97 protein-coding genes and 3 pseudogenes (1 of these 100 cut by a window edge) are annotated in these 115,343 nt (G+C 46.2%); 87 read left to right on the top strand and 13 right to left on the bottom strand.

All coding sequences use genetic code 11. The features are described 5' to 3' along the window. From NLX78_RS19985 to NLX78_RS19970, 4 genes are all read left to right on the top strand, one after another. Window positions 1-284: the 3' portion of a (2Fe-2S) ferredoxin domain-containing protein gene (locus tag NLX78_RS19985; protein WP_061830316.1), read on the top strand. 43 nt of this gene lie to the left of the window's left edge; the window shows 284 of its 327 coding nt (coding positions 44-327); its start codon lies off the left edge, out of view; it ends in the stop codon at window positions 282-284. A gap of 130 nt (window positions 285-414) precedes the next feature. Next, window positions 415-693, top strand: coding sequence for a hypothetical protein (locus NLX78_RS19980; protein ID WP_061830317.1), 279 nt, complete (start codon window positions 415-417; stop codon window positions 691-693). Between the two features lie 109 nt (window positions 694-802). Then, window positions 803-1,405, top strand: a complete 603-nt coding sequence (locus NLX78_RS19975; protein WP_025722870.1) for a nitroreductase family protein — start codon at window positions 803-805, stop codon at window positions 1,403-1,405. Window positions 1,406-1,645: 240 nt separating this feature from the next. Continuing rightward, the gene (locus NLX78_RS19970; protein WP_235308172.1) at window positions 1,646-2,569 is read left to right on the top strand and encodes an NAD(P)/FAD-dependent oxidoreductase; all 924 of its coding nucleotides are present in this window, start codon (window positions 1,646-1,648) and stop codon (window positions 2,567-2,569) included. Between the two features lie 10 nt (window positions 2,570-2,579). Here the strand turns inward: NLX78_RS19970 and NLX78_RS19965 are convergent, their stop codons facing one another. Both NLX78_RS19965 and NLX78_RS19960 read right to left on the bottom strand, forming a co-directional pair. Further along, window positions 2,580-2,909, bottom strand: coding sequence for a hypothetical protein (locus NLX78_RS19965; protein WP_061830319.1), 330 nt, complete (start codon window positions 2,907-2,909; stop codon window positions 2,580-2,582). A 142-nt stretch (window positions 2,910-3,051) separates the two neighbouring features. Next, on the bottom strand, window positions 3,052-3,372 hold the full coding sequence (locus NLX78_RS19960; RefSeq protein WP_007430161.1) for a winged helix-turn-helix transcriptional regulator: 321 nt from the start codon (window positions 3,370-3,372) through the stop codon (window positions 3,052-3,054). A 290-nt stretch (window positions 3,373-3,662) separates the two neighbouring features. On the opposite strand from NLX78_RS19960, the gene zwf reads away from it, so the two are divergent. From zwf to NLX78_RS19920, 9 genes are all read left to right on the top strand, one after another. Beyond that, complete coding sequence (gene zwf, locus NLX78_RS19955; protein WP_254351355.1) at window positions 3,663-5,165, top strand: glucose-6-phosphate dehydrogenase; 1,503 nt, start codon at window positions 3,663-3,665, stop codon at window positions 5,163-5,165. Between the two features lie 54 nt (window positions 5,166-5,219). Continuing rightward, window positions 5,220-6,113, top strand: a complete 894-nt coding sequence (gene gnd, locus NLX78_RS19950; protein WP_053325295.1) for a phosphogluconate dehydrogenase (NAD(+)-dependent, decarboxylating) — start codon at window positions 5,220-5,222, stop codon at window positions 6,111-6,113. Window positions 6,114-6,269: 156 nt separating this feature from the next. Next, window positions 6,270-6,944: an SOS response-associated peptidase gene (locus tag NLX78_RS19945; RefSeq protein WP_165175551.1), complete on the top strand. Its 675-nt coding sequence runs from the start codon at window positions 6,270-6,272 to the stop codon at window positions 6,942-6,944. A 21-nt stretch (window positions 6,945-6,965) separates the two neighbouring features. Beyond that, window positions 6,966-7,091: a hypothetical protein gene (locus tag NLX78_RS26600; RefSeq protein ID WP_268819851.1), complete on the top strand. Its 126-nt coding sequence runs from the start codon at window positions 6,966-6,968 to the stop codon at window positions 7,089-7,091. A 233-nt stretch (window positions 7,092-7,324) separates the two neighbouring features. Next, window positions 7,325-8,533 (top strand): MFS transporter, encoded by a 1,209-nt coding sequence (locus NLX78_RS19940; protein WP_069291760.1) that lies wholly within the window; start codon window positions 7,325-7,327, stop codon window positions 8,531-8,533. Between the two features lie 55 nt (window positions 8,534-8,588). Next, window positions 8,589-9,035, top strand: a complete 447-nt coding sequence (locus NLX78_RS19935) for an OsmC family protein (protein ID WP_254351354.1) — start codon at window positions 8,589-8,591, stop codon at window positions 9,033-9,035. A 69-nt stretch (window positions 9,036-9,104) separates the two neighbouring features. Next, window positions 9,105-10,190 (top strand): lactonase family protein, encoded by a 1,086-nt coding sequence (locus NLX78_RS19930; RefSeq protein WP_061830324.1) that lies wholly within the window; start codon window positions 9,105-9,107, stop codon window positions 10,188-10,190. A gap of 803 nt (window positions 10,191-10,993) precedes the next feature. After that, window positions 10,994-11,149 carry a hypothetical protein gene (locus NLX78_RS19925; RefSeq protein WP_172828312.1) on the top strand — a complete coding sequence of 52 codons (156 nt, stop codon included), beginning with the start codon at window positions 10,994-10,996 and terminating at the stop codon, window positions 11,147-11,149. Window positions 11,150-11,322: 173 nt separating this feature from the next. After that, on the top strand, window positions 11,323-11,832 hold the full coding sequence (locus tag NLX78_RS19920) for a hypothetical protein (protein WP_061830325.1): 510 nt from the start codon (window positions 11,323-11,325) through the stop codon (window positions 11,830-11,832). Window positions 11,833-11,976: 144 nt separating this feature from the next. On the opposite strand, the gene NLX78_RS19915 is transcribed toward NLX78_RS19920, so the two are convergent. After that, the gene (locus tag NLX78_RS19915) at window positions 11,977-12,603 is read right to left on the bottom strand and encodes an FMN-dependent NADH-azoreductase (protein WP_043882169.1); all 627 of its coding nucleotides are present in this window, start codon (window positions 12,601-12,603) and stop codon (window positions 11,977-11,979) included. A gap of 240 nt (window positions 12,604-12,843) precedes the next feature. On the opposite strand from NLX78_RS19915, the gene murI reads away from it, so the two are divergent. The 6 genes from murI to NLX78_RS19885 all read left to right on the top strand — a co-directional run bounded on the left by murI (window position 12,844) and on the right by NLX78_RS19885 (window position 18,361). Further along, the gene (murI, locus tag NLX78_RS19910) at window positions 12,844-13,698 is read left to right on the top strand and encodes a glutamate racemase (RefSeq protein ID WP_254326044.1); all 855 of its coding nucleotides are present in this window, start codon (window positions 12,844-12,846) and stop codon (window positions 13,696-13,698) included. Between the two features lie 91 nt (window positions 13,699-13,789). Beyond that, window positions 13,790-14,638, top strand: coding sequence for an aminoglycoside phosphotransferase family protein (locus NLX78_RS19905; protein ID WP_254351353.1), 849 nt, complete (start codon window positions 13,790-13,792; stop codon window positions 14,636-14,638). A gap of 14 nt (window positions 14,639-14,652) precedes the next feature. Next, window positions 14,653-15,075, top strand: coding sequence for a metallothiol transferase FosB (gene fosB / locus NLX78_RS19900; RefSeq protein ID WP_061830328.1), 423 nt, complete (start codon window positions 14,653-14,655; stop codon window positions 15,073-15,075). Between the two features lie 59 nt (window positions 15,076-15,134). Next, window positions 15,135-16,529, top strand: coding sequence for an MATE family efflux transporter (locus NLX78_RS19895; RefSeq protein WP_061830329.1), 1,395 nt, complete (start codon window positions 15,135-15,137; stop codon window positions 16,527-16,529). A gap of 210 nt (window positions 16,530-16,739) precedes the next feature. After that, a complete protein-coding gene (locus tag NLX78_RS19890) occupies window positions 16,740-17,720 on the top strand; it encodes a S8 family peptidase (protein WP_025723662.1) in 981 nt (326 codons plus the stop codon). Window positions 17,721-17,875: 155 nt separating this feature from the next. Further along, the gene (locus NLX78_RS19885; protein WP_061830331.1) at window positions 17,876-18,361 is read left to right on the top strand and encodes a tetratricopeptide repeat protein; all 486 of its coding nucleotides are present in this window, start codon (window positions 17,876-17,878) and stop codon (window positions 18,359-18,361) included. A 156-nt stretch (window positions 18,362-18,517) separates the two neighbouring features. Here NLX78_RS19885 and budA read toward each other — a convergent pair whose 3' ends face one another. Then, complete coding sequence (budA, locus tag NLX78_RS19880) at window positions 18,518-19,264, bottom strand: acetolactate decarboxylase (RefSeq protein ID WP_025722973.1); 747 nt, start codon at window positions 19,262-19,264, stop codon at window positions 18,518-18,520. Between the two features lie 162 nt (window positions 19,265-19,426). After that, window positions 19,427-21,130: an acetolactate synthase AlsS gene (gene alsS / locus NLX78_RS19875; RefSeq protein ID WP_254351352.1), complete on the bottom strand. Its 1,704-nt coding sequence runs from the start codon at window positions 21,128-21,130 to the stop codon at window positions 19,427-19,429. A 518-nt stretch (window positions 21,131-21,648) separates the two neighbouring features. Here alsS and uxaC point away from each other — a divergent pair. From uxaC to NLX78_RS19860, 3 genes are all read left to right on the top strand, one after another. Then, complete coding sequence (gene uxaC, locus NLX78_RS19870; RefSeq protein WP_254351351.1) at window positions 21,649-23,073, top strand: glucuronate isomerase; 1,425 nt, start codon at window positions 21,649-21,651, stop codon at window positions 23,071-23,073. 149 nt (window positions 23,074-23,222) lie between these two features. Beyond that, window positions 23,223-24,623 (top strand): MFS transporter, encoded by a 1,401-nt coding sequence (locus tag NLX78_RS19865; RefSeq protein ID WP_061830333.1) that lies wholly within the window; start codon window positions 23,223-23,225, stop codon window positions 24,621-24,623. A gap of 87 nt (window positions 24,624-24,710) precedes the next feature. Further along, window positions 24,711-25,715, top strand: a complete 1,005-nt coding sequence (locus NLX78_RS19860) for a LacI family DNA-binding transcriptional regulator (RefSeq protein WP_069079639.1) — start codon at window positions 24,711-24,713, stop codon at window positions 25,713-25,715. Between the two features lie 99 nt (window positions 25,716-25,814). Here NLX78_RS19860 and poxB read toward each other — a convergent pair whose 3' ends face one another. Beyond that, window positions 25,815-27,539: a ubiquinone-dependent pyruvate dehydrogenase gene (gene poxB / locus NLX78_RS19855; protein WP_254351350.1), complete on the bottom strand. Its 1,725-nt coding sequence runs from the start codon at window positions 27,537-27,539 to the stop codon at window positions 25,815-25,817. 314 nt (window positions 27,540-27,853) lie between these two features. On the opposite strand from poxB, the gene NLX78_RS19850 reads away from it, so the two are divergent. From NLX78_RS19850 to NLX78_RS19835, 4 genes are all read left to right on the top strand, one after another. After that, window positions 27,854-29,347, top strand: coding sequence for a tagaturonate reductase (locus NLX78_RS19850; RefSeq protein ID WP_254351349.1), 1,494 nt, complete (start codon window positions 27,854-27,856; stop codon window positions 29,345-29,347). A gap of 17 nt (window positions 29,348-29,364) precedes the next feature. Further along, window positions 29,365-30,864 (top strand): UxaA family hydrolase, encoded by a 1,500-nt coding sequence (locus NLX78_RS19845; RefSeq protein WP_250268152.1) that lies wholly within the window; start codon window positions 29,365-29,367, stop codon window positions 30,862-30,864. A gap of 127 nt (window positions 30,865-30,991) precedes the next feature. Next, on the top strand, window positions 30,992-31,438 hold the full coding sequence (locus tag NLX78_RS19840; protein ID WP_061830338.1) for an acetyltransferase: 447 nt from the start codon (window positions 30,992-30,994) through the stop codon (window positions 31,436-31,438). 180 nt (window positions 31,439-31,618) lie between these two features. Continuing rightward, window positions 31,619-32,476: a DNA-binding protein gene (locus NLX78_RS19835; protein WP_250268154.1), complete on the top strand. Its 858-nt coding sequence runs from the start codon at window positions 31,619-31,621 to the stop codon at window positions 32,474-32,476. A gap of 247 nt (window positions 32,477-32,723) precedes the next feature. On the opposite strand, the gene NLX78_RS19830 is transcribed toward NLX78_RS19835, so the two are convergent. Continuing rightward, window positions 32,724-33,614 (bottom strand): hypothetical protein, encoded by an 891-nt coding sequence (locus tag NLX78_RS19830; RefSeq protein WP_254351348.1) that lies wholly within the window; start codon window positions 33,612-33,614, stop codon window positions 32,724-32,726. 253 nt (window positions 33,615-33,867) lie between these two features. On the opposite strand from NLX78_RS19830, the gene NLX78_RS19825 reads away from it, so the two are divergent. The 6 genes from NLX78_RS19825 to NLX78_RS19800 all read left to right on the top strand — a co-directional run bounded on the left by NLX78_RS19825 (window position 33,868) and on the right by NLX78_RS19800 (window position 41,117). Then, window positions 33,868-34,830 carry an ABC transporter permease gene (locus NLX78_RS19825; protein ID WP_254351347.1) on the top strand — a complete coding sequence of 321 codons (963 nt, stop codon included), beginning with the start codon at window positions 33,868-33,870 and terminating at the stop codon, window positions 34,828-34,830. Between the two features lie 14 nt (window positions 34,831-34,844). Next, complete coding sequence (locus tag NLX78_RS19820; protein WP_254351346.1) at window positions 34,845-35,732, top strand: carbohydrate ABC transporter permease; 888 nt, start codon at window positions 34,845-34,847, stop codon at window positions 35,730-35,732. 26 nt (window positions 35,733-35,758) lie between these two features. Further along, window positions 35,759-37,405, top strand: a complete 1,647-nt coding sequence (locus NLX78_RS19815) for a type 2 periplasmic-binding domain-containing protein (protein WP_254351366.1) — start codon at window positions 35,759-35,761, stop codon at window positions 37,403-37,405. A gap of 46 nt (window positions 37,406-37,451) precedes the next feature. Next, window positions 37,452-39,413, top strand: coding sequence for a sensor histidine kinase (locus tag NLX78_RS19810; protein ID WP_254351345.1), 1,962 nt, complete (start codon window positions 37,452-37,454; stop codon window positions 39,411-39,413). Then, on the top strand, window positions 39,385-40,173 hold the full coding sequence (locus NLX78_RS19805) for a response regulator transcription factor (RefSeq protein WP_061830344.1): 789 nt from the start codon (window positions 39,385-39,387) through the stop codon (window positions 40,171-40,173). Before NLX78_RS19810 ends, NLX78_RS19805 begins: the two co-directional genes overlap by 29 nt. Before the next feature lie 131 nt (window positions 40,174-40,304). Continuing rightward, complete coding sequence (locus tag NLX78_RS19800) at window positions 40,305-41,117, top strand: DUF3891 family protein (protein WP_254351344.1); 813 nt, start codon at window positions 40,305-40,307, stop codon at window positions 41,115-41,117. A gap of 114 nt (window positions 41,118-41,231) precedes the next feature. Here the strand turns inward: NLX78_RS19800 and NLX78_RS19795 are convergent, their stop codons facing one another. Next, complete coding sequence (locus NLX78_RS19795; RefSeq protein ID WP_023988334.1) at window positions 41,232-41,369, bottom strand: hypothetical protein; 138 nt, start codon at window positions 41,367-41,369, stop codon at window positions 41,232-41,234. Window positions 41,370-41,626: 257 nt separating this feature from the next. Here NLX78_RS19795 and NLX78_RS19790 point away from each other — a divergent pair, with 257 nt between their 5' ends. The 7 genes from NLX78_RS19790 (at window position 41,627) to NLX78_RS19760 (ending at window position 52,560) form a co-directional block, all read left to right on the top strand. Beyond that, a complete protein-coding gene (locus NLX78_RS19790; protein WP_069291775.1) occupies window positions 41,627-42,772 on the top strand; it encodes a glucose-1-phosphate adenylyltransferase in 1,146 nt (381 codons plus the stop codon). A 23-nt stretch (window positions 42,773-42,795) separates the two neighbouring features. Beyond that, on the top strand, window positions 42,796-43,899 hold the full coding sequence (glgD, locus tag NLX78_RS19785; protein WP_061830347.1) for a glucose-1-phosphate adenylyltransferase subunit GlgD: 1,104 nt from the start codon (window positions 42,796-42,798) through the stop codon (window positions 43,897-43,899). 45 nt (window positions 43,900-43,944) lie between these two features. Next, window positions 43,945-46,398 carry a glycogen/starch/alpha-glucan phosphorylase gene (locus tag NLX78_RS19780; protein WP_254351343.1) on the top strand — a complete coding sequence of 818 codons (2,454 nt, stop codon included), beginning with the start codon at window positions 43,945-43,947 and terminating at the stop codon, window positions 46,396-46,398. Between the two features lie 190 nt (window positions 46,399-46,588). After that, window positions 46,589-47,140: a DUF2062 domain-containing protein gene (locus tag NLX78_RS19775; RefSeq protein ID WP_061830376.1), complete on the top strand. Its 552-nt coding sequence runs from the start codon at window positions 46,589-46,591 to the stop codon at window positions 47,138-47,140. Window positions 47,141-47,330: 190 nt separating this feature from the next. Then, window positions 47,331-48,347: a hypothetical protein gene (locus tag NLX78_RS19770; protein ID WP_250261539.1), complete on the top strand. Its 1,017-nt coding sequence runs from the start codon at window positions 47,331-47,333 to the stop codon at window positions 48,345-48,347. A 157-nt stretch (window positions 48,348-48,504) separates the two neighbouring features. Next, complete coding sequence (locus NLX78_RS19765) at window positions 48,505-51,180, top strand: YhgE/Pip domain-containing protein (RefSeq protein WP_254351342.1); 2,676 nt, start codon at window positions 48,505-48,507, stop codon at window positions 51,178-51,180. A 405-nt stretch (window positions 51,181-51,585) separates the two neighbouring features. Continuing rightward, window positions 51,586-52,560, top strand: coding sequence for an aldo/keto reductase (locus NLX78_RS19760; RefSeq protein ID WP_023988341.1), 975 nt, complete (start codon window positions 51,586-51,588; stop codon window positions 52,558-52,560). A gap of 186 nt (window positions 52,561-52,746) precedes the next feature. Here the strand turns inward: NLX78_RS19760 and NLX78_RS19755 are convergent. After that, window positions 52,747-52,941: pseudogene (locus tag NLX78_RS19755) on the bottom strand (multidrug resistance efflux transporter family protein); the annotation flags it as partial. Between the two features lie 133 nt (window positions 52,942-53,074). Between NLX78_RS19755 and NLX78_RS19750 the strand changes: the two are divergent. Then, window positions 53,075-54,262, top strand: coding sequence for a GTP-binding protein (locus NLX78_RS19750; RefSeq protein ID WP_254351341.1), 1,188 nt, complete (start codon window positions 53,075-53,077; stop codon window positions 54,260-54,262). Window positions 54,263-54,267: 5 nt separating this feature from the next. On the opposite strand, the pseudogene NLX78_RS19745 reads toward NLX78_RS19750, so the two are convergent. After that, window positions 54,268-55,091, bottom strand: a pseudogene (locus NLX78_RS19745) (LysR family transcriptional regulator substrate-binding protein). A gap of 167 nt (window positions 55,092-55,258) precedes the next feature. On the opposite strand from NLX78_RS19745, the gene NLX78_RS19740 reads away from it, so the two are divergent. The 5 genes from NLX78_RS19740 (at window position 55,259) to NLX78_RS19720 (ending at window position 59,513) form a co-directional block, all read left to right on the top strand. After that, window positions 55,259-55,588: an antibiotic biosynthesis monooxygenase family protein gene (locus NLX78_RS19740; protein WP_250268162.1), complete on the top strand. Its 330-nt coding sequence runs from the start codon at window positions 55,259-55,261 to the stop codon at window positions 55,586-55,588. 235 nt (window positions 55,589-55,823) lie between these two features. After that, on the top strand, window positions 55,824-56,843 hold the full coding sequence (locus tag NLX78_RS19735; RefSeq protein ID WP_250268163.1) for an ATP-binding cassette domain-containing protein: 1,020 nt from the start codon (window positions 55,824-55,826) through the stop codon (window positions 56,841-56,843). Continuing rightward, a complete protein-coding gene (locus NLX78_RS19730) occupies window positions 56,840-57,655 on the top strand; it encodes an ABC transporter permease (RefSeq protein ID WP_061830363.1) in 816 nt (271 codons plus the stop codon). The genes NLX78_RS19735 and NLX78_RS19730 overlap by 4 nt, the downstream gene beginning before the upstream one ends. 62 nt (window positions 57,656-57,717) lie before the next feature. Further along, window positions 57,718-58,392, top strand: a complete 675-nt coding sequence (locus NLX78_RS19725; RefSeq protein WP_254351340.1) for a response regulator transcription factor — start codon at window positions 57,718-57,720, stop codon at window positions 58,390-58,392. Further along, window positions 58,389-59,513, top strand: a complete 1,125-nt coding sequence (locus NLX78_RS19720) for a sensor histidine kinase (protein WP_254351339.1) — start codon at window positions 58,389-58,391, stop codon at window positions 59,511-59,513. The genes NLX78_RS19725 and NLX78_RS19720 overlap by 4 nt, the downstream gene beginning before the upstream one ends. An 87-nt stretch (window positions 59,514-59,600) precedes the next feature. Here NLX78_RS19720 and NLX78_RS19715 read toward each other — a convergent pair whose 3' ends face one another. Beyond that, on the bottom strand, window positions 59,601-60,470 hold the full coding sequence (locus NLX78_RS19715; RefSeq protein WP_061830366.1) for a DUF421 domain-containing protein: 870 nt from the start codon (window positions 60,468-60,470) through the stop codon (window positions 59,601-59,603). Window positions 60,471-60,741: 271 nt separating this feature from the next. Between NLX78_RS19715 and NLX78_RS19710 the strand changes: the two genes are divergently transcribed. From NLX78_RS19710 to NLX78_RS19590, 25 genes and pseudogenes are all read left to right on the top strand, one after another. Next, window positions 60,742-61,011 carry a glutaredoxin family protein gene (locus NLX78_RS19710; RefSeq protein ID WP_013310066.1) on the top strand — a complete coding sequence of 90 codons (270 nt, stop codon included), beginning with the start codon at window positions 60,742-60,744 and terminating at the stop codon, window positions 61,009-61,011. 41 nt (window positions 61,012-61,052) lie between these two features. Further along, on the top strand, window positions 61,053-62,393 hold the full coding sequence (locus NLX78_RS19705) for an LLM class flavin-dependent oxidoreductase (RefSeq protein WP_013310067.1): 1,341 nt from the start codon (window positions 61,053-61,055) through the stop codon (window positions 62,391-62,393). Window positions 62,394-62,410: 17 nt separating this feature from the next. Further along, window positions 62,411-62,941, top strand: coding sequence for an NADPH-dependent FMN reductase (ssuE, locus tag NLX78_RS19700; RefSeq protein ID WP_029519116.1), 531 nt, complete (start codon window positions 62,411-62,413; stop codon window positions 62,939-62,941). A gap of 108 nt (window positions 62,942-63,049) precedes the next feature. Continuing rightward, on the top strand, window positions 63,050-63,940 hold the full coding sequence (locus NLX78_RS19695; RefSeq protein WP_165175481.1) for a LysR family transcriptional regulator: 891 nt from the start codon (window positions 63,050-63,052) through the stop codon (window positions 63,938-63,940). A gap of 160 nt (window positions 63,941-64,100) precedes the next feature. Next, entirely contained in the window at window positions 64,101-64,952 is an 852-nt protein-coding gene (locus tag NLX78_RS19690) for a transporter substrate-binding domain-containing protein (protein ID WP_028542376.1), read from the top strand. Window positions 64,953-65,028: 76 nt separating this feature from the next. Continuing rightward, window positions 65,029-65,808, top strand: coding sequence for an amino acid ABC transporter permease (locus tag NLX78_RS19685; protein ID WP_254351338.1), 780 nt, complete (start codon window positions 65,029-65,031; stop codon window positions 65,806-65,808). Further along, window positions 65,805-66,515 (top strand): amino acid ABC transporter permease, encoded by a 711-nt coding sequence (locus NLX78_RS19680; RefSeq protein ID WP_061830372.1) that lies wholly within the window; start codon window positions 65,805-65,807, stop codon window positions 66,513-66,515. The genes NLX78_RS19685 and NLX78_RS19680 overlap by 4 nt, the downstream gene beginning before the upstream one ends. After that, window positions 66,512-67,264, top strand: a complete 753-nt coding sequence (locus tag NLX78_RS19675) for an amino acid ABC transporter ATP-binding protein (protein ID WP_025722945.1) — start codon at window positions 66,512-66,514, stop codon at window positions 67,262-67,264. The genes NLX78_RS19680 and NLX78_RS19675 overlap by 4 nt, the downstream gene beginning before the upstream one ends. Before the next feature lie 15 nt (window positions 67,265-67,279). Further along, entirely contained in the window at window positions 67,280-68,296 is a 1,017-nt protein-coding gene (locus NLX78_RS19670; RefSeq protein WP_254325754.1) for an LLM class flavin-dependent oxidoreductase, read from the top strand. A gap of 56 nt (window positions 68,297-68,352) precedes the next feature. Continuing rightward, entirely contained in the window at window positions 68,353-69,510 is a 1,158-nt protein-coding gene (locus NLX78_RS19665; protein WP_254351337.1) for an amidohydrolase, read from the top strand. A gap of 153 nt (window positions 69,511-69,663) precedes the next feature. Next, window positions 69,664-70,014: pseudogene (locus NLX78_RS26775) on the top strand (discoidin domain-containing protein); the annotation flags it as partial. A 191-nt stretch (window positions 70,015-70,205) separates the two neighbouring features. Next, complete coding sequence (locus NLX78_RS19655) at window positions 70,206-71,141, top strand: ArsR family transcriptional regulator (protein ID WP_254351335.1); 936 nt, start codon at window positions 70,206-70,208, stop codon at window positions 71,139-71,141. Window positions 71,142-71,342: 201 nt separating this feature from the next. Continuing rightward, a complete protein-coding gene (locus NLX78_RS19650) occupies window positions 71,343-73,064 on the top strand; it encodes an ABC transporter substrate-binding protein (RefSeq protein ID WP_254351334.1) in 1,722 nt (573 codons plus the stop codon). 107 nt (window positions 73,065-73,171) lie between these two features. After that, a complete protein-coding gene (locus NLX78_RS19645; protein ID WP_254351333.1) occupies window positions 73,172-74,125 on the top strand; it encodes an ABC transporter permease in 954 nt (317 codons plus the stop codon). Between the two features lie 15 nt (window positions 74,126-74,140). Further along, a complete protein-coding gene (gene opp4C, locus NLX78_RS19640) occupies window positions 74,141-75,067 on the top strand; it encodes an oligopeptide ABC transporter permease (RefSeq protein ID WP_254351332.1) in 927 nt (308 codons plus the stop codon). 13 nt (window positions 75,068-75,080) lie between these two features. Beyond that, window positions 75,081-76,064 carry an ABC transporter ATP-binding protein gene (locus NLX78_RS19635; RefSeq protein ID WP_254351331.1) on the top strand — a complete coding sequence of 328 codons (984 nt, stop codon included), beginning with the start codon at window positions 75,081-75,083 and terminating at the stop codon, window positions 76,062-76,064. Further along, window positions 76,057-77,025: an ABC transporter ATP-binding protein gene (locus NLX78_RS19630; protein WP_235308217.1), complete on the top strand. Its 969-nt coding sequence runs from the start codon at window positions 76,057-76,059 to the stop codon at window positions 77,023-77,025. Before NLX78_RS19635 ends, NLX78_RS19630 begins: the two co-directional genes overlap by 8 nt. Before the next feature lie 262 nt (window positions 77,026-77,287). After that, window positions 77,288-77,557, top strand: a complete 270-nt coding sequence (gene rpsN, locus NLX78_RS19625; protein WP_254351330.1) for a 30S ribosomal protein S14 — start codon at window positions 77,288-77,290, stop codon at window positions 77,555-77,557. Between the two features lie 248 nt (window positions 77,558-77,805). Then, window positions 77,806-78,798, top strand: a complete 993-nt coding sequence (locus tag NLX78_RS19620; RefSeq protein ID WP_254351329.1) for a cation diffusion facilitator family transporter — start codon at window positions 77,806-77,808, stop codon at window positions 78,796-78,798. A gap of 206 nt (window positions 78,799-79,004) precedes the next feature. After that, window positions 79,005-80,909 carry a heparinase II/III domain-containing protein gene (locus NLX78_RS19615; protein ID WP_254351328.1) on the top strand — a complete coding sequence of 635 codons (1,905 nt, stop codon included), beginning with the start codon at window positions 79,005-79,007 and terminating at the stop codon, window positions 80,907-80,909. A gap of 28 nt (window positions 80,910-80,937) precedes the next feature. After that, window positions 80,938-82,848, top strand: coding sequence for a glycosyl hydrolase (locus NLX78_RS19610; protein ID WP_254351327.1), 1,911 nt, complete (start codon window positions 80,938-80,940; stop codon window positions 82,846-82,848). Window positions 82,849-82,904: 56 nt separating this feature from the next. Then, the gene (locus NLX78_RS19605) at window positions 82,905-84,041 is read left to right on the top strand and encodes a glycoside hydrolase family 88 protein (protein WP_254351326.1); all 1,137 of its coding nucleotides are present in this window, start codon (window positions 82,905-82,907) and stop codon (window positions 84,039-84,041) included. Window positions 84,042-84,439: 398 nt separating this feature from the next. After that, entirely contained in the window at window positions 84,440-84,934 is a 495-nt protein-coding gene (locus NLX78_RS19600; protein WP_254325744.1) for an RDD family protein, read from the top strand. 473 nt (window positions 84,935-85,407) lie between these two features. Next, window positions 85,408-87,375: an ATP-dependent DNA helicase gene (locus NLX78_RS19595; protein WP_254351325.1), complete on the top strand. Its 1,968-nt coding sequence runs from the start codon at window positions 85,408-85,410 to the stop codon at window positions 87,373-87,375. Next, on the top strand, window positions 87,369-87,668 hold the full coding sequence (locus NLX78_RS19590) for a DUF6509 family protein (protein ID WP_061831931.1): 300 nt from the start codon (window positions 87,369-87,371) through the stop codon (window positions 87,666-87,668). The genes NLX78_RS19595 and NLX78_RS19590 overlap by 7 nt, the downstream gene beginning before the upstream one ends. 119 nt (window positions 87,669-87,787) lie before the next feature. On the opposite strand, the gene NLX78_RS19585 is transcribed toward NLX78_RS19590, so the two are convergent. Further along, window positions 87,788-88,150, bottom strand: coding sequence for a hypothetical protein (locus NLX78_RS19585; RefSeq protein WP_254351324.1), 363 nt, complete (start codon window positions 88,148-88,150; stop codon window positions 87,788-87,790). 255 nt (window positions 88,151-88,405) lie between these two features. Here NLX78_RS19585 and NLX78_RS19580 point away from each other — a divergent pair, with 255 nt between their 5' ends. The 3 genes from NLX78_RS19580 (at window position 88,406) to NLX78_RS19570 (ending at window position 93,414) form a co-directional block, all read left to right on the top strand. Further along, window positions 88,406-89,329 carry a PLP-dependent cysteine synthase family protein gene (locus NLX78_RS19580; protein ID WP_254351323.1) on the top strand — a complete coding sequence of 308 codons (924 nt, stop codon included), beginning with the start codon at window positions 88,406-88,408 and terminating at the stop codon, window positions 89,327-89,329. A gap of 1 nt (window position 89,330) precedes the next feature. Next, window positions 89,331-90,461: a bifunctional cystathionine gamma-lyase/homocysteine desulfhydrase gene (locus NLX78_RS19575; RefSeq protein WP_250261516.1), complete on the top strand. Its 1,131-nt coding sequence runs from the start codon at window positions 89,331-89,333 to the stop codon at window positions 90,459-90,461. 196 nt (window positions 90,462-90,657) lie between these two features. Then, window positions 90,658-93,414 carry a PHB depolymerase family esterase gene (locus NLX78_RS19570; protein ID WP_254351322.1) on the top strand — a complete coding sequence of 919 codons (2,757 nt, stop codon included), beginning with the start codon at window positions 90,658-90,660 and terminating at the stop codon, window positions 93,412-93,414. Window positions 93,415-93,553: 139 nt separating this feature from the next. Here NLX78_RS19570 and NLX78_RS19565 read toward each other — a convergent pair whose 3' ends face one another. Further along, a complete protein-coding gene (locus NLX78_RS19565; RefSeq protein WP_254351321.1) occupies window positions 93,554-94,471 on the bottom strand; it encodes a hypothetical protein in 918 nt (305 codons plus the stop codon). 445 nt (window positions 94,472-94,916) lie between these two features. Here NLX78_RS19565 and NLX78_RS19560 point away from each other — a divergent pair, with 445 nt between their 5' ends. From NLX78_RS19560 to NLX78_RS19495, 14 genes are all read left to right on the top strand, one after another. Then, the gene (locus NLX78_RS19560; RefSeq protein ID WP_061831353.1) at window positions 94,917-96,719 is read left to right on the top strand and encodes a vWA domain-containing protein; all 1,803 of its coding nucleotides are present in this window, start codon (window positions 94,917-94,919) and stop codon (window positions 96,717-96,719) included. Between the two features lie 24 nt (window positions 96,720-96,743). Then, window positions 96,744-100,133, top strand: a complete 3,390-nt coding sequence (locus NLX78_RS19555; RefSeq protein ID WP_254351320.1) for a tubulin-like doman-containing protein — start codon at window positions 96,744-96,746, stop codon at window positions 100,131-100,133. A gap of 3 nt (window positions 100,134-100,136) precedes the next feature. Further along, entirely contained in the window at window positions 100,137-102,503 is a 2,367-nt protein-coding gene (locus tag NLX78_RS19550) for a transcription initiation factor TFIID (protein WP_254351319.1), read from the top strand. A gap of 45 nt (window positions 102,504-102,548) precedes the next feature. Further along, window positions 102,549-103,838, top strand: coding sequence for a vWA domain-containing protein (locus NLX78_RS19545; RefSeq protein WP_254351318.1), 1,290 nt, complete (start codon window positions 102,549-102,551; stop codon window positions 103,836-103,838). An 18-nt stretch (window positions 103,839-103,856) separates the two neighbouring features. Beyond that, window positions 103,857-104,510, top strand: a complete 654-nt coding sequence (locus NLX78_RS19540; RefSeq protein ID WP_254325738.1) for a beta-mannanase — start codon at window positions 103,857-103,859, stop codon at window positions 104,508-104,510. 16 nt (window positions 104,511-104,526) lie between these two features. Continuing rightward, the gene (locus NLX78_RS19535) at window positions 104,527-105,792 is read left to right on the top strand and encodes a TRAFAC clade GTPase domain-containing protein (RefSeq protein ID WP_254351317.1); all 1,266 of its coding nucleotides are present in this window, start codon (window positions 104,527-104,529) and stop codon (window positions 105,790-105,792) included. Further along, the gene (locus tag NLX78_RS19530; RefSeq protein WP_254351316.1) at window positions 105,789-108,818 is read left to right on the top strand and encodes a GAP1-N2 domain-containing protein; all 3,030 of its coding nucleotides are present in this window, start codon (window positions 105,789-105,791) and stop codon (window positions 108,816-108,818) included. Before NLX78_RS19535 ends, NLX78_RS19530 begins: the two co-directional genes overlap by 4 nt. A 218-nt stretch (window positions 108,819-109,036) precedes the next feature. After that, a complete protein-coding gene (locus NLX78_RS19525) occupies window positions 109,037-109,504 on the top strand; it encodes a MarR family winged helix-turn-helix transcriptional regulator (RefSeq protein ID WP_250261509.1) in 468 nt (155 codons plus the stop codon). A 92-nt stretch (window positions 109,505-109,596) separates the two neighbouring features. After that, window positions 109,597-110,979, top strand: coding sequence for an MFS transporter (locus NLX78_RS19520; RefSeq protein ID WP_061831361.1), 1,383 nt, complete (start codon window positions 109,597-109,599; stop codon window positions 110,977-110,979). Window positions 110,980-111,059: 80 nt separating this feature from the next. Further along, on the top strand, window positions 111,060-111,629 hold the full coding sequence (locus NLX78_RS19515; protein WP_254351315.1) for a hypothetical protein: 570 nt from the start codon (window positions 111,060-111,062) through the stop codon (window positions 111,627-111,629). 68 nt (window positions 111,630-111,697) lie between these two features. After that, a complete protein-coding gene (gene rpmG / locus NLX78_RS19510) occupies window positions 111,698-111,847 on the top strand; it encodes a 50S ribosomal protein L33 (RefSeq protein WP_007430271.1) in 150 nt (49 codons plus the stop codon). 27 nt (window positions 111,848-111,874) lie between these two features. Beyond that, window positions 111,875-112,291 carry a hypothetical protein gene (locus NLX78_RS19505; protein ID WP_235308234.1) on the top strand — a complete coding sequence of 139 codons (417 nt, stop codon included), beginning with the start codon at window positions 111,875-111,877 and terminating at the stop codon, window positions 112,289-112,291. Between the two features lie 64 nt (window positions 112,292-112,355). Beyond that, complete coding sequence (locus NLX78_RS19500; protein WP_013310118.1) at window positions 112,356-112,601, top strand: type B 50S ribosomal protein L31; 246 nt, start codon at window positions 112,356-112,358, stop codon at window positions 112,599-112,601. Between the two features lie 682 nt (window positions 112,602-113,283). Continuing rightward, window positions 113,284-115,343: S-layer homology domain-containing protein (locus tag NLX78_RS19495; RefSeq protein WP_254351314.1), on the top strand; the 2,060-nt coding region annotated here is incomplete at its 3' end.

Here is a 115,343-nt window from a genome sequence, read left to right as displayed (position 1 = left end):
TCTGCAATGGAGGCACATGTATGCGACATGAGGGTGAAGAAGTTACACAGGCAATTCGGGATGAAATTCGTAAACAAAATGCAGAAGCATATATTCACACGACCAGAACTCGCTGTAATGGGCGTTGTCATGATGCTGCGGTTGTGATCGTATATCCTCAAGGGGACTGGTATGGTCAAATGACCCCCGACTCGGGGACTCAACTGGTGCAGAAGCTCGTAACGGGAGAGAAGCTGGAACCTCATCTTTTTCATGAGTGTACAGGTCAATCCAGCTCGGAATAATCCATTCAACCATCTATAAGTACATGAGTAGAGAAAATCTTTGCAGAGATTTTCTCTTTTTTGCGTTTAATCCCCGATGTGAAAGGTAAAAGTATACTGTGGACACCAATCCGATAGGGAGGGAAGTAAAATGGCCCCATTTGAAGATAACCTGCACGATCAGAATCAGCAGAAAGGACAGACGGGGAAAGGAACAACGGAGTCTAAACATCAGAAACAGTCGATCAATCGAGATCATGCAGAGCAGTATCCGACAGAGCAGGAAAGCTTGTTCGACCGTTTTGAGATCGAGCAGACGGTAGACGCCATTCCTGTAGAGGATTTGAAGATGGAAAGACAGGAGGAGAGAGACAAGGATGCAACCAAGCACACCTCTTCCAGTGAGAAAAAATACAATGGTGGCGTATAATCATCAACTAACTGGTAATATTTAAAAAGAAATCTCTTGACTTTAAGATATATGTAATGTATATTAAGTTACGAAAAGTAATTAATTTTTCTCAGGAGGTAACAAAAAAATGGCTAAAGACTTCTTCACAGCTCTGAAAGACAGACGCTCCTATTATGGTATTAGCAAAGAACAGGTTATTTCTGACCAACGGATTCAAGAGATTGTAGAGGAAGCTGTTAAGTACACACCTACCTCTTTCAACTCCCAAACTTCACGTGCTGTAGTGTTGCTCGGAGAGCATCATGATAAACTGTGGAATATTACAGAAGATATTTTGCGTGAGGTTGTAGGCAATGAGGAGCAATTCAAGTCTACTGCCGAGAAAATGAACGGTTTCCGCAGCGGATACGGAACAGTCTTGTTCTTTGAAGACAATAACGTGGTAGCTGGTCTGCAACAACAATTTGAAGCCTACGCGGACAATTTCCCAATCTGGTCCAACCAATCTAATGGTATGCTGCAATTGGTGGTCTGGACGGCTCTGGAGCAAGAAGGACTGGGGGCATCCCTTCAGCATTACAACCCATTGATTGATGAAAAAGTGAAAAACGAATGGAACATTCCTGAGCATTGGAAACTGATTGCTGAAATGCCATTTGGTAAACCGACATTCCAACCAGGTGAAAAAGAATTCCAGCCTGTTGAAGAACGCGTAAAAACATTTAAATAATTATAATTTTCACGATAAAATGACGATTCAGGCTCGACCTGGTAAAGCACTGTGGGTATCCACAGTGCTTTTTGTCATTCCATTTTTAAGGCATATAAGCTTTGATATGTACGGACACAGGGGTTAATTCATCCGTTAGTGGGTGATATTATGTTTAAAATTGGATGAGAAGTTTACATTGGTGTTATTGCGGTTTTATGCAGATGTCTAGGATAACGCGCATTCAAAGGAGGAAAAATGATGAACTATGATTGCATTATTGTTGGTGGGGGAATTGCCGGATTGCAAGCAGCGATTCAATTGGGGAGATACAGCAGTCATCGGGTGCTGGTCATAGATTCGGGCTATGGCCGATCTACGCTGTGCCATCAGTATCATAATATTTTGGGCTTTCCTGACGGAATTTCTGGTGAAGAGCTGCGACGGCTTGGACGTAGTGAAGCCACAAAACTAGGTACTGAGTTTATTGAAGGGAAGGCGGTAAAAGCCGCCCAAAGAGGAGAGCTTTTTGACATTCAAGTGGAGGCAGGAACCGTGTATTCATCTAAGACGCTGTTGTTAGCTACAGGGCTAACGGACCGTTTTCCAAAGCTGGAAGGGTTACAAGCCTGCTTGGGCAACAGTGTATATGTGTGCCCGGACTGTGACGGTTACGAGGTTCAGGATCGCAGCACGGTCGTCATGGGGGCCGGTAAAGCAGGAGCTTCCATGGCTCTGATCTTGTCAGCGCGTACCGATCAACTTGTTTATGTCAATCATGAGCGTTCAGAGGTGCCGGACGAGCTGATTGTGAAGCTGCGGGAAAAAGGGATTGGCTATAAGGAAGCAGCCATTTCTGAGATTATAACCGGAGAACCGGGCTGTTTTGAAGGAGTGCGGCTGGCTGATGGACAAGTGGTTCGAGCAGAGCGGGGCTTTTTAGCTTTTGGCAGCAATCATGTTCATTCAGAGCTGGCAGAGCAACTGGGTGTACATCTGCTGCACAATAAGCATATTGAAACTCATCCTCGCAGCAAAATGACAAATGTGGAAAATGTATGGGTAGCCGGGGACTTAGGAGCTCATGCCGAGCAAGCGACTGTGGCAATGGGAGAAGGAGCAATGTCAGCGATTTGGATACACAAGGTATTAACTGGTATGAAAACAAAAGTACCGCAGCTCTGAGAGCTGCGGTTTAGAACGATGGGCGTGTACTCGTTGGGAGTTGAAGTTCAAAGCGTTTAAATTGATCGCTAATGCCATACTTACGTAAAATTTCCGCTTGTTTGTTACCGATGAGATCAAAATGCGGATAGGGCTGACGCTGATGAATATATTGGGGGTCTAATCCGTTTTGGTTGCACCATAAGCGCAGCTTGTCCAAATCAGAACATCCTACCTTGGTGACAGTTGTAATGCCTGGAAAGCGATCATCCAGCCAGTAATGGGTCAGAAAAGCAATTTCACCACGACTGACCTCTCTTTTCCAGGCCATAAGTTCCTGGCGGGTAATGCCAAATGCCATCGTTCTCATCCTTCCTTGGCCCATTCTGAAATTATGAGCTGCTGAGCGGTTGTCCCATTATTTTCGTACTATAGTTTGTATTATGATCCACATGGGGTAACACAATAACAGGAGACCATGTGTGGCGACCTCCTGTTAGCAGTTAAAGCCATCTCTCGGCCCAGCTCTCCACACCATTCAATGCATCACCTAGCTCTTTACCCTTGCGTGTCAGCGAATACTCAGTACGCACAGGCCGCTCTGTGATGACATTGCGAAGGATCAGGCCGGAAAGCTCTAGTTCCTTGATGCGTTCGTTCAGCATGCGTTTGCTAAGATCAGGTATAGAGACGTGAATTTCACTAAATCGTTTGGGATGTTCCATCAAAGTATGAATGATGAGAGCGGTCCATTTTTTGCTGATGATCTGAAAGGACTGTTCCACCTTACCGCACAAAAGCTTAGGCTGCCTGTCGTCGCTCATCTGAATCCCCTCAATTTCATTGTTGTTTTAAACAGTATACTAAAAGTAACTCTGTATACCAATAGTAACTATAACACTTTGTATCAACTGTGACATATTTAACAGTTTTTTCTCTTTCCTTTCGTCAATCATACCACAGAAAACGTTATCATTACAGGATATATCGAATGTTCACGATTTCGCTAAAATTTGATTGACTTGCCCCTTATTTTGGGTGTATTATGGGTTACGTTAATTCCTCAGGTAACTTTTAATAACCTCATCTTTATAATGGGAAGAAGGAATAATTCATGGATTCAATGACATTTGTCTTATTTGGAGCGACAGGGGATTTGGCGAAACGCAAAATTTACCCTGCCTTGTATAATTTGTTTGTAGAAGGTAAAATTCCGGCTTCCTTTTCTGTAATTGGGATGGGGCGTCGTGAAGTGGCGGACGAGCAATTTCAAAGTAATGTAGAGCAATCCATTAAGGATTTTTCCAGACACGTGAATGAAGACCGTGCACAGATGGATCAGTTCTTAAGTGCTTTCCGTTACAGCGCATTGAACGTCAACCACCCGGAAGATTATAAAAAGCTGCTGCAGCTTGCTGAGCAACGTGAAAATGACTTGGGAATTCCGGGGAACCGCATGTTTTACTTATCGGTGGCACCGGAATTTTTTGATGTGATTGCCCACAATATTCGAGAAAGTGGTTTAGCTGAAACAAAGGGTTGGAAACGGCTCATTATCGAAAAACCATTTGGGCACGATCTGGAATCCGCACGTGAGCTGAACGATCGCCTGAGCAGAACCTTTGCTGAGGATGAGATTTATCGTATTGACCATTACTTAGGTAAGCCCATGGTACAAAACCTGGAAGCCTTAAAATTTGCTAATCCATTGCTTCAAGGGATATGGAACAATCAATACATCGCCAATGTGCAAATTACCGCATCCGAGACTGTAGGGGTGGAGGAGAGAGCGGGATACTACGATCATTCCGGCGCTATTCGTGATATGGTACAAAATCACATGCTGCAGGTGTTGATGATGACGGCGATGAACAAGCCGGGACATGTCACGGCTGATCAGGTGCGTGACGAAAAAAGCAAGGTGATGGACGCGCTTCGTGCGCTTGATCCTTCCGATATTGCTTCCAACGTGGTTAGAGGCCAATATACCAACGGTGAGATCAACGGAAAAGCAGTTCCTTCCTATAAAGAAGAGCCAGATATCGGACCTGATTCGCAAAATGATACTTTCATTTCAGCTCGCCTATGGATTGACAACGAACAATGGTCGGGTGTGCCGTTCTATATTCGTACCGGCAAACGTATGAAAGAAAAATCTACTCGTATCGTCGTGGAATTCAAAAAGGACAGCACAGATCCTTATGCCGCTCAAGGGCAACCGACTGACCCGAACTTGCTGATCATCCATGTTAACCCGGATGAAAAGGTAACGCTGCGTCTAAATAGCAGAGACCCGCTAAACGCTGGTCAACTGGAAACGGTTCTGATGAATTATCATTCCGAGGCCAAGGATGTACCAGAAGCCTATGAGCGCCTCATCTTTGATGCGCTGCGCGGCGATTCCACCTTTTTTGCTCATTGGAACGAAGTTGAGCTTTCATGGGTGTGGGTTCAACCTGTACTGGAAGCTTTTGCTCGTGGTGAGGTTCCACTTCACACGTATACAGCAGGCTCTTACGGTCCAGAAGCTTCAGATCAATTGTTGGAAGAACAAGGCTTTACATGGTGGCTGGACGAAAAGTCCGAAAGCACTGAAAAAGCAGTCGTTCGTTCTTAACACCAATAAGAAAGTATATACAAAATATGTTTGCTACGGCAGGAGGCCTTTACAATGCAAGTAGGATTAATTGGTTTGGGAAAAATGGGCTTGAATCTCGGAAAAAATTTGATCGATCATAAGCATGAACTTGTCGCTTACGACGTCAATGCAGCCGCAATCCAAGAAATGAAGGATTATGGAGCTACAGGTGCTTCTACATTGGAAGAGCTTGTACAGGCAACTCAATCCCCTAGAGTATTGTGGATTATGGTTCCTCACCAAATTGTTGATTCTGTGCTGGATCAGCTTCAACCGATGTTGTCCAAAGGGGACATCATTATTGAAGGTGGTAATTCTCATTACAAAGAGTCTATTGCTCGTCATGCCCGTCTTCAAGAATATGGTATCAGCTTCATGGATGCTGGAACTTCAGGCGGGATGGAAGGCGCACGTAATGGCGCTTGTTACATGATCGGTGGCGATCCGGAAGCTTGGGCGGTTGTTGAGCCTATTTTCCGCGACACAGCAGTGGAAAATGGATATCTGTATGCAGGTAAATCAGGAAGCGGACATTTTCTGAAAATGGTTCATAACGGTGTGGAATACGGCATGATGGCTTCCATCGGTGAAGGATTTGAAGTGCTAGAAAAAAGCAGCTTTGACTTTGATTATGAACAAGTAGCGCGCGTGTGGAACAACGGTTCTGTTATTCGCTCTTGGCTGATGGGTTTGACTGAACGTGCATTTTCCAAAGATGCAAACCTGGACGAAATTCGTGGGGTTATGCACTCTTCTGGTGAAGGAAAATGGACGGTAGAGGAAGCACTGGACATTCAGGCCGCAACTCCGGTTATTGCCTTGTCCCTGCTGATGCGCTATCGTTCTCTTGATGCGGACACGTTCAACGGGAAAGTGGTTGCTGCGTTGCGCAATGAATTTGGCGGTCACGCGGTAGAAAAGAAGTAATAACAATATAAGTTAGTATCTATCCCCGTAGCTTCACAACTGCGGGGATATTGCTATATGTTTTGTCGTTTATTGGATTTTTGCAAAACCTGCATATGCATATTTTTCCTTGTATATCCGCACAATAGGTGAAAAAGGCGGAAGGATGAATAGCAAATGTGCAAGAGGTTTTCGTTATCGGCTGATTTGGATGAGGTTAGGGATCATTTTGGTATACAACGGGTGATGTATTATTACAAAACACGCTATAACATGAGTCCCACCCAGCATGTTCCAATTGTGCTGCATCAGGATGGAGAACGAGTACTTGATGAATTCCGCTGGGGATTTATTCCCTACTGGGGCAAGGATTGTGTCAATGCAGACTTGAATACGGTTCGGGTAAATCCAAGTTATCGCAAGATGGCGGAAACCCGGCGCTGTATCATTCCATGCAATGGATTTTATTATTGGCGAAAATTGGGTAAACGCATGTGTGCTGTACGAGTGGTATTGCCGGAACAGAAGATGTTTGCGGTCGCGGGGCTATATGAAGTATGGCAGGATAGTCGTAAGGAGCCTTTACGCACCTGTACGATGATGACAGTTCAGGCCAATACGGATATACGTGAATTCGATACCCGTATGCCGGCTATTTTGGAAGCTGACCATATAGATTCATGGCTGAGTCCGTCTGTACAGAACATAGATGAGCTACTACCTCTACTACGCACGTATGAGCAAGGAGACATGAGCATCTATCCGGTGACCCCACTGGTGGCCAATGATGAACATGATAACCGTGAATGCATTCAGGAAATGGATTTGCAGTGGTCCTGGATTAAACCTTAAAACGTATGTAGATTTTCATCCATGATTGATCATAAGCTTCCCGCCGCCTGCATAGGTATGTATTGGGGAACAAGCGTCATGATCCGGGGAGAGGGGAAACGGCCGAAGGAGTATCTCATATGGGATGGAGGCGATTGGAATGAGTAACGATACACTCATCCAGCTGCTGGTGCTCATGGTGACGATCATCGGTCTGGTCCAAAACCGGTAAGTGGCAGGTTCCAGAAGGCGGGAGAATTGCCGTAGGCAATCTTCCGTTTTTTTTGTGTTAAAAAGCTCGCAGATAAAGGAAGCTTACGGTACAATAGATGCTAGGCTACAGGTGACAAGACACCTGAATATACGTCTACATACGATATATTTTTAAGGGAGAGCAAATCATGAGTGAATTAACTTCATTACCACCAGCCAAAAAAAGAAAATTGCTGTTTAGCGCAGGGCTCAGCTGGTTGTTTGATGCTATGGATGTGGGGCTGCTTTCATTTATAGTCGCAGCGTTGGCAAAGGAGTGGCATCTGGGATCTGAGCAAATTGGACTGCTAACTGCAATGAATTCGATAGGAATGGTGTTCGGAGCCGCTTTGGCGGGGATTTTGGCTGATCGTTACGGTAGACGTGCTATATTAGTGTGGACATTGTTGATCTTTTCTATTGCCAGTGGATTATCCGCTTTGGCGACAGGTCTCGGAATGCTGCTGGTACTGCGTTTTATTGCTGGTGCAGGCTTGGGTGGGGAATTGCCTGTTGCTTCGACGCTGGTGTCAGAATCAGTGCCTGTGAAAGAACGAGGAAGAGCGGTTGTCCTGCTGGAAAGCTTTTGGGCGGCAGGCTGGATCCTTTCGGCTCTTATTGCTTATTTTGTTATTCCAAAGTATGGTTGGCAAATGGCGTTTATTCTCGGCGCAGTACCTGCGCTGTACGCTCTTTATCTGCGCAGAGCTATAGATGATTCACCGCGTTACAAGCAGCAAAGCGTCAAACTTCCGCTGCGTGCACGATTGGCTTCGATTTGGTCGGGACCCCATCGCAAGTCTACACTGATGCTGTGGATTTTATGGTTCACAGTTGTATTTTCATACTACGGCATGTTCCTGTGGCTACCGAGCATGATGTTTATGAAAGGTTTCGAACTGGTTAAAAGCTTTGAGTATGTGCTGATCATGACGCTTGCGCAACTACCAGGTTACTTTACCGCCGCTTATCTAATTGAAAAGCTGGGCCGCAAATTCGTACTGATCATCTACTTGCTGCTCACAGCAGTGTCCGCCATTTGGTTTGGCACCTCGGAAACGGCGGGAATGCTGTTGGCTGCTGGTATCAGCTTGTCCTTTTTTAATCTTGGTGCATGGGGAGCCATGTACGCCTATACTCCAGAATTGTACCCGACAGCTGTACGTTCAACTGGTGTGGGTATGGCGGCTGCGTTTGGCCGTATTGGAGGCGTTATCGGGCCTTTTGCGGTCGGTATACTCGTAGGACAGGGCGTAGCGCTACCATCTATCTTTGTGATTTTCTTCGTAGCTATCTTGATCGGAGCTGCGGCTGTATGGTTGCTGGGTACGGAAACCAAAAATCAGGAGATTGACTAACCTTTACATTCACCTGTGTAAAGATTCATAATATAAGAGAGAGGAGTGACCTGAAATGGAGCATACCTTTCTGCTCAAGGCAGACTGGAACGGGGGGCGCAACAGCGACGGCCATATTGAGGCTGGACAGTTGCGGACTGCAATTTCGATCCCGGCTGAGATGGGAGGCCCTGGTGTGGGCACCAATCCAGATGAAATGCTGCTCGGTGCCGCCGCTACCTGCTATTTGATTACGTTGGCGGCGATGATGGAGCGCGCGAGTCTCCCGGTGGCATCACTGGCGCTGGAATCCGAAGGGATTGTCGATGTAACGAACAATATTTTTACATATCGCCGAATTGTGCATCGTCCGCAGGTTCAATTGGTCGCCGATGCGACAGAATCGCAGATTGAACAAGCATTGCGACTGGCAGAGCAGGCAGAAACCTCATGCATGATCTCGCGTGCCGTAGCGGGAAATGTGGCGTTGTCCACAGAGCCCGTGGTGGAGCGCGCCTCTTAAAGCGATATTTGTAACAGGAGCAATCATTCCAATTGCCCATCATTTTTTTAATCCAAGGAGGACACAACCATGACAGCACAACAAAAATTGCTCGTATTTGCAGGCTCTTACGCCGAATTGGAAGGTAACGGAGTTTATTCGTACACTTTTAATGAACAGACAGGAGCACTTACACTACAGGATGAGTTCTCCGGCTTGAAAAATCCTACATTCCTGAATGTGGACGTCAAAAATCGGAAGCTGTATTCCATTGGAGAGACGACTTCTGCTGCAGGAGCGAAAGTAGGCGAAGCCTCTGCTTTCGAAATTGACCCAGTTAAAGGGACATTTACATTGCTGAATCGTGCGGAAAACGTGGGTGCAACAACTTGCCACATTCAGCGTGATCCATCTGACCGTTACCTTATTGTAGTCAGCTACCACGGTGGTATGGTGGGACTGGTGTCTCTGACTGAGGACGGACGTATCGGTGAGTTGCTGGATGTTAAACAGCATGAGGGCAAAGGAGCGCATCCTGAACGTCAGGATCGTCCACATCCACATTCCAGTTTCTTTAGTCCGGATGGTCGCTTCCTGTTCGTACAAGATCTCGGTCTGGATCTGATCCGCGTTTACACCATTGATGACAGCAAAGGACAACTGGTGTTTCATGGTGAAACGAAAACCCATGCAGGTGCAGGTCCACGTCATTTGACGTTCCACCCGAATGGTAAATTTGCTTTTGTCATTAACGAAGTGGATTCTTCCATTACTTCTTTTGCATATGATGCAGAGGCTGGCAAGCTCACTGAGCTTGAGAGCGTTCCGACATTGCCATCTGACTTTACAGGTGAAAACACAACTGCTGAAATTGCGATTTCGGGGGATGGAGCTTATCTGTACGGTTCCAACCGTGGGCATGACAGCATTGTCGTATACGCTGTAGACGGAGCAACTGGCAAGCTGAGCTTAGTCGAGCATGTATCTGCTGAAGGAGAGCATCCACGCCATTTTGCTTTGACTCCAAATGGTGACCATATGCTCGTGGCCAACCGGGACACCAACAACATCGTTACGTTCAAAGTGGACAAGGCAAGTGGACGCTTGACCTACACCGGGCAACAAGTAACCGTATCCAAGCCAGTATGCGTACAGCCTTTTTACTTTTCTGTGTAAAAGGAGCGTTACATTTATATCATGCAGAGTGACAAAGTAACGGTATGCGGCTTGTGACCGCTACGAGGACGGATCATTCTTCCGATCGCTGTTGCCCCCAGATTTCTTGTTTGTATGTTCAAGGGTAGAAATCCGGGGGCAAAGGCGAACGCTCCGCTTCTTCAGAACGATTCCGTCCTCTCCGCTGCTTTAGTGCTTTTGGCGACCATTTTTTATGCAGAAACAATAAACGAATACGTTATATGTTGATGGTACTAATAGATTAACCAAGCATATAAAATTTTTTAGTGAAAACGGCTCGTAGAATAACCTACAGCCGTTTTTATTTTAGGACTTAGTCATTTCTAAAGAAGTCACTACCTACAAAAATAATATAAAATTTTATGGTTACAAATAAGATACGAATAATCTCGGTAGGAAAAGGGTACATATGTTATAAGCGGGACAAGAACCCCTCAAGCACTCCGATAATGCAAATCTAGGACAAGCATTGTGAGTTCCATATAAGGGTTAGAGGCTTTAAATAAAAGTATTATATTTGGCCTAAGTATCAGTTTAGGTCGTTGGCTTTTTAGAAGTGAACTCATGAAAAATGAGAATGGCAAGGATAAGCTGGGTAACGAAGCGGGCAGATGGATTTCGGAGAAGCGATAGCGTTCGCCTTTGGAACTTGATTTTAACCATTTAAATATAATTCAAAAAATCAGGCTCCAACAGCGATCGGAGAAACCATCTGATCGCGAAGTGGGATACACAAATCGACAGCCTTGGATTGCACATATTTTACAGGAGGAGGAAACGAAATGAAAATTATCATTACACAACAGGAAGCCGTCGACAAAGGAATATGGACAGAGATCATGGGGATGTTTGCTGTAACTAAAGAGGACGAAGTATGGCAAAATGAAGAGTTTATTCTCACCGAAGAACAGGCACGTCAGGTCGGGTTATTAAGATAGCAAAGATAAATAGGACTTATTATCAAGTTTTAAGACCAAGTCTTAAAAAATCGTAACTTCTTTTTTATGTATCTGATACACTTTTTAACCGTGCAACGTTTATGATAAGTACACAAGGGTAATGAAGCTTACAGACACCGTGTACATACCCAAACGGCAAGGAGAGATCAGACATGATGAAACTAGCTTCGAAATGGACCGTATTGGCTTTAATGATGATGCTGATTACGACGGCAGGGGCAACAGCGCAAGGCTACACGCCTGTAGCAGCTGCTGAAAATCAGGAGACCGTATATATAAACCAAATGGAGATTCGTGACGGACAGATTTATTTGTCGGCAGACCCGATTGAATGGTATGAAGGCGCGGCAGCTGACAAAGCATTATTGGAGCATGAAGGAAATACAGGATTGGATGGAGCTCCAGATGGCTACTACATCGTAAACAATTCCGTGCAAAATGACGTGTATCAGGTTGCACCAGATGCTTCGGTAGAGGTGCAGATTTATGATCACACGGGTAACATAGAAGATACAGACGTGCAATGGAACGAATCGATTCCTCTGGCACAGTTTGAGAAAGATTTTGCTAAAAAGGACGTTCTGGACCTCAGTCAATTTCCATACCATGTTACGCTTCGTGAGGGTAAAGTTGTAAAAATCGTGCAGCAATTCATTCCTTAAAATAGAAGTAATCTCATTTCACAAACACGTGCTTTCACTTGATTTATAGATCAAGGGAGCACGTGTTTTTTATACTTTATAACAAAAAAGAGGATATCCAGCCCATATAGGGCGCGGATATCCTCTTCTCTTCATAATATATGATTAGAACGATTTTGCTGTGTCCACTGCACGTTGTACGGCAGAAGCAACGATTTCTTGTGCTTGATCTGGAGCTTGGTTATGTCCTTCCAGAACAACTTTCACGATGTCCTTCACTCCGAAGAAGGATAAGATGTTGTTCATGTAGTTCAAAGACATTTCAGCTGCAGCAGCTGGTCCTTCGGAATAAACGCCGCCTCTTGCATTCAACAGGGCTACTTTAGTTTCAGTTACGAGACCAACTGGACCTTCAGCAGTGTATTTGAATGTTTTACCAGCCTGGTTCAGGTAATCAATGTACGTATGCAGTACAGCTGGAATCGTCATGTTCCAGAGCGGGAAAGCAAATACGACTTTGTCTGCTGCCAGGAATTGATCCAGGTAGCCATTAGCGATGTTTGCTAGGCGAGCTTCTTCTGCGTTCAGCTCCATGCCTCTAGCGGATTTGAACGTGCCGTTGATCATGTTAGCGTTCAAATAAGGAAGCTCAACGGAGAACAGGTCCAGCTCAGTGATTTCATCAGTTGGGTGGGAAGACTTGTAGCTTTCTACGAAGGCGTTATACAATTTAACTGTTGCAGATTCTTCAGCTGTACGATCATTAGCTTTGACAAATAATACTTTAGACATGATTTATTTCCCCCTAAGTAAGTTGAATAAGTAAGTTAAGTTAGTAAGTTACCACGTAATATTACAATATAAAGATAATATCTGTCAACACTTTTATATTAAATTTACTTTGAAAAGCTACTTTATTTTTTACACTGTAAATTTTACGTGTTTCTTTTGCAAAATATCAGTTTTGCGGTAAAATTTAAATGTAAAGTCTAATGAAGAGAATGGTTTGAGTAGGCGAAGAAGAAAATGAACATGGTGCCTGTAAGATATGGCACAATAGTTGAACGAAAAAAGGTGAGTAGCTTGAAGATAGGTTTTTTTGATTCAGGATTGGGTGGAATTACAGTATTGTCCGAGGCACTAAGACGTTTGCCAAACGAAAATTTTGTATACATGGCGGATACGCTTCATGTGCCTTACGGGACGAAAACTCCTCAAGAGGTGCTTGGTTATGTCAAAGCTTCAGTAGAAACGATCCTTAAAGAAGATGTTAAGGCATTGGTCATTGCCTGCAATACGGCTACAAGTATCGCAGTTGCGGAGCTAAGGAAGGAATATCCTATTCCGATTATTGGTATGGAGCCAGCTGTGAAGCCAGCGGTCGAGATGAACCGAGCCAATGGTAAAAGAGTTCTGGTGTTAGCCACACCATTGACGTTGAAACAATCCTGTTATGCAGCGCTGGTATCCAGGGTTGACGATCATGGGAGCGTGGACTCTCTACCTCTGCCGGAGCTAGTACATTATTGCGAACAGTTGAATTTTGACCGGGCAGAAATGTTCGAATATTTTAACCGTGAGCTGTCTTCGTTCAATCTCGACATATATGGTACGGTGGTATTGGGATGTACTCATTATCCTTTTTATAAGGAAATTCTAAGGGAACTACTACCTTCTCATATTCAGTTAATTGACGGGAGCCAGGGAACAGTTAGGCGGTTGAAACAGGTGTTGTCTGAGCGTAATTTGCTGGAACCTTCGCCAAAATCCGGTCCATCGCAGGAGGGACACATTACATTTCTATGTTCTAGTCAGGATGAGGCCTATGTGCATAAGATGGAGCGGGCGCTTGAAATCTATGCGGAGCATGAAAAGATTTATTTTTAAAAGAAGAGTGGCTGGCGAACGTGTGGGAGCTAAATGAAATATCCAAGTCGCCAGCCGCATTGTGGATCAGACGCATGGAGGGAGGCGTGAGATGGATGTTCAACTGATCCTGAATGAGCTTCACGAAACGGGCGTGCTTGAAAGCCATATGCGAAATCTCAAACCGCTGACTGGCGGAACTTCGAGCAAAGTGGTAGTTGTCATGGACGGAACTAAGCCACGATACGTGATTAAGCAAAATGATCCCGCTGTAGTAGAAGCCGAGGCAGAATTCTTACATACCTATGTACAGATTGAGAAACTATCGCGTTTGGTTTATGTAGATCCGTTGCACCGTTATTTGGTATACACGTTCAGGTCAGGGTTCACACAGTATCATGGAAGAAACAAAAGCGATTTGTTGCTTCGTCTGGCAACGGAGGTGATCTTGCACTACAAGCCTTGTGGTGAGGAACGTCATTATGGTTATCCGGATCACCCGTTTGTGGAATGGAGAGATTTTCTGCTGCACAGAACGAAGGAATCTGGAAAGATCATACAAGGCGTTTTACCCCAAGAGAATCATCGGTTCGTTCATACCCTTGTGGCTGGATTGCCGCAACGTAATATTAAATATTTGCTTCATGGTGACTGTGGGGTACATAATTTTGTGTTTACCGAAAACGGCACATTGACGGGTATTATTGACCCTGATCCAGTGGTAGGAGAACCTCTGTATGATCTGATATACGCCTTTTGTTCTTCACCGGATAGGCTGACCGTCGATACTATTTTGCCTGCCTTAGAGAAGGTTGAGCCGGAGATGACAGGGGAATACGAGCTGAACAGGGAAGTGTTACTGGGATTATACTTTCGTATAGCTACCTGCATTCGCCATCATCCTAAAGACCTCGATAAATATACAGAAGCGTGGACCTACTGGCTAGACAGGGTACGCTGAAAGGAATAGGGAACATGAGCATACAAGGGTGGAATCATATTTGCTTTTCGGTGTCTGATTTGGAGAAGTCTATACATTTCTATCAGAATGTACTAGATGGAAAACTGCTCGTTAAAGGACGTAAGCTGGCTTATCTGGACTGTTTGGGAATGTGGTTGGCTCTCAATGTGGAAGAGGATATCCCGAGAAATGAAATTCATCATTCCTATACGCATATTGCATTTTCGATAGCGGAAGCTGATTTTGAGAGTATGCTCAACAAGCTGAGAACTTTTAATGTTACCATTTTGCCTGGACGAGAGCGGAATGAACAGGATAAAAGATCGGTCTATTTTACAGATCCAGACGGACATAAGTTTGAATTCCACACAGGACAATTGCAGGACCGCTTGGAATATTATAAAAAAGATAAAAAGCATATGACTTTTTATGATTGATTAATTGACGTGTAGGTATTAAGTAATAATTGGGTCGCATTTAGGAGGAATACGGAAGGATGTCACTTTCTCAGGAAAACGGTTCCAAGCAAGCACAAGTCGTTAAAACGATGACGGTTTTTGCAATCACTTGGCCGATCTTTATAGAGATGTTGTTTCACATTTTGATGGGTAGCGTGGATACGTTCATGCTAAGCCATGTTTCTGATGAGGTTGTATCGGCTGTGGGTGTGTCAAGACAGTTGATTGAATTTACGATTATACTTTTCAATCTGCTTGGTCTTGGTGTAGGTGTGATCATTGCTCAGCTATTGGGGGCGCAAAAGCATGTGGATGCAAGCCGTGTTACGGCTTCGGCACTAACCTTTAATCTGGTGTTTGGTCTGGCGCTGAGCTTGATGTTTATTGTGAGCCGGGATTTTTTACTATCCTTTTACCATATTACCCCGACGATCAAGGAAAATGCAGAGATTTATATGATGCTGGCAGGGGGTTCGCTGTTTCTGGAAGCGCTTATGCTAACCGCAGGTCCGGTTATTCGATCGCATGGTTTTACTAAAGATACGATGATCGTGGGCATTGGTATGAATATATTGCATATTGTGGGGAATGCGCTGCTCATTTATGGCTGGTTTGGTCTGCCGCAGATGGGAGTGGCGGGTGCAGCGATTTCAACGGTTATTAGCCGTGCTGTAGCATGTGTCTGGATTTTTCTACTGCTGTACAAGCGTGTGAGTGCGCCGATTCGCATCCGGTATTATGTAGAGCTTCAATGGAGTAAGCTGGTAGCCATCCTGAAGATTGGTATTCCTGCCGGGTTGGAATGGTTGTCTTATCAACTTAGCCAAATGATGGTGACCCGGTTTGTCAGCTTTATGGGTACAACAGCGATCGCAACCCATTTTTATACGAATACAATTGTGTACTTTTTTATGGTATTTGGAATGGCTGTAGGTGAGGGAACGGAAATTATTGTTGCCCGCCTGATTGGAGCAGGAGACAAGGAAAAAGCCTATCATCAACTTTTACGGAGCCTAAAATGGTCTTTGGTCATTACGATTGCTGTGATCGTGGTAGTATCCTTTTTCCGATATGAAGTGATGGCGATCTTTACAGATGAGCCGGCGATCATTCAATTAGGGGCAGCGATTTTGCTGTTCTGTATACTGCTGGAGCCGGGCCGTGTGTTTAATCATGTTGTCATTAACTCCTTGCGAGCAGCGGGAGATGTTCAGTTCCCGTTAATGATGGCCATTATTTCAATGTGGGGGATTAAAATCCCGCTAGCATATGTGCTGGGTATTCATATGGGATATGGTGTGCTGGGTGTGTGGATTGCACATGCCTGCGATGAGTGGGTACGAGGCATTTTCCACTATTTACGCTGGAAGGGGCGGAAATGGCAGCACAAATCGCTGTTATCTAAGGCTGAACTTCAGGCGGAATCAGTCTAAGGCTGAAAGAGATTCTACAACAGACATTCTCCAAGCAAATTGGGGGATGTCTGTTTTTTTACAAAAATAAGCAAAATGGGGATGTTCAAACTTTTCAAAAATTGCTAGAATATAGTAACCTCGAACGTAGTAGAGGTTTTCAAATTTTTCAAAGTTTCAAAGTTTCAAAGACGGATGGTTTCCGATTGAATCCATGAAGGAGGGAATAGGATGGAACGTAAAGTGCATATCATTCCTTACCAAGTGATCAAGCAGGAGCAACAAGTGAATGAAATACCGCGAGGGGTAGAGCTGATTCAGGCTCCTGCGGTATGGAACCAGACTCGAGGCCGAGGCGTGAAGGTGGCGGTGCTGGACACGGGCTGTGATTCGGACCATCCAGATTTGAAGGCGCGTATTATTGGCGGCCGGAATTTTACGGATGATGATCAAGGTGATCCGGAAATTTTCAAGGATTACAACGGTCATGGTACGCATGTGGCGGGTACTATTGCGGCAGCAGAAAATGCGGATGGTGTCGTGGGTGTTGCTCCAGAGGCAGACCTGCTCATCATCAAAGTGCTAAACAAGCAGGGCTCCGGTCAATATGACTGGATTATTCAAGGCATCTATTATGCGATTGAGCAAAAGGCAGATATCATATCGATGTCACTTGGCGGTCCTGAGGATGTGCCAGAGCTTCATGAAGCAGTAAAAAAGGCTGTAGCTAGCCAAATCTTAGTCATCTGTGCAGCTGGAAATGAGGGAGACGGTGACGACAGAACGGACGAGCTCGGCTACCCCGGCTGCTATAATGAAGTGATTAGCGTAGGTGCTATCAACTTTGATAGGCATGCCTCAGAATTCAGTAATTCAAATAATGAGGTGGATTTGGTTGCACCGGGAGAAGATATTTTGTCCACCGTACCGGGCGGCAAATATGCGACCTTTAGCGGAACTTCGATGGCTACTCCGCACGTAGCAGGTGCATTGGCGTTGATTAAGCAGCTGGCGAATGCGAGCTTTGAGCGTGATCTTACAGAACCGGAATTATACGCACAACTCATCAAACGCACGATTCCACTCGGTAATTCTCCTAAGCTGGAGGGCAACGGTCTACTGTACTTGACGGCAGTGGAGGAGCTCTCCCGCATTTTCGACGCACAACGTGTAGCTGGAATACTAACTACAGGATCATTGAAGGTTAAATAAACCGTAACTTCAACTTCGGATATATAGCGGCTCTCCTAAAGGGAGGGTCGTTTTTTTGGATTTCAAATCTTAGGAAAAACTCCATTTACATTGCATTCAAATGTCGGGTAACATATAACTCAAAGATAGGCATGAGTCAGAAGTGGAGGATGAATATGAACGATATCATGGCGCAAGCTGACGAGCTTAGACGAACAGGGCAAGCAGAGAAAGCACGTAAGCTTCTTTTAAAGGCATTAGAACAGCAGCAAAATGATGCAGAATTGTGGTATCAGACAGCTTGGACACATGATTCATTGGGCTTAGAGAGGGAAGCGGTTGCCTATTATGAAAAAAGCCTAGGTATGGCGTTATCCGCAGAATCAAGGAAAGGAGCAATCCTTGGATTAAGCAGTACATATCGTGTATTGGGAGATTACGCTAAGGCGAAAGCGTGGTTGGACACAGGAATGAACGAATTTCCGGATTACAGACCGTTTCGGGTATTTTACGCGATGGTGTTATACAATCTGGGGGAATACGGGAAAGCCATGCAGGAGCTGCTAATGGAGGTGGCTGAGACGACCTCGGATTTATCTACACAGGAGTACTCACGTGCTATTCAATATTATGCAGATAAACTGGATCAGATCGAGGCATAGGTGAACCGGAGTGAGAGCATAAGCAGTAATGTATATATATGCTCGTACATAAAAAGATCACAGTCAGAGAGCAGTAATTCTCTTCCCTGACTGTGATCTTTTACTGTTTATTGTTTAGCTATAGGGTCCGTAACTTGATGAGTTATATAACTGTGATTACTGCGCACCTTCAGTAACGGCAATTTCTTTCTCCAGGTTTTCTCTGGACAGGTTGGCCTTCAAGTAATCTGGCGTATCGGGCAGGACCAGGTGCAGATTGGATTTTTGACAAATGCGGATGGTACACTTTTCGACGATAAAATCAAAGACATGCCCGCCACCAGTGCGTTCATCGTTAATAAAATGCAGATGAAATCCGGCTACCCCAATACCTTGAGCATAGGCAGGTGTCCAAAAACCTGTAATCACGCCGGAAGCCTCATTAAAAGTGAAGGTAGGCTGTGACTTGGTCGCTTCGATAAAAGGTTTGTATGGTTTAACTTGGTGAGGCACGGTCCGTGTCTTTACTTCATGAAAAGTGCCATCCATACGGAAGGCATAGAACAGATTACGGCTTGGAAACAACGTTAACAGCAGAGCTTCCAGCTCTTCACGATGCATAGGGCGGTCAATAGTATATGTGAAATCTTCCTGGAAAAAGGTGACGGTGGAAAAAGGTGTAGTTTCTTCCGGTTTTACGCGATGGGCCGTACCGTCTGGAAGCAAGTGATAAAATTCACCATCGAACGCGATCATCTCGCCATTCAGTTGATCAAAGGTACCAATTCCGAAATCCCCGTGCTTTTGCAACTCCTCAAAGGCAACAACTCCGTCATAAAGACCATCTAATAGAGCAAGCATAGTGGATGTTTGGTAAATATCATGATCAGCTTCTTGCTTGGTTTCCAATTGCGCAACGGTCATGGCAATACACTTCCTTTTATAATTGTATGCATTTATTTTCTTTCTTTTTCAATAATAAACGTAAAATTTCAGTAAATAACATGAATAACTCAAAAAAATCATAAAAAAAACGTTATACTCCATAATTGTCATAAAGCCGTCACGAGTGAGGCATGGTTAAGGTTAGTTTAATTGGTTAGGCAGCAGTTTACGTCCCAACTGGATGTTATCCTGATAATCAATCGGAATATCGACGACCACAGGACCATCGGTATGAAGTGCCTGCTGCAATACACTTTCTAGTTCTTCAGGAGAGTGCACGCGTAATCCAGTGGCGCCGAAGCTTTCAGCATATTTCACTACATCAACATCTCCAAATTTTACACCAGACGTTCTTCCGTATTTAATCTGTTGTTGAAAAGCGACCATGTCATAGGAACCATCTCTCCATACGATATGCACCAACGGTGAGTTAAGACGTACGGCGGTTTCGAGCTCCATGGACGAAAAAAGAAATCCTCCGTCTCCAGAAATAGAAACGACTTTGTGACCGGGATTGACGAGTGTGGCAGCAATCCCCCAAGGCAGCGCTACGCCTAGCGTCTGCATTCCGTTGCTGAATAGAAGGCGCCGCGGTTCATACGAACGGAAATATCGTGCCATCCAAATATAGTGTGAACCGACATCACAGGTGACTGTGACGTTATCATCAATCAGGCTGCGCAGTGTACGAATAAATTGCAATGGATGAATCAGAAAATCATGCTTGTGTGCGGGAACAGCCGCTTGCTCGTTTAGATCATGGCGCAGACGACTCAATTGGTCGCAAGAGGATTTAGGTAGCTTTAAGGTAGGTAATTCTTCTGCAAGGCTACCCACAATCAGGGCTATATTTCCGATTAGCTCGTAATCAGGTTGATAATCATGATCAATATCGGCTTGATGGTCATCCAGATGAATGAGTGTTCGGTTTGCCGGAATGTTCCAGTTTTTTGGATCGTATTCGATAGGATCATAGCCAATCGTCAGTACCAAATCTGCGGCTCCAAGAAGCATATCACCCGGTTGATTGTGGAACAGACCCACTCTTCCAAAATAGTGGTCTTCTAGTTCACGGGAGATGGCTCCAGCGGCCTGGAAGGTTTCGACAACAGGCAGATCTGTATCTCGGATGAGAGCACGGATAGCTGCGGTGGCTTCAGGCGTGCTGGCTTTCATGCCGAGAAGAAGTACGGGCAGCTTGGCTTTTTTGATTTGCTCTGCGACTTGTTTGATGAGTCCGGCGGGTGCGGTTCCGAGTTGGGGAAGAGAAACCTTCTCAATGACTGTTACTTCAGATGACGAAGTCAACACGTCCTGCGGCAGGCTGACGAATGTGGCTCCAGGCTGGGCTGAGGTCGCAATTCGAAATGCATTAGCAATTGCTTCCGGTACATTATCAGGATGTTCTACTTCTACACTGTATTTGGTGATGGGTTCGAATAGTCCGGCGTTATCCATAGATTGGTGCGTGCGTTTCAAGCGTTCGGATCTTGGGACTGCACCCGCAATGGCGACGACAGGATCACTTTCTGCATTAGCGGTGACAAGTCCTGTCGCCAAGTTAGATGCGCCTGGACCTGAGGTAACAATGCATACGCCCGGTTTACCGGTTAATCGACCGACTGCCGCTGCCATAAAGGCGGCATTTTGTTCATGACGACATACGATCAATTCGGGCCCCCGATCTTGAAGAACATCAAAAACAGAATCGATCTTGGCACCTGGAATGCCAAAAATATGGGTAACCCCTTGCTTGATCAAGCAATCGACAACAAGGTCGGCTCCTTTTGTATCGGATATAGTTTTAGTTTGAACAGCTTGCACTTTTGTACTCAATGCTACCACCTCTTCTTCTTCTCTGTGAAATAACTAATGAAATACTTTTAATGTAAATCAATGGATGTATATTGCAATTATAATACAATAACTGGTATTTTCAAGAAAGAAATTTTCAGAAAAAAAGAGAAAAATATATAAAACGTTTTCAAAGTTTGATCTATCAAGGAAAATTAAAATTGTGGAATTTTCTTGTGGTGTCGGTCATCGAGAAGGTATAGAACAGATCTGTCCCAAATGGAGGCAGATCATTTTTATCCGCTCACATGATAAAAATCACTTTCCTCTACAAAGGATAGCGGTTACAATGTAATTGTTGTTAACGTAAACATTAAATTTAAGGCGAAGCAAACCAGTATGACATGATGTACAGGTATCATATTATAGTTGTATTGTCCTGTACAAATCATATGGATTTCCTACTGCTATGGGGAATGTAATTGTTAAAAGGCAAGTAGTATATCGAACATTTTTGTTAACGTTAACAAATTGTTAGGAAACACGATTACAGAAGGGATGAGAAAGTAATGACCAAAACGTTTTTAGACGAAAACTTTTTGTTGAGCAATCCAACGGCTGAAACCTTATATCATCAGTATGCCAAGGATATGCCGATTATTGACTATCATTGCCATTTAAGTCCACAAGAAATTTATGAAAATAAAAAGTTCAAGAATATTACGGAAGCCTGGTTGTACGGAGATCATTACAAGTGGAGACTTATGCGGGCCAATGGGGTCGAGGAGCGTTTGATCACGGGTGATGGTGAAGATTATGACAAGTTTTTGGCTTGGGCCAAAACCGTACCTACACTAATCGGCAATCCGCTGTACCATTGGACGCATTTGGAGCTTCAACGCTTTTTTGGTGTCTATGAGCTGCTGAATGAACAGAGCGCACCTGTAATCTGGGAAAAGGTAAACCAAAAGCTGCAGGGAAAGGGCTTTGGCGCACATGATCTGATTGTGAACTCGAAGGTAACTGTGGTGTGCACCACGGATGATCCGACGGACCATCTCGAATACCACAAACAAATCAGCAAGCTGAACGATTTCCCAGTGGCAGTGCTGCCAAGCTTCCGCCCCGACAAAGCTTTGGAAATTAATCGCGAAACTTTCCAGCCTTGGGTGGCTCGGTTGGGTGAAGTCAGCGGACTGGATGTTTCTGGCCTGGAAGGGTTTTTGAATGCGCTGGCAAGCCGGGTGCGCCATTTCCATGCTGCCGGAGGTCGGGTATCTGATCATGCGCTCGATACTGTTGTCTATGAAGAAACGACACTGGAGGAAGCAGCAGCCATATTCAGCAAGGGGCTGGAGGAAGGCCATGTGACTCCTTTAGAAGAGGCCAAATATAAATCGTACGTTCTAGTTTTCCTTGGCAAACAGTATGCAGAACATGGCTGGGCTATGCAATACCACATTCACGCGCTGCGTAACAACAACACGGCTATGTTCCGTCATTTGGGACCGGATACAGGTTACGATGCCGTAAATGATGGCTCGATCGCTCGTCCATTGGCGGCATTGCTGGACGCACAGGAGATGGCAGGAGGATTACCGAGAACGATTTTGTATTCGCTTAATTCGGTTGATTATCCAGTACTGGCAAGTCTCGCGGGCTGCTTCCAATCCGGTGGAACTGTAGGGAAAATCCAGTTTGGCACGGCATGGTGGTATAACGACCACATCGAAGGTATGCAGGAGCAGATGAAGTTGCTGGCTAACTACGGGGTGCTGTCCCGCTTTATTGGTATGCTGACGGATTCCCGCAGCTTCCTATCCTACACACGCCATGAATATTTCCGCCGTATACTTTGTGACTTAATCGGAACGTGGGTTCAGGAGGGTAAGGCGCCTGAGGATCTGGAACTGCTCGGAGCAATGGTACAAAATATTTGCTACAATAACGCCGAGCAATATTTTAATTTCCCAACGGTTGTTCATAGTAAGTGAAGTTATTGCCTAGGTGAGAACTCACTAACTTCATAAAAAGAGCTCTTGCCAGGAGCTTGTTTCAAAACTCCCGGTAAGAGCAATTGAAAACAAAATAGTTATCAACTAACTATGTGAAAATAATTACAAACATAGAGGAGTGTGTAGGTATGGGAGTGCCTATCGTGCAGGAGAGCGTCCAAACTGACAACAAGACAGGCGAGCATATTAGCCTGAAAGAAAAGATTTCATATGGTATGGGTGACTTTGGAAACGGATTCATGTTTGATTTGGGGCAGTTGTATTTGCTGAAATTTTTTACAGATGTAGCTGGGGTTTCTGCAGGAGCCGCCGCAGGCATTTTCTTGGTCAGCAAGCTATTTGCCGCTGTCTGTGATCCCATTGTTGGGTCCTTTGTTGATTATCGCAAACATATCGGTACACGTGGAAAATTTAGACCTTTTCTTATCGTTGGAAGCGTTATCCTTGCAATTCTTACGATTCTTACCTTTATTTCGCCGAATATTTCGCCTACTGGAAAACTCATTTACGCTTATGCGTCCTATATGATCTGGGGAATCGGCTACTCTATTGTAAACATTCCATACGGCTCGCTGGGTGCCGCCATTACGCAGGATACTCATCAGCGTGCCTCATTGTCATCTTTCCGTCAGGCGGGATCTCTGGGCGCATTATTCGTCACCAGTGTCGTTGTCATGCCGCTTATTTTACTGTTTCCTAACCATCATGTTGGCTATCCGGTTGTGATGGGGATTATGTCACTCATTGGTGTGATCGCTTTCATCATATGTTACCGAGGAACGAAAGAACGTATTATTAGCCAGTCCGGGCCAAAAGAGAAGCTATCTATAGGCGTTATCGTGCATACCTTTACGAATAACAAGCCTTTGCTGGTACTCGTTTTGATGACGATTTTCACCATATCCGCGTACAATATCAAGTCCGCACTGCTGATCTATTTTGCCGAATATAACTTGGGGCATGTAGAATTAATGGCTTATATGAATTTTATTATTATCGGTTCGTCGCTACTGGGTGTGTTGTTCCTGCCCAAGCTGGTACGGCGCTTCGGTAAACGAAAAACAGCCATACTGGGGATGCTGGTTAGTGTCATTGCCGACTCCATTAACTTTTTTATGCCTTCCAATGTATATATTTTTACAATCCTCGCCAGTATTTCTTTCATTGGTATTAGTATTCCTAACGGGGTGACCTGGGCATTCGTGTCCGATATCATTGATTATGGCGAATGGTCATCCGGGGAGCGTAAAGAAGGGATTACTTACTCGTTATTTAACTTTTCACGTAAGTTGGCTCAATCCTTGTCTGGCTTTCTATCGGGTATTGGACTAGCGCTCATCGGGTATGTTCCGAATGTGGTTCAGTCCTCTGGAACGCTGCTTGGGATCAAGGCATTGCTTTGTCTCTATCCGGCTGTTGCCCTGGCTTTGGCCATGCTGGTCATCGGTAAAATGTACAAGCTAACTGACAGCAGACATGCAGAAATGGTTCAAGAGTTACAACGTCGACATGCGGATAACCGCGTATAATTTGTGAAAGTCTTCTTTTCCGGGCGGCTCCTGTGGTATGGTGGGTATATAATTTTTTTAGAGCCTCACTAAGGAAAGGATACGTATATGGCAGCTACCATTAAAGACATTGCCAAATTGGCTAATGTTTCCCATACAACCGTCTCCCGGGCGCTCAATAACAGCCCGCTGATTAAAGAAGATACGAAACGCAAAATTATGGAGTTGGCAGAGCAACTCAATTACATTCCAAATTTTAATGCCAAAAGCCTGGTTCTCCAGCGCTCGCATACGATTGGCCTGTTTTTCACCAGTATTTCAGAAGGCACCAGCTCCAGTTTTTTTGCGGATACCATCCGTGGAGTTAATCATGTCATCGGGGTGGATTACAATCTGTTTGTGCGAGGGATTGACGATTACGCCGATTTTTCGGCCATTCACCGCAAGCGTTTTGATGGTATCATTCTGATGAGCCAGAGCGAGGCGGACAACCCTTTTATTTATCATGTGCTCGGTCAAGGCATTCCGCTTGTTGTACTGAATCGGCAGGTATCCGGGGCGGGGATTGTAAATGTGATTTCAAATGATAAGGAAGGGTCCTATGAAGCGGTCTCCTTTCTCGTTGAAAGTGGGCATGAACGCATTGCGATCATTGAAGGGGTAGAAGGCTTCAAGTCTACCCAGCAACGCCGCGAGGGTTTTATGAATGCGTTGATTGATAGTGGTAAGCCGATTCGACATGAATATATCGTGCAAGGCCATTATGATACTGAAAGCGGAAGCCAGGCAATGAAGCAACTGCTTTCCTTGCAGGAGCCGCCGACAGCGGTATTTTGCTCTAACGATGATATGGCTATTGGGGCAATGAATGCGGTATTCGAAAATGGCTTGAAGGTACCAGAGGATATCTCTGTCATTGGTTTTGACGATATCGGGTTCTCAATGTATACGACTCCACCGTTAACAACGGTCAAAAGACCGATTGAGCAGATAAGTGAGCGCGGAGCCGCCTGCATTCTGGAACGAATTCAGTCACCGTCCAATGAGGGTGAGCTTATATTTATGGAGACCGCGCTCATGAAGCGGAAATCAACGGCAGGCAGACCACGCTGAGTCTCGTTTAATTAACAGGCAGGCCAAAGGGGCAGAAACCATGCTAGATGTATGGTTTCTGCCTCTTTTAGGTTAAAATGTGCTCCGCTTCGTCTGTATTTAACGAAAGAGATTGGTTTTAGCTAGTTCTACAATCTCGTCACCGCGTCCGTTCAGCATCGCTTTCATCATCCACAGTGTAAATCCTTCTGCTTGTTTAAGATTAATTTTGGGTGGCATGGATAGCTCTTGACGGTTGACCACCACGTCTACCACAACAGGGCCATCATGAGCCAATGCTTGCTGAATGGCATCCTCCAGCATTGTCGGATCTTCAACCCGGATGCCTTTGAGTCCCATGGCTTGCGCTACAGCACCAAAATCAGGATTCACCAGTTCCGTGCCGTTTTCCAGGAATCCGACCGCTTTCATTTCCAGCTCGACAAAACCGAGAGCGCCATTATTGAAAACAATGACTTTGATAGGCAGCTGATGCTGCTTCAGGGTGAGCAGGTCGCCCATCAGCATCGTGAGTCCGCCATCGCCTGAGAGGGCAATCACTTGTCGGTCAGGCTCAGTGGCCTGCGCTCCGATCGCCTGCGGCAGCGCATTTGCCATCGTGCCGTGGTTGAATGAGCCGAGAAGCCGACGCTGTCCATTCATCTGCAAATAACGCGCCGCCCATACAGTGGGAGTACCGACATCACAGGTGAAAATAGCATTTTGCTGCGCGGCGTCACTGATGACCTTGGCGAGATATTGCGGATGGATCGGCGTATGACCTGGTTTACCGACGGCAAGGTCATCCAACTCCTGGCGTACCTTGGTATAGTGGGAGACGGTTTTCTCTAGATGCCGGGAATCATGTTCTGACGTTAAATGCGGTAGCAGCATTTCCAATGTGGCTTTTACATCCCCGCATAAACCATACGTCAACGGAGTACGTCTGCCGAGATGGGCTGGCTCTATATCTACCTGTAGGACAATCGCATCTTCAGGGTAAAATTGTCTGTAAGGGAAGTCAGTTCCGAGCATAAGCAGGACGTCACAATCCATCATCGCATGGTACCCGGAAGAATACCCGATCAGTCCAGTCAATCCAGCATAATAAGGGTTGTCATACTCCAGATATTCCTTGCCTCGCAGAGCAGATACCATGGGGGACTTTAGCTTGTCACATAACTGTATGAGCAAGTCGTGAGATTGTGCACAGCCAGCGCCGCATAGTAACGTAATTCGTTTGCCTTTATTCAAATATTCGGCCAGTCGGGAAATTTCGGAAGCTGACGGGTGCACTACAGGTGCAGTGGGATGGTAGATATGTTCAGGGACGGGTACCTTTTCCGCCTCCAAAGCTGCTACATCACCGGGAAGAACAATGACGGATACACCTGAACGTGAAATTGCCTGTTGAATGGCCATGGTCACCGTTCTGGGAATTTGACGCGGTGTCGTAATCACCTCACAAAAGTGACTGCATTCTCCGAAAAGATGCTCAGGATGTGTAGCTTGAAAATATTCACTTCCGATTTCGTCGCTTGGAATATGAGCGGCAATAGCCAGTACAGGCACCCGATTGCGGTGGCAATCATATAAACCATTAATCAGATGTAAATTTCCGGGACCACTGCTTCCAGCACATACAGCAATGCTGCCACTAAGGTCAGCATCCGCTCCGGCTGCAAAGGCAGCCACTTCTTCGTGCCTTACATGAATCCATTCAATTTGACCGTTTCTGCGAATGGAATCAACCATATTATTTAGAGAATCTCCAACAATGCCATAAATCCGCTTGACCCCTGCATTGACCAAAACTTGTACAATAGTATCTGCGATTGTCTTCATAGATGTTCCTCCTGCCTAGTAAGTAGTGTTATCCTGCCCGCGCTTTCTTGCGTCTATTCTCCTGAAATGTATATAAGAACAAGGTTTCGGGATAGGGTGATAGTTAGCCTTAACCGTCTTAGATCAGGTGCGAAACAACAGAAAAAGGACGATATACTTGCAGATTTTTATATAAACGTATATGTTAACGTGTTCATGTTATTGTCATTATTATTTTTTTAAACTAAAAATGTTGATAAAACTATTTTGTTAACGTGTGCATTGTGATAAAATAACGATGAAATCATTATGGTAATTGTGGGAGGTTACTCCGGATGAAACAAGTAGATGAATTAGACCAATTAAACAGAAAAAGCTTTATCGTTACTGAACCACATCCCGAGAGGGTGCTGCAATTCGGGGAAGGGAACTTCCTGCGTGCTTTTGTAGACTGGCAATTTGACAAAATGAATAAGCTGGCAGAATGGAATACGGGAGTTGTGATTGTACAACCGCAGCCAGGAGGCCTCGTGGAGAAGCTTAACGAGCAGGATGGCCTGTATACGGTTATTCTTGAAGGGATTAAGGATGGGAAGGCCATGAAGGAGCATACCGTTGTGGAGTGCGTCACTCGTGGGATTAATCCGTACGGTTCGGACTTTGTGGAGTATGAAGCATTATCCCAAAAGCCGGAGCTGCGTTTTGTCGTGTCGAACACGACGGAAGCGGGGATCGCTTATGCCCCAGAGGATCAATTGGAAGATCGTCCGCAAAAGAGCTTTCCAGGCAAGCTAGCCGCCTTTCTGTACAAGCGCTTTCAATTCTTCGGGGGCGATCAGAGCAAGGGATTGGTGATCATTCCGTGCGAGCTCATCGACCGTAATGGAGACGCTCTCAAGGAAATCGTACTGAAATATGCGGACCAATGGAAGCTTGGGGCCGAGTTTATTGCATGGTTGGAGGAATCGAATACGTTCTGCAACAGTTTGGTCGATCGGATTGTACCTGGCTATCCCAAAGACCGAATCCATGAAATTCAAGCAGAATTAGGTTACAAGGACGATTTGGTTGTTGTGGGCGAACAGTATCATTTATGGGTTATTGAAGGGCCACAGTGGCTTAAAGAAGAATTACCTGCTCATTTGGCCGGATTGAATGTACTGATTGTTGACGATATGGCACCCTACCGTACACGGAAAGTACGCATTTTGAATGGAGCACATACGGCTCTTACACCTGTAGCTTATTTATATGGCCTGGACACGGTGGGGCAGGCGGTCGAGCATGATATTATGGGCAACTTTATCCAGTCGCTGATCCGAGAAGAAATTATTCCGACGCTGGACTCGTCAGAAGCGGAATTGAATGTATATGCCGACGATGTTATTGAACGATTCCGTAATCCATATGTAAGTCATTATGTTATGAGTATCGCACTAAATTCGGTGTCCAAGTTCAAGACACGGAACTTGCCATCCTTGCTCCAGTATGTGACACAGCGTAAGGCGTTGCCTGCCAAAATTGTATTTTCCCTGGCGTCTCTGATCGTATTTTATCGTGGAGACAGAAATGGTGAGTCGATTGCGTTGGCAGATGAAGCGGAAGTGTTGAGCATGTTTGGTGAACTGTGGAGTCAATATGACGGTACTCTCGCCGGGGCGAAGCAATTGACTGCGCTTGTACTCGGCCAGCAGACATGGTGGGGTCAAGACCTGAACCAGATCGAAGGGCTGGCTGAACAAACGGCACAGCACGTGTATGAAATTACAAGCAGAGGAATGAAGGAGACGCTCGATTCTCTAACCGAGAACAGCGTGCCCAGAGCATAAGCAAGGAGGAGACCGGAATGCTGGAATTCATTCAAATTCATGATCAAGATAACGTGGCTGTCGCCTTGCGTGATTACAAGCAGGGAGAGACACTGGCGTGGGGAGCACAAGAAGAACAACGAGTGGAGCTAGCCGAGGATGTAGCACGTGGGCATAAAATCGCCTTGCAGGATATACCGGAAGGTGAGCATGTTCTGAAATACGGATATCCCATTGGTCATGCCATTCAGCCCATTCAGGCAGGACAGCATGTGCATACGCATAATACGAAGACGAACCTGACAGGCGTGGAGGAGTACACTTATAAGCCTAAGCCAGCTCCTCATTTATATGAACAGGAGAGTCGTACGTTTCAAGGTTTTCGGCGAAAGGACGGTCGTGTGGGGATTCGCAATGAGTTGTGGATTGTGCCGACGGTCGGCTGTGTGAACGGGATCGCTGAACTTATTTTAAACCGTTTCAAGCAGGAAGCGGGAGATATTTCACCTTTTGAAAATGCACTTGTGCTTAAGCATAACTATGGTTGTTCTCAGTTGGGTGACGATCACGCACATACGCGCACGATTTTGATCGATGCTGTGAAACATGCGAACGCAGGTGGCGTACTTGTACTGGGTTTGGGCTGTGAGAACAATGAAATGAAAGAATTTAAGGAAGCCATCGGGGAATATGATTCGGAGCGGGTAAAGTTTTTGCTTTCCCAGGATGTGTCGGATGAAGTAGAGGAAGGGGTAAGGTTGCTTCATGAAATTTTTGCGGCCGTGCAAGAAGATCGACGGGAACCTGTACCTTTGTCTGAGCTGAACATCGGCTTGAAATGCGGTGGATCTGATGGCTTATCGGGTATTACTGCCAACCCATTACTCGGACGATTGTCGGATTATATGGCCGCGCAAGGTGGAACAACGGTATTGACAGAAGTACCTGAAATGTTCGGGGCGGAGACGATTTTAATGGAGCGCGCTGCCGATGAGCAAGTATTTAATAAGATCGTACATCTGATTAACGATTTCAAACAATATTTTCTGGATTACAAGCAGCCAGTATACGAAAATCCGTCGCCGGGCAATAAAGCAGGGGGCATCACGACACTGGAGGATAAATCACTGGGCTGTACGCAAAAATCCGGGTCTTCCACGGTCACTGATGTCATTCAGTACGGGGAGCGTCTTAAGACCAAGGGACTCAACCTACTCAGCGCACCGGGCAACGATCTAGTGGCATCTTCAGCTCTCGCCGCAGCGGGCTGCCAGCTCGTCATTTTCACAACCGGACGCGGTACGCCGTTTGGCTCCTTTGTTCCGACGATGAAGGTCTCAACCAACTCGCCGTTGTATAAAGCTAAACCTCATTGGATCGACTATAACGCCGGTTCACTGGTGGAGGATGTCAGTATGGAAGAAGCGCTCCGCAACTTTGTTGATTACATTGTCGATGTAGCCAGCGGAACCTGGGTGAACAATGAGAAAAACAATTTCAGAGAGCTCGCTATTTTTAAAAACGGTGTTACGTTGTAAAAGGCTGTAGTGTAAGGGAGGCGGAATTATTCCGCTTCCTTTTTTGTGTTTGTATGCTTCAAAATAGGCATGTTAGACTTACTGCAAAACATGCAATATCGATTTTTAAATGAGGGGGGAAGTACAAGTGCAAAATGAAATTGTTGCTTATCGTGAAGAAAATCATGATCAACTCGTTGATATTTGGCAGCGGGCTGTACGCCGGACGCACACATTTTTGTCGGAAGAGGACATTCAATTTTATCATCATATCGTACGCAATGGTGTTTTAAGAGAACTTGAAGTTTGGATGGAATGGAATACAAGTCAAGAACCAACAGGTTTTATCGGGCTGGACGGATTGAAAATAGAGATGCTGTTTGTGGACCCTGAACGGCATGGGCAGGGCATAGGCAGCCGACTCATCCAGTATGCTGAAAAGATAAAAGGGAAGCATCTCAAAGTGGACGTGAATGAGCAGAACGAGAAAGCGTATGCTTTCTACAGACATTACGGCTTTGTACAAACGGGGCGATCTGCACTGGATGGATCAGGTAGGGCATTTCCTTTGCTTCACATGGAAATGAACAAGTGAACGATCCACTTACATCGGTATTTTAAAAACTGGAATATATTATCATAATGCACTTGTCATATGCTTGAATTTATGATATAACTTAATTACGTGATAAATACGTAATTAAGTTATTTTCAGTTAGGATTTAGATCTACTTTTGTTTGGTGAATATAAAAGTCGGATAAGGAGGCGGGAACGGTGGATGATCTTGTTCACTCCGACATCACAGATCTAGACACACTTGTTAACATGATTAAGCTGTCTTTTTCATTTGCGGATGGTGCCAATATGATTGCTTTATGCGACCGGTTGTATAGCCATGTCAACCAAAAGTATCAGGAATTACAGCTCTACAAAGCGCGCAAGAAACCTATACCACCCATACATACCAAACGGCCGCTAGTCTACTACTACGGCTACAGTCATCTCATGAAAGGCATGGCCTTCCAAAAACAGGGCAAGTATGAGGCCGCTCGCGATTGCATCGAAAAATATGCAGAATTGGGCTGGTTTAATGGTCTCGATCAATATGGGGAAGCAGAGGTCGAATATTACCGCTATGCTGCCAGAGCTAATTTGTATGCCCTTGATATTTTGTCAGGCCATGCCGAAGTGTTGCAGGAATACATGCAATTTCTTCATAATAATCCGGAAGAGCTGTTACCGGGGCTTCTTTCCATCGTTGAGGGAGCGTCGAGATATGACTATCCTTTAGAGGCTGTGCTTGAATCATTTGCCGAACAAATTGAAGGTTTTAAATATTTAGAAGAGCCCGTGAATGTATCTTATTATTTTCGCTTCTGCTATCAGTTGGCTCTTTATTATATCAAGCAACAACAGTTTACGGTTGCGTTGGGCTATATCCTGCAATCTCTCATGTTGTCCGATACCCTGGGTATGGAACATGAGCATGAGTTTAGGAAATGTACCGCTATATTTGAAATTTTCAGATCCCAAGCGACAGCAACACAGCAAGACCAATATATAACTATTTTAAAAGGAGTGTTAAAGGATGAAAAAATTGATTTCACGCCCTCTGTCGCTCAGTCTGTTTAGCTTGCTAGTGTTTGTTACAAGTCATGACCTCATCACGGTATTCTATCATGGAGCCAATCATTAAGAAGGCAGAAGTAAAGTAGAAAATTAGTTGTTTTAGCAGGTAGGCAGTTCATTTGAAAATATGATGTGGAAGTACACCCAATAGCAAGTAAGCTCATTAAGATCAGGGCTTACTTGCTATTTGGCGTATTATGAAGATCGATCATAACGCATATATATAACGTGGTACATGTCCCAAAATTATTTAAGCTGTCGTAGGTTTATGCAGCAAACCTTGTTCTGAGGGGTGCAATGAAATTCTTGTCTGTTGGTAGCACGGGAATGGTTCTTCCGTGCTGTATGATCTGCTTTTTAACGCTGCATCTAGTGCCCATAGCAAGGAGCCTATGAATTGCTCTGGAGAAAAGAAAATGCTTTTCCCGACCATATGAATGTGAAGCTCGTTATGGTCACGGTTACTTACAGACAGCAATATACCTTGACCCTGAAAACCCGTACCGATTGCGCGTATTTTGTTTATACCCGAGAGCAGCATTTCCGTTTTCACCGCACGCCCCTGTTCCTCCACAAATACAGAAATCAGGCGTTTGTCTGTAACGATAACAATTTGGTTACCCCGAAACGTATGGCTCAGGTGTAGAAAATCTTTATATACCCCAATAGTCTGCTCATGCGAAGAAACAATCCCCATTCGTACAAACTCATCCAGCTCAGTGATATCGGGCTCCTGGTGATTTTTAATTCGTTTTTTGATACTGAACTGAATGGTTAGGATACCCAGAATAGCTATGAGAAAAGCGCTAAGTCGGACGTTAAATACAAAGAACATCAGGACAATAAGGCCGCCTACTAACCACTGTCCCCAAGTTAGATAGCGCAGCTTTTGTTGTACCGTACGACGATAATAACCGTAGCCCTTTCCCGGTTGATACTCCTTAGTAAACTTTGTCATACCACGCATCATGGTTAATCCATAGACGGATAAAATTGTCATCGCGAGCGCCAAGAGCGTCATAAGCCATTCCTGAGCTGCAATGCCAACTAAAGTGCACAGGCCAAACATGATGAGCCCCGCCCAGCAGGCAACCTTTTTAATTCGGACCTGTTTCTGAATCGAACGAACCAATTCTTCCATTCTTAATCCTCCTGATCTAGGTATATAGGTAATGATTGGAATCACATATAGTCTTATCGTACCATCTGATAGTCTTCTTCGTAAATTAATAGATGTAAATATCCAAAGGCTGGAAGAAAACTTGTGCGTATAGTTAGATCCCCACCTGAAATTTAGATACCAAAATCAAAAAATCCAGTACTACTCATTCGAAGCAGAAGCCTCTAAAATAATAAATGTAAGTGCTTACATCACAAAGAAGGGAGGTCCTCGTATGAGTACAGGATGGAAGAATCTGCAGACACAGCCGCCGGTTCGATCGGGGAGAGGGGCATCACTAGCGCGCAAATGGGTTCAACAAAGACATTTGCAGACCATGGCGCTGCTTGGGGTGGTTTGGATGATTATTTTTCATTACATTCCGATGTACGGTATTTTAATTGCTTTCAAACATTTTGACATCATTGGAACCATATCAAGCGCACCTTGGGCGGGGTTAGAGCATTTTCGGGCCTTTTTGGAGGATGATAACTTTTGGTACATTGTCAAAAACACACTGGGCATTAGCTTGCTCAAGCTGGCGATTGGGTTCCCGTTGCCCATTGTATTTGCTCTCTTCCTGAATGAAATACGATCCATTCGGTTCAAAAAATCTATTCAGACCATTTCGTACCTTCCTCACTTTTTATCTTGGGTTATTCTTGGCGGGATCTTAACGACGTGGCTGGCAGATACCGGGATGATTAATCAACTATTGCTAGCCTGGGGGTGGATTGACCAGCCGATCAGTTATTTGGCAGAGCCGAGCTATTTTTGGGCTATCGTCGTTAGCTCGGATATCTGGAAGGAGCTTGGATGGTCAGCTATTATCTATTTGGCAGCAATGGCGGGGGTATCTACGGACATGTACGAAGCGGCCACCATTGACGGGGCCGGACGCTTTCAGAAAATGTGGTACGTCACACTTCCCGCTATCAAGGGGACAATATCCATTTTGTTTATTTTGGCGGTCAGCGGCATATTGAACTCCAACTTCGATCAAATTCTCGTCCTGCGTAACTCGCTGAATGAAAGTGCAAGTAATGTAGTTGATATTTATGTATATCAAGTGGGCATTCAGCAGGGCCGTTTCTCGTATTCTACCGCAGTGGGTTTGCTAAAATCGGTTCTTGCTCTCATTTTGCTGCTAATTGCCAATTCGGTGACCAAGCGGGTGAATAATACATCCCTATTTTGAAGGAGGACGGCTGCATGCAGCTATTGCAACGCAGAACAGCAGGCGAAGCGATATTCGATTTCGTGAACAACGTCTTCATGCTGATCATTTGTTTTGTGACGTTGTATCCCGTGTGGTATGTGCTGGTGAACTCCTTTAACGAAGGAGCAGACGCGATGAGGGGCGGCATTTACTGGTGGCCGAGGGTCTTCAGTCTGGGCAGCTATCAGGCTGTGTTTGCCAACAACGGTATTATGACTGCGATGGGAGTGACTATTGCCAAGACATTAATCGGCACGATTGTTCATGTGTTTTTTACCGCTATGATTGCATATGCATATTCCCGTAAGGAGCTGATCGGGCGCAAGCTATATATGCTGATCGGCACCATTACCCTGTTTTTCGGTGGGGGATTGATTCCAACGTATTTGCTGATTCGTGATCTCAGACTGCTGGACAGCTTTTGGGTGTACATCATTCCTGCGATGTTCAGCTTTTTTGACCTTATTATTTTTATGGCTTTTTTCCGAGAACTGCCGGATGCATTGGAAGAGGCGGCGAAAATAGACGGTGCGAACGATTTCGGTATCTTTTGCCGGATCGTGCTTCCTGTATCTATGCCGGTAGTAGCGACGATTGCGTTGTTTCATGGGGTATACCAGTGGAACGATTATTTTACTGGAATGATCTATATTAATAATACGGATCTTCAGCCGATTCAAACGTATTTGTATCGGGTTGTTGCCCAATCCAGCTCTAATCAGATGATGGCTGCTGCACCGGGGGTCGTTGCCCAGTCCGTCACTTCGCAATCGATCAAGCTGGCGACGATGGTTGTGACGACACTGCCCATTGTACTGGTATATCCTTTTCTGCAAAAATATTTCGTCAAGGGTCTGATGATCGGCTCGATTAAGGGATAGCACATCATCCAAGGGGGAGATTTATGATGAACATTCGCAAATGGCAGAAGGGGCTGTTGGCTTCTGTTCTGCTGGTGGGTTTGCTCGCGGCATGTACGTCCGGTGGAGGCGGTACTGTCACGGAATTGAAGGACGAGAAGACCAAGGCTACGGCAGATGTACCAGGATGGAAGGCGGATATGGAGCCGATTACGTTTGACTGGTATTTGAACTTTTCCTGGTTCCCGAACAAGTGGGGGACGGATATGACCTCAAAGTATGTTACGCAAAAGACTGGGGTCAGCGTCAATTTTATCGTACCCGCAGGGAATGAAAATGAAAAGCTCAATACCATGCTGGCCTCCGGCAAGCTGCCTGATTTTGTCACGCTGGGTTGGGGAGAGGACGCGGTCAAAAAAATGATCGAGGGTAAGATGGTGCTTCCGCTCAACAAGCTGGCCGAGAAATACGATCCGTATCTGATTAAAATAGCTGATCCGGCGAAAATGTCCTGGTATCGCCAAACGGACGGGAACGTATACGGGTATCCTAACGCTTCTTCTTCGCCACAGGATTATCAAAAATACGGCCAAAATTTTGTGTCCAACCAGACGTTTATGGTTCGGAAGGATATGTACGAGGCGATCGGCAAACCAGATATGAGGACACCAGAAGGATTTTTGAAAGCGCTTCAAAAAGTGAAAGAGAAATTTCCGGAGGTGAACGGTCAGCCTCTTATCCCGATAGGATTTCACGAATTTACAGATAACGGAAATTATTCTTTTGAAGACTATTTACTCAATTTTCTAGCCATTCCTCATGAAAAGGACGGCAAGCTATACGATCGTCGTTCGGACGAAGAGTATATTCGCTGGCTCAAAACATTCCGTCAAGCAAATGAGCAGGGCCTGATCGCCAAGGACGTATTTATCGACAAACGTCCGCAAATGGAGGAAAAGGTGGCACAGGGCCGATATTTTGCCATGCTATATCAGCGTTCTGACTTTGCCACTCAACAGGTACTGTTATATGCGAAGGACCCGAACTCCGTCTATATCGCGGTGGATGGACCTTCGAACAGTAAGCTGGACCCGCCGACGCTCGCCGGGCCTGGTATTTCCGGCTGGACGGTGACGCTTATTTCGAAGGATGTCAAAGACAAGGAGCGAGCTATTGAATTTCTGACTTATCTGATTAGCGAGGAAGGAAATCGTGACCTGTATCTGGGGGAGCAGGGCAAGCTATGGGACATGGTTAACGGTAAGCCAGCCTTCAAGCCGGAGGTACAGGAGCTGTTGAACAAGGATCGTTCTGCTTTTGATAAAAAATATGGCGCCTCCTTCACCTTCTGGATGCTGATGGATACGAATATGAATTTGCAGTGGGCGCCGCCCAGCGTCGAGCCGTATAAGCAGCCAGAGGATTGGACGAAAGGGAAGACGAAAGGCTTCTCCCAATATGACAATATTAAACCGACTGGAACTTCGGCAGAGGGCATTGCGTCAGGCCAGATAGATAAAATTTGGGGCAAGACATTGCCGAAGCTGCTGCTGACTTCCTCAGATGAGGAATTCGACCAGCTGTTTGCTCGCTTTTTGGAAGACCGCAGAAAAGCAGGATATGACAAAGTTATGGCCTATCAGCAAAAAGCCTATGAGGAAAACCTTAAGAAAATTGAACAGTTCACCAAATGATTTAATTCAATGCTTTAATCTATTGAACCCCTAAGGATGTGATTTCATGCCAGGCCGTGCACGTTCACAGATGAAGAGCCTGCTGCGCCGCACTATATGGCAGTGGATGAAGGGGACGGCCGATCGGCTTGGCGGTTGCTCCCTTCAAGTTAAGCTCATTGTCGCGTATATCGGAGTCATTTTAATCCCGGTGGTATTATTCTCGCTATATACCTTTCACCAACTGTACGAGAATACCATGCACGACATCACCGTACAAAATCAGTATGTGTTGGATACAGAGCTGGCCCATATTCATAGCAATATGGAAATTATGGAGCGAACCGCACAGCTTGCGATCTCAGATCGCAACGTACTTCGTTATCTGACCGAGGAACGTGAAATAAGCAGCGATGAGCTAGTCCAATTCAACTTGAATGTGTTTCCAAATTTACAGCACTTGCTGTACAGTAATCCCAATGTAGAGAACATTCGACTGTATACCAATAATCCCCAGACGCATGAAATATGGCCGATGATTTTCAAAGAATCACGATTGCCTAAGGCTTCCTGGCTGAAAACGGCCCAACTCCAACAAGGGAAAATATGGTGGGAAATGTACAAGGGGCCGAAAAGCTTACTTCTGGGGCAATCCCGGCAGGAAAGTGAGACAGTGCAGTATATGGCACTGCTGCGTGAAATTCAGTCTACCGGAGGAAGACACGCAGGTCTGGTAGAAACAAACATGAGGCTGGAGCTATTTTCACCTAGAGTATTTGGAATCCCACAACGTGATCGTGCATGGCAAATGTTCATTCTGGACGGCGATTCCAGCGCAAGGAACGCTGACAAACCAATGTCTTCTAGCGATATAGCTACAGCTTCCTCTCTATCAGATTCAATTTCCATCCCTCTGTCCCATGTGCACCATCTGTTTCAGTCCCAGGTTCAGGGACCGGGTGGTGCTTTTGATTTTTCCTATGAGAATAAGCCTTATCTCGGTATGTATCGTTATATAGAAGGGTTGGACGCCTATTTGCTAAATGTGGTGGCGCTGGACGGTCCGCTGGGTGATCTCCGCCAGAAACGCAATGCCATGCTGCTCATTATTAGTATGCTGATTGTGTTTATGTCCGTCATTTCTTATACCCTGCATGCCTTCATTCTCAAGCAGCTACATACACTGCGTGAATCCATGAAAAAAGTAGAGCAGGAGGGTGACTTTCAGCTTAGAATTCCAGTATATGGGCGGGGAGAAGTGGCTGAGCTGGCTCTATATTTTCGCAGTCTGCTAAGTCGGATTAACGGACTCATTGCCGAGGCAGTACACAAGCAGGCCGCTGCTCAGGAGGCTGAACTGCTAGCGCTCAAGCATCAGATTGATTCCCATTTTCTCTATAATACATTGGAAAATTTAAAAATGATGGCGGAGATAGAACGGCAGTATCCGCTGTCGGATGCCCTTACCTCCCTTGGCTCGATGATGCGTTATAATCTCCAATGGTCCGGGTCATGTGTTGCGTTGAGAGATGAAATCCGACATATCCAGCATTACGTGGCCATCATGAACATTCGCCACGATAACCAAATTGGATTGGAAATTCATCTATCGTCGGCGTTTATGGAACTGGAGATGCTGAAAATGTCGCTGCAGCCTGTAGTCGAAAATGCTATCAAGCACGGTTGGAGTACATTGCAAAGCCCATTCAGCATCACGATTGAAGCCTGCTCTAAGCAGGATATCATAGAATTGCGTATACAGGATAACGGAGTGGGGATATCTGAAGAAAGAAGAAACGCCATCATGGCTGGTCTAGTGCGAACGGATATGGATTCCCATGAGCCCGGGATGAATGGGGGAATCGGTTTGTATAATGTGCATCGCCGTTTAAGTATGCAGTATGGCGAAGAGTATGGCATAAGACTGGACAGCATCCCCGGACAATCGACGACAGTGACCCTAATTTTGCCTAGACGTTACATGATGAGGGGGGCGGACCATGACGACCAAGCTGTTGATTGCGGATGACGAGAAAAATATTCGAATGGGACTTCAAGCTATGATCGAACGGGAATTTTCCGGTCTCTATGAATGTTTACTGGTCAAGGACGGAAGGGAAGCCTGGCAGCATGTGAAGCAGTTTTTGCCCGAGTTGGTGATAACGGATATCCGTATGCCTGTTATGGATGGCATTATGCTGATGCAGCATATTCGCGAGCTGGAGCCGGAACGCAGACCTTTGGTGATCATTCTCAGTGGATATGACGAGTTCCAGTATGCGCGCGAAGCGATTCGCTGCGGGGCACGGGAGTATTTGCTCAAGCCGATTGTAAGGGAGGAGCTGTTTGGTGCGCTGGCAGTTTTGAATGAGGAATTGAAGGAGAGGAACCACCTCATAGACGATAGTGTTGTCAGCGTAGAGAAAGATAGACTGGCTGGCGCGAGTGTGATCGCCGATAGAAACGGTAGCATGACACGTGCTATCCAATACATCCATGCTCATTACAGCGAGGATTTAAATATGGCAGTAGTATCCAATTCAGTATCCTTGAATTATACGTATTTTAGTCAGGCTTTCAAAGCCTATACAGGCCTTAGCTTTGTTCAATATGTAAAAAGGCTGCGCATTGCAGAAGCCAAAAAGCTGCTGGAGTGTCAAGGGGGCAAGATTTATGAAATTGCGGCTAACGTGGGTTTTGACAATGCAAAGCATTTTAACAAAGTGTTTCGTGAGCTGGAGGGGATGACCCCACAGCAGTTTCGAGTGCAGAATCAAAAGGGTAATTAGATATAAAGGGGCGGAAAACTTGCCTGCCTTTTTACCCTTATCCTGATATAATAAACGTAAGCATAACCATGGCCTTCGATCAGAGAGTTTGTACACAATCACACGAATCGCCGAACGGAAGGGGAGAGCATATGGTTATTTATGAAACGGACCAAGCTTATATCATGACGACCCAGCATGACCATGCCCATATTTCGGGTGAGTTGGCTTCGCAATGGGAGGAGAGTGCCTTCAAGAATAGACGTCATAAGCAGGATTTTGTATATGCAGCAAGGGAGCATGATCGGGGTTGGATACAGTTAGACGCTGCTCCTTTCTGGAATGATCATGTATCTGCACCATATACATTTATTGATTTTCCGCTCAGTCCACGTTTTGTTTTCTATCGTCTTGGGATTGATGAAGTCGAACAAGGAAGTATGTATGCGGCGTTACTGTGTAGCTTGATGTACAAGGAGCTAGTCGGACGGACCGAGCATCAAAACGCTCAGGACAAGCAGATTACGCATGCTTATCAGGAGGCGGAGGAACAGCGTCGGCAGAGGCTCAAACAGGAGTTGGCATGTGGCGTAACCTTCGACCATCAAGTGCGGACCGATGTACGGAGAATGTTGTTTTGCGACGAATTGAGTCTGTTTTTGTGCAGCCGAGAGCCGGGTACGCCTACAGCAGATTATGAATGGTTTGCTGAAGGTTTAAGCTTCCCGGCTGTTCGACATGAAAGCGGGCGAGTTTGGGCCGAGTGGCTATCGGATCAGACTGTAGGTCTTTCCTTTTTTCCTTTCAGGGGAAAGGTAGGGATTACTCATACCTTTAAGAAGGTGGACAAGGAGAAAATTCGTACCTTTGGTCTCCTAGAGGCTTACCGTTCTTCCGAATGGACGCATCGAACCTTTACCGTTGAACATATCATGGAAGTAGAAGAACATAAGGAGAATGCCTGACCGTCTACGGATACAGCCTCGAACCATATTTTGTTCGTAGACGCAGAAAAAAGTCAGAGCAAAGCCTCCCTGAACCATGATTCAGAGAGGCTCGCTTTTTCTACCTTTAACATTCTACGATTTTGCAGATGTTTTCGCACGATTGACAATGGTCTGTACCTTATTCAATACCTTATCGCGTGCCCCTTTATTTTTCATCAGATACGTAACACCCATTCCCAATGCTGCTACCACCCATTTTTTATTCTTCATGAATAACGCCTCCTTATGATCATGTTGTCATACACGAATACTTTAAAAGTATCCAAAATGTGAAAAGATGAACGGGATTTTACGATTTAGTGATTCCTTGCACTCGTTCCGCATAACTATGATTTTACCCTTCTCCATCACATCTTACCCGTTCCTTCGCCAATGAAACGATTACGACTGTCTTTTCATGTTTAATGGATATTATCAAATATCCCGCCACAATTGCTTCAGACGCACATGACAGGGAGGTCTTTGTTATGAGAAAGAAGGAAGTGGTTGCCATGCTGCTCGCCGGCGGACAAGGCAAAAGACTCAAAGGACTTACCCGTACACTAGCCAAACCGGCAGTGTTTTTTGGAGGAACTTACCGCATTATTGATTTCCCTCTCAGCAATTGCACTCATTCTGGTATAGACACCGTAGGCGTATTGACCCAATACGAGCCGTTGGTGCTTCATTCCTATATCGGCGTAGGCAGCGACTGGGATTTGGATCGCCTGGATGGAGGAGTGTTCGTTTTACCTCCGCACGAGAAAGAAAATGGAAACAACTGGTACAGGGGCACGGCGGATGCAATTTATCGAAACCTGCATTTCTTGGATCAGTATGACCCGGAGCATGTACTCATTCTGTCAGGGGATCACATTTATAAAATGGACTACAGTCGAATGCTCCACTATCACAAGGAGAAGGAAGCAGACTGCACCATTTCTGTCATCAATGTCACGATTCAGGAAGCCCAACGATTTGGGATACTGAACGCCGATGATGATCTGAAAATATACGACTTTGAGGAGAAGCCTGAACAGCCGAAAAGTACATTGGCCTCCATGGGCATTTATTTGTTCAAATGGGAGGTGTTGCGTCGCTATTTACTGGAAAGCGCAAGCGATTCTGAATCCTCACATGATTTTGGCAAGGATATCATTCCATTGTTGCTTCAGCATGGCCGGTCGCTGTATGCGTACCCGTTTGCCGGGTACTGGAAGGATGTAGGTACCATTCAGAGCTTGTGGGAGTCCAACATGGATCTTCTGGTTCAGGATCCGCCTTTGGATCTGAACGATCCTTTCTGGCGCATCTATACCCGCAGTCCCAATCAACCGGCCCAGTATATAACCCAACGGGCGATTCTCAAAAACAGTATTGTAAATGAAGGCTGCATGGTAGATGGAGAAGTAAGGCATTCTGTACTATTTTATGGGGTCGAAGTAGGTGAAGGGAGCGTTATTACCGATTCTGTCATCATGCCGAACGTAAAAATTGGGCGCAATGTACGTATCCACCGGGCTATCGTGAATGAGAACATCGTTATTGAAGACAACGCGTTTATCGGACCTGAAGATAGTTCTGATGAGATTATTTTGTTCGATCAGGAAAGCCAGCTTCATGCACGAATTTAACCCGGATAAGGACGGTGTCTGCTATGAGCCGACTCATTGGAGTTATCAACCTGGATCACGAACTGGATCAGTTGAAGGAGTTGACCTATTTCCGGTGCGGGGCCGCAGTTCCCTTTGCCAGTCGATATCGGCTCATTGATTTTACCTTATCCAACATGATGCATGCAGGGGTGCATGATATTGCACTGTTTATCCGCCGCAAATACCGTTCGCTGCTGGATCATCTGGGTGAAGGTCGGCCTTGGGATTTAGACCGCAGACGGGGCGGGTTGTTTATTTTGCCACCGGACTGGAATGATCCGACGGATGCATCACGTGGAGATTTGCAGCATGTGCACAACAATCTGGATTTTTTTCATCGCTCATCGGGGCAAACCCTTGTTCACGCAGGAACTCAGCATGTCAATAAGGTTGATATCGAGGATGTATACCGTTATCATCGGGAGAAAAATGCAGATGTTACCCTCGTATATAAACCCATAGACCAGCTCGAATCTGAGCATGCTCCTTGTGCACGACTGGAGATTGATGAGAACGGACGGGTGACTGGTATTCATCAGGAGCAGGATCATCATAATATTTATCTGGAAATGTTCGTGATGGACAAAGGCTTGTATCTGGATCAGGTGAAGCATTGCATAGCCCATCAGGATAATCATTTCTTTCGCGATGCCATCCAGAAAAACCCAAGTGGGCTGCGCATTTATGCGTATCGTTATGAAGGTTATCATGCAGTCATTAATTCTATCGAGAGCTACTATAAAAATAGCATGAAGCTGCTGGATCAGCAGCAGTATCAAGCACTGTTTCAGAATCAGCCGGTGCACACCAAAATCAAGTATGAAGCCCCGACTCGTTATACGCACAGCGCCGAGGTGGATCATTCGCTTGTTGCTAATGGCTGCACCATTGGGGGCAAGGTCGAGAACAGTATTCTTTTCCGTGGAGTGCAGGTGGAGGAGGGCGCGCGGGTAAGCAACTCGATTATTATGCAAAAATGTGTTATCCGTAAAGGGGCAGTTGTGGAGAATGTGGTTTTAGATAAAGATGTACAGCTTTCACCAGATCGAACTCTGATTGGAGACATTAGAGTTCCCTATGTCATTGCCAAGAATAGCGTAATTTAAAGGATATACTTAGCCATTAAAACGGAAATAACAGGAGGTACAACTTTGTTCAGCAATAAAGAAGCTTTTAAGCAGGCTTTTCGAGAGCAACTGGTCGGAAGGCTGGGCAAACCGATGCAGGAGGCTCAGTCGGAAGACGTATATAAGGTTTTGGGTGGCATGATTCGTGAACAAGTCGGCAAGAATTGGGCAGAAACGAACCAAGCCTACAAAGAAGGACAAGAGAAGCAGATTTATTATTTTTCACTGGAATTTTTGATAGGTCGTCTACTGGGCAGTAATCTGCTTAATTTGGGCGTACTGGATATGGTACGGCAGGCATTGGGTGAACTGGGCTGGGATCTGGAGGAAATTGAAGAACAGGAGGCTGACGCGGGGTTAGGCAATGGTGGTCTCGGCCGTCTGGCGGCTTGCTTCATGGACTCGCTGGCATCCCTTGGCTATGCAGGACATGGCTGCGGCATCCGATATAAATATGGTCTGTTTGAACAGCGTATTGTGGATGGCAATCAGGTTGAACTGCCGGATTACTGGTTACAGAAAGGGAATGTCTGGGAGGAACGCCGTCCTGACAAAAAGGTCGAGGTTCATTTTTGGGGAAGAGTGGAAACCCGTGAACAGGAGGGACGTCTTGTATTCGAGACACAGGATGCCGAAACAGTCTGGGCTGTCCCTTACGATATTCCGCTGGTGGGCTATGGTCATGCGCAGGTGAATACGCTGCGGATTTGGAGTGCGGAATCAGCGCTTGATCCTGTTCGAGGACCGATTCGAGGCGAGGGCGGTTATTACCGCTTTCTCGACTACAATCGATCGGTGGAATCCATCTCGGCATTTCTATATCCGGATGACTCCAATTATGAGGGAAAGCTGCTTCGCTTGAAGCAGCAGTATTTCCTGTGCTCGGCCGGATTGCAAAGTATTTTGCGTACGTTTGAGAAGCTTCGTTTACCTTATAGCCAGTTGCCCGATAAAATAGCACTGCACATTAACGATACACATCCGACGCTGGTTATACCGGAACTGATGCGTATTCTGATAGACGTGAAGGGCTTGGGGTGGGACGATGCATGGGATATTACGACGCGAACCGTTTCTTATACGAATCATACGATATTAAGTGAGGCGCTGGAACAATGGCCTGTCAATATGGTACGGGAGCTACTTCCTCGTATTTCCTTGATCATTGAAGAAATTAACAAACGTTATTGCGCTATGCTACTGGAGCGTTACCCGGGTCAGGACATCAAAATTGGTGAAATGGCGATTATTCACGGTGAACAAATCCGTATGGCTCACTTGGCAATCGTCGGCAGCTACAGCGTTAATGGGGTAGCTGCGCTGCATACGCAAATATTAAAGGAACGAGAGATGAAGTCGTTTCACGAGCTGTACCCTGACCGTTTTAATAATAAAACAAACGGGATTGCCCATCGCCGCTGGCTAATACATGCCAACCCGGAGCTGGCAAGCTTGTACGATGAGACCATCGGTACACGTTGGAGGACCCGTCCAAGGGAGCTCATCGACCTGCTTCGTTACAGTGGGGACGAGTCGTTCAAAGAACGGATACAGGCGATTAAGCGAAATAATAAAGTCAGGCTCGCTGAGCATGTTTTTGCAAAACAGGGCGTGCGGCTGGATACGTCCTCCATTTTTGATGTACAGGTCAAACGGTTGCATGGTTATAAGCGACAGCTGCTCAACATTTTGCATGTGATGCATTTATACAGTCAGCTTAAAAGTAATCCTGGCCTGGATGTGACGCCACGCACGTTTGTTTTTGGAGCCAAAGCCGCCCCCGGTTATTTTCTCGCCAAACAGACGATCAAGCTCATTAACAACGTGGCGGACACGATCAATCGGGATGTAGATGTCAAGGACAAGCTGAAAGTCGTTTTCCTTGAAAATTATTCGGTCTCGCTAGCGGAGCTGATTATTCCTGCGGCGGATGTCAGTGAGCAGATTTCCACGGCAGGCAAGGAAGCCTCAGGCACAGGGAACATGAAATTTATGATGAACGGTGCGCTCACAATAGGTACATTGGACGGAGCCAATGTTGAAATGCATGAAATGGTAGGCGATGCCAACATGTTCATTTTTGGATTGAAGGTGGATCAGATCGAGGCATATTACCGAGACGGCCAGTATTCGGCGCGCAAAACAGCCAACAGTGACGAAAGACTGCGTGAAGTGTTGGATCAACTCGTGAACGATGCTCCTTTTACGCGGCATGAACGGGAATTTGAGGCCATTTATCAATCCCTGATTGATCATAATGATGAATACTTTGTGCTCAAGGACTTCGCATCCTATGTGGATACACAGGTTCACATTGAACAAGTGTATCGGAATCCCTCGGAGTGGACTCGGCGTGTTATTGTGAACATGGCCCATTCCGGGAAATTTTCTAGTGATTGTACGATTCAGCAGTATGCAACTGAGATTTGGGACATTGTACCTCTCCAAAACGATGTCAACAAGCGAATTCTGTCCTAAAACGGCGAAACAGGCGGAATAACATTGCTTTTCGAACGCTGAGGGTTATAATGACAGTATAGACATAAGTAAGGATGGGAGCTGTATTGACTCATTCCTGAACTTGAATAGTACTGTTGAAGGAGTCCTCCTATTGATAAAGCTCAATCCGAAAAGGCTCAAACCTCATAAATCGAAGAAGAAATATAATATGTTTCAAAATATATGGCGTGCGATTCGGCTCAATTTCATCAAGCTGTTGCGCGCCCCTGGTGGAGTTAAAAAGATTTCTTTGGGCTTCGCCATTGGCTTTGCGTTGGAGATGATCGTGATTTCCACGGCTTCTCTGGTATACCTTGTTTTTTATCCGATTGTTCGTCTCTCTGGCGGCTCGCTGCCTGCGGCCATTGTGGGTAACGTTGTAGGTAAGCTGACCTTTTTGCCAATTGTACTGATGCCATTCGCCAAGCAAGTGGGAGCTTGGATTTATCCAACTCATTATCCGGTACATGTCAGGGGTGGACGACTTCACGAGCATTCTTTTATGGAGCTGTTTCACGGCAACTGGTCTGTATTCAGAGACTTGCTGCACGGAGGCTTGCACATCCTGATCGGCATGTCGATTTTCGGTGTGGTGCTGGGCATTATCTCGTATTTTGTCATACAGGTTCTGTATAATCGTTCGCTGCACAAACGGTTGGAAAAGCGGAAGTTGCGTCATGGTGCAGCATTTTCGGCGGCCAGACTGCTGAAGAATGGATAATGTAGTGAATGAGAAGCTCCTTGAGCCTAAAAATTAGGCTTGAGGGGCTTCTTTTGGTTTGGGATTTCTGGATGAGGCTTGAAGAGCGATTAGAGTAGGTAGCAACTTTTTACTTTTGTGACACGTCTAAGGGATATGTGTGCTTTAATAATTAAAGAATTTTTTGTAGACAACAGGAGGAATGGACTGAATGAAAAAATGGAGTTCTGTCACTGTAACTGCGGCGGCAATATCAATACTTTTAGGATCGGCGCCAATGGCATTGGCACAGCAGCCCGCTGCTGACAAAGTTCAAACCGCACAAACCACTGTTAAACTGGATCAGACTGTCACCAAACGATTAACGGATGTGTTGAACAAATTGGCCGGGAAGCAAACGATAGAGTTTACAAGTGTCGAGACTGCTTTTGATTCACGGATTATAAACGGAACTTTGCGCGGCACAGCTAATGCTGATTTTATCCAAAATTATGATTCCAAAAAAGGAATCGTGCAGTCCACCAGCATCATCTATGATTCCGCTGATATGAACAAAGTTATGGATCATAACCTGCGAAGCAAGGTTGCATCTTTCCTGAAATCATTCGATACCGATAAAGTTTTTAAAACGGAGGCCATCTGGCGCGTATATTCCCCGGTAGACGAAGTAGGACTCCAAAATTATTGGGTGCTGTGGGGGAATGATCAAAGCATTTATATTGATCTTGATCATGGAAATCAAATAACAGCCAGCTTTATGTATTCGCTCAAAGACTTTAAAGCTGCCTTAACCAACAAAGCGAACCGTTCGCTTAAAACACTTGGTATGGCTACAATCAAGCCGTTTGAATACGTGCTTCGTCAGCAGGAAGGTAAGGATACTGTCTGGAACTTCCGGGACGATGGTGGATCAAACAACGTACTGATTGGTGTAAAAACCGGTAAAGTATGGGCCGTAAAAAGTGAGTATGGTATGGACTGGGATGGAGATAAGGGCTTTGCCAAAGCATTTGCCAAGCCAAGGCTCAGCAAAACCCAGGCACTTGCAGCCGCCAAGTCGAAAGTACAATCCCTTTTTGGAATTAACCTGAAAGGATACACCGTAAAAATGAAGGATAACGAGTATACGTTCTCCCAAAAAGGCGGGGTTACTGTTGTGGGAAAAATCAATAAAAAAGGAGCATTTTATTCCCTAGAGGCTATGCCCGCGAATGGAGTTCGAAATTAAGCAGATTGATTTTATTGAAAAGCGTATGATCTCTATAAGTGTCATGCGCTTTTTACATATTCTGTAACAGGATTAGCTTCATTCGCTCGAATCGTTTACAATACGTGTGCATACAACAATGGACGACAGGTTAATGTACATACGAGGAGTGATGAAGTTGCGGAAGATATGGCAAATCTACTTAACAGACTGGAGAAATGTATTCAAAGTATCGACCGGGACTTTATTAGTCATTGGCATCATTCTTTTGCCTTCCGTCTATGCATGGGTGAATTTGAAAGCGATGTGGGATCCGTATGCGAATACATCTGGGATTAAAATTGCAGTAACCAGCCAAGATCAGGGTGCAGAAGTGAATGGTAAAAAGATTAATATCGGCGATGAGGTTTTGCATAACCTTCAAAATAACAAGAAGCTGGGTTGGACTTTTGTCAATGAAGCGGAAGCACGAAAAGGTGTGTTGAATGGTGATTATTATGCCAGCCTGCTGATCCCGAAAGATTTTTCAGAGAAAATTACGAGTGTGCTGACGGAAAATCCGCAAAAGCCGGAAATTGATTACGCCGTAAATGAAAAAATTAATGCAGTAGCTCCGAAAATTACATCTTCGGGGGCAACCTCTCTGACGAACCAGATTAGCCAAAACTTTATTGAAACTGCCAGCCAGGCCGTATTGACGAAGTTGAAGGAAGCCGGAGTCAGGCTGGAGGAGGAGCTCCCGACGATTCGTAACATTGAGAACCGGGTGTTGGAGCTGAATAATCGATTGCCGGATATCGAAAGGTTGGGCAAACAGGCATTGGAACTGGAGCAAAATTTGCCGAAAATAAAGGCACAGGGACAAAAGATCATTGCATTGAAGGAGAAAATTCCTGAAATTAACCGTGCCGGTGACCTGGTGCTCAAAATTGATAAAAACATGCCTGAGCTGGACAAGGTAGCCACTGTTATTTTGGATATCCAAAAAAGAATACCTGATATTCAAAAGGCCGGTGATCGAATTGTTGAACTGGATCAAAATTTCAGCAAGGTAGAAAGCGCACTGGCCACCGCCCTAGAGGACACGCAAACGGCCCTTAAGGTCATTAATGCTGCTCAGAAAGCACTGCCAGAAGTACAGAAAATAGCGGACACAGGCAAAGACTTTACAACCGGTTTACTTGAATTTCTGGACAAAAATGAGGGTGCGCTTGATTCGATTGGTACAATAGTTAAAGAAGACTTACAGCTGGTACAACAAATCGCGAATGAAGTTTCTCAGATTACAGACATCATTCGTGGTGTGGATTTTGATCCTAAAGCAGCACAAGCTGCGGTGAATCGTGTCAGCGGTAGGCTGACAACTGCCGTGGGGGTGCTGGATCATATTTCTCAATTGCTGAACCGTGTGAACGGATACTTGCCAAGTCAACCTCTGGATTCACTTATTTCCCGTGTGAGCGGGGTGGAGGATCGTTTCCGTCGTCTGAATAGCACAGTAACTAGCATCGGGGATGCCATTCAGCGCGGTGAAAAGCCTGCGCAAAATCTGCTGGATGACACTGATCGCCTGGCAGGAGAAATCAGTAGCGGAATTGACAGCATTTTGGGCAATTATGATACGGAGTATGCACCCGCCATTCAAAAGGCGCTGGATCAGATCAAATCCGTTGCCCGCAATTCTGCCAATGTGCTGACTACAGCTCAAGAGCAGCTACCGAATATTGAAAAGCTATTAAATGACGCACAGGCTGCAGCAGAATTCGGTCAGCAAGAGCTAACACGTCTCCAGCAGGATCTGCCACAATACCGTCAAAAACTGCATGAAGCGGCGACGACGATTCAGGGACGTATGGGCGAGTTTACGAATGCTGTGAACAAAGCGGCAGACTTCGTAAATAACGATTTGCCGGCGGTTAAAAATAAAATTCATCAGGCAGCAGATTTTGTGCGTAATGATTTGCCCAAAGCGGAACAACAGTTTGTCAAAATGGCTGATTTAATTGAAAATAAATTTCCTGAAGCTGAAAAAGCGGTACACCAAGTAGCCAATTTTGTAAGGACCGATCTTCCAGCTGCCGAGGATTCCATACGCCAGGCTGCAGACACAATTCGCAAGCTTAAGGGCGAAAATGCACTCGGACGCGCTATTGCATTGCTCAAGGGAGATGTGAAAAAGGAAAGTGATTTTCTCGGCAGTCCGGTATCGTTGAAGCAGGAACGGATATACCCAATCCCCAACTATGGTTCGGCGATGTCACCTTTTTACACTACATTGTCGATTTGGGTGGGTGCGATGCTACTGGTCTCGATGTTCAGGGTAGATGTGGATGACTCGGAAGGACAATTTAAAAGCTACCAAGTGTATTTCGGACGGCTTATGACATTCTCCACGATTGGTATTTTTCAGGCGCTGAGCGTATCTCTCGGAGACTTGTTCCTGCTCGGGGCGTATGTGGATGCCAAAGTAGCTTTTGTACTGTCCTCTATGCTGATCAGTCTGGTGTTTACGGCGATGACCTATACACTAGTTTCTGTGTTCGGCAATATCGGCAAGGGACTGGCAGTCATCCTACTGGTGCTTCAATTCTCCAGTTCAGGAGGGACATTCCCGATTGCGACGAGTACACCGTTCTTTCAGGCGCTGAATCCGTTTGTACCATTCACCTATGCGGTTAGTCTGTTACGAGAGACAGTAGGAGGGATGTTGCCTTCAACGGTGACACGGGATGTGGTGATGCTGTTTGTATTTATCGGTGTTTGCTTCCTGTTTGGATTGGTGTTTAAGAAGCCGCTCAGCAAGCATACGAAAAAAATGGCCGAGCGAGCAAAAGAAACGAAATTGATTCCTTGATTGTAAAAAAAAGAATGAGTTACGGTGGTTGAAGTGAGCCGCTCCGCGAAGGATTTGATCTTACGATCGCTGTTGCCACGGGATTCTTTGGATTAGATAGGATATGACAAGGTAAGAATCCCGTGGCAAAGGCGAACGCTTCGCTTCTCCAGATTCAAATTCTCCGCTCCGCTGGTAACCACCGTAAAGTCACTTCTTTTAATATTTGGGGGTAGTATAAGGGGGATGGCCTCGCGCTTGCTGCTTTTGCGGTGCGTGGGGCTTTTTTGCATGCGTTATCCAAGCTTTAAATTGCATTCGGGGTTGTTTCAATGTGGTTTGTTCTGGTGAATAAACTGAGTATGGTCTTTTTTGGCATGTCACTTTGCGGAATTTTAAAATCCTTAGACAAAGGCGGGAGATAGTATGGAGTATTCATACTTAGGAAAGTCAGGCTTGAAGGTTAGTCGGTTATGTCTGGGCACGATGAATTTCGGACCGGAAACCGAAGAAAAGGATGCGTTTAAAATTATGGATGCCGCACTGGATGCAGGCATTAACTTTTTTGATACAGCTAATGTATATGGCCATGATCGTAAAGGTTGGACAGAGGAAATTATCGGACGTTGGTTCCAGCAGGGCGGCGGAAGACGCGAGAAAGTCGTGTTGGCAACGAAGGTATACGGAGATATGAAAAATGAACATGACGGACCCAATGCAGGATCAGGCTTGTCTGCTTACAAAATTCGCCGTCATTTGGACGCGTCGCTGAAACGTCTTCAAACCGACCATGTAGAGCTATATCAAATGCATCACATTGACCGTAATGTGTCATGGGATGAACTATGGGGCGTATTCGAGTCCGTGGTGGATCGCGGACAGGTTGATTATATCGGTTCTAGTAATTTTGCAGGCTGGCATATTGCGGTGGCGCAGGCCGAAGCGAAGGCACGACGTTTTCTGGGGCTTGTATCCGAGCAGCATTTGTACAATCTGAACGAACGTTCCGCTGAGCTTGAAGTATTACCGGCAGCTCAGGAGCTGGGTCTGGGTGTGATTCCATGGAGCCCGCTGGCGGGCGGACTGCTGGGACGGAATGCGTTAGCAGGTACTGGTTCTCGCAGCGCACGCGCCAAAGAAAAGGTGGAGCAGAATCGTGCGAAGCTGGAGCAATTTGCAGCATTGTCCCGCGAACTGGGTGAAAAAGAAGACGTGATTGCACTGGCTTGGGTACTGTCCCATCCGGCCGTAACGGCTCCAATTATTGGACCACGGACCTTAGAACAGTTAGAGGATGCTCTACGGGTACCTGAGGTCAAATTGAGCGAAGATGTGCTTGCCAAGCTGAATGAGATTTTCCCCGGTCCGGGAAAACCTGCGCCAGAAGCCTACGCTTGGTAATCATACTTCGTACTCGTCATAAAGCATTATTCTTTGTGAGAAATAATCGGCAAAAAGCAGCAGATCAGGAGCTTCCTCTTTGATCTGCTGCTTTTTTTCTGGTGCCTGATCCACACTTGAACGACCATGGCAAGAATAAATATACGCTAAACGGGATCTATTTTTTTAGATATTATTTGCTGAGTGGATCACCCCTGAAAACACAGCCACCAAGGCGGACTGTACCGTCTGTTCCTTATTTGGCATTCCCACGCTGAAAACTCCATATACAGAAAACAATAACCAGAAGGGGAAGCTGGCTAATGTCATCCCGAGCACACGTTGATAGGCATCCAATCGTCCCGCACAGGCTTCCATCATTTTACGATTATTTAATGGATAGATTATTCATTTCAAGAGTTTCTCCACAGTTGACAAGGCAAAAGGGATGCTGTATATTACTGAAAGTTGATGTTAATAGTAATTATTACGATTTAAAAGAATGAAATCTAATATTCAAGGGAGCGTACCAGCGATGAATAAGAAACCAATACCGGTAACCGTGTTGAGCGGATATTTGGGTGCAGGAAAAACAACGATTTTGAATCATGTATTAAACAATCGGGACGGAATGAAAGTGGCAGTCATCGTCAACGACATGAGTGAAGTGAATATAGATGCTGAGCTGGTTAAAAAAGAGGGCGGCTTGTCCAGAACAGAAGAAAAACTGGTCCAGTTGTCTAATGGTTGTATTTGCTGCACATTGCGTGAAGATTTATTACTGGAGGTCAAGAAGCTGACGGAACAAGGCGAGTTTGATTATATTTTAATCGAATCTACAGGCATCAGTGAGCCCGTGCCAATCGCTCAAACCTTTACGTACGCCGATGAAGAAACTGGCATTGATTTGGCTTCGCTGGCAAAACTGGATTGCATGGTGACCGTAGTTGATGCGAACCGTTTCTGGCATGATTTTGAATCAGGAGAAACGCTACTGGATCGTAGGCAGGCTACTGGTGAAGACGACATGCGTGATATCTCGGACTTGCTGATTGACCAGATTGAAACCTGTGATGTATTGATTCTGAATAAGTGCGATCTGGTTCAGCCTGTGGAGCTAGACAAGCTGGAGGGTGTGCTGCGGAGATTACAGCCTGAAGCCCGAATCATTCGAACTTCTAAGGGAAAGGTCGCTCCTTCGGACATTTTGAATACAGGGCTGTTCAATTTTGACAAGGCTAGTCAATCCGCTGGATGGATTCGGGAGCTAGAGCTTGAAAGCCATGCACCGGAAACAGACGAATATGGGATCAATTCCTTTGTATATCGCCGTAGAAGACCATTTCATCCTGCGAGATTGGCTGAATTTATGAGCTACTGGCCGGAGGAGGTCGTTCGCGCCAAAGGTTTGGCCTGGATTGCAACCCCGCAGGATTGGGCAGCGAGTATTAGCCAGGCAGGACCATCTATTCAATTTGGCCCTGCGGGAAGCTGGCTTGCTTCGTTATCTGAAGAAGAACGGCAGGAGATCGTGGCAGCCGATCCTGAGGCTCTGGACCATTGGGATGAACAATGGGGCGACCGCATGAACGAAATCGTCATGATAGGTATCGGAATGAATCGACCGGACTTGGAAGAAGAGCTAGATGAATGCCTACTGAACGATAACGAAATGGATATGGACTGGTCCAGTTTTGAGAATCCGCTTCCTTGGCCGACATGATGAAGCTAGTTGATCCATTCAGTAATAAAGTCCATACATTTTTTAGCGGCTGGAGAAACATTTTTTAAGGAAGCGGTAGCGATACCGATAGTACGGGAATGCCTTTCGTCCAAAGGTCGAATAGAGATGTCGTAAGGAATGTGAGACAGGATCATTTCAGGAAGAATACTCACGCCTAGGCCATTCTGCACCATAGCCATAATCGCATGGTCATCTTCTAATTCATATTTGATTTTAGGTGACATATTATGCTGTGAAAAAATATTTCTTACATCCGTGTCACAGCCTGCAACAGGCATAATGAAAGGCTCATCTCTGAGCTGTTCTACTCGAATTGAGGCTTGCTTTCCAAGAATATGATCGGAAGGAAGTAGACAAAGCATGCTTTCTTCTTTTAATGGCAATGCCTCTAATGCGTCTAACGTGGGTAGGTTCACAAAGCCGAAATCAGCTTCCCCACTGACTATCCAGCTCTCAATTTCATGGTAGTTCCCATCGAGCAGTTTTATCTCAATAAGAGGAAACTGCTCATTGAATTTTTTTAGAATACGGGGCAGCCAATGAATAGAGACGCTTGAAAATGTGCCGATCTTTACGGTTCCGATTTCCAATCCTTTAATTAAAGCTACCTCTTGGTAGAGCTTTTCGTCCATTTGTACAATCTCTCTAAATCGCTTCATTAATCTTTCCCCGTTATTGGTCAATCGGATGCCTGAACGACCTCGGATCAGAAGAGTCAGCCCTAGTTCATGTCCAATCCAGAGATCGCATGGCTGATTGCTGATTGTGTAAGATTTAAAACTTCCCCGGCCTTTGTGAAACCTCCCATTTCAACTACGCAAAGAAAAATTTTATATTTAAACAAATTCGTGTTCACTCCTATTTTTTATGAAATATATTCATGTATCATATCTGATATATTCATTTTTTTATTTAATATTTATGATTATAATCAAATTAAAGAAAGGTTATTTAATTTTGTTTTAGGAGGGTCATATGAATTCAATTGCTAAAACTCCTCGTCCGCCCTATTATGCGGCTATCTTTACTTCTGAACGTACGGAAGGAGATAGCGGGTACGGAGTAATGGGAGACAAAATGGTGGAACTGGCTGCCCAACAGCCAGGTTTTCTAGGTGTGGAAAGTGTTCGTGACCACAATGGAGTAGGCATTACAGTTTCCTATTGGGAGTCTCTGGACGCTATAAAAAATTGGAAACATAACGAGCTGCACAAGGTAGCGCAGGAAAAAGGGAAATCCGAGTGGTATAAAACATTTGGTTTAAGAGTGAGCAAGGTAGAACGAGATTATTTTTTTACAGTGTAAATAGGTTCAATATCCAAGTTAGTGCTTAGCATGAAGCCGAATCTTGAAATAAAGGTTTTCCATTATTCATTAAAAGGACATCCATGAGATGAAGCCAAAGAAGTCCCATATAGGGACTTCTTTGGCTTCTCTGTCAGAAAGAAATTATCATCAATTTTGGAAACCGTAAACGGTTCTATTCATATTCAGTTCATAAACGTGGGTTATCCTCTCTATAGAAACCGTATAGGAGGATATGAATGTGGATTATACAGACAGAAAAGAGACCTTGGCCATTGAAGCAAGGGGACTCGTTAAAGCTTTTGGTGATAAGCATGCAGTTGACGGTGTCGATTTGAATGTACGTGCTGGCACGATCTACGGGGTGCTCGGTCCTAATGGAGCAGGCAAAACGACTACCATCCGAATGCTGTCAACATTATTGCGACCTGATAGGGGATCGGCCCGTATCTTCGGGCACGATGCAGTAAAGGAACCGCAGGTTGTGCGTCAATTGATCGGGGTGACAGGCCAGTACGCATCGGTCGATGAGTCGCTTAGCGCTACCGAGAACCTGATCATCTTCTCCAGGCTACTTGGACTGGGACGTGCCGAGGCGCGTCATAAGGCAGCGGAGCTGCTGGAGGAATTTGGCTTGGCCGAAGCGGCCAAACGACCGCTAAAGCATTTCTCGGGAGGTATGCGCCGCCGGCTGGATTTGGCCGCAAGTCTCATTGCCAAGCCGCCGCTAATCTTCTTGGATGAGCCGACCACCGGATTAGACCCGCGCACGCGTGTCCAGATGTGGGACACGATCCGGCGTCTGGTCAAGACCGGTTCCACCGTACTGCTCACAACCCAGTACCTCGACGAGGCGGATCAACTTGCTGACCGAATCGCGGTGATCGATCATGGTCGGGTAGTCGCTGAGGGTACGGTGGATGAACTGAAAGCGGCAGTAGGAGCGTCGACTCTGCAACTCAAAGTGCAAAATCAACAGGACATTGAGAGAGCTGTTCAGATCGTTGAACAGGTGCTTTCAGTCAAGTCCAGCGTGTCAATGGAAGCTGGAAAGATTATTTCTCCGATGGCCAATGCAGATCGGGTAACGGACCTGCTGATTGCCCTCCGTACTGGAGAGATTCGCCTAGCAGAGATGAGTGTGCAAAAGCCGACGCTTGACGAGGTGTTTTTGTCCATCACTGGTCATGGAGCACAAGTAAACAAGCAGCAGACGTCCCAAGGAGCGCATGCTATGGAGGGGGCGAGAGCATGAAGAGTACTACTGTTATGACAGGTACTGATCGCACATTGAAGAAGTCTGTGAGTTTCAGGCAAGCGTTCTCCAATTCTATGACGATGGCCTACCGAGGCATTCTGAAGATCCGGCATACTCCCGAGCAATTGTTTGATGTCACGCTCCAGCCGATCATTTTTACCCTTATGTTTACCTATATCTTTGGCGGCGCCATCTCAGGAGACGTGCAGCATTATTTGCCGGTTATTATTCCAGGCATCCTCGTGCAGACTGTGATCTCGACCTCCGTCGTTACCGGCGTCCAACTACGTGAGGATATGGACAAAGGAGTGTTCGACAGGTTCAAGTCACTCCCAATCGCACGTATTGCGCCTTTGGCTGGAGCTCTTCTAGCTGACAGTATCCGGTATACTATTGCAACTGTACTTACCTTCGCCATGGGGTATATTTTGGGGTATCAGCCAGGGGGAGGACTGCTGAGTGTAGCTATCGCCGCGCTTCTGGTCATTGTGTGTTCCTGGGCAGTCAGCTGGATTTTTGCCTTCTTTGGCGTGATTGCCCGCACTGCTTCTAGTGTACAGGGCATCTCCATGATTGTTCTGTTTCCGCTCACTTTTGTTTCCAACGCATTTGTGCCTGTCGGCACAATGCCTGGTTGGCTGCAGTGGTTTGTGAACGCCAACCCGATTTCACATCTTGTGAACGCAGTCAGAGAGCTTGCGAATACGGGAACGATTGGCGGGGAACTGGCGATCTCCCTACTTGGCGCTACAGTCATTGTAGCGATCTTCGCGCCGCTTACGGTGCGTGCTTATATGCGTAAAGCATAAGATGGCAGTCTTCTTGACGAGGACGAGAGATTTAAGGCAGAGTTAGTTAGGGGGGGATTGAAATGACGCGTGTATTGGTCGTTGATGATGATCCGCATATTCGTGAACTGGTCGGACACTTTTTGAGAATGGAAGGTCTGGAGGTAGTCGAGGCGGTGGATGGTTTGGACGCGATGCGCATTTTTGATCAAATCAAGGTCGATTTGCTTGTTCTTGATATCATGATGCCGGGAATGGATGGTTGGGAGCTGTGTCGTAAGCTGCGAGAGCAAACCGACCTGCCGCTGCTTATGCTTACAGCTAAAGGCGAGACGTCACAGATCGTGAAAGGTTTCGCGCTCGGAACTGACGACTATCTTGTCAAGCCATTCGACCCCATGGTGCTCGTCGCACGTGTGAAGGCTTTATTAAAACGTTATCGTATCATGGCTTCAAAATCAGTAACTGTCGGAGATCTTGTCCTGCGCAGCGATACATTTGAGTGTCGGGCTGGAGAGAAGGAGATTACCCTGCCGCTCAAGGAATTTGAGCTGCTCTTCAAGCTGGCCAGCTATCCTGGCAAAACCTTTACCCGCGACCAGCTGATCGAACAGATCTGGGGTTATGATTATGAGGGAGACGAAAGAACGGTTGATGTCCATATCAAACGCCTTCGGGAACGATTTCCGGAGGCAAGCCACTCCTTCCGGATCAGTACGATCCGGGGATTGGGTTATCGGCTGGAGGTACGGCAATGAAGAGGGAACCGGGGTTACTCCATATTCTTGCGAGAGTCCTGCTGGTAGTATTGGTGCTATATCTTAGCTGGGCTGCCGCGTACTTTATTATGGAGGCGATCTATTCGCACATGTCATGGGCTCCCCATGGTTTGTTCGTCTTTCTTATGAATACGACGCTAGGCTTTTTCTTCTTCGGTATTATCAGTATGACGGTAAGGCGTTTCTTCCAGCCTAGAGAACAGCACGCTTTTACCGAAATGATCGATGCTTTAAAACATATTTCGCAAGGAGACTTTCACATTAACCTGGATTGGGACCTCGGCGGGCGGAACGGAAAACATCGGAGGCCGCATCCTTATGTACAGTTGGTGGACAGTATCAATGATATGGCTGCAAATTTAAAGGCTATGGAAAAGCTGCGGGAGGAGTTTATATCGAACGTATCCCATGAAATCGGCTCACCGCTGACCTCGATAATCGGATTCGCCAAAGCGCTCAAGGACGAGAATCTGAATCGTGAGCAGCGAGATCGGTATTTGACGATCATCGAGACGGAGTGTATTCGTCTATCCAAGCTAAGCGATAATCTCATGAAGTTGGCGATTCTGGATTCGGAGCGGCATCCGTTTCGTCCGTCCCTTTATCGGCTGGACAAGCAGCTGATTTCGCTTATTCTCGCCTGCGAACCGCAATGGGAGGCTAAAAAAATCGAGATGACTGTTGAGGTGGGTATAGTTGAGGTCAATGCAGACGAGGATCTGATGGGCCAGGTTTGGGTGAATCTTCTTCACAATGCCATTAAATTTACACCGCAGGGTGGAAGCATATCTGTTTCTCTTTCAAGTAACGGTGATCAGGCGGTTATCTGCATTGCGGATACGGGACAGGGCATCAACGACCAGGATCAGCAGCGAATTTTTGAACGATTTTATAAAGCAGACCAGTCACGGGCCCGAACTGCAGGAGGCAGCGGCTTGGGACTGTCCATTGCTTATAAAATAACAGAGATGCATACTGGCTCTATCTCTGTATCCAGCAAGGTGGGAGAAGGAACGGTATTTACAGTTATGCTGCCGCTGCGCCAGAAAGTAATGGAAGGCAGCAGCAACTGTGAAATGTACACCGGCACAGTAAGTTAAAAAGGAGCGTCTTCTAAGCCATAAACGGCTGAAGGACGCTCCTTTTTAGTTCCCATGCTTCTACTCTTATGGCATATGCGTATGTGCTTAGGACTTAGATGTATTTACCGGCTGCATCTCCTGTATAGCTTCTTTCAAGCTTTGTGAGCATTGCTCATATAGCTGTTTTCTTTGTTGCTCGCTGGAACCAGATGCGAGTTTTTGCAACTCCGTTGTGCATTGTTCCAGCAAAGTCAGCACGGCTTGATTCGAATCCTGCACCTTGCTTAGCTGTACATTATCACTATATTGGTCAATGTACAGTTCCCCTTGTGGGTCCACCTGTGCGAAAAACACATCTTTGACCGTTAGGCTCTTTTCCTTTAGCTTGGCATCCAGCCATTGTTGAGTAATCCCCATATATGCCATTTGTTGCTCCATAAGTTGCCCATCCATAATAATGGCTGTTGGTTCCTTCTCCGGTAATTGCTGTATATTGAGATCTTTAAGCGTCACGGCCTGCTTGTCTTTGATCGGCAGTACGTTGATCGCACCACTGGTCTCCATAATGGCAAATTCCACGTCTGCCACCTTGAATACATTTTTACTCCGCAGCTGCTCCATGAGCTCATCTAGCGTTAGCCTTTCCTTTTTCATATTATCCTCTAAAATTTTGCCGTCTTTGATCAGGATTGTCGTCTTTCCATCTGTTATATCTCTGATTTTCTTGCTTTTAATTTGCAAAAATTCAATGCCAAGTGTTGTCAGTACCCATACTGACAAGGCTATGAGGCCTAGGTACCAGGTGGATTCACGCTCCATAGGAATGGTAGCAGCCAGGTTACCTATCGTGATTCCTGTTATATATTCGAACAAGGAAAGCTGGGATACCTGACGTTTTCCAAGAATTTTGGTGATTAAAAATAATATAGCGACAGCCATTAATGTGCGTATAGCAACCTCGGCCCAATCCTGCATTTGCTCAACCTCATTTCATTTCGCCACAAGGGCGCTACTATTCCAAGGATATCCGCGTCAAGGCACATTTAAACTCCAATTCCCCTAAATTTTAATAACCAAGCTGCCAATAAGCGATGAAATACGATATAAAATTAAAATTTTCTATCGATGAATTATCATTCTCTATTGAACAAACGATTGACGGAAAGGAGGGGGGAGGATACATTATAAATATAATTCTTATTTAATTCATCGGAATTATAAACATTAAGCTCACGGAGGTATGTATATGTCGTCCAAACCTAAAGTTGTATTGTGGAGCAAAACCGGCTGTCATTTTTGTGGAGAGATCAAATCGTACCTGGAATCCCAAAATCAGCCGTATGAAAATATCCAAGTGGACGGAAATGATGCGCTGCGTGACGTGCTGGAGACCAAATATGGTATTCGTTATGTCCCTGTCGTCGAGGTAGGCGGCGATAACAAATATGAAGCACTGCTCAACCCAAATCTGGAAGAGTTGGGTAAAGTGCTGGAAAGTTACAATCAAGTGGTATAAGCCGACGGGAAATCATTATTTTCAAGAGAGGTGGAAGAGTTATGGCTAAGAATAGACAAATTAAATTTGGTGCGATTATTCACGGTGTTGGGGGAAGCATGACGACTTGGCGTCACCCTGAAGTACCTGCGGATGCGAGTGTTAACTTTGAATTTTATAAAACGCAGGCGCAAAAGGCAGAGGAAGGGAAGTTTGACCTCGTATTTATCGCAGATGGCCTGTTCATTAACGAAAAATCCATTCCCCACTTTCTGAACCGTTTTGAACCAATTACGATTTTGTCCGCTTTGGCTGGGGTGACGAAGCATATCGGACTGGTCGGCACACTGTCGACTTCCTATAGCGAACCGTTCACGGTAGCACGCCAGTTTTCTTCCATTGATCATATAAGCGGAGGTCGTGCAGGCTGGAATGTGGTGACTTCCCCGCTGGAAGGCTCTGCCCTTAACTTTAGTAAAGGCGAGCACCCGTCGCATCCGCAGCGCTATAAAATTGCAGAGGAATATTTACAGGTTACCAAAGGACTGTGGGACTCGTGGGAAGAGGATGCGTTCGTTCGTGATAAGGAAGCCGGCGTATTTTTTGATCCTGAAAAGCTGCATACATTGAATCATAAAGGCGAGTTTTTCTCTGTGCAGGGTCCGCTGAACATTGGACGATCCAAGCAGGGACAGCCGGTTATTTTCCAGGCAGGTTCCTCGGAGGATGGCAAAAACCTGGCCGCCAAGGAAGCGGATGCTGTATTTACAGGACATGAAACGTTAGAGGAAGCGCAGCAGTTTTATCGTGATGTGAAAGAACGTGCGGTACGTTATGGTAGATCCGAAGAGGATATTGTCATTTTGCCGGGCATTTCGCCGATTATTGGCAGCACGACGGAGGAAGCAGAACGTAAGTATGAAGAGATCACGAATCTGGTGACGATTGAGGCTGCGTTAAAATATTTGGGACGTTTCTTCGATCATCATGATTTCTCACAATATCCGCTGGATGAGCCATTCCCTGAGCTTGATGGTATTGGCAGCAATGCGTTCCGCAGCGGTACAGATAAAATTAAACGAGTAGCCAAGGAACAAAATTTGACCTTACGCGAGGTTGCATTGCGTTCAGCTACACCGAGAACCTCTTTTATCGGAACCGCTGAGCAAGTAGCGGATCGAGTGCAGGAGTGGTTCGAAAGAAAAGGGGCAGACGGATTCATTATTGGTTCTGATGTGCCATCGGGTCTGCATGACTTCGTCAATCTGGTTGTGCCTATTTTGCAGGAACGCGGTATTTACCGTCAGGATTATGAATTTAGCACACTACGTGAAAACCTGGGCGTGCCTATTCCTGAGAACCGCTATACAGCAGCCAGATCCAAAGTGAAGGTTGACGCATAACAGAAGGAGGGAAAAATATGTCCAAGGTTGTCATCCTATCAGGCAGTCCGTCTACACAATCCCGTTTATACGGCTTGATTAACTATACAACGGAGCAGTTGCAGCAGGCTGGAGCGGAGGTCACATTACTGAATGTGGTCGACTTGCCAGCGGAGGATCTGGTCACAGCTAACTTTAACAGCCCCGACGTCACAGCATCACTTGCATTGATTGCAGCAGCGGATGCCGTTATTGTGGCTTCTCCAGTCTATAAGGCGTCCTATTCAGGGCTATTGAAAATATTCCTGGATTTGGTTCCGCAGGAGGGGCTAAGAGGGAAACCAGTCTTGCCTTTATTTATCGGAGGTACACTGGCTCACCTGCTGGTCATTGACTATGCCTTGAAGCCGGTTATTAATGCACTGGGCGGAAGACATATTCTTGGCGGGGTGTATGCAGTGGATCAGTGGGTCGAACGTCTGCCAGATGGAGCATACGGGTTGTCGGAAGAATTGGTTGCACGGTTGGAACGTTCTGTTAAAGAACTAAATGAGCTATTAAAATTATAGATATTTTCAATATTTCCATTGACAGGTCGTTCAGTGAGTTTTATGATACAAAAAAACCAAGTTAACTTATTGGATAAATGTATATAAAACTTACTGGGGGACTTGCGTATGAATATCGAGAATATGGAAGCCTTTGTATACGTGAATCATTATGGGAGCTTTAATAAGGCTGCAGAAGCCTTGTTCTTGTCCCAGCCCTCTGTTACAGCCCGGATTCAGACGCTAGAGCGCGAGCTAGAATGCAAGTTGTTCGACCGCCAAAGCAAGCAAACGGTTCTGACGGAGGATGGACGAAAGTTTCTTCCTTATGCGGAGCAGATGCTTCAGGTGCTGCAAAAAGGGAAACAAAAGCTCCAACAGCGTAAGAAAGCCCCTCAGCAAATTCGAATTGGTTGCACGATATCGGTGTCGAACTACATCATTCCTGAAATATTAAAGCAGCTTCGTGCCCGTTATCCAGAGGTTAACTACAAAATTGTGACGGCTACGACGGATCAACTGGTACATAAACTGTTGAACCGTGAGGTAGACATTAGTTTTGTGCGTAAAGTGATGCATCCGGCTATCCGTACGCTTGCTTTTTATGAAGATCCGATTTCCCTGTATGTATACGACGGCCATCCGTTTATGAAGACAGGAAAGGCCAGCATACAGGATATTCAACGTGAAACACTGGTGTTTTTTGAATGCGGATCATTAGATTGGATGAGAATTCATCGCGCTTTTGAATCACTGGAGCAACCACCGGACATTGCTTTTCAGGTAGACAATGTGGTCACGGCCAAAAAGCTGGTATTGGAGAAAGCGGGTATTGCCTTTTTGCCGGATGTCTGTGTGAACCGTGAAGTAAAAGATCAGAAACTGTTCCGTATCCATGTTCCAGAGGTAGCTGGGGTGTCGATGCAGATTAGCATAATAGCGACCAAAGAAGACTGTGCAGTGACCTCGGATTTTGCAGATGCACTGACAGAAGGCTTCCGGGGTGCTGTTTTGTTATAGAAAAGTTCTATGGCTTGATGGATTGACGTATTGGTTTCCAGGTGTTAAATTAATCACATCCTAAAACCGATTAAACTTATAGGAATTATTAATTATTGGATGTTGTAGCTACCATGTATGTCGCAAACTGCTGATATACAAAGAGATGAGGGGGATTCATATGAAAAAGTGGTTTGCAATATTGTCTGTTATGGCAATCATCCTGGTGCTGGCAGGCTGCGGCTCCTCAGATAACGCGTCTAGCGCGTCAGGTTCAAGCGGAGACGTGAAGAAAATTATCGTAGGCACAGGTACACAATTCAAAAATGTATGCTTTATTGACGAAAACGGAAATTTAACAGGTTTTGATGTGGAGCTGATTAAGGAGCTGGACAAGCGCCTACCTCAATACGAATTTGAATTCAAAACGATGGACTTTGGAAATTTGCTGCTAAGTCTCGATGCCGGCAAGATTGATCTGGTATCGCATCAAATGGAAAAAAACCCGGAGCGCGAGGCCAAGTATCTGTTCAACAAAAATCCGTATAGCATTTTTCTGAACAGAGTCGCTGTAGCGAAGGATAACAATACCATTCATTCAATTGATGATTTGAAAGGGAAAAAGGTACTCACCAGTCCAACCAGTAATGCGGCGTATGTGCTGAAAGAGTATAACAAAACCCACGGAGATGCCCTGAATATCGTTTATACGAGTGGTGCAGCCAATGATACGGTACAGCAAATTACGAGCGGCCGTATAGATGCTACCGTTACGACAGACTTTGCGAACCGTTTTAACACCGATGAAAAAGGAGAAGTAGCTCTGAAAACCGTTGGTGATCCTTTGACTCAATCGGATGTACTGTATGTACTGAACAAAAATGAGCAAGGGTTGGCGGATGACCTCGACAAAGCCATTCAGGAAGTGAAGGACGACGGTACGCTGTCGAAGCTGAGCATTAAATGGCTTGGAGAGGATTTCACTAAGTCTCTGGAAGATGTGAAAAAAGAAGGTAGCAGCAGTAAGAAGTAAGGATAGACTTGGACATTTCAGCGGTCAGGGTACTCTATGTATTCTGGCCGCTGATGTATAGAAAGGAGGCAGGCATATGAGCAGAGAGTTCAATATTGACTATGTTTTTAGCTTTATCCCGAAAATGCTGTCTTACTTACACATCACCTTGTTTATTGTGGCAAGCTCGCTTGTATTGGGGCTTATCATTGGTCTGTTGGTTGCGCTGCCTCGCATGTATAACATTCCATTTCTCAAACGTGTTTCTCAAGTGTATGTTTCCTTTTTTCGCGGAACACCTATTCTAATCCAATTGTTTCTGGTGTATTACGGCCTGCCGGAGCTACTAAAGCTGGTGGATATCAATTCCTCCAGATGGGATGTGCTGTGGTTTGCCGTAGCAACCTACGCGCTCAATAGTGGAGCCTTTATTTCCGAAATTATCAGGTCAGGAGTAGAGGCTGTAGATCGGGGACAAATCGAGGCTGCACAGTCCGTCGGCATGTCAGGCTATCAGACCTTTACACGTATCATTATGCCGCAAGCGCTGGCTGTCGTGGTTCCGGTATTTTCCAATCTGGTGATTGGCAATCTGAAGGATACTTCGCTGGCATTTACGATCGGAGCGATGGAGATGACAGGGAAATCACAGACATTAGGGTCGGCTACCCAGCATTTTGTTGAAACCTATATCGCGTTATCCCTCATCTATCTGGTGATCAGTCTGATTTTACAAAAATTGTTCAAGGCTCTGGAAAATACGCTTCTCCGGCATGAGCATCGGGATGCAGTGCAGAAAGAAGCCGAAAAACGAAAAAGTTTTGTGGTGCGTTACCTGAGAAGTCCCCGTCTTAGTAAAGGAGGTAAAGGCATATGAGTCTGGATTTTGGCTTTATATATACTGCCTTTTTAGGGTTGTTCTCCGCGTTGCCCAACACTTTAATTATTACGGTGGTTTCCGTACTGGCAGGGTTGGTCATCGGTATTATAACGGCGCTGGCGCGAATCTATAAGGTTCCTGTGTTGTCCCAGATTTCTCACGGTTACGTTACCTTTATCCGTGGCACACCGATGCTGATGCATTTGCTGCTTATTTATTTCAGTTTACCTTTGTTGATTGATGCGGGAGCGAAGCATTTCGGCTGGCCGCTGCAATCCAAAGATGTTCCTTATATGGTATTTGCACTCATTTCGTTTTCCATTACCAGTGGCGCGTATATGTCTGAGGTCGTCCGTTCTGGAATTCAATCGGTCAACAAGGGACAAATCGAGGCGGCTTATGCCGTCGGTATGACGACGTGGCAAGTGCTGAGACGGATTGTATTTCCGCAGGCGTTCGTGGTGAGTTTGCCAAACCTGACGAATTCCGTTATTGGGATGCTTCATGGCTCTACCTTGGCCTTCACGGTTTCGGTCACAGAAATCCAGGCACAGGCTGAGATTCTGGCATCTACCAACTGGAAATATTTAGAGGTATATATTGCAGCTGCACTGCTATTTTGGGGCTTGACGGTATTGATTGAACGAATATCCGGCTTGGTGGAGAAAAAAATCAATGTGTTTAATGGAGGTCGAGCATCATGATCCGTCTGCAAAATATTACGAAGTCGTTCGGCAAACATGAAGTGCTCAAAGGCATTGATTTGACCGTGAACAAAGGCGAGGTCGTCGTTATTTTAGGCCCGAGCGGTTCAGGTAAAACGACTCTGCTACGCTGCATTAATTATCTGGAAAAGCCGAATGATGGGGAAGTCAGCATTGGCGATTTTACAGTGAACTGCAAGCGACCTGCGAAGAAGGATGTTTTGGCTCTACGTCAAAAGACGGCTATGGTTTTCCAGCAATACAATTTGTTCAAGCATAAAACAGCACTGGAAAATGTCATGGAAGGACTTGTCGTTGTCCGCAAGGTCAAGCAGGAGGAAGCGAAAAAAATCAGCATTGAAGTGCTGGAAAAGGTCGGTCTGGGTGAAAAGCTGAATCATTATCCAAGCCAGCTATCTGGCGGGCAGCAGCAGCGTGTTGGCATAGCACGTGCTTTGGCGCTGAACCCGGAAGTGATTTTGTTCGATGAGCCGACTTCGGCGCTGGACCCTGAATTGGTGGGTGAGGTGCTGTCGGTGATCCGCAAGATTGCAAAGGAAGGTATTACGATGATTGTCGTTACACATGAAATGGGCTTTGCGCGCGATGTTTCAAATCATGTGGTATTTATGGATGGCGGTCATATTATCGAGGAAGGCACACCGGACGACATTTTTAACCACCCCAAAGAGGAACGTACCAAACAATTTCTGAAACGGATTACACCGGAGTATAACTATTCAATTTAGACGGGAGAGGGAGACATGAGTATTAAAATCGGAGTATTGGATCAAAGCCCCATACACGAGGGGGAAACGGCAGCGCAGGCCCTTCGTAATACGATTAAGCTAGCACAGCATGTAGAGGAATTGGGATTTACGCGCTTCTGGGTATCAGAGCATCACGATTCCGAGCAGGTTGCGGGCTCTTCGCCAGAGGTACTCATTTCCCATTTGCTGGCACGCACTGAGCGTATTAAAGTCGGTTCTGGTGGAGTGATGCTTCAGCATTACAGCCCTTATAAAGTAGCTGAAAACTTTAATGTGCTGTCCTCTCTTGCACCGGGTCGCGTAGATTTGGGAATCGGACGCGCACCGGGCGGGTTGCCGAAATCCACACAGGCGTTACAACGAAACATTCATGATGCGCCTTCTCTCGAAGAAAAAATTGATGAAGTAAGTCGCTATATTCATAATATTCCGTCTGAAGAAGGACCGTTAGCCGGGTTACAGGCGAATCCGATTCCAGAAATACCAGCAGATATTTACGTTTTGGGTACGAGTACAGACAGTGCTGGAATTGCTGCGCGTTTGGGGTTGCCCTACGTTTTCTCGCAATTTATCAATAGTAATGAGCAGGTTGCATTGGAATCATTCCGTACGTATCGGGCATCTTTCGATTATAGTTATGGACGTGAGCCGAAAGCCCTTTTTGCGCTTTCAGTCATCGTAGCGGACACTTCCGAGGAAGCTGCAGAGTTAGCAGGTGAGCACAAGCTGTACAAAATTCATCTGGCCAGTGGCAAGACGGCTACGGTGGGCACGCTGGAAAGTGCAGAAGAGTTTGGCAAGCAATCGGGTGAAGAATATACAATTGAAGCTACACAAGCGCAAATTAACAAAGGGAATAAAGACGAAATCTATGCTGTGCTGACGGAAATTCAAGCGAAGTATCAGGCCGATGAGCTGATCGTTACGACAGGAATAAGAGATATACACAAGCGTGTGCGCTCGTTCGAGTTGTTGCATGAAGCTTTTGCCGGATTGCCTGTGCAGTCCTAGATGTTGTTGGTCTGAGAGAATTGTAACTATTTTGGGTTCACGAAGGAGGAATAGGGATGAGTGGATCAACCGGGACGAAAGAGCAGGTTTTGGAGCAGAAGCTGGTGGACATTCGCCGCCATCTGCATCGAAATCCTGAATTATCTAACGAGGAGGTTGAAACTACCGCCTTTATCCGCCGTCTGCTGGAAGAACAGAACATAACCATTCTGGATGTGCCGCTGCGTACCGGATTAGTTGCGGAAATCGGCGGACAGCAGGAGGGACCAACTGTCGCGCTTCGTGCAGACATTGATGCGTTGCCCATTCAGGAGGAGACGGGATTGCCTTATGCTTCGGTGCACCCTGGCAAGATGCATGCCTGTGGGCATGATTTTCATACCGCATCCCTGTTAGGAGCAGCCATACTCTTGAAGCAGCGGGAGCAGGAGCTGAAAGGCACGGTTCGGCTGGTGTTCCAGCCAGCCGAGGAAAAGGCCAAAGGCGCTGCCCAAGTGCTGGACAGCGGTGCGTTGGCAGGGGTGCAGGCCATATTTGGCCTGCATAACAAGCCGGACCTGCCCGTAGGCACGGTCGGCATCAAAGAAGGTCCGCTAATGGCAGCGGCAGATGGTTTTTACATCGAGGTGGAGGGTCTGAGCACACATGCGGCAGTGCCGCATGCAGGGATTGACCCCATCGTGGTATCGTCACATATCATTACGGCGCTGCAATCCATTGTGAGTCGGAGCGTTAATCCGCTGGATAGCGCGGTCATTAGCGTCACGAAGCTGCACAGTGGCAACGCCTGGAACATCATTCCAGACCGCGCCCATTTGGACGGAACCATTCGCACATTTGACGAGAATGTTCGCGCCCAGGTGACTGAGCGCTTCGAACAGGTCGTAAAAGGCGTTGCCGATGCTTTCGGCACGAAAGCGACCATCCGCTGGATCGAGGGTCCTCCGCCTGTGCTGAACGACGGTAAGTTGGCCGCCATCGCGGAGGAGGCGGCAGAAGCGGTCGGTCTTGACGTAGTTCGTCCCATACCATCCTCGGCGAGCGAGGATTTTGGGTTTTATCAGAAGAACATCCCCGGTGTATTTGTCTTTGTTGGCACTGCGGGAAGCCAGGAATGGCATCATCCTGCCTTTGATCTGGACGAACGCGCGTTGCCCGGAACAGCGAAGCTGCTGGCCTCACTGGCAGATTCGGCACTGAAATCCATAGAGTAAGAGTGCGAGCCTAGTCTATGGATACTGATCCCCTCCTTGTAGAGGGGATATTTTTGTTTGACGCTATATCATTCCAACGATATTTCAAAATTGTAATTTAATTCAAAATCAAGAGTGGGTGTAATAAGAGAGTAGGCGTTGTCCTTTTAGATGTCTCGTTTCCCAAGCGTGACTAACGGCGATGAGGGTCCCATCGATCCATCACCTGATGAAAACGTAAACATTGCGCCAGCTGCAACGGTCAGCACTTTTTATACTTCGCCTTGGGAAAATGTGAGCGCGCTTAATGATGGATTTGACCCAACCAGCTCTAATGATCGAAGTCATGCCGTGTATGGTAACTGGCCTGAGACAGGTACACAATGGGTCCAATATGATTTTGATCAAGAATATACGGTATCCCAAACGGATGTCTATTGGTTCAAAGATGGCGCTGGCGTTGATGTTCCTAAGTCTTACAAGATTAAGTACTGGAATGGTCGAAGCTGGTCCAATGTCAAGCAGGAATTCATAGCTGAACTGTTAGAGTCTGATGAGATCAGGCTTTTTTTGCGTCTTGATTATGATGCTTGTTACGTTCATATTTGTATCTGTGTTTTGCTGAATTCTCGTAAGAATAAATCACTAAGAATGAACGGGTGTACGATAGTATGTATAATGGACATCAGATATGAAAGAAAAGAGGACAGAAAGCGATGAGTCACGACGTGAATGCTCCTTACGATGTACATGTAGCATATGGACCGGTGTTTGAGTTGCTCAGCAGCTTACACACCTTAATTTGCCGCAAGGCTTACAAGAAGACCGATTTATCAGCCGAGTGGGTGGAGCAAGTGCGTGGAACGCTGTCTCCAGGTTTGTCCGAATTGCTGGAGTCCATGGAAATCAATGCAGATTGGAAGGTTATTTATGGACTCGTCTGTATGCTTTCTGATCAGGGGAACGTTGAAGAGGTCGTAGACCGTCTGGAGAACCGAACTGTACAGGAATTAAACGAACAGGCATCAGCCTATGGGATACCGCTGCCTGACGACATGGAGAAGCTTCGCAAACTTGCTTTGCAGCTGCTATCCGGTTGGGATAAAGAGTATTTTCGTCATGTGGATACAAGGATTCTAAGCGGGCTGAAACAGGAAGCGGAACGCAGAAACCGGGAGAAGGGCGCATATAGCTCTATGGAGTGGGTGGATTGTACAACTAATGGCTTCCGATTCGAGCCTTCCGAAGGGTTGACGCAGGTGTTGCTGGTACCGCAATATCATTTTCAGCCGATAAATATTATTTATCGATTTGGGTCGCTCCTGTTGTGCCATTACTCGGCAGGAATTTATGTTCAGGAGGACGATTTTTTATCCCCACAGGAATATCGAATGATCCGAAGCTTGGGGGAGAAGAGCAGGCTCAAGATTTTAAAATATTTGTACCAAAGCCAGTCTCCACGCACCTTTATTGAGATTGTTCGTCATCTCAAGCTGTCCAAGGGAATCACGCACGACCATATTTTTAAGCTTCGTGCCTCTGGCTTCATCCATGCACATTTTGATGGTGAAACATTGCTCGGCTATAGCGCACGGCTTTCGGCTGTGGATGAAATGCATCGGAGCATCCTGGGCTATATGGAGCGAAATTAGGCTGCACGCACCAGTTAGACTTTAACACTTTAAACAAATAGAGGCCGACCATTTGGAATCCAGATGAGTGGACGTCTATTTTTTTACATAAAAATGGAGTTCTCTCTTTACAGAACCGGAATAGATTCCTATAATGAGATTTATCTTATTAATTACAACTTGTTCGATCGGAATTTACTAAATTAACTTGGGGGGATTATTTTGAAAAAGGGAATTATTCTACTCAGCAGTCTACTTCTGGCAAGTTCTACCTTATTAGCAGCTTGCTCTAGTGGTGGATCAGATAGCGCTAGCGATGCTACTTCGCAAAATAGTGATGCCGCACAGACAGCCGCTACAGCGCAGTCATTAACAAGTCTGGTACAAGCTTCTGATTTATCCAAATTGCCGGAAGTGTCCCAAAAGAGAAGCGACACGATTATTGTTGGTCTGACTGACCCAGCTGGGGTGTTTACTCCGTATTTTAACCAAAGCGGCTATGACGGCAACGTGATTTCGCAGTTGTGGACTCCGCTGGTCACGGTAGACGAGAAGGGGCTTCCGCTGCCCAATCTGGCTAAGAGCTGGGATATTTCCAAGGATAATCTAACGTATACGTTTCATCTGGTTCCCGGTACAAAATTCAGTGATGGCTCTCCTTTGACAGCTGAGGATGTCGCTTTTACCTGGACGTTGATCTATGACAAAGCCTATCCTGGTGACAGCCAAATCCGAAAGCTGAATATTAAAGGCGGCAAAGACTATACGGAAGACAAGGCAAAACAAATTGCAGGAATCAAGGTGATTGATGAGCAGACCATTTCTGCGACGTTGGAAAAACCAAACGCGCTGGCTCTGCCGATTCTGGGTGAGTATGTACTGTCCAAAGCCTACTACGGCAAGGATTACAAGTTCGGAGAGCTGGATTATTTTAAAAATCTACATAGTAGCCCTCTGGGAAATGGGGCTTATAAGTTAGAAAAATTCATTCCGGGGCAAGAAGTTCGTCTAGAGGCGAATGATTACTTTTTCAAAGGCAAACCGAAAACACAGCATTTCATTTACAAAACAGCAGAAGGCGACGCTTGGCAATTCATAGAAACAGGCGATACCGATTTTGCATCCTTCACCGCAACGCAGGAGAATATCGACAAACTAAAAGGGCTTGGCTTTTTAAACATTTTGCCGTATACCCCTAGCACTTACGGATATTTGCAAGTCAATCTGGAAAATGAAAAGCTGAAGGATAAAAAGGTTCGTCAAGCATTGACCTATGGAATGGATCGGAAAAGCATTTATGTCGACGCAGCTCAGGGAGCAGGGGCGGTCGCCAACATTCCAGCTTCCCCAATATTCTGGTCTTACACGACCGATAGAATCAATCCATACAACTACGACCCGGAGCAAGCAAAAAAGCTACTGGATGAAGCGGGTTGGGTAGAAGGTAGTGACGGTATCCGTGAGAAAAACGGACAGAAGCTGACCATCCACCTGCTGACCTCTAAACGTCCAGAAACAGACACCTTTATTGCGCTTGCGGCTGAAAATTACAAAGCGATTGGTGTTGACCTTCAGCCGGAAATCTTTGCAGACTTTAATGCAATGGTCGCCAAAGTAGAAGGTAAAGATTATGATCTTGCCGCCTTCTCGACAGGCATGCTGACAGATCCATCAGATGGAATCGAGCAATTCGTCAATGGAGAAGTCAAGGGATATAACAATCCAAAGGTAAAAGAGCTATATGAAAAAGGCTTGTCTACAACGAATATGGAAGAACGGAAGAAAATATATCAAGAATTATATGTACTGCTAAACGATGAACTGCCCGTTATTTTTACCAACTATAAGAAGACGGTGTATGCCTACAATGGTCGGATGGAACATGTAAAGGTCAGTCCGTTCATTGGCTTGTCTGGTAATCTGTTCGAATGGTCCCTTAAATAAGCCACATTTGCGGGCCCCTTGTGAAGAACATCAGGTTCAGATCAAAGGGCCTCCCAAATGGGGGAAACGTAATGAGTAGCCTGACCTTGAATTGAAAGGAGTCTGTCATGAGCTCGTTTTTAACGAAAAGACTGACGTATATGGTTATTATTTTGTTGGCTGCTTCGATGATGATTTTTTTCCTGTATGCCATGACACCGGGAGATTTCATTAGCGGCAATCTGAAGCTGTCGCCAGAGAGAAAGGCGGAGCTGAGGGAAATTTACGGCCTGAATAAGCCTATTCTTGAACGCTATGGAAATTGGCTAGGCAATGCGCTGCACGGCAATTTTGGTTATTCGCTTGCTCAGCAGAGGCCGGTGCTGACCTTATTTAATGAGTACATCTGGAACTCGTTTTTGCTGGCCGTTGTATCGACCTTCCTGACCTGGTTTATCGCGGTCATTATCGGTGTGATTGCTGCTTATAAGCAGTATTCATGGTTTGATACTCTGGTAATGGTGGTGATTTTCGCTGCCATGTCTGTGCCCTCTTTTTTTATCGGGTTGTATCTGATTAAAATCGCAGCGGTTGACCTGAAGTGGTTGCCACCCGGTGGCATGCTCAATACGGGCAGTAACGCTACAGGTATGGATTATGTGAAGGAGGTTCTCCAGCATATGACCTTGCCAGTGATCGTTATGACGCTGCTGGGACTGGGGTCGTTGACCCGCTACTTCCGTAGCAATATGATCGATGTGATCCAGCAGGATTATATACGCACAGCCCGTGCAAAGGGCTTAAAGGAAAGAAAGGTACTTTTTACGCACGCATTGAGAAATGCTTTACTGCCTGCTATTACGCTCGTTGGCTTCGAATTACCTGCGCTGTTTGGCGGGTCCCTGATTATTGAAAAGATTTTTAATTGGCCGGGAATCGGTCAGTTGTACATGCAATCCTTTTCGCTCCGGGATTATCCGCTACTTATGGGCTTTACGATGCTAATTGCCATATTGAGCGTGATCGGGACACTGTTGTCCGATATTTTGTATCGCATCGCGGACCCGCGTGTGAAAGTGTAAGAAGGGGGCTAAGGAATGTCATCCGTGAGCAGTAATTTGAGCAAGAGCAACGGCAGACTGCGAGCAACTGTTAAATCTTCAATGTGGCAGCAAGCGCTCCGGCAGCTGTTCAGAAACAAGCTTGCTATGGCTGGTCTGCTCGTCGTGGTATTTATGTTTTTGCTCTGTTTTATCGGTCCGTTATGTTCTCCTTATTCCGATAATAAAACAAATATATTAATGATGAACAAGGCGCCCAATATCCATCACTGGTTAGGAACAGATAAGCTGGGACGGGATGTGCTGACACGTGTGATGCAGGCAGGTCAAATTTCTCTGACCGTGGGTTTGGCTTCAATGGTATTGTCAGTCTTTTTGGGGGCTACGCTGGGGGTCATATCCGCATATTTTCGCGGGATTGCGGATCAGATTATTATGCGCGTTGCTGATTTGCTGCTGACAATTCCCAGTTTGCCGCTGCTATTTATTATGGGCGCGCTGCTATCTGACTGGAAGGTTCCACCCGATCAGCGGATGTATATTGTCATGCTGATGCTTAGTCTGGTCAATTGGCCGGGGATTGCACGGATGGTGAGGGGCCAGATGCTTAGTTTGCGGGAACGTGAATTTATGCAAGCCGCGACGGTACTGGGACTCTCGAATCGTCGAAAGCTGTTCAAACATCTGCTGCCGAATATTTTACCGTTGTTGATCGTTATCGCTACATTGAATATTGGCGGAGCTATCTTGAGTGAATCTGTACTCAGCTTCTTTGGCCTTGGTGTGCTGCCCACGACACCAACTTGGGGCAATATGATTGATGCCGCCAACAATGTGCTGGATTTTCAGCAACGACCGTGGTTGTGGATACCGCCAGGACTGTCTATTTTCGCTACAGTCATCGCTATTAATATTTTTGGTGACGGGCTGAGGGATGTACTTGACCCGAAACATAAGAGGTAGGTGATCATACACCATGGACAATTTACTTTCCATTGAACATTTAAGCACTCATTTTTATACAGAAGAAGGAACGGTTAAAGCGGTGGATGATATCAGCTTCCGTGTGAAGCCAGGGGAAACGGTATGCATTGTCGGTGAATCGGGATGCGGCAAAAGTATTACCGCGATGTCGATCATGGGTCTGATCCAGAGTCCTGGTGGTAAAGTGGCAGGCGGAAGCATCCGCTTTGAGAAAACCGATCTGCTAGAGCTTAGCAGAAATGAGATGCGCACGATTCGCGGGCATGGAATCTCCATGATCTTTCAGGAGCCGATGTCTTCATTGAATCCAGTCATGACCATTGGCGAACAGCTATCCGAACCACTGATTGAGCATTTGAAAATGGGCCGTAAGGAAGCTCGTAAGTGGGCACTGGAGCTGATCGAACAGGTCGGTATATCCCGGCCGGAGCAGATTTTAAAAAGCTATCCGCATGAACTGAGCGGGGGGATGCTACAGCGAATTATGATTGCCATTGCTGTTTCTTGCGGTCCCAAGCTGCTTATTGCGGATGAGCCGACCACGGCGCTGGATGTAACGATTCAGGCGCAAATTCTGGATATGCTGCGTGAGTTTAAAGCTCAATCCAATATGTCGCTCATGCTAATCACCCATGATCTGGGTGTTGTCGCCGAAATGGCTGATTACGTCATTGTGATGTATGCAGGCAAGATTGTCGAGGAAGGCGAAGTGGTCCAGCTGTTCAATCATCCTAAGCATCCTTATACACAGGGGTTACTAAAATCCAAACCGGTGCTTAATCAGCGCCAAGAGGAACTGTATTCCATTCCCGGGCAGGTCCCTAATCCGCTGGAGCTGACGACTTCCTGTTATTTTCACGACCGCTGTGGGCATTGCATGGACATTTGTCGTGTAAAGGAGCCTACATTAAAGGAAGTTTCAGCTCAGCAGAAAGCATCCTGCTGGTTATATGAGGAGGCGGTTGTTCATGGCTGAGCCGTTGTTGGAAATAGACCGCTTAAAAACGTACTTTCCGGTGAAGTCCGGGTTTATGAACCGTACTTCAGGACATGTGCGGGCGGTAGACGATATCAGCTTTACGATCCGTCAGGGTGAAACCTTTGGATTGGTAGGGGAATCGGGGAGCGGTAAAAGCACGGTGGGCCGCACGATTGTTAGATTGACGGATAAAACGGACGGTACCGTAAAATACAAAGGGGTGGATCTGCACAGCTTGTCTGCCAAAGGGATGCAGGAGCTTCGTCCCAAAATTCAGCTGATCTTTCAAGACCCATATAGCTCGCTGAATCCGCGTGTACGGATTGGTGATGCCATTGGTGAGGCGCTACTGGATCACGATATAGCAACGAAGGAGGAGGTCCGGCAGATTGTGCTGGACGTGCTCAAGCTATGTGGATTGTCAGAGTATCATATCGACCGTTTTCCCCATGAATTTTCGGGAGGTCAACGCCAACGGATCGGCATTGCCCGAGCGCTGGCGCTTCAGCCGGATCTAATTATCGCTGATGAGCCGGTATCAGCGCTGGATGTGTCCATACAGGCGCAGATTATTAACCTATTCGCCAAATTGCAGGCCGAACGGGGTCTGACATATTTGTTCATCTCGCATGATTTGAGCGTGGTGGAACATTTGTGTTCCCGTATTGGCGTGATGTATTTAGGCTCCATGGTCGAAACGGCATCGCGTGACGAGCTATTCGGGAATCCGTTGCATCCGTATACGAAGGCGTTGCTGTCGGCTGTACCTATTCCGGTGCCGAAGCTGAAGAGAGAACGTATTTTGCTCAAGGGGGATATTCCAAGTCCGGTTAATCCGCCTTCGGGCTGCAAGTTCCATACTCGCTGCCCCTTTGCAATCGACCGTTGCTCCAAAGAGATTCCACTCTATCGTGAGGCTCGTCCAGATCATTGGGTAGCTTGCCATTTGGCTGAATGAACAGAGCTAGTCAATAAATTTTAAAGCCGTTGAAACGGCAGACCGATCACAAGAGTGAACGGGGCTACTGTTTCAACGGCTTTTTAATGTTGTGATTCAAACCGCTTGGGTTGACAACACACCTGGAGTAACGTTATATTAAATATTAATCGTAATGATTACTATTTAATATGTGAAATCAAGTCCATATCCGTGTTCATCCATCTCGTGGTAGTGAGGGTGAACCTTCATGATTGGCATATATCACAAGGAGGAGCTTTACATGGCCAAGAAGTCAAAAGTCGTAAAAGAGAAGAAACGCCAGGAAATTGTAGCTAAATATGCGGACCTGAGACGTGAATTGAAAGCAAAAGGGGACTACGAAGCTTTGCAAAAGCTTCCGCGTGACTCATCTCCAACCCGCCTGAAAAGCCGTTGCGAGCTGACAGGCAGACCTAGAGGATACTTGCGCAAATTCATGCTGTCTCGTATCGCGTTTCGCGAGTTGGCACATAAAGGCCAAATTCCAGGAATTACGAAATCAAGCTGGTAAATAGGCACTTATGTCAATCGTCAGCGCATGGAGATTATCTGTGTTGTTAACCTGAGGGTATGTCTGATAGAAGATTGTAACGGGAATGCTTCATGTCGTAGGGGACATGGGGCATTCCTTTTCCATGGAAAATATTATCGTTTGTATTGATTCTCCTCAGATGGTTAGGTAGAATATGGACGGGTTAAAAATAATACATAACAAACGATAATATATCAGATTATGTATACCTCAGGAGGAGCTACAAGATGGAAGTGAAAGAGAGAGAGGACTCCTTTTGGAGTATGGTCAAAAAAGGAAACAAATCCTCAGGCTCGGCGGCGTTAGGGAATACCGGCATTGCTCTGATTAAGGGGATTGCTTTTGCCTTGACAGGCAGCGGTTCTATGTTTGCTACGATGATGCATTCCATTGCGGATGCAGTGAATCAAATGTTTGTATTCGCGGGCAGTGTACTGGCAGAGAAAAAACCGACAAAACGCTTTCCTACCGGCTTTGGACGAGTGATTAACCTGTTCTGTATGGTTGCCGTTATTGTCGTAACGATTATGGCCTATGAAACCGCATTGGAAGGCATTCATTTGCTGCAGCATCCGGCTGAATCTACACATGGATTTTGGATTAATGTTATAGTACTGATTTTGTCACTAGTGGTGGACGGATTTGTATGGAGCAAAGCGATGAAAGAAGTGCTGCATGAATCCAGAGTAGAAGCGAAGGGGTTAGGCATTTTCACCTCTGCGTTCCGCCATGTGGGGCGTGCTGCACCGCCAACCCGGCTGGTGTTTTATGAAGATTTGGTAGCAACAACGGGTGGAGTACTCGCTTTGCTAGCAGTGGTGGTCACATCGCTGACAGATTTTAAACTGCTGGACGGCATTTCAAGTATTCTCATCGGTTGTCTGATGGTCGGTGTTGCTTTCCGGGTCGGTTACGACAACATGGTAGGTTTGATCGGTGTATCTGCTCCTCCTGATATCGAAGAACGTGTGGCTTCCATTATTCTCGCAGATACGCATGTTACTGATATTTATCAAATGCGTATTTTACAGGAGGGACGCTATTATCACGTGGAAGGGTTGATTGAGCTTACGCCGGGCATGACGCTGGCAGATGCTGACGATATTAAATTTAGAGTCGAGGACGCTTTGCTGCGTGATCCTAATATCTCAGATGCAGCACTGGGTATTCTGGAGGATGACGGGATTAGAAAGTGGAAACAAGAGAACCCCACAGTTTAGAAAACATGATCAAAGCGAATCTGGACGGAGATTGGCACTAGTGTAAAACAAGAACTTCCATGACCACGGCAACGGGGCATAGAGGTTCTTTTATTTTTTCTCAATTGTTTTGCTACCCCTTTGAATTTACAATGATTGTTAGATACAATGAAAGCGTTAACAAAAAAGAAGGTGAAACAAATGCTTCTCATGAGGAGGAAATGCAGATGAGTCTTCTGAGGGAGGCTTGGCCTGCTTCGCGGCTCGTTAAGGCGCTGGCTGGCGGCATGCAGGATTCAGCAAGGCAACGGTTAAGGAGTAATTGGACAAAAAGGCTACGGACGACTGTCTCTGAGCCGATATACGCCGAGCTTTGGATGGATATTGAGCGTGTCTGTAAAGATAATCGGGAAACATCATGGCCTGAACTGCCGTTGTCTCTGTTTCGGCAATTTGCTAATACAGGAGAGCGCAAGCCGTATGAGGATGTGTACTTTGAACGGCGTGGACGACTGGTTGCTATAGTGCTGGAAGCTGTTGTCAAGCCGGAGCCTCGAAAGATGAAAGAGGTGGAAAGCGGTCTGCTGGACATATGCAGTGAGTACACATGGGCGCTTCCTGCACATGTCAATGAAGAGGACACCGTAACACCGCCTTGGCAGCAGGTGGATTTATTCGCGTCCGAAACAGCACAAACGCTGGTTGAAATTTTATTGCTGCTAGGAGAACAACTGGCTAGCCATGTAGTCGCTCAGGTGCACGAAGAGATCGAACGTCGTGTACTGGAACCCGTTTTTTGGAAGCCTCGTCATTTTGGATGGGAAACCGCAGATCATAACTGGTCGGCAGTATGTGCTTCCGGTTGCGGAATTGCAGCACTGCTGCTGGTAGAAGATGACTCTTCCAGAGCGGTAGCCATCGAGAGTATGCTGGGCGCGCTGGATTGTTTTTTGGCAGGCTATAGTGAGGACGGGGGATGCCCCGAAGGCGTAGGATACTGGGTGTACGGCTTTGGTTATTTCATTTATTTTGCCGATATGCTGCGTGAGTTTACCGAGGGAGCTGTGGATATTCTGAACTCGAAAAAGGTTAGGCAAATTGCAGCCTTTGCAGAGCGGGTTCATCTGTCGAATGGAATTTTCGCTAATTATTCGGACAGTAGTGAAACTGAACGATTGCCTTCCGGACTCATCTCTCAGTTGAATTCATTGCAAGAACGACCATCTACACTCCCTTTCCGCGTACCTGGTCTGTTGGAAGACCCCTGTCGCCGCTGGGCTCATGTATTGCGTAACCTGGTTTGGACGAATTCTTTGGCATTTGGGAGCGGTGAGACCGTTGCCAATTATTTGCCGCAACTCGGTTGGCTGATGTGCCGCAGCCGCAGTTCCAGCCATAGTGGACCCAGAAGCCAAAAGGGTGAATCAGGTGTCATGCTTGCTTTTTCAGCGAAGGCTGGGCATAACAATGAACCGCACAATCATAACGATCTTGGACATTTCATCCTTCATGGCGGTGGCGAAAATCTATTGTGTGATCTGGGAGCAGGCTTGTACACGAAAGCCTATTTTTCACCGGGACGAGAGTCAATTATTAATATCTCCTCTAGTGGTCATTCTGTGCCTGTCATCAATGGGACTATGCAGCAATCGGGCGCAAAGGCAAAGGCGGTTGTGCTGGATATGGCTTTGGATGAGCAGGAGGAGGTACAGACGGGCACAAGGCTTAAGCTTGATTTGACATCTGCTTATCCCGTAGAAGAATTGGCGGTCTTCACCCGCTCCTTTATATGGAATGTGCTGGAGGGAAATGAGGGGGCAAGGCTTACCGTCACCGATCATTTTGAGTTTGAAACGTCTGGCGTGAGCATGAAGTCATGGGATGTGGAGGAGTTTTTCATCAGTTGTATTCAGCCTAATCTGGGAGCAGGCTTCGTAGAATGGAAGGGAGCGAACGCAGTCGTCAGGCTAGATTATGATGCCGGCGTGCTGCGGTCGGGGTTGGAGGCTGTGAAGCACATAGATCATGACGGAGCTCCCTTTGTGTTTTATAAAACATCGCTGCAACTAGACTCCAATCACTGGAGCGATTCTGCAAGCGTAGGTTGCAATCTGTTTTTTACCATACATTAATTTTCATTTTGAATGGGAGGCAGACAGGATGAATAAGCTGCAGACAGGCAGCGTGTACCCTTGGCAGACGGAGCTGGAGAGATTTATAGAACAGGTGGAAAGCGCGCCAAATCGAGTGAATGACGGATGGACTCACCAACGTAAGCTGGCCGTGCTGGAAAAGCTGGTTCGCGCATATGCCCTGCATCAGGATGATACCGGAGCTATCATTGACCCCCATTCTGATAGTGAACGGTACTACTCCACCCCGTCCTATGCGTTGGCAGCGGCGGTGTTGGTCAAAGAAGGCCGGCATGATTTACTGGAATCTGCTGCTGCGGCCTTGACGCATAGCATAGCTTGTGTAGTGGAGGAAAAAGCTCCAGATCACCACCCAGACTTTTTTCCAATTATGATGATGGGCGCGTATCGGCTCCTTAAAAATCTTGTGCCAGAGCAAGCCACGGCTTGGAAACAGCAACTGAGCAGGATTCAGCCGGAGCAGACCTACATTTTTACGATGAGCAAAATGAAAAATCCGAACCGGATGATCAACTGGAATGCGATTATGATTTCCGGCGAGTTTTTGCGTGCAGCGGAAGGAATTGCAGCCGATTCGGAATGGATGGAGACGTATATCCGCAGCTACCACCTGCCTCGTTTTACCGGCTTGGGCCTGTACCAGGATGGACCGCTGGATCGGCCCAATAGTCCATTTGCCTACGATATCGTTACACGTTTTCATTTGGGCGTAATGCTGGAGAACGGATATGATGGCAGCTGCGCACTCGAACTGCGTGACCACCTTCGCAGGGGAGCGCTCAGCACATTGCTGGCGCTATCCCCGCACGGGGAAATTCCGCCGCGTGGAAGAAGCGCGCAGCATCAGTGGAACGAAGCGGCGGCGGCCTTTGTCTTTACAACACATGCTCAGCAGGCTTATACAGCAGGAGAGCATGGGCTCGCAGGTGCGTTCCGACGGGCAGCAGATCTATGCTGGCAAGCCATTAGCCGCTGGCAGACCGATGACGGCAAGCTGCATATTGTCCGCAACCATTATTCGTCCGAGGCACGGCATGGCTTTGAGGTGTACTCGAATCATACCTGCTACAGTCTGTGGACGTCGGCTGTGCTGGCCCACACCCTTCTACATGGTGAGGAGATGGATCGCATTTCCCCAACCTTCATCCCGGCGGAGATCGGCAGCCGGGTGTTGGCAACGGACGGTTGGTTCCAGACTGTCATTGCAGCCGTAGAGGGGCAGCAAATGCTTGTGCAAACATCGGTCAACGATCCGTACAATGTTCCGGGCATCGTGCGTATTCAGCAGTCTGCGCTGCCGTCGCTGATCGGTCCGTCCTCAGCAGGTCATGCAGACCGCGGCTTTACAGGCTTCGCGGAGGGAGATATTTACCCGCTAAGCTATACCCCGGCCTGGCAAACGGAGGACGGAAAGTGGCACAGCTTGTCGGAAGGTATTCCTGGTACGCTGGAGTTCGACCGGGATGGAGGGATTGACCCGCAGGATGGTGGAGGAACCGTACAGATGGAACAAAGCTCAGCGTCTGACGGAGCAACGGATTTTACACTCCTGTGGAAAGGCCCATTTCCGGGAGTGAGGGAAATCCGAACGCATTATTGTCAGGTACCCGGCAAAATTGAAGTGGCGTATGAGCTTCAAGGCAATATTCAGAATGTAGGGGCGCTTATTCCCTTAATGGCGTATGACGGTCGGGAGCGCAGCGTTATTCATCATGTCATGTCAGCCGGGGAAGAAACGGAAAGCATTCGAGTAGAATACGCAGGTGCAAGCCTCGAAGTCATCCCGACGACGGAAGGAACGAACGTGGTATGGCCGGAAGAATTAGCTTCCGTGGCCTGTCGGAATGGGTTACTTAAGGGAGCGCGTCTGGAATGTGAAAGTAATTGCATTTCCTTTATAATTCGGTTACCTGAATAGATAGAGCTAGAGCCATAAATAAGATTTAACATGTGGAAAAAGGAGAGGAAAAAGAAATGACGAAAGCAGAAGCGTGGCTGGAGCAATCGTGGGAGCTGGCTTTGGATAAGACGCTTGCCTTGGCGGCAAGACTGGGAGACGCTTTTCCACATGTTGCTGAGGGTGGACGTTATGATAATCGTGAAGAAGCGTGGTGGACAGCAGGTTTTTATCCGGGGCTGCTGTGGCTAGTCAATCGGACGCGTCCTGACAGTGTGGCTGCCGGGGTTGCACAGCGGTGCGAGGGTCGTTTGGAAAAAATACTCTATAATAGCGAAGCTGTAGACCATGATCTTGGCTTTATTTGGCTGCTCAGCGGTGTGGCCGCCTATCGGCTGACCGGAGATTTAGAGTCCAGAAGACGTGGGCTGTTGGCTGCCAATCTGCTGGCTGCCCGTTTTAACGTGAATGGCCGTTTTATTCGCGCGTGGAACTTCCCCTCGAAGGACATGGATACACGGGGCGTTGCGATTATAGACAGTATGATGAATCTACCCTTGCTTTATTGGGCTTCGGAGGAAAGCGGAGATCCGCGTTTTGCCGCTCTCGCTGTGCAGCATGCAGATACTGTAGCACGTGAATTTGTCCGTTCGGACGGCTCTATCGCACATGTAGTCGAATTCGATCCGGAGATTGGAAAAAAGGTCGCCGAGCATGGCGGACAGGGATTTGCTCCCGGTTCTGCCTGGGCACGCGGCACGGCTTGGGCTTTGTATGGTTTTACGCTTTCGTACGGGTACACGCGCGATTCGCGTTATTTGAAGGTGGCCGAGAACACGGCTGATTTTTTTCTATCCCAGCTGGGTGATGCTTGCCTGCCTGTGTGGGATTTTAGAGCAGAGGAAGAGCACCGCGGGGCATGGGATTCATCGGCTGCGGCAATTGCGGCCAGTGGTTTGCTGGAGCTGGCAAAATATTCGGCGCGTGCGGAGCATTTTACAGAAGCTGCAGAATCTATCCTCGAGGGCTTGCATCATACGTGTACAGCGTGGGGCGAGGAGCATGAGGGATTGCTGTTGAACGGGACCGTACATTATCCTGAGCAAAAATACATCAACGTTCCCATTATCTATGGCGATTATTTCTTTGTCGAGGCATTGGCAAAGCTGCGCGGTGAAGAAGGTTTGTTTAGTGTTGAATGCAAAAAAATATAGTGTATAAGCGTGCAAGAACGAACTCATATTTAATCGTCCTATAATTTGTCAGATTTACGGAATGAATTGTGAGACAGCGTGTGTGTAATTTTATTACATATACGCTGTTTTTTTATGCATGAAAAGGCTGGATTTATTTCGATGCCAAAGTACTACTTATAGGGGGTTAAAAGATTGTAGCTGCGCTTAAATTGTACTCAATCAGAGAAAAATGAATATATATAAGCTCTTAATTCCTATGAAAATTTTCATTTTGATGCATGGAAATAGGTCCTTTTACTTGTTTAAGAGCATTTGCTCGTAAATTGACAATATAGGTGGGTAACCGTATGATATCTTCTTGGATAAAGGGATAAACTGGATTTTAAATCTCATTTGCAAAAGGAGTCATACATATCATGACAGCAACAAGTGATAGTACAAAAAGAATATACGGAGGATTTTGGATAAGAACAGCAGCGTTTTTGATTGATCTGATCATCCTTACTGCCATAGTCCTTTTAGTAGGGGGCGCAATTTACATTATCCCAGATCTTCTGGGCATAAAGGAGACGGGTTTCATACAAGTACTGCTTATGTTGTGGCCGCTGATTCTTTGGCTCGTGCTACCATGGCTGTATTGTGGTTTATGGGAGTCATCGAAAGTTCAGGCTACACCGGGTAAGCTTGCGTTCTCTTTGGTTGTCGTGGACAAGGAAGGAAAACGCCTTGGATTTTTACACGCCTCAGGGCGTTATTGGATAAAGGCTATTTCTTTTGTAATTGCTCATATTATTTATATTGTGGTTGCTTTTACTGCCAAAAAACAGGGACTCCACGATCTTTGTACCAACACCTTTGTTGTACATAAAAAAGAATTGCAGCGATATGAGCAGCAATCGTCTTTTCTGTAAGTATTAGAGGAGATCACCAAAGCTTCTGTTTAATGCATATTCTTCAATTAACAAGAAACCAGCTAATGCTTGCAATACATTAGGTGGTTATTTGTTTTTTTATTTTGTTAATGTGTTTTACTTTTTTTGTCAGGAAAGCAAGACATTTTTCATTTATAAAATAACGATACTACGGTGGTGTGCAGCGTAGTGGAGGATTTGAATATGGAGAAGCGTAGCGTTCGCCTTTGCCATGGGATTCTTACCTTTTAAAGGTTTATGAAAATCTGAGAATCCCGGGGCAACAGCGATCGTAGGATCAAATGCTACACGTAGCGTCTCACTCAGACAAAAGTATGTCCCTTTATTTTAAAGGGATTCTTATAGCGAAATAAAAAATGTAAGCTGTTCTTACAGTTTTCATGTTCTTTTTAGCTTGTTTTGCGTTATAATGAAAGGATGCACATTATGAACGAATTGGAGGCACAGCCCGATTGACTACTTACCCTTTTGCCTTTGATCCGTCCAAGCCGTTTATTGAGCAGGCAAGTGACTGGATTGCGGATGTATTTTATGAAGTTTTGCCTGAAGTCGGCTTTGAGGTTCGGGATGAACAAATTTATATGGCATTCCAGCTAGAACGTGCCTATAAGGAAAAAAAGACCATTTTTGCAGAAGCAGGTGTGGGTACTGGTAAAACGCTCGTATACCTGCTGTACGCTATTGCATATGCCCGATACATGAGAAAACCGGCGATTATCGCCTGTGCGGACGAATCGTTAATTGAACAATTGGTAAAGCCGGAAGGGGATATTGCCAAGCTGGCACAGCATTTGAATCTGACGATTGATGCCAGATTGGGGAAGTCGCCGGATCAGTATATTTGTCTGAATAAGCTAGATGAAGTGCGAGGCGGACTGGATGAGGACGCAGATGTTTTCCGTGATATTTATCAGGAACTGCCGGATTTTGTTCATTTTCCAGATACGTTACAATCCTTTACTCCTTACGGGAACCGAAAGGAATATCCCGAGCTAACAGATGGACAGTGGAGCAGACTCGGATGGGATGTATTTCAAGACTGTCTCGTTTGCCATCAGCGGCATCGTTGCGGTCAGACGTTGTCTCGTGATCATTACCGTAAAGCGGCAGATCTGGTCATCTGCTCTCATGACTTTTATATGGAGCATGTATGGACCTACGAAGCGAGAAAGCGCGAGGGTCAGCTGCCGTTGCTGCCGGAGCACAGCTCTGTTGTCTTTGACGAAGGGCATTTGCTGGAGACAGCGGCACAAAATGCGCTTACCTACAAGCTTAAGCACGCTCAGTTTGAATCTATAATTACCCGATTGCTGGAGGGAGAAGTACGGGAATCTTTGGCAATGACGATCGAAGATGCGATCTCCCAAAGTGAGGCTTTGTTCGCTGCGCTTGATAAGAACAGTCAGCCTGTACAGGGTTCTAATCGCAAGGAGTTCATTCTGAATGAGTCACTGATTCGAGAGGTAAACCGCTTTGGTGAACTGATCGGCACGATCGAAGAAGAGCTTGTATTTGAAAGCGGGCTATTCTCTTTGGATGAGTATCAAGTCAAAATTGTGGAAGAACATTTGGAAATGATTCAAACCGCGTTGGCTTTGTTTAAGCGTCCTGAACTTCTCATTTCGTGGGTGATGGAGGATCAGGATGGATTAACGCTTGTGGTTATGCCGAAGATGGTAAAAGAGATTCTCAAAGAACGAGTATTTGCCCAGCATATACCGATCGTATTCTCTTCAGCTACACTTTCCGTAGAGAGCTCTTTTGACTATATGGCGCAGAGTCTCGGTATTAAAAATCCGCTAACGTTTTCTGTTGCTTCACCTTATGACTACAGCGATCAGATGCAAGCTGCCCTGTACCCGTTGCAAGCGGGGGATGATCCAATTCCGAGAGCACTGGCACTGCTGGAGAAATCACAGGGAAGAGCGCTTATCCTGTTTCCTTCACAGGAAGAACTGGCTGCATTCCAGACGGGTCTCGTTGCCTACCCGGAGGCGTCTGCCTATCGTTTTCTGTACGAAGGTTCGGCTGAAATCAGCCATCTGATCTCAGCTTTTCAGAATGATGAGGAAAGTGTGTTGTGCGCTGTTACATTATGGGAAGGATTGGATATTCCTGGACCTTCTCTGTCGCACGTCATTATCTGGTCACTGCCATTTCCTCCGAATGATCCGGTTTTTACGGCTCTGCGCAAGGATGCAGCAGATCCGTTTATTCAGATAGATATGCCTCACATGGCACTTAGACTCAGACAAGGCATAGGGCGTTTAATTCGCTCGCGTAATGATCGGGGCTGGATATCCATCATGGGCCAGGATTTGAGTCGTCAAGAAGTACGAACACAAGTTGAACAACTACTGCCTGCGGGCGTAGAATGCACCGTAATTGAAGGAAACCCGGGGGGAATAAAAACATGTTGAACTTTACAACGTACACAGTAGATCAGATTAAAGATGCTTTTGGTATTTTGACTGGACAGCGTTATGAATTTATCATTGATGTAGAGGTAGAGGAGGACGACGAGCTATACACTGAAAACGGACTGTATATCCGTTGTCTTTATTTAGTAGACGAAGAAAAGACGGGACTGCTAAAGTATGAATTAATTGAAAAAGTAACGAATCGTTACATTGATCTTGAACTTGAAGATGATGAGTTGCAAGCTGTTGAGACCTTCTGTAAAGAACATGTACAGGATGAAACAGTGAAGTAATAGTATAGAACACTTAGCTAGCAAAGCTGGTATATAGCAAACATATAATGAAGATATCAAGGAGTCCTGACATGATCAGGCTCCTTATTTTTATGGCCATTGAAGAGAACTTATTTGCTTTAGCGCAGTCTATCCCACACATTCACCATAAACAGCATAGTCCCCCCGGCGAGTAACACCCATCCTATGACGATCCAAACTCCAGCCTCTGGAACCTTGTAATTTTCACCTATAATCGCCAATATCAACACGGGCAGACCGATATTATGCATCCAAAAATGGATATGTGCCAGAATAGTAACTGAAAGTGCAGGAAAGGTCACATAGATCAGACCTATAATTCCAAGTGCAATCCAACCCAGCAAATGGGTATGAGACTGAACATTGGACAGGCTGTAATCACCCGACACGCCAATAATTACACTAAGCAGCACACTAAGGGCAAAATATACGGCAGCTATCTTCAGAAATTGATTTCCCATATATGAACTCCTCCTTATGTTGCACAAGGATATTTTGTGACATCTTCTCTATGATATCGAGCAAGTAGGCAGGGGGTGTGGGTATTGTGACTGGTCCATTTGACAAAAGCTTCAAATACACATAAAATCTTATTGCATCAATACTTACCGTATTACTGTGTTTTCTCGGAGATGATAGCGAACTTCTCCGACAATAGGCGTTAATTTTTGACCATTGGTTTATTTTGGATTCGCCATTAAAAGGAGCTTGAAATTATGAATGTATATCAAAATACCCTTGAACTCATCGGACGCACGCCATTAGTGGAGCTGAACAGCTATTCTCTACCGAGAGGAATTCGCCTGTTTGCGAAGCTGGAGTTTATGAATCCCGGCGGCAGCGTTAAGGATCGGGTGGGGAAGGCTCTAATTGAAAAAGCATTAAAAACAGGTCAGCTGAAGCCAGGGGGGACATTAATTGAAGCAACAGCAGGCAACGCAGGTATTGGTCTTGCGATGGCAGCGCTTCATTATAATATCTCGGTTATTTTTGCTGTGCCTGAGAAGTTCAGCCAAGAGAAGCAGGACCTGATGAAGGCATTGGGAGCACGCATCGTTCATACCCCGACAAGTGAGGGGATGAAAGGAGCTATCGAAAAAACAAAAGAATTGGCTACTGAAATAAAAGATGCATACTTGCCACGGCAATTCAGTAATCCGGATAATCCCGAGGCATACTATACGACAATGGGACCTGAAATATGGAACGATCTGGACGGAAAAGTGGACGTATTTGTGGCAGGTGCAGGCTCGGGGGGAACGTTTATGGGAACCTCGCGTTATCTTAAGGAACAAAATGCAGCCCTTAAAACGGTCATCGTGGAGCCAGAAGGGTCCATTTTGAATGGCGGCGAGTCAGGCCCACATAAAACGGAAGGAATTGGCATGGAATTAATCCCTGAATTTGTGGATAAAGGATATTTTAATGCCATTCACACCATTAGCGATGTCGATGCTTTTGACCGTGTCAAGGAACTGGCTGCACGTGAAGGTCTTCTCGTTGGCAGTTCTTCAGGGTCTGCTTTACATGCCGCTTTACTGGAAGCAGAAAATGCACCGGATGGCGCACATATTGTCACCATTTTCCCGGATAGCAGCGAACGTTATCTGAGCAAAAAAATATATGAAGGCGGGATATAAAATGAAACGCAAAACAAAACTGATTCACGGCGGGCTTCCTACCGATCCCCATACAGGCGCAGTTAACGTTCCTATTTATCAGGTAAGCACTTATGAGCAAGAGGAAATTGGCGTCCATAAGGGATACGAATATTCGCGTACAGGCAATCCGACCCGGTTTGCTCTGGAGGAGCTGATCAAGGATCTGGAGGAAGGAAAGCGTGGTTTTGCTTTCGGTTCGGGTATGGCAGCCATTCATGCGGTATTTTCACTATTTAACGCAGGGGATCATATTTTGCTGACCGATGATGTATACGGAGGCACCTACCGTATTGTAAGCAAAGTGCTCAGCCGTATCGGAATTGAATCCACATTTGTGGATACGACTGACCTGGAAGCCATCTCCAAAGCAATTCGTCCGAATACGAAGGCATTGTATGTCGAAACGCCAACGAACCCGCTTTTGAAGGTTACTGATATCCGTGCTGTTTCGGAGCTTGTAAAAAAACATGATCTTTTACTGATCGTCGACAACACATTTGCTACCCCTTATTGGCAGACGCCAATTACACTTGGGGCTGATATCGTCATTCACTCTGCTACCAAGTATTTGGGCGGCCACAGCGATGTTGTAGCCGGTCTGGCTGTTGTGAACAGCGACGAGCTGGGAGAACAACTGCATTTTCTGCAAAACGCCATTGGTGCTATTCTGGGCCCGCAGGATTCTTGGTTATTGATCCGCGGTATTAAAACATTGGGTCTGCGTATGGAAGCGATTGAGCAAAATGCGAAGGAAATTGCAGCCTTTTTGGAAAAACATCCGAAGGTTAGCAAAGTGTACTACCCTGGATTGGAAAGCCATGCACAACATGAACTGTCCAAAACCCAGGCTGAAGGCTTTGGCGGCATCATTTCCTTTGATGTAGGTAGTGACGCTGACGCGGTTGCACTTTTGAAAAAGGTGAAATATTTTACACTAGCTGAAAGCTTGGGAGCGGTTGAAAGTCTGATTAGCGTTCCGGCACGTATGACGCACGCCTCTATTCCGGTAGAACGTCGTGCAGAGTTAGGCATTACCGAAGGTTTGGTACGGATTTCGGTTGGGATTGAAGATCTGGAAGATTTGATCGAAGACTTGCAGGCAGCATTGTAAGAAAATAATCGTAATGATCAAGAGAGGTAGCTGAGGCTGCCTCTTTTTTTGTTTTTTATCATAGCTACTTTTTTGAGAAGAACAGAGGAGTACGTAGAGGTAATAACGAATAGTTTTATATAGTTCAATTGAATGTTAAACGGGATATAACCGCGACTACGTCTCTGAGGAAACAAAAACCTGGAGGGGGAATGTTATGAGGTTCACACATCTGGAAAAAGCAACAACTGTGCTGTCGGATCATCCGGTACGTCTGAGGTCTGCTTATGCAGTCGGTCCGGTCATGCTCCCGGAAAATTGCGGTGTGGGCAGGGAATGGTCCAATTATTTTGCCCATGAGGATTGGAATTTGGAAAAGGCTTGTGGTGAAGAAGGAATAGAGCTTTCAGCCGGAGGAAAGGCAGCGTGCCGATTACTGACCGAGCTAGACCCTCGGACTGCGGAACTGAATCTAGGTGTTTTTCCGCCTTTGGCCGAACAAGAAAGGCTTTTGCTGGTTTCAAATCTTCGTTGTACGGCTGGACAGGAAGTGATTTTCAGACCCTTTGAAGGAACGGGACAAATTTGGATAGATGGCACACTGGTATATGCGGAATCCGGTCCTTTTCGCTTGTATCTGGAGGAAGGCGATCACACGGTAGTTATCATTGCTGCGTTTATTCCTGAGGAGGCCCGCTCTATTCGTATCAGTGGAAATCAGGTATGCAACGAACCAGATGTGGCAGAACTGCATCGTGAATTTGTAGAGCGTAATATACGTTTTCATATGGCATGGCTAGAGGTTGAGAAAAGTGCTGGCAGGGAGGGTGAAGACAACCCGATCTTATTTTATTTACTGCGTAAGGATCGGATAGATCTTCCCTTAGATCAAACGTTATGGGTCGAGGTAACGAATGATGAAGGCATGAAGCTGGATCGCTTTCCAGCACATTGGGAGCAGGAGCAAAGCTATGACTGGGATGAGGAAAAGGCCAGGAATACGGGAATGCTGCACTTCACCGTTACATATCGGGATCATGAGGCTGTGGAGCATCATTTTGTGTATTCGGCACTTGTGCGGCCTTTGTCAGTCGTCGTGGAGGGCTTGCAGGAAGAGTATGACCGGTACATTCAAGCCCGCGCTATAGATATTCTTCCTTCTGCGCAGAAAATACAAATAGAGGGCCTGCTTGAGGAATTAAAAAGGTTAACGGATTTGCCGGAAGATCCTTTTGAAATCTGGGATTACCGGATTGTGCGTGAATATATCAAGCTATTAAAACAGATCTTCACTAATGGACATACCGAACAGTCACAGCCCCCATCCTTACTTCAAGAAGAACACATTTTTTTGTCTAATGACGGAATTGGGGAAGGATTTTTTGTCTCCCGCTTGGACAATAGTTTGCAACGCTATACCATTCAGCTTCCCAGAAGCTACTCGACTGACCGACAGTATCCTCTGATCGTCCTGATGCCAGGCAAGCGATATGAGCTGGGTTTGCCGGATTTTCAGAATCGAGGTTTTGGGCAAGGCTGGGAAGAGGAAGCTATATTTGTTACTTTTTCATGCCGTGGTGTAACGTTGGGCAGTTATATTGGAGAAGCTGCTTTTTTGGAGGCGCTGGATGTCATACTGCAAGCATACCGAGTGGACGAAGAGCGGATCTATCTGACGGGTTATTCGAACGGAGCATATGCTGCCTGGGCGATGGCACAGGCTTATCCTTCTCGGTTTGCGGCTATTGCGGTTATCTCTGGAGCGCCACATCCTAAGCATCTGATAAATCTGTTGAATATGCCAATATTGAATGTATGCGGAGATCAGGATTACTTATTTGCACAAGCATACACAGCCCCTGTAACAGAGCTTCTATCTGATCATTTTAGAGGTGTTGTAGAGCGGCAGTCTAATCACTGGGATACGCATGAGCTGAGACTTCTGGACGGCGTACTGGGTTGGCTTATGCAATGGAGAAGAGATGTCGTACCTCAGCGTATTGCCTATCGGACGGAACGGGGGAGACATAACCGGGCTTACTGGCTGGAACTGACGCGAATGGATGAAAATGAGGAATATGCTGAGTTGTACGGTGAAATGAGTGCCACAGGTGAGTTGGATATCGAGGCGGTTCACGCCGAAGAATTTATCATTCATCTTTCTCAAGAGGTCATGCCCTTGGAGCTGGCCCAGGTTCGTATCGGAGCCCGTATTTTCGTGTTGGACTTGCGGGAATACAGCCGCTTTCGCTTTGTTAAAACACAGTCACATAAACGCCCCTCACCTGAATACCGTTTGATTGCCGAACGGGAGGAAGAAAGCAGTGGATGCTTTACAAAAGAATCGGATGCCAAAATGAAAACGGTGGGCTCGAAAAGCGTTGGAAGAAACGTTTTGAGCCACGGTATGGGTGTGCTTGACGTTTATATGGATCGTCTTCACATTGTCCTTCCATCCAGCTATGCTACACCGGAGGAAGAGCAGGCGGTGAGACGGACGGCGAACGCCTTGGCTAGCCCACGAACAGCAACTTGGAATCCGTATATCGGTGTTCATTATCCCGTGGTGTCTTCTAATGATATTACGGAGGAAGCACTGGCTGATAGCAACGTGATTTGTATCACTTCGGGCTTGTCCAGACATGAGCTGCTTCAAAAGCACCAGGCCGATCTGCAAATTACATGTACGGAGGAAGGGTATACATTGGGCGACGACTTTACGGCAGGCGAGTATTGTCTGTCATATATTCAACCTAGCCCATGGTCTGCAACCCAGCAAATGCTTGTTGTAGCGACCAATTCACCCCGTATACTGGGTAAAAACCTATTTATGCGCAGACTAATTATGCCTGGATATTTTAATGGTCTACACCCATATTTGAATAAAGAGATTATTGTGTATGATAGCAAGGGTGTGCGTGCTCTTAACTTTACTTCCATTCGACATGCGCAGCAAAAACTGCAAGGCCAATAAAAAAGATAACAATGTTATAATAATCCATAATTAAAAAAACCGTCTGGAGGCACGTTGGCGATCCTGACGGTTTTTTGCTGCTTTATTGCAGTGGTTTGTCATGGTAATGACGTCATATATAGAAGGGCGTTAGGACAGATCAGTTTTTATACTGCTCCATCAGGTACATGATCTTTACTTCATCGGCCAAATCTCCAAAGGGTTCTAACGGATTCTCTTGAATGATATGATATAAACGCTGGACTCGTTCCTTTGGCAGTTTGCGTACATATCTGGAAATGAAAGCGGCATGGGTGACTACGTAGCGCTTTTTACGGACAGCTGCACTGGCTACGCGGACGAGAATATCTTCGCCCCCTGCCAATTCCAGAATTCGGCGTTCATAAAAGACTACGTATCGGAATGTCCGGTCCTTGATCAGCTCACGATTGAGTCTGGCAATCTCTCCGATATATCTGACCATAAGCGGCTCGAAGCTCTTGATCAGGAGGGGATCGAGCGTTAATTCCATGTCTTTGCGGAGAACGAAAGATTGCAGCAGGGCGACCTGCTGGAGCCTTATCCGATCATTGTGAATGAGTACAGCCATCTCACGCAGCATTTCATAGGAGACACGCTCACTGAGTTGCCGCAGGGCAACCGCGTTTTTATGATTAATGTTTAGTCCTTCCTGGATCTGCTCTATACGACCTCTGAACAGACGTATAAGCTGCCTACGCTGTTCATAAGGATAAATACCCTGCTGTAGAAGCACTAAGGGCAGCAGAAGAAGCGCACCGACGATACCGCACAAAAGCATTTGTTGCGGTGAGTGGCCGAAAAAGACAGTAGCGGCCAGCAATATGACACTGACAGCAAGGTCTTTACGAAAATAACGTTTGGCTCTGAGTCTGGCATATTGCTCTACAGGAACTAGTGTATCCCGACCACATGATGTGCACTTTTCTTCCCAAAGGGCGGTAAATTGCCCACAACGCTTGCAGACTCTTAGCTTTTGGAAGGCGTGCTCTGTGCGGGTAAATGGGCGAAATTGTACAGCTTGTTTGGAACTATTCATTGCGTTCACTTCTCCGGTTCAGCAGTGCTAGAAGCTCGGTGTCGATTTGTGTAATCGACGGGGCCCGTTTTTTATGTATATAGTAAATTAGTGATTTGATGGCGACAAAAAGAAACATAATCGCCAGACATCCGTATGAGATCATAGTGTACTTCCTCTTTCTACTTGGATTTTTATTTCAATATTTTACATGGGCGGGTTTCGCTACTGTCATTTTTGTCGTATAAAGGAGAAGGCTGGTGCCCGATTGCCCTTGTTGGGGTATAATTATATCATTACTGCAGGATATTGGTAAAATCACGCGGTATAACAGGCTTTTTGGTTGGATTCAGACCATTCGGGCAGTATTTTCAGCTGGCGCTCATGTAAAACTCATTATAATTTAATAGTAGGGGAGTACAACTGTAATTTAGAATGAGAATTAACTGGCAAAGGGGTACAAGCGATGTTTAGTAGAGACAGAAAATGGTTTTTGGTCATCGGAATCATATGTACAATGATCATGACCTCGATTTTGGCATGGCAGCCACAGATGGCGAATGCCGCTTCACCCTCTGCTTCTAAGGTGGATGCGGTGCTGGTCGTCGATGTAAGTAATTCGATGAACACCAGTGATCCTGGGAAAATTGGCAATGAAGCCATGAAAATGTTCATTGATATGCTGTCGACCCAAAATGACAAAGTCGGGATTGTAGCATATACGGATGTCGTACAGCGCGAGAAAGCCTTGCTTAATATTACATCCGAAGCGGATAAGCAGGAACTGAAGACGTTTATTGACGGACTGAACCGGGGGGCGTATACTGACACCTCCGTGGGTGTCAAGGAAGCGATCCGCATTTTGCAAGATGGTAAAACAGCTGGACATGCGCCTATGATCGTCATGCTGGCCGACGGTAACAACGATTTTAATAAGACGACAGGCAGAACCGAAAGCCAATCCGATCAGGATATGGCACAGGCTGTAGCTGAGGCTAAGAATAGCGGCGTTCCAATCTACACCATCGGCTTGAATGCAGATGGAAAGCTGAATAAAAACAAGCTCGCCGACATAGCGCAGCAAACGGGCGGCAAATCTTTTATTACAAGCTCAGCGGATGACCTGCCGAAGATTTTGAGTGAAATTTTCGCCAGCAATTTGAAGTTGAAAGTGGTGCCTTTGCAGTCCATTACGGCAAACGGCGACTATCAGGATGTAACGGTAACCGTACCGAACGATAGTGTGCTGGAGGCTAACATTTCGATCATGTCCTCAAAACCGGTGGATGCGAGACTGATAGACCCGTCGGGCAACACCAAGCCAATTCCTTCGAGCGATGTGCTGCTGTCCAAGTCCAAAAGCTACTCGCTGATTAAACTGCTTAAGCCTGTGGCTGGTGACTGGAAGCTCCAAGTCAAGGGAGTCCAGCAGGATCAGATTGATATTAATCTGGTGTTTAACTATGATCTGGAGCTGAAAATGGACGCACCGTCAGCCAAATCATACAAAAAAGGCGATGCAGTTCAAATTCGTTCCTACCTGACAAGCAATAGCCAGCAGCTCCAGGATCAGGAATTATATGCGAATATGAATGCTGTTCTGAAGGTCAAGGATCTGGATTCCGGTACAACGAATGAGGTGCCGTTAACCAATGCAGGGGATTCTTTTACCGGTTCCTATACGATTCCAGATGAGCATGACTACGAACTAACCGTTAGAGCAGAGGAGAAGAGCTTTTACCGTGAAACACAGCCTGTAACCATCAGTGCTAAAGCAGGGGCGACGAGCGGTACGAATACGGGCACGACGCAGCCAACAACACCTGCTGAAAAGTCCAAGCTAATGCCACTCATTCTTTTAGGGCTGGGACTGCTCGTTCTGCTGGTTGCCGCGTATTTCATCTGGAAGGCTGTCAAAAAGGCCAACCGTGGCTTTGTCGGTCAAATCGTACTGGAAATCCGGGATGAGAACACCGGCGAAAAAACGTATCCGCAATACAAGAAGCTGAACACCTTCCGGGGCAAATTTAATCTGCACCAGTTGCTGCAACTGGCACCGGAATTTGCTGGAACCGACAAGGTCGTGTTCACACCAGCCAATCAGGATCGTATTATTGTGCGCAGTACCCCCGAGATTACGATTGAAAAATCCGGACGGGCTGTAGACACAGGCAACGGTCTTGAACTCAAAAATGGTGATCGTCTGACGATCCCGTTAGCCAGTGTGGACAAAACCATTTTACTGGAGTTTATTTCAGTAAACAGCTAAACGAACCCTTAGGAGGTCATATCTATGAAACCAGTAGTTAGAGAGCATATCCAACAATTAGACGTATCACTCGGCGGAGGGATCGTAAGCGATAAGATCAGAGTTGATACAATTGATAATCCTATTTTAATTATCGGACTCGGAGGTACGGGGATTGATGCCCTTCTCCGCTTGAAATATCAAATTAACCGTAGATTCAAGCTTCCAGCAGATCCGATTTCCAAGAAAAAGAGCGATAAACCGGACAATGTGGAATTTCTCGCTTTTGAAACGAATGAACAAGATCGCAACAAAAAATACAAGGGGATTGGTTTGGACCCTATCAATGAGTTTGTATTGCTGTCCAATGCGGAAATCGGTGGATTGCTGCAAAACCGCAGCATTCTTGAGCCGTACATTACCGATTGGCTGTCTCCCGAACTAAGCATTACCGATGGTATGAATGGTGCGGCAGGGGTGCGGCAGGCAGGACGATTGCTGCTGTTCACCAAAATCAATCAGGTCGTACAAAGCATTGACAAAAAAATCAAAACCCTGTCTGAAGGCACCAACAAGAAGCTTATGGTGTTCCTGCTGTCCGGTTTGTCCGGCGGTACAGGAAGCGGTACCTTCCTCGATATTTCATATATCGTCCGAGGAATTATTGAGCGCGACTATGGCTCTGCAGGCGTAGACCGTGTAAATACATTAGGTTATCTGTTTACACCAGATATTAATTTGGCGAACAAAAGCCTGAGCGAGCATACCCGTGAATATATTAAAAAGAACGGCTATGCTGCACTAAAAGAACTGGACTATTGGATGAATGTAGATAGCCGTGGTGAACGTTTTAAGCAGCAGTACGGCAACATTTTGACCGTGAACTCGCCGCTTCCACCGTTTAATCTGTGCCACCTCATTTCGGCCACGAATACGGAAGGCAAGCTGTTGGAAAATGCTTATGATTACTGCATGAATGTCACCGCTGAGAACATCACTAACTTTATGGCGAGTGAGGAAAAACAGTCGGGCGAAGAGTTTGCCATTCATGACTATATCAGCAATATCCGTACCAACATCGCACAAATGAATAAGGCGTATCCGGCAAACTACGATTACAATATTATCGGGGCTTCCTCGGCGGTACTGCCAATGGAGGAAATGACGACATATCTGGCCTATCGAATGTTTGGCAAAATGTCCAAAATGTTCGAGCAATCGCCAAATCAAGAGGATGTAGAGAAGTTTGCCCGCAAGCTGGGCGTGGATCTGGATAGCATGATCAAAAACTTTGAATCCCGTGTACCTGAGCCACTTCCGGGCTTTGAAAACAGTGAACGGTTAAGTTATAGCAATGTCGTTAAAATGCAAGTGGTCAATATGGATACCGAGCTGGAGCAAACGTTCCTGACGCGTGCTCGTGAAGAGTATATCAAAGCGAAGAAGCAGCTTCCTGGGGAAATTACAGGACAGTTTACGGATCAAATTCGCCGGATGTTTCTCCATCCTGAGCAAGGGCCGTTTTATGTATCCCGCATGATTTATACTGAAAAAGGATTTAGCTTGCTGAAAATGCTGCTTTCATATGTTGAGACGTTGCGTGAATCACTGCACCGTATTCCAACGGACATTGAATGGGCACGTGAGCAGGCGAACGAAAAGCTGGGCGATGCCAAGAGCGCATTTGTGTCTAAGGATAAAAAGAAAAATGCGTACATTGAAGCGAAAATTAATGAATATTGGCTGCGGGCTGATGTGGAACGTACAGAGCAGCTCATTGAATTTTATGAAGACCTGTATGACTTGTTGAACAAGGAAAATAGCCGCATTTATAATGTATTTACTGAAATTTTGAACGCGCTGAGCGCAATTTTCGAGAAGAATGGCGATCTGCTGATTAACGGCGAGGAACAGTCCGATCACAAAGGTAACAAAACGTACTATTGGAATCTGGTAAGTGTACCGGATATTTCTGAAGTTGTGACCAAGCTACTGGATAACCGCAACGGTGATGATTTGATTCGTGATTTTGCCCAAGAATTGCTCGAAAATTCAGATCAATGGGTGAAGGATCAGGATATGGACATCATCAGCTCAATCTCCAATTTCTTGACTGATAAGTTCGGTGATCTCATTACCCGTTCCATGGAAGATTTCCTCGTCATGAAATACGGGCAAGATGAAGCCATTGAAAAATTTGTGGAGCGCTACATTGCGAGCAAACTAGATGAGGAAGCTGTACCTGTGTTTCATCTGAGCAATAGCTCTGGCAACTTGTACTTCCCGTCATGGGGATTCGTTTCAGTACCTGTACAGTCACCTAGTATCCTGAAAGGCGTTCGCAATTATCAAAATAATGCAATTGGCAAATCACACTTTACTATTAAAGAGAGTGAAGTTCGTAACCGGATTTTCTGGCTCAATACGCGTAATGGTGTTCCTCTGTTTGTATATACGCCGCTCAAAGTGTATGAAGAAAGCTATGAAAAAACGATTCTTGACCGCGAAGGTATTGGCCGCCATCTGGTACAAACAGGTCAGAACAACTGGACTAATCTGCCGTCGCCGATTCCTGAAAAGTCATGGGGCGAAACTTACGTCAATTCGCGTGTGCAAGCTTACAATGCCCGCATTCGTAATGACTTTGACCGTGCCAAGTCACTTGGCGTGATTCGGGAAAAGGATGTCGATCAAAATACGAGCAGCCGCTTCACTGTAATCCGTTCACATGCGCTAGATCTGAATGCGATGCTGGCAGGCTATGATATGCGCTTGCAGGAATCCAAGCCGAATTTGGGTGAGGTGAAAAGAGCATGGTCTGAGTTGAAACGTCTGCTGGCTGAAGGGCTGGAGCAGGCCGGAAGCAAGGACATCTTTGGCAGCATCAATGAAGAGATGGCGAAGGAAAACCTGATCCGTTCACCAGAGTTAACACAGGTGGTTCGTGAAGAACTGGCGAAATATACACAAATTGAAGCGAAAGCAGCTGAACTGGAAGCTTTGCTGGGCAAATATCAGGATGAAGAAAAATGGCTGGATCAGTTCATTCAGGCACTCTATACGGACACGATTACGAAAAAAGGTGCTTTGTACGTCTATGATCGTGACGAAGAGGAAGAGGCTTGGGAGCCGTTTGCCAATGTCATGAAGAGCCGTAATTATGTGGAGTTTGAAGTGTTTACAAACTTCCGTGGTTTGGAAGAAAAGAAATTTGCAGCTCTAATGCGTAAGGCCGATCGCCGTGATGCTGTATTGACTTCATCTGAGGATATTACACCACTGCTGTCGAAGCTGGATGAACTGGCTGCAACTTACACAGAGGCCCGCAATCAATTGGAATATGAAAAGGTGGAGCTGGCTAACGGAGCAGAACTATATGCATTTTATGCTCAAATGGCTGGAAAATTAAACGACATCCGCAGAAAGTTGAAATAAAGTATGAGAGAGCAGCTGTTACGTTATGCGGCTGACTATGCAGCCGCAGAGGACCAATTAATCGGAAGCGGAGATGGACGCAGCAGCATCCATTTCCCGTCCGTGTTTCTTTTTATCGGTGATCGCATGAACCCGGTGATGAACACCATTGCAGATATCAACCGGACCAAGTGGGATAACAGCACGGGAGTAACGTATATTCAGATCCGCTCGCAGGAAGAACATACAGCTGTAGATCGTTCGGTGGATGCTATTGTGCATACGATAGCGGTACCGGAGGAAAGTGGCCACCAAACGATACGCCGTGACTTGCACCAGGCTTTTTATACACATGAATCGCAGCTAATTGAGCTTAACACTGCGTTGCGCCGGGCTAGTGGACATCTGGCAGATTACGGTCGGTTGTATTCTTCGTTCGAGCGTGTCCATTTGTCGATCTTGACGACAGCGGATGACCCCATGAACGTATTAATCCCTGAAATTACGCTGTTGGCGGAGTATATTTTTGCACAGTCTTTTAAATCGGTACAAATGGATCTGTATGTGTTGGTGAATGAAAGCGATCAGGCTGTCCAATTCGGCTACAGTAGTGCAACGTCCGTTGCTTTCATGCGGGAGCTGGACTATATCCAGAGTCCAGAGTATACGTTTACGGCACCGCTTCATATGACCGAGGACAAATTGACCATTCCAGTAACCCATGCTCCATCACCGTTGTTCGACCTCGTCTATGTGCTGTCCGACAAGAACGAACGCGGCGTAACGGTGCCCAATAGCCTGCGAGAAAGCTGTGACATCATTTGCCATATTCAGCTTCTTAAAAATCGCTATCAGGCAGGAGATTCCTATCGGTCACAGGATGGGGGGTACAACAATACATCGTTTAAAAACAACATCATGACGGAATCCGGGCGGCAGGGTTATGTGTCGGCTGGATTTTCCCGAGTAAACCGTCCTAACCAGTCAATCGCACTTACGGTGCTGTATCACTTTTATGTGAAGCTGTTAGAGCGTATGAGAACAGAGCAGGAGTGGGACATACGCGATAAGCTGAATTATTTTGGGTTAGATGCTGCTGAGCGCGGTCGCACGCGAAATGATCTCGTTCCTGGTAATGAAGCGATCACGGATATGAGCGCACTGATGACCAGCGGAGCCAGCTACGGCTCGTTGAAGCGAATGACATTACGTGAGGCGGAGGAAGCCTTGTTTGGTCAGGGCTGCGAAGCCTTTTTCCGCGATAACTGTGAACGGATTGTGCACAAACGGTTGGGAGATTTTCAGGCGGAATCAGGTCTACAGTCGGCTGTGAATGCAGCTGCCAAGGAATATCCTGAAATCGGCTTATTCGAGTTGACAGACTGGACGGATGAAAATAAAACAGGGAATGTGCTTACAGCCATTCGTGGACTGATTCGGGATACATCCAATGACTTGCAGATTAGTGCCGCTGAACTGGACACCCTGTATAGCGGGCGAGTGGAGGACCAACCTTTTCAACGATTGCCACTCATGGATAAGCACAATGTGCGCAGCTTGATTCGTTACCTGACCGAGACGGTTTACGGGCACAAACTGCACATGCTGCGAATCCAAGCCGATTTGGAGCTGCTTCGCCGCTATGAACTGGCACTAGAAAAATGGCATGCACAAGCGAAGCATATTACAGTACAGCTTTCCAGCCTGGAGCGTGAACTGCATCAAGCTGCAACGGACAGTATCCGGCAGGCCGATAGTTACACAGGTCAAAACCTGTTCGAGTATTACGAGCGTGTGACGGAGGATGTCATGCGTGAGCTGGAAAGCAAGCGGGGAAAATCTATATTCTTTGATACCCGGCATATGGGGCCTGTATCCGGATTGCTGGACGGGGGCCTGTCTGCATTGGTGGATCGACTCACGCAGACCTGTCGCACCTTGATTCTCAGTTCACAGCCGTTTAATCAGACCTTCGAAGAAGAATTATTGCGGCGTGCCAATGTAGCTGCTGCATATGAAAATCGGCTGGTCGTTCCGAAGGATGAGCTGTTTAAAAAACTGTATCAAACGTTAGAGGAACATGGCGGAATTAACATACGTTTGCTCGACTATACCCATGAGCATCGGTATGAAGAAAAGTACTTCTTTGGTGACTACGAAGGCGAATTTCTTCCTTATGCGATGGAGGTGGACATTACTTCGCGTATTTACAAGCTGGGTTTTGTACATGAGCGTCGCAGTAGCGGGGTGGAAAAGCTGCATTTGATGGGCGGCTTCCATCTGGAGGATCTGATGGTTTACCGCAACGGCAAAACGTATTATGAGACATATACTGCGAATGGTTTCGTGTTTCACGGAATCGACGTGGACCGGTTGCCGGAATTGCGGTAACCACATATTCATCCTACTTTATGATGGAAGGAAGCAACGATTCTTATGAAGCAGCGTAAATTTAACGTTCTCCTATTGCTGTTCGGCTTGCTGGGCGCTGTAGTAGGCTTCATCTTGGGAGAGCTTATTCTTCACAAATTGATAGGGCACTGGCCGCATATCGTCGTGATCGGGCTGTATTTTGGCATCATGGCCCTGTGCATTGGCCTAGGTTGTCTGATCGGCGAACTAATTTCGCCACAGTTAAATGGACACTCATGGCGGCAGCGCTACTCCGGGTTATCCTGGAAGTTACTGGTGCCTGCAACGCTGGTGATGTTGTTCGTGGCAGGTCTGCTATTGGAGTTGGGCTATCAGGTTAACCCTGAAGGGCGCAAGAGCGTACAGGACCTCGTGCTAGTGATTGATAATTCCGGGAGTATGCAGCAAACAGATCCTGATAATGAACGCCTAACGGCTGCCAAGAGTCTGATTGGCCAAATGGATGGAGACAAGCGGGTAGCCATTGTTTCATTTGATTCTACTGCGCAGTTGGTTCAGCCGTTTACTCCCATTCGCACAGATGCAGAGAAGCAAGCAGTTTATTCCAAAATTGATAGTATGCAGACTATAATGTCAGGCGGTACAGAGATCGGACTTGCTTTGGATGAGACGATCAAGGAGATTGAAACCCAAGGCAATGCAGAAAAAGGTTCTCTCGTTATTATGCTCTCTGACGGCTTTAGCGAGCTGGATACCCAGACAGCATTGGCTCCTTATATTGCCCGCCAGATTCCGATTAATACGATCGGGCTGAAGCTGGCAGAGTCGGATGGTATAGCCTTATTGCAAAATATTGCTGACCTGACAGGCGGAACTTATTCTAATGTAGCCAATGCCCAAGGACTTACTCAGGCGTTCGGTAAAATATATAACAAAATCGGTGATCGCACACTGGTAACGGAGCGGACAGGTGAGTATGCCGACAGTCTGTATTTTGCCATTTATCGCGTAACGGCTCTGGTCATTATCGGCGCTCTATTGGGATTAGCTCTTGGGCTGATGTTTGATAACCGTTTTCTCGCGCGGAATTTTGCGATTGGAGGAGTCCCGGCAGGCTTGCTCGCTGGCTTTATTTTGGAAAAGGGATTATCTGGCTCACCTATAGGCGACTTGATGATTCGTTTGGTGGCAGCGCTCGTACTGGCGGCCCTTATTGCTGTCTTTTCGCTTGTTCTGCCAATTGCGGAAAATACTCGCCGATCTTCCGGTGGAGGAAGTCAGGGTACGCCGTCAGGACGCCGGAGAGGGGCACCGGAAGCCCCGACGCGCAATCGACGCAGCAGTGGATTTTAGAACAGGAGGCTGGAACTTATGCAGTATAGGGAAGCACAGCCCGGTGATCCTGTTATTTCGGAGCTGAGCCACAAAATTGACGACAACCGGGTTGTGTTACGCTGGCAGTGGCCTGAGGGCGCAGCCGTGGTATATATTGCGAAACAATCAGCCGATGCAGGTGTGAATGGGCAAAATGAGGGTGAAGTTTTACCGCCTTTTTCAAGCCTAAAACTTTTTACACGCGAGGAGTATAAGGCTGCTGGCAGCTATCGTGACCGAATTGAAGGCATTGGACGCGTACGGTATACCGTGTATCCGGCTGTTCGGGAGGATGGAGACACTTACGTGATCCGTCAGCAAGACGGAGCCAACCAACTGGAGTTGAGTACGGGGAGGGCTAAAATCAGATATGCGGTTCACCATAAAAAAAGCTGGTTTCGCAGCCGCAAAACCGTCCAGATTCAGGTGACAGCCGAAGTTCCAGTCCCGCAGGAGGCGCTTTGCTACGTGAAGAAGCGCGGGGGCTATCCCGCAGACCGGGACGATGGAACCTTGTATCCATTCACGGCACCCTTTGCCGCGGGACGGAATGTTTTACCCGCTGTTGAAGTGGGGGGAGATGAATATGTGCGGCTGTTTTTTACAGACGGCCAGAAATATGGCACGGTATATGAATTAGTTCCTGAATGAAAGGAGGCCGCAACCGATGAGTTTTCTTAGTAATTTATTCAGAAGAAAGCCACAGGCAGCGCCAAGGCCGTTATTTTATGATATTGTGTGCCCTTATTGCTTTAGTAAATTCTCCCCGGAGGACGTGGTATTCCGTGCTTCTCATCACCGTGAAGATGACGAGGACTACGCTTTAGGTGAAGATGAGCTGTTGAACAAATATCGGGAGCGTTTTGGCTTGGACAGTGTGCATGATATGGAGGCGATTTTGCATCCCCATGATGTTCCTGAGGAACATCGATTGTATTCTGATCATGTACTAACAGGACTGACAGACCGTTATGGCGAGCTGACGCGTCATCGACTGTGCCCACACTGTCATAACGAGCTGCCCGTGACCGCGGGTAAGGTGCCTAGCAATATCATTTCGATTATTGGAGCTTCGCAGGCGGGGAAATCTGTTTATATGACCTCCCTGATTCACACGCTGCAGCATGTTACGGCCGATCATTTTGACGCGGCTTGCATGCCGCTCAATGCAGAGATCAGCCGAAAGTTCCGCACCATGTATGAGGAACCCCTATTTGAACGAGGCGATCTGCTTACATCGACACAAAAAGAAAAGATGCAGGAGCCTTTTATCTTCCAGTTTGTATTTAAGGATGAGGAAAAGCCGCCACTGACGCTGGTATTTTTTGATGTCGCCGGTGAGGGAATGGTAGATCAGGACTATCTGGGACTGCATGGACAGCATATTAAGAATTCAGCAGGTATTCTCTTTATGGTCGATCCACTGCAAATCCGCTCTATTCGGGAGCGCATTAAGATTAACCTTGGCGATAAGCCGGGTGAATGGGTCTCGCAATATGATGAACCGCGTGATGTCGTACTTACGATGTTCGGTGATTTTATTGCTTATCAGGAAAAAGGGAAAACGGACATTCCGACCGCTGTCGTCCTGACCAAAAGTGATATGCTTACTGCATTGGCAGATGAAGAAGGCACATACATCAAGAGGAATAGCAATATTTTTAATCCGATGGAGCATCGCAAATATATGGATTTGGATGAGTTCGCGAACATTGATGGCGAAGTTCGACGCTTCATCGAAAAGGTGGATAAGCCGTTCAAGGGCACGATGGATGTATATTTTACGGATACGGCCTATTTCGCGGTTTCCGCGCTGGGTAGCAATCCGGTGGAGCAAAAGCTGCAAGGGTTGGTTAGTCCGATCCGTGTGGATGAGCCATTCATTTGGCTGCTTTATAAGTTGAAGTACATTGAGGGGAGAGAATCACAGTGAGTTATTCTACCTCTCATTTGATACAACAGCAGATGTACACACGGGAACGGCGTGGAATTTTCCGTTCTACGGAAGGCTTCGATACAGTGGCTAATTCCAAAGGATTGGATGCTTCTTTTATTAAAAAGGTGCTGCATCCCTTATGTGTATATGATGCGCCTGCTGCTTTGACGGCGCGTGGCGAGAAGCAGGAAAGCGTCTATCCGGAAGCCATACATCTGGTACGAACGGAGTCCGGGGATGTAGTGCTTGGCCGTAGTATTTATAAGGCTGCGGATTTTACTGGGCTGCGGAGCGCCTTTTTCACGCACAACTATGTGATCCCAGCCGGACATGGTGAATCTCCGTCTGATTATAAGCAGTGGCTGAACACATCATTTGTTGATACCTATGATATTGAGCAGGGAACGGATTTACCGGAATTGGAGCGTCTACCGGGTGGAAGTGTATTTCCGGCTGTTGACCCGTCTACAGTGCTGGCTCAATTGCAGCTGAGCGAAGAAGTGTTCAAACAACTTTTATACGCAGTCATGATGTCCGCAGCGGGTCGCAAAAAGGTATATGTAGCGCTGAATGTTCCTGTAGAAGCGGTCGGATCTTCAGCCAAGCAGCTGCTGGGTGTGCTGTATGCGGCACTGCCTTATGCATTTCGTAACAGACTCGGATTTCTTACATATGCACAGGAACCGAACAGCAGAAAAGGCATTCACTTGATGTTCGTTGAGCCTTTTAGTTTGCGTCCCGGTGATCGGAATGTGGAAAAGGACTTTGTATTTGACCTGTCTAACCATAGTCGAATACTTAATGTGGATGCAGAGCAGGTGAGACAGCCGTATTTTGACTGGATTGTCCGTACGTTGCTGAATGGTGAGACGCCGGATGATTTCTTCAAATTTGCCGAGCAAATGCTGACAGGTATGGAGGCAGGGCGTGATTTGACGCCATCCAGCTATCATGAGCTCATTACGTTGTACAGAATTGAGCAGGGAGAGCGGGCATTATACAACGAACAACGAATCGCTGTATTACGAAGCTTGACTGATTATTTATCGCCACCCGATTCGCTGCCACGTAAAATGAGGCTGAATGATCTGTTTCTATCGTTTTTTGATCATGAATTTGATCGGGTGAAGGATGGATATATTCCAGATGTAGGTCTAGTCGATAGTTTCAAGGACTATTATAAAGTTCATGCACGCAGCAGCGAAAATCGGTTGGTGGAATATTTAATCCGTTCGCTAAACAATGCTTATACTGCCAGAAATACGGAAGCAGTCACGTATATTTACCATACGATTGAGGAGAATCCGTCATTAGGCAAGGCATATTTTACGAAAGTGCTGGGTAATCCGGCGCTTACAAAAATGCTGTTCATTCCCTACATGGACAGTCAGATGAAAAGAACACCGGATGCCAAGGGGCTGCTGGCCGTTGTGCATGAATGGGGCAGTCGGTATATCGAAGTGTCGGCGAATGCCGATTTTCAGCTTTTGGCAGAATCTGCACTGATGGGAAGACTGCGTGCCGAAAGAAAACCAGTAGAGGCTGTGGCTGCCATTCACCAACGCTTGCGTCAATGGGACAGCAGCTCTGCTGTAGGCAAACTGTCCCCGCTGGAGCAATCTGGATTGACAGAGCGCCTGCAGGAAGCGTCGGATCGGTATTTACTTACCGAAGTAGAGCTAAAAGAAATATCACCCGATCAGGTCGTACAGATTCCATTTTTTACACGTCCCGATTTGGTGCAGTGGGTTGGAAAGCTGCCTGCTCCCCTCAAGGGACAAGCAGTGCGATTGATTGCGGCTTACGATTGGTTTAATACGGAGGAACCGGAACCGTCGGTGCTGGACGGCCTGGAGCCTGGCGAAGTAGAAAAGGTACAGGATTGGGCTTATAGCTGGCTGCCCCAGCAGCTTGCGGAAGGCCATTTTGCCCGTCTGTTGCCTGCATTCTATCGTTCTGACGGGCCGGGAGAAGGAATATTGGACTTCGCTCGTCTGGTCAGTTCGATCCGCAAATGGGCGAAGGATAACGATACGATGTACCGCTTTATCCGATGGTCGGAAGAACACCCCGAGTTTGCCACGCCACGTGGCGGTTTCGAACCGTCGTATCGACGTGCGCTACTTCTATTCTTCCAAAAGGAAGGACGAGAGGGACTGCATAAAAAAACGCTGTGGCGTCAATATTTTGAACCTGCAAAGCCTGCTTTTAAAAATTTCTATTTGGCAGCAAAGCGGGAGACGGACACGCCGTTGGTCAAAACACTTCGTCGTTTTCGTAAAGGTGGGGTGATTTCCGGGATCGTGCTGATTGTCATTGCAGGTACGCTCGGCGGCCTGAAAGCAACCGGGGTGATCGGATCTGGTGACACACCTGCGCCTGTTGCTGCTCCGAAGCCTGTACAACAGCCTGTAGAGCCTACAGTGCCCGTAAAAGAGGAGCCTACGGCGATAGTGACACATGTGCCTAATACCAAGTCCACTACGAAAATGGTCAAGCTGTTGTTTGCGTTTCAGACATCGACAGAGCAGGCAGAATTTAAGCCGAAGAAGCTCGTCATTGTCGGGGCGGACCAACAGGAGCACTTATACGAAAATTTTACGCTTGCTGAACAGAACGACAAGGAAGCTGCCAGTAATGCGAACAATGACCCATCCGGTGACGTAATTACTGGGAGCGCCACTACAAAAAGTACGTCAGCAGATGGACAATCCACGGACAGTGGTTCCACAGCTCGTGGTAGTACATCCAGTGGAACAAGCGGCGATCAGTCTGGAGCAGTGACAGGCAACACGGACGGAGGCTCGACTTCGGAGATTTCTACTGAGGGTAGTGGTAGAGCAGCCGATAAAACCATAGGCAGCACGTCCGGTGATGGTACAGAGACAAAGGAGTACGATCTGAAGAAGTATCCTTATCGTACGCTGTTGACCATTTGGCAAAGGCTGGAGCTGAACGATGCTAGCACGGTTACCGTTGATGGAGAAGAATACCCGCTGGTTCAAGTGAAGAGTGCAGACTAAGCAACTATAAAACAGAAATAAAGTAAAAGACGGGCTTCCTTCAAGGGCTCGTCTTTTGCTATACATAAATTTTCATATAGGATGACTTCGTAATTTGAAATTCACCTTATCTAGTAAAACATCATTTTACGAAAGTATTGACACCAAGTAGGCAGCTGATTAAAATTAGTTTGAATTCAAACTATTAAATTTAGATGGATATGGAGGTTCGTAGTGAGATGGGAAGTGAGGTGTATCCCGTTTGTCTTCCTTGGGAGGAAGAGAGCACGATGTATTTAATTAAATGGATTTTCACTACCGTCCGGCGTGAAATTGAAACGGCACTGCGCCCTTTGGGACTCACCTCCCCACAATCGCAGACGCTCTATATACTGGCGGTGTCGCCTGGAGTCACCAATACGGATTTGGAAAGGCTATTGCTTATTGATAAATCAAGCGTTACCAGCCTGGTTAACGGGATCGTTAAGAAAAACTGGGCAATACGCAAAAGTCACCCGGAAGATGCACGAATGAAGCAAATCTATTTGACTGAGGAAGGCTTAGAGATTCACAAAGTAGCTGAACGTACTATTGAGGCAATTAAAAGCTCGGTAGGTGAAACATTATCTGTAGGAGAATCGGAGACGCTACGCTGTCTGCTTAAAAAAATTCTCCGCGACTACCACCCTGCGGACACCCGCGTTTGAGCGGATATATAGAGAATTTGCCCGGGTAGGGGTATCAAAAACAGTGAAATATGATCTTAGATAAGAGGTTTACAGGAGAGGGAGACAACCAAATGATAAATGAACAAACTTATCCCAATGCGGATAAGCTTATGCGAGTGCTAGCTTTCACACTTGTTTTTTCAGTGATGAACGCTTTTATGTTTAATGTCGTTATGCCTGTGATTCGAGAGGAGTTTCATATTAGTGCTTCCGATGTAAGTTGGTTGCTGACTGGCTATATGATCGTGTATGCAGTTGGCTCGGTGACCTACGGCAAATTGGCAGATAAATATCGTCTTAAGGATTTGCTGACGTTTGGGATTATCTTTTTTGCACTGGGTTCGCTTATTGGACTGTTGGCCAATCAATTTTGGATGCTCATTGTAGCTCGTTTGCTTCAGGCTGCAGGGGCTGCTGTTATTCCGGCAACTGCTATGATCGTCCCAGTCCGTTATTTCTCGGCTGAAAAAAGGGGACGTGCTTTGGGCGTCACAGCAATCGGCTTGGCGTTAGGTACTGCACTGGCTCCGATTATTTCCGGTTTGATCACAGGCTTTGCAAGCTGGCGTTTTTTGTTCGTCATTTCCATGCTGCCACTGATCGCATTGCCGTTCTTCCGCAAATATTTGGACGATCAGCGTGGAGAAGATCAGAAGTTCGATTTTCTGGGCGGATTATTGCTGGGTGGAACAGTAGCCTTCTTATTACTTTCGATTTCGCAAACCAATATGATGTTTTTTCTGGTAGGTGTGGTGTTATTCGCACTGTTTATATGGCGCATTAACACTGCGCATGATCCATTCATCCAGCCGAAGCTGTTCCGTAACAAGCAATATTCATACGGGCTCCTTATCGCTTTTTTAGGGACGGGGATTAGCTTTGGATTGCCGTACTTGGCACCGCAGTTTCTGAACAGTCTCAATCAGCTCACGCCGGCAATAATTGGACTGGTTATGTTTCCGGCTGCTATTGCTTCGGCTCTATTGGGTAAAAGAGGAGGGCGTTTGGCGGATAGCAAAGGAAATTCGTTTCTCGTCTATACAGCTGTATCGCTTTTGTTTATCTGTTTTATCAGCTTGTCTACATTTGTGGGTGCCTCTCCGTATCTGATTTTATTTTTGCTTATTTTCGGAAACGTAGGTCAGACCTTTATGCAAATTGCCATGTCCAACACGATTTCTCGTACCTTGTCGAAAGACCAGATTGGTGTTGGAATGGGGCTGCTATCTCTGCTGAATTTCATTGCCGGGGCGATCACGACAAGTATTTTGGGCAAAACGCTGGATAGTTCGTCGTCCTTTCATTTGAATCCTGTCGTATCTAATGTGCAGGTATTCAATTTTAGCAATATTTTTACGGTGCTTGCACTGATTGCGCTTGTGACGATGGGACTTTATGCGTTGCAATTCCGAAGGGGTTCACGCCGTAATACGCCTGCTGTTGAGCAAGGATAAACATTTGATGTAAACTCATGCCAAAACAAGGGTATAATATAGAAGGAAAAGTTCATCTATGGAAGGACGGAGTGTCCGGCATGACAAGAAACCTTCAATATGTACCCTATGGTTATGAGCCTCCGATCGAGACGCATAAAGGGACCATGGTCTACTATGATACGTTCGAGCAGATTACAGCCAGAGAGCTGGAGCTTTTTGCCGAAACGGGGGCTGCATTATCTTTTACAAAGCTGGTGTTGTATCCGCTACATGAAGAAACCGTCAGAAGAATGTGGAAGCAGCCAGTACGTTCGTATTACAAGCGGGTGGACGAGCTGGGAGAGTGGCAGCGGGAGCAAGCTTTGAGTGCTGTTGTGATTGAGAATTGGGAAGGTAAGCGTAAAAAGTATACGCCCATTGAAGCAGCCATCCGTTTTTTGACGGAAAAGTATACGACCCCACTTTTTTTGTACATGAGTCCTGAAACTGCAAATTTCTGCGCTTCTTATGCATCATTTGGAGAATGGATTAGAAATGTCAGATTGGTGCTTTCGAGCGAACCCCAGGAACTTCATCCTAAGCTTGCACAGTATCGTAATCGATGGAACACGGTCGAAGAAGCGACAAACCGTGACTCTAAGGTTGACAAAGCGGAGCATGAATTATAGAATAGAACTAATCGTAAAAATTACTATTGTAATTGTATACCATGTATTCCAATTAAGGAGGAAGAGAAATGCGCGTAATTGTTACCTTGGCATGCACCGAATCCGGTGATCGCAACTATACAACAACCAAGAACAAAAGAAATCATCCGGAGCGTCTTGAAATGAAAAAATACTCTCCGCGTCTGAAAAAGTACACGATCCATCGTGAAACTAGATAATTTGAGGTTTGCTGCATAGCAACCTGAATGATTCTGCTTCCTGAGCGAAGCCTGTTAAGTTTGCAAAAGCCTGCGTTATGGAACCGGCGAAAACTTGAATTAGTCCAGTGGACAGAGCGTCCAAAGTTAAAGCTTGCACCTAAGAAAACGGCTTTTTTTCAAGGCTGTATGATAGATGCCGAGCTACATGGTACGCTTTGCCTTTTGAATCGAAAGCACGTGGCTACCGAGTTCTCCTGTGCTGGTGTCAGCATTTGGGACGAGCCGGAGGACCATTCACTATATGCTTATATAACGATGAAGGCTGACGAAAGATCCGGAGCGTTCGTGCAATGGGCGATGCGTATATGCGGCATCGTTTGCTTGTCGTTTACGAGCTTGAGCGCAACCGTTATGATCTGTCGTCTTTTTTTCTGGGACATAACCGTTCCTTTTGCCAACTGATGGAGTATTGCGCCAGTACGTTTGATTTTGAAACTAAAACTACATGAAAGATTAGGTGAAACTAATGAAAAAAGATATTCATCCAACATTGAACAAAGTTATCTTTTTGGACCCTAGCTGTGGATTTACTTTCCTGAGTGCTTCCACTAAATATTCGCAAGAAACGATGGAATGGGAAGATGGCAACACATACCCAGTTATCCGTGTAGATACTAGCTCCGCTTCCCACCCGTTCTTCACTGGTAAACAAAGAAACGTGGATATCGGTGGCCGTGTGGATCGCTTTAACAAAAAATATAACCTTAAGTAAGACTCGTCGAGAGCTAGGTTTACGGATTATGCCAATAATTCGTAAACCTAGCTTTTTTATTTTTTACGGATAGTTACATCCGAAACAACGCGAATAACAAATGTATTTTCAAGTCTCGAATTTAACACTCTTCTGGAACAGTCCGTGAAGCTGCTGCTTTTTAATGCTAAATGAAGCTGAACAATAGTCGACGAGGGCTATGATGAAAAAAAGATACAATATAACGTTTTAAGATATTCAGCAGCGGCATTGCTAATCTTGGCAAACTAATCATTTTAAAACGTAATTCTATACTTCGCATAGGCTATCTTAATTTAAAAATAATCGCAGGTATCTAGCCTGCGATTATTTTTTTTTTTAGCACAAGAGTCGCGATTAAGGGAGGGTTCCGATAAATCATTTGCGGAAATAAGTTATTTGGAGGATATAGTTAGAGACTTGATACAACTAGGCATCATTATAGATAAGCTTTTGTTCAGAATTGGTTCAGTGGTTTCATGTATATTGATTGAAAACGACATAAATCACTTATTTTCGACAAATATATGAATAAAAGATTAATATAAACACATTTTTATCGGTAAATACAGTGAATAAGCTTTATTATCTTTGAATTATGTAGAAACATTTCGAAGATCGAATAGGGTCGTTTTACTCAAAAGTAAATTAGGAGGTAGAACCATTGAAAGTTTATTCACTTAAGTGGGCAGCCGCTCTTGTTGCTCTTCAGGCGGCGTTTGGTACTTCTGCTTACGCTGCAACGCCTACCAATAATTTGTTTTCAGATACATCCTATGTGACGAGTGATAAAATGGCGGCCATCCAAGAAGCTGTACGCCAAGGGCTTTTATCTGGAGATCCTCATGGAACTTTTCGCCCTGCAGTAACATTAACTCGTCAGGAACTCGCAGTATTATTGGTCAGAGCTTTAAAATTGGACCCTATTTCGAGTTCTTCTACTTTTAAAGATGTGCAAAGTAAACAATTTGCTGCCCCATATATAGAAGCCGCACAAAAAGCCGGGTTTCTATCCGGGGATGGATTAGGAAACTTTCGTCCGAACGATCCTGTTACCCGTGAAGAGCTGGCAGCTGTGTTTGTTCGTGCAGTCGGAGGGGTTAATGCAGAGGGCGGATCAAGCATTTTACCCAAAGATCAGTCCTTGGTAAGCCAATGGGCGGCTGGATCGGTAGATACAGCACTTCGCCTGGGTTTAATTGACATTCATGACAGCAAGCTCAATCCCACCGGTGAAGTAAAAAGGGAGGATATTGCTCCTTTCCTGCTGGATATTTTCAAATCTCAAGAGCAAACAGCTACGATCAATAGCATTGATGGGGACATTGTAACAATCGATAATGTTCCTTATTTAATAGAGGGGAATTTGAAAGAGTTAATCGGAAACTCCAATAAAGATGCGCTAAAAGGAGCTAAATTAAAGTTTAATTCGCGCAATCGTAATGTGGACGGGCTGCAACAATTAGAAATCGTGCAAAAAGATGTTGTGTTAAACACCAATGGTCTACCGGAAAGCAGCCTGCTTCGAATTTTAGGTGATGGTGTTCAGATTAAAGGGGATATCAAAGGAGTAATCGAGCTTAATGACGGTGTTTCTAATATCCAGCTGAATGGAAACGTAAACCATCTTAATGTGAATTCCGGCAATGGTATTTCTATTAAAGGAACCGGAACAATCGGGGAGCTTCAAGTAGCCAACGCAAACGCTAAAGTGACCTTGAACCCGAATTTTAAAGTTGAAACGATTAAGCTGCCTAAAGATGCATCCGTTTCACAAGTTATCCAAAATTACAGCGAAGTACAAAAGCAGATTGGACAAATTCAGTCCGCTGACGGAACGGTTCAAGAACCGACTACAGTTACGTCGAGCAGCGTGACATTTTCCTCTGGAGGTGGAACTTCAACAAAATCAGTGACTAACCATGCGCCAGGCGTTACTAACGGGTTTACTGATATTAAGTTAAATGCAGCAGATGAGCCTAAAGAGATTAATTTGGTAAATAGTTTTGCTGATGCTGATGGAGACACACTGACCTACACAGCAAAATCTTCAGCAACGAACGTAGCGACGGTATCGGTGAATGGAAGTCAGCTGACTCTCACGCCGATGAACGCCGGAACAGCCACGATCACGGTTACGGCGAACGACGGCAAGGGCGGGACCATAAACATCCAGTTCAACGTAACGGTTACGCTGGTGATCCCGGAAGCCGTGAACCATGCGCCGACGGTGGAAACGTCGATCAGCAATGTGACAACAGGAGCCGCGGATGGAGTTAAAACGGTGAGCCTTGCGAGTGTGTTTGCAGATGAAGACAGCGACGCGCTGACATACACGGCAATCTCGACAGATACGGGCGTGGCAACAGCAGCAGTAAACGGAAGCGATCTGAAAATTACACCAGTGAACGCGGGTACAGCCACGATTACGGTAACGGCAGATGACGGCAAGGGCGGCACGGTGGATACGCAGTTCAACGTGACGATCACGCCGGTGATCCCGGAAGCCGTGAACCATGCGCCGACGGTGGAAACGTCGATCAGCAATGTAACGACAGGGGCCGCGGATGGAGTTAAGACGGTGAGCCTTGCGAGTGTGTTTGCAGATGAAGACAGCGACGCGCTGATGTACACGGCAACCTCGACGGATACGGGCGTGGCAACAGCAGCAGTAAACGGAAGCGATCTGAAAATTACACCAGTGAACGCGGGTACAGCCACGAT

Source organism: Paenibacillus sp. Lou8.1 (assembly GCF_024213565.1).
In the GTDB taxonomy this organism is placed as follows: Bacteria; Bacillota; Bacilli; order Paenibacillales; family Paenibacillaceae; genus Paenibacillus; species Paenibacillus polymyxa_B.
The sequence above is the reverse complement of the archived record's forward strand: the minus strand, read 5'-3'. Positions and strand labels throughout refer to the sequence as shown.

What these genes read in the sequence shown, in the direction of transcription:
- NLX78_RS26600 (WP_268819851.1), top strand. Translation starts at nt 6,966, where the DNA reads ATGATTGATCATAAGCTTCCCGCCGCCTGCATAGGTATGTATTGGGGA.
- NLX78_RS19655 (WP_254351335.1), top strand. Translation starts at nt 70,206, where the DNA reads ATGAGTCACGACGTGAATGCTCCTTACGATGTACATGTAGCATATGGA.
- NLX78_RS19635 (WP_254351331.1), top strand. Translation starts at nt 75,081, where the DNA reads ATGGACAATTTACTTTCCATTGAACATTTAAGCACTCATTTTTATACA.
- NLX78_RS19685 (WP_254351338.1), top strand. Translation starts at nt 65,029, where the DNA reads ATGAGCAGAGAGTTCAATATTGACTATGTTTTTAGCTTTATCCCGAAA.
- opp4C (WP_254351332.1), top strand. Translation starts at nt 74,141, where the DNA reads ATGTCATCCGTGAGCAGTAATTTGAGCAAGAGCAACGGCAGACTGCGA.
- NLX78_RS19670 (WP_254325754.1), top strand. Translation starts at nt 67,280, where the DNA reads ATGAGTATTAAAATCGGAGTATTGGATCAAAGCCCCATACACGAGGGG.
- NLX78_RS19825 (WP_254351347.1), top strand. Translation starts at nt 33,868, where the DNA reads ATGAGTACAGGATGGAAGAATCTGCAGACACAGCCGCCGGTTCGATCG.
- ssuE (WP_029519116.1), top strand. Translation starts at nt 62,411, where the DNA reads ATGTCCAAGGTTGTCATCCTATCAGGCAGTCCGTCTACACAATCCCGT.
- NLX78_RS19525 (WP_250261509.1), top strand. Translation starts at nt 109,037, where the DNA reads ATGGGAAGTGAGGTGTATCCCGTTTGTCTTCCTTGGGAGGAAGAGAGC.
- budA (WP_025722973.1), bottom strand. Translation starts at nt 19,264, where the DNA reads ATGACCGTTGCGCAATTGGAAACCAAGCAAGAAGCTGATCATGATATT.
- NLX78_RS19970 (WP_235308172.1), top strand. Translation starts at nt 1,646, where the DNA reads ATGAACTATGATTGCATTATTGTTGGTGGGGGAATTGCCGGATTGCAA.
- NLX78_RS19795 (WP_023988334.1), bottom strand. Translation starts at nt 41,369, where the DNA reads ATGAAGAATAAAAAATGGGTGGTAGCAGCATTGGGAATGGGTGTTACG.
- NLX78_RS19730 (WP_061830363.1), top strand. Translation starts at nt 56,840, where the DNA reads ATGAAGAGTACTACTGTTATGACAGGTACTGATCGCACATTGAAGAAG.
- NLX78_RS19695 (WP_165175481.1), top strand. Translation starts at nt 63,050, where the DNA reads ATGAATATCGAGAATATGGAAGCCTTTGTATACGTGAATCATTATGGG.
- NLX78_RS19540 (WP_254325738.1), top strand. Translation starts at nt 103,857, where the DNA reads ATGCAGTATAGGGAAGCACAGCCCGGTGATCCTGTTATTTCGGAGCTG.
- NLX78_RS19930 (WP_061830324.1), top strand. Translation starts at nt 9,105, where the DNA reads ATGACAGCACAACAAAAATTGCTCGTATTTGCAGGCTCTTACGCCGAA.
- NLX78_RS19740 (WP_250268162.1), top strand. Translation starts at nt 55,259, where the DNA reads ATGAATTCAATTGCTAAAACTCCTCGTCCGCCCTATTATGCGGCTATC.
- rpsN (WP_254351330.1), top strand. Translation starts at nt 77,288, where the DNA reads ATGGCCAAGAAGTCAAAAGTCGTAAAAGAGAAGAAACGCCAGGAAATT.
- NLX78_RS19965 (WP_061830319.1), bottom strand. Translation starts at nt 2,909, where the DNA reads ATGGCATTTGGCATTACCCGCCAGGAACTTATGGCCTGGAAAAGAGAG.
- NLX78_RS19820 (WP_254351346.1), top strand. Translation starts at nt 34,845, where the DNA reads ATGCAGCTATTGCAACGCAGAACAGCAGGCGAAGCGATATTCGATTTC.
- NLX78_RS19605 (WP_254351326.1), top strand. Translation starts at nt 82,905, where the DNA reads ATGACGAAAGCAGAAGCGTGGCTGGAGCAATCGTGGGAGCTGGCTTTG.
- NLX78_RS19905 (WP_254351353.1), top strand. Translation starts at nt 13,790, where the DNA reads ATGGATGTTCAACTGATCCTGAATGAGCTTCACGAAACGGGCGTGCTT.
- NLX78_RS19850 (WP_254351349.1), top strand. Translation starts at nt 27,854, where the DNA reads ATGAAACAAGTAGATGAATTAGACCAATTAAACAGAAAAAGCTTTATC.
- NLX78_RS19800 (WP_254351344.1), top strand. Translation starts at nt 40,305, where the DNA reads ATGGTTATTTATGAAACGGACCAAGCTTATATCATGACGACCCAGCAT.
- NLX78_RS19960 (WP_007430161.1), bottom strand. Translation starts at nt 3,372, where the DNA reads ATGAGCGACGACAGGCAGCCTAAGCTTTTGTGCGGTAAGGTGGAACAG.
- NLX78_RS19805 (WP_061830344.1), top strand. Translation starts at nt 39,385, where the DNA reads ATGACGACCAAGCTGTTGATTGCGGATGACGAGAAAAATATTCGAATG.
- NLX78_RS19690 (WP_028542376.1), top strand. Translation starts at nt 64,101, where the DNA reads ATGAAAAAGTGGTTTGCAATATTGTCTGTTATGGCAATCATCCTGGTG.
- NLX78_RS19980 (WP_061830317.1), top strand. Translation starts at nt 415, where the DNA reads ATGGCCCCATTTGAAGATAACCTGCACGATCAGAATCAGCAGAAAGGA.
- NLX78_RS19520 (WP_061831361.1), top strand. Translation starts at nt 109,597, where the DNA reads ATGATAAATGAACAAACTTATCCCAATGCGGATAAGCTTATGCGAGTG.
- NLX78_RS19925 (WP_172828312.1), top strand. Translation starts at nt 10,994, where the DNA reads ATGAAAATTATCATTACACAACAGGAAGCCGTCGACAAAGGAATATGG.
- NLX78_RS19575 (WP_250261516.1), top strand. Translation starts at nt 89,331, where the DNA reads ATGAAACGCAAAACAAAACTGATTCACGGCGGGCTTCCTACCGATCCC.
- NLX78_RS19945 (WP_165175551.1), top strand. Translation starts at nt 6,270, where the DNA reads ATGTGCAAGAGGTTTTCGTTATCGGCTGATTTGGATGAGGTTAGGGAT.
- NLX78_RS19565 (WP_254351321.1), bottom strand. Translation starts at nt 94,471, where the DNA reads ATGAATAGTTCCAAACAAGCTGTACAATTTCGCCCATTTACCCGCACA.
- NLX78_RS19580 (WP_254351323.1), top strand. Translation starts at nt 88,406, where the DNA reads ATGAATGTATATCAAAATACCCTTGAACTCATCGGACGCACGCCATTA.
- NLX78_RS19550 (WP_254351319.1), top strand. Translation starts at nt 100,137, where the DNA reads ATGAGAGAGCAGCTGTTACGTTATGCGGCTGACTATGCAGCCGCAGAG.
- NLX78_RS19895 (WP_061830329.1), top strand. Translation starts at nt 15,135, where the DNA reads ATGTCACTTTCTCAGGAAAACGGTTCCAAGCAAGCACAAGTCGTTAAA.
- poxB (WP_254351350.1), bottom strand. Translation starts at nt 27,539, where the DNA reads ATGAAGACAATCGCAGATACTATTGTACAAGTTTTGGTCAATGCAGGG.
- NLX78_RS19535 (WP_254351317.1), top strand. Translation starts at nt 104,527, where the DNA reads ATGAGTTTTCTTAGTAATTTATTCAGAAGAAAGCCACAGGCAGCGCCA.
- NLX78_RS19645 (WP_254351333.1), top strand. Translation starts at nt 73,172, where the DNA reads ATGAGCTCGTTTTTAACGAAAAGACTGACGTATATGGTTATTATTTTG.
- NLX78_RS19505 (WP_235308234.1), top strand. Translation starts at nt 111,875, where the DNA reads ATGATTCTGCTTCCTGAGCGAAGCCTGTTAAGTTTGCAAAAGCCTGCG.
- glgD (WP_061830347.1), top strand. Translation starts at nt 42,796, where the DNA reads ATGAGCCGACTCATTGGAGTTATCAACCTGGATCACGAACTGGATCAG.
- rpmG (WP_007430271.1), top strand. Translation starts at nt 111,698, where the DNA reads ATGCGCGTAATTGTTACCTTGGCATGCACCGAATCCGGTGATCGCAAC.
- NLX78_RS19630 (WP_235308217.1), top strand. Translation starts at nt 76,057, where the DNA reads ATGGCTGAGCCGTTGTTGGAAATAGACCGCTTAAAAACGTACTTTCCG.
- NLX78_RS19585 (WP_254351324.1), bottom strand. Translation starts at nt 88,150, where the DNA reads ATGGGAAATCAATTTCTGAAGATAGCTGCCGTATATTTTGCCCTTAGT.
- NLX78_RS19665 (WP_254351337.1), top strand. Translation starts at nt 68,353, where the DNA reads ATGAGTGGATCAACCGGGACGAAAGAGCAGGTTTTGGAGCAGAAGCTG.
- zwf (WP_254351355.1), top strand. Translation starts at nt 3,663, where the DNA reads ATGGATTCAATGACATTTGTCTTATTTGGAGCGACAGGGGATTTGGCG.
- NLX78_RS19715 (WP_061830366.1), bottom strand. Translation starts at nt 60,470, where the DNA reads ATGCAGGATTGGGCCGAGGTTGCTATACGCACATTAATGGCTGTCGCT.
- NLX78_RS19885 (WP_061830331.1), top strand. Translation starts at nt 17,876, where the DNA reads ATGAACGATATCATGGCGCAAGCTGACGAGCTTAGACGAACAGGGCAA.
- NLX78_RS19750 (WP_254351341.1), top strand. Translation starts at nt 53,075, where the DNA reads ATGAATAAGAAACCAATACCGGTAACCGTGTTGAGCGGATATTTGGGT.
- NLX78_RS19775 (WP_061830376.1), top strand. Translation starts at nt 46,589, where the DNA reads ATGTTTCAAAATATATGGCGTGCGATTCGGCTCAATTTCATCAAGCTG.
- NLX78_RS19590 (WP_061831931.1), top strand. Translation starts at nt 87,369, where the DNA reads ATGTTGAACTTTACAACGTACACAGTAGATCAGATTAAAGATGCTTTT.
- NLX78_RS19935 (WP_254351354.1), top strand. Translation starts at nt 8,589, where the DNA reads ATGGAGCATACCTTTCTGCTCAAGGCAGACTGGAACGGGGGGCGCAAC.
- NLX78_RS19500 (WP_013310118.1), top strand. Translation starts at nt 112,356, where the DNA reads ATGAAAAAAGATATTCATCCAACATTGAACAAAGTTATCTTTTTGGAC.
- NLX78_RS19975 (WP_025722870.1), top strand. Translation starts at nt 803, where the DNA reads ATGGCTAAAGACTTCTTCACAGCTCTGAAAGACAGACGCTCCTATTAT.
- fosB (WP_061830328.1), top strand. Translation starts at nt 14,653, where the DNA reads ATGAGCATACAAGGGTGGAATCATATTTGCTTTTCGGTGTCTGATTTG.
- murI (WP_254326044.1), top strand. Translation starts at nt 12,844, where the DNA reads ATGGTGCCTGTAAGATATGGCACAATAGTTGAACGAAAAAAGGTGAGT.
- NLX78_RS19940 (WP_069291760.1), top strand. Translation starts at nt 7,325, where the DNA reads ATGAGTGAATTAACTTCATTACCACCAGCCAAAAAAAGAAAATTGCTG.
- NLX78_RS19515 (WP_254351315.1), top strand. Translation starts at nt 111,060, where the DNA reads ATGACAAGAAACCTTCAATATGTACCCTATGGTTATGAGCCTCCGATC.
- NLX78_RS19600 (WP_254325744.1), top strand. Translation starts at nt 84,440, where the DNA reads ATGACAGCAACAAGTGATAGTACAAAAAGAATATACGGAGGATTTTGG.
- NLX78_RS19675 (WP_025722945.1), top strand. Translation starts at nt 66,512, where the DNA reads ATGATCCGTCTGCAAAATATTACGAAGTCGTTCGGCAAACATGAAGTG.
- NLX78_RS19610 (WP_254351327.1), top strand. Translation starts at nt 80,938, where the DNA reads ATGAATAAGCTGCAGACAGGCAGCGTGTACCCTTGGCAGACGGAGCTG.
- uxaC (WP_254351351.1), top strand. Translation starts at nt 21,649, where the DNA reads ATGACCAAAACGTTTTTAGACGAAAACTTTTTGTTGAGCAATCCAACG.
- NLX78_RS19815 (WP_254351366.1), top strand. Translation starts at nt 35,759, where the DNA reads ATGAACATTCGCAAATGGCAGAAGGGGCTGTTGGCTTCTGTTCTGCTG.
- NLX78_RS19570 (WP_254351322.1), top strand. Translation starts at nt 90,658, where the DNA reads ATGAGGTTCACACATCTGGAAAAAGCAACAACTGTGCTGTCGGATCAT.
- NLX78_RS19560 (WP_061831353.1), top strand. Translation starts at nt 94,917, where the DNA reads ATGTTTAGTAGAGACAGAAAATGGTTTTTGGTCATCGGAATCATATGT.
- NLX78_RS19915 (WP_043882169.1), bottom strand. Translation starts at nt 12,603, where the DNA reads ATGTCTAAAGTATTATTTGTCAAAGCTAATGATCGTACAGCTGAAGAA.
- NLX78_RS19555 (WP_254351320.1), top strand. Translation starts at nt 96,744, where the DNA reads ATGAAACCAGTAGTTAGAGAGCATATCCAACAATTAGACGTATCACTC.
- NLX78_RS19680 (WP_061830372.1), top strand. Translation starts at nt 65,805, where the DNA reads ATGAGTCTGGATTTTGGCTTTATATATACTGCCTTTTTAGGGTTGTTC.
- NLX78_RS19830 (WP_254351348.1), bottom strand. Translation starts at nt 33,614, where the DNA reads ATGGAAGAATTGGTTCGTTCGATTCAGAAACAGGTCCGAATTAAAAAG.
- NLX78_RS19710 (WP_013310066.1), top strand. Translation starts at nt 60,742, where the DNA reads ATGTCGTCCAAACCTAAAGTTGTATTGTGGAGCAAAACCGGCTGTCAT.
- NLX78_RS19790 (WP_069291775.1), top strand. Translation starts at nt 41,627, where the DNA reads ATGAGAAAGAAGGAAGTGGTTGCCATGCTGCTCGCCGGCGGACAAGGC.
- NLX78_RS19725 (WP_254351340.1), top strand. Translation starts at nt 57,718, where the DNA reads ATGACGCGTGTATTGGTCGTTGATGATGATCCGCATATTCGTGAACTG.
- NLX78_RS19615 (WP_254351328.1), top strand. Translation starts at nt 79,005, where the DNA reads ATGAGTCTTCTGAGGGAGGCTTGGCCTGCTTCGCGGCTCGTTAAGGCG.
- NLX78_RS19720 (WP_254351339.1), top strand. Translation starts at nt 58,389, where the DNA reads ATGAAGAGGGAACCGGGGTTACTCCATATTCTTGCGAGAGTCCTGCTG.
- NLX78_RS19920 (WP_061830325.1), top strand. Translation starts at nt 11,323, where the DNA reads ATGATGAAACTAGCTTCGAAATGGACCGTATTGGCTTTAATGATGATG.
- NLX78_RS19890 (WP_025723662.1), top strand. Translation starts at nt 16,740, where the DNA reads ATGGAACGTAAAGTGCATATCATTCCTTACCAAGTGATCAAGCAGGAG.
- NLX78_RS19735 (WP_250268163.1), top strand. Translation starts at nt 55,824, where the DNA reads ATGAATGTGGATTATACAGACAGAAAAGAGACCTTGGCCATTGAAGCA.
- gnd (WP_053325295.1), top strand. Translation starts at nt 5,220, where the DNA reads ATGCAAGTAGGATTAATTGGTTTGGGAAAAATGGGCTTGAATCTCGGA.
- NLX78_RS19620 (WP_254351329.1), top strand. Translation starts at nt 77,806, where the DNA reads ATGGAAGTGAAAGAGAGAGAGGACTCCTTTTGGAGTATGGTCAAAAAA.
- NLX78_RS19865 (WP_061830333.1), top strand. Translation starts at nt 23,223, where the DNA reads ATGGGAGTGCCTATCGTGCAGGAGAGCGTCCAAACTGACAACAAGACA.
- NLX78_RS19545 (WP_254351318.1), top strand. Translation starts at nt 102,549, where the DNA reads ATGAAGCAGCGTAAATTTAACGTTCTCCTATTGCTGTTCGGCTTGCTG.
- NLX78_RS19705 (WP_013310067.1), top strand. Translation starts at nt 61,053, where the DNA reads ATGGCTAAGAATAGACAAATTAAATTTGGTGCGATTATTCACGGTGTT.
- NLX78_RS19845 (WP_250268152.1), top strand. Translation starts at nt 29,365, where the DNA reads ATGCTGGAATTCATTCAAATTCATGATCAAGATAACGTGGCTGTCGCC.
- NLX78_RS19860 (WP_069079639.1), top strand. Translation starts at nt 24,711, where the DNA reads ATGGCAGCTACCATTAAAGACATTGCCAAATTGGCTAATGTTTCCCAT.
- NLX78_RS19770 (WP_250261539.1), top strand. Translation starts at nt 47,331, where the DNA reads ATGAAAAAATGGAGTTCTGTCACTGTAACTGCGGCGGCAATATCAATA.
- NLX78_RS19810 (WP_254351345.1), top strand. Translation starts at nt 37,452, where the DNA reads ATGCCAGGCCGTGCACGTTCACAGATGAAGAGCCTGCTGCGCCGCACT.
- NLX78_RS19760 (WP_023988341.1), top strand. Translation starts at nt 51,586, where the DNA reads ATGGAGTATTCATACTTAGGAAAGTCAGGCTTGAAGGTTAGTCGGTTA.